The 112,421-nt window shown below is 60.2% G+C and carries 108 protein-coding genes and 12 pseudogenes (1 of these 120 running past the window's edge); 71 read left to right on the forward strand and 49 right to left on the reverse strand.

Annotated features, from left to right (window positions below; translation table 11 throughout):
- Positions 1-435: 435 nt before the first annotated feature.
- Both ACFOHJ_RS00005 and ACFOHJ_RS00010 read left to right on the forward strand, forming a co-directional pair.
- On the forward strand, positions 436-732 hold the full coding sequence (locus ACFOHJ_RS00005; protein ID WP_378217248.1) for a DUF1236 domain-containing protein: 297 nt from the start codon (positions 436-438) through the stop codon (positions 730-732).
- 123 nt (positions 733-855) lie between these two features.
- The gene (locus tag ACFOHJ_RS00010; RefSeq protein WP_378217250.1) at positions 856-1,152 is read left to right on the forward strand and encodes a CopG family transcriptional regulator; all 297 of its coding nucleotides are present in this window, start codon (positions 856-858) and stop codon (positions 1,150-1,152) included.
- Positions 1,153-1,234: 82 nt separating this feature from the next.
- Here ACFOHJ_RS00010 and ACFOHJ_RS00015 read toward each other — a convergent pair whose 3' ends face one another.
- A complete protein-coding gene (locus ACFOHJ_RS00015) occupies positions 1,235-2,158 on the reverse strand; it encodes a sialate O-acetylesterase (RefSeq protein WP_378218015.1) in 924 nt (307 codons plus the stop codon).
- Between the two features lie 399 nt (positions 2,159-2,557).
- Between ACFOHJ_RS00015 and ACFOHJ_RS00020 the strand changes: the two genes are divergently transcribed.
- The 3 genes from ACFOHJ_RS00020 (at position 2,558) to ACFOHJ_RS00030 (ending at position 5,040) form a co-directional block, all read left to right on the forward strand.
- Complete coding sequence (locus ACFOHJ_RS00020; protein WP_378217252.1) at positions 2,558-2,992, forward strand: DUF2267 domain-containing protein; 435 nt, start codon at positions 2,558-2,560, stop codon at positions 2,990-2,992.
- A 90-nt stretch (positions 2,993-3,082) separates the two neighbouring features.
- Positions 3,083-4,348, forward strand: a complete 1,266-nt coding sequence (locus ACFOHJ_RS00025) for an erythromycin esterase family protein (protein WP_378217254.1) — start codon at positions 3,083-3,085, stop codon at positions 4,346-4,348.
- Positions 4,349-4,350: 2 nt separating this feature from the next.
- Positions 4,351-5,040 carry a phosphoribosyltransferase gene (locus ACFOHJ_RS00030; protein ID WP_378217256.1) on the forward strand — a complete coding sequence of 230 codons (690 nt, stop codon included), beginning with the start codon at positions 4,351-4,353 and terminating at the stop codon, positions 5,038-5,040.
- Between the two features lie 319 nt (positions 5,041-5,359).
- Here the strand turns inward: ACFOHJ_RS00030 and ACFOHJ_RS00035 are convergent, their stop codons facing one another.
- The 4 genes and pseudogenes from ACFOHJ_RS00035 to ACFOHJ_RS00050 form a co-directional block, all read right to left on the reverse strand.
- Entirely contained in the window at positions 5,360-6,004 is a 645-nt protein-coding gene (locus ACFOHJ_RS00035) for a redoxin domain-containing protein (RefSeq protein ID WP_378217258.1), read from the reverse strand.
- Between the two features lie 68 nt (positions 6,005-6,072).
- Positions 6,073-6,274 (reverse strand): annotated as a pseudogene (locus tag ACFOHJ_RS00040) (hypothetical protein).
- A gap of 48 nt (positions 6,275-6,322) precedes the next feature.
- Positions 6,323-6,574, reverse strand: a complete 252-nt coding sequence (locus ACFOHJ_RS00045) for a hypothetical protein (protein WP_378217260.1) — start codon at positions 6,572-6,574, stop codon at positions 6,323-6,325.
- A gap of 399 nt (positions 6,575-6,973) precedes the next feature.
- Positions 6,974-8,554 (reverse strand): HAD family hydrolase, encoded by a 1,581-nt coding sequence (locus ACFOHJ_RS00050; protein ID WP_378217262.1) that lies wholly within the window; start codon positions 8,552-8,554, stop codon positions 6,974-6,976.
- An 86-nt stretch (positions 8,555-8,640) separates the two neighbouring features.
- Between ACFOHJ_RS00050 and ACFOHJ_RS00055 the strand changes: the two genes are divergently transcribed.
- From ACFOHJ_RS00055 to ACFOHJ_RS00075, 5 genes are read left to right on the forward strand one after another with little or no spacing between them, the layout of a single operon-like run.
- Entirely contained in the window at positions 8,641-8,976 is a 336-nt protein-coding gene (locus ACFOHJ_RS00055; protein ID WP_378217264.1) for a c-type cytochrome, read from the forward strand.
- The gene (gene ctaD / locus ACFOHJ_RS00060) at positions 8,973-11,498 is read left to right on the forward strand and encodes a cytochrome c oxidase subunit I (RefSeq protein ID WP_378217266.1); all 2,526 of its coding nucleotides are present in this window, start codon (positions 8,973-8,975) and stop codon (positions 11,496-11,498) included. The genes ACFOHJ_RS00055 and ctaD (ACFOHJ_RS00060) overlap by 4 nt, the downstream gene beginning before the upstream one ends.
- Complete coding sequence (locus ACFOHJ_RS00065; RefSeq protein WP_378217268.1) at positions 11,495-11,875, forward strand: hypothetical protein; 381 nt, start codon at positions 11,495-11,497, stop codon at positions 11,873-11,875. The genes ctaD (ACFOHJ_RS00060) and ACFOHJ_RS00065 overlap by 4 nt, the downstream gene beginning before the upstream one ends.
- Positions 11,872-12,513, forward strand: coding sequence for a cytochrome c oxidase assembly protein (locus tag ACFOHJ_RS00070; protein WP_378217270.1), 642 nt, complete (start codon positions 11,872-11,874; stop codon positions 12,511-12,513). The genes ACFOHJ_RS00065 and ACFOHJ_RS00070 overlap by 4 nt, the downstream gene beginning before the upstream one ends.
- Positions 12,510-13,565 (forward strand): c-type cytochrome, encoded by a 1,056-nt coding sequence (locus ACFOHJ_RS00075; RefSeq protein WP_378217272.1) that lies wholly within the window; start codon positions 12,510-12,512, stop codon positions 13,563-13,565. The genes ACFOHJ_RS00070 and ACFOHJ_RS00075 overlap by 4 nt, the downstream gene beginning before the upstream one ends.
- 74 nt (positions 13,566-13,639) lie before the next feature.
- Here the strand turns inward: ACFOHJ_RS00075 and ACFOHJ_RS24880 are convergent.
- From ACFOHJ_RS24880 to ACFOHJ_RS00120, 9 genes and pseudogenes are all read right to left on the reverse strand, one after another.
- Positions 13,640-13,750 (reverse strand): annotated as a pseudogene (locus ACFOHJ_RS24880) (hypothetical protein); the annotation flags it as partial.
- A gap of 862 nt (positions 13,751-14,612) precedes the next feature.
- Positions 14,613-15,389: a phosphodiester glycosidase family protein gene (locus ACFOHJ_RS00085; protein ID WP_378218019.1), complete on the reverse strand. Its 777-nt coding sequence runs from the start codon at positions 15,387-15,389 to the stop codon at positions 14,613-14,615.
- A 334-nt stretch (positions 15,390-15,723) separates the two neighbouring features.
- Positions 15,724-17,088: a PQQ-dependent sugar dehydrogenase gene (locus ACFOHJ_RS00090; protein WP_449224157.1), complete on the reverse strand. Its 1,365-nt coding sequence runs from the start codon at positions 17,086-17,088 to the stop codon at positions 15,724-15,726.
- A 35-nt stretch (positions 17,089-17,123) separates the two neighbouring features.
- Complete coding sequence (locus tag ACFOHJ_RS00095) at positions 17,124-17,570, reverse strand: DUF2231 domain-containing protein (RefSeq protein WP_378217276.1); 447 nt, start codon at positions 17,568-17,570, stop codon at positions 17,124-17,126.
- Positions 17,571-17,816: 246 nt separating this feature from the next.
- Positions 17,817-19,943 (reverse strand): xanthine dehydrogenase family protein molybdopterin-binding subunit, encoded by a 2,127-nt coding sequence (locus ACFOHJ_RS00100; RefSeq protein ID WP_378217278.1) that lies wholly within the window; start codon positions 19,941-19,943, stop codon positions 17,817-17,819.
- Positions 19,840-20,841 carry an FAD binding domain-containing protein gene (locus ACFOHJ_RS00105; RefSeq protein ID WP_378217281.1) on the reverse strand — a complete coding sequence of 334 codons (1,002 nt, stop codon included), beginning with the start codon at positions 20,839-20,841 and terminating at the stop codon, positions 19,840-19,842. Before ACFOHJ_RS00105 ends, ACFOHJ_RS00100 begins: the two co-directional genes overlap by 104 nt.
- Before the next feature lie 3 nt (positions 20,842-20,844).
- Positions 20,845-21,407, reverse strand: a pseudogene (locus ACFOHJ_RS00110) ((2Fe-2S)-binding protein).
- 322 nt (positions 21,408-21,729) lie between these two features.
- Positions 21,730-22,235, reverse strand: a pseudogene (locus ACFOHJ_RS00115) (Hsp20/alpha crystallin family protein).
- Positions 22,236-22,324: 89 nt separating this feature from the next.
- Complete coding sequence (locus ACFOHJ_RS00120; RefSeq protein WP_378218021.1) at positions 22,325-22,825, reverse strand: Hsp20 family protein; 501 nt, start codon at positions 22,823-22,825, stop codon at positions 22,325-22,327.
- A gap of 432 nt (positions 22,826-23,257) precedes the next feature.
- On the opposite strand from ACFOHJ_RS00120, the gene ACFOHJ_RS00125 reads away from it, so the two are divergent.
- A complete protein-coding gene (locus ACFOHJ_RS00125; protein WP_378217282.1) occupies positions 23,258-23,581 on the forward strand; it encodes a DUF982 domain-containing protein in 324 nt (107 codons plus the stop codon).
- Here the strand turns inward: ACFOHJ_RS00125 and ACFOHJ_RS00130 are convergent.
- The gene (locus tag ACFOHJ_RS00130; RefSeq protein WP_378217284.1) at positions 23,565-23,843 is read right to left on the reverse strand and encodes an usg protein; all 279 of its coding nucleotides are present in this window, start codon (positions 23,841-23,843) and stop codon (positions 23,565-23,567) included. The genes ACFOHJ_RS00125 and ACFOHJ_RS00130 overlap by 17 nt on opposite strands.
- 699 nt (positions 23,844-24,542) lie before the next feature.
- On the opposite strand from ACFOHJ_RS00130, the gene groES reads away from it, so the two are divergent.
- The 5 genes from groES (at position 24,543) to ACFOHJ_RS00155 (ending at position 27,456) form a co-directional block, all read left to right on the forward strand.
- A complete protein-coding gene (gene groES / locus ACFOHJ_RS00135) occupies positions 24,543-24,857 on the forward strand; it encodes a co-chaperone GroES (protein ID WP_378217286.1) in 315 nt (104 codons plus the stop codon).
- 57 nt (positions 24,858-24,914) lie between these two features.
- Positions 24,915-26,543 (forward strand): chaperonin GroEL, encoded by a 1,629-nt coding sequence (gene groL, locus ACFOHJ_RS00140; protein ID WP_378217288.1) that lies wholly within the window; start codon positions 24,915-24,917, stop codon positions 26,541-26,543.
- 63 nt (positions 26,544-26,606) lie between these two features.
- Positions 26,607-26,831, forward strand: a complete 225-nt coding sequence (locus tag ACFOHJ_RS00145; RefSeq protein WP_378217290.1) for a hypothetical protein — start codon at positions 26,607-26,609, stop codon at positions 26,829-26,831.
- Positions 26,832-26,979: 148 nt separating this feature from the next.
- Entirely contained in the window at positions 26,980-27,195 is a 216-nt protein-coding gene (locus tag ACFOHJ_RS00150; RefSeq protein WP_378217292.1) for a hypothetical protein, read from the forward strand.
- A gap of 39 nt (positions 27,196-27,234) precedes the next feature.
- On the forward strand, positions 27,235-27,456 hold the full coding sequence (locus tag ACFOHJ_RS00155; RefSeq protein WP_378217294.1) for a hypothetical protein: 222 nt from the start codon (positions 27,235-27,237) through the stop codon (positions 27,454-27,456).
- Between the two features lie 635 nt (positions 27,457-28,091).
- On the opposite strand, the gene ACFOHJ_RS00160 is transcribed toward ACFOHJ_RS00155, so the two are convergent.
- Positions 28,092-28,703: a response regulator gene (locus tag ACFOHJ_RS00160; RefSeq protein ID WP_378217296.1), complete on the reverse strand. Its 612-nt coding sequence runs from the start codon at positions 28,701-28,703 to the stop codon at positions 28,092-28,094.
- Between the two features lie 955 nt (positions 28,704-29,658).
- Between ACFOHJ_RS00160 and ACFOHJ_RS00165 the strand changes: the two genes are divergently transcribed.
- From ACFOHJ_RS00165 to ACFOHJ_RS00230, 14 genes are all read left to right on the forward strand, one after another.
- On the forward strand, positions 29,659-30,981 hold the full coding sequence (locus ACFOHJ_RS00165; protein ID WP_378217297.1) for an NAD(P)/FAD-dependent oxidoreductase: 1,323 nt from the start codon (positions 29,659-29,661) through the stop codon (positions 30,979-30,981).
- Between the two features lie 649 nt (positions 30,982-31,630).
- Complete coding sequence (locus ACFOHJ_RS00170; RefSeq protein WP_378217299.1) at positions 31,631-31,957, forward strand: hypothetical protein; 327 nt, start codon at positions 31,631-31,633, stop codon at positions 31,955-31,957.
- Between the two features lie 649 nt (positions 31,958-32,606).
- Complete coding sequence (locus ACFOHJ_RS00175) at positions 32,607-32,852, forward strand: hypothetical protein (protein WP_378217301.1); 246 nt, start codon at positions 32,607-32,609, stop codon at positions 32,850-32,852.
- Between the two features lie 1,105 nt (positions 32,853-33,957).
- Positions 33,958-35,238: an SDR family oxidoreductase gene (locus tag ACFOHJ_RS00180; RefSeq protein ID WP_378217303.1), complete on the forward strand. Its 1,281-nt coding sequence runs from the start codon at positions 33,958-33,960 to the stop codon at positions 35,236-35,238.
- On the forward strand, positions 35,238-35,720 hold the full coding sequence (locus tag ACFOHJ_RS00185) for a DUF2269 family protein (RefSeq protein WP_378217305.1): 483 nt from the start codon (positions 35,238-35,240) through the stop codon (positions 35,718-35,720). Before ACFOHJ_RS00180 ends, ACFOHJ_RS00185 begins: the two co-directional genes overlap by 1 nt.
- A gap of 176 nt (positions 35,721-35,896) precedes the next feature.
- A complete protein-coding gene (locus tag ACFOHJ_RS00190; RefSeq protein WP_378217307.1) occupies positions 35,897-37,693 on the forward strand; it encodes a methanol/ethanol family PQQ-dependent dehydrogenase in 1,797 nt (598 codons plus the stop codon).
- Between the two features lie 67 nt (positions 37,694-37,760).
- A complete protein-coding gene (locus tag ACFOHJ_RS00195; RefSeq protein ID WP_378217309.1) occupies positions 37,761-38,558 on the forward strand; it encodes a substrate-binding domain-containing protein in 798 nt (265 codons plus the stop codon).
- On the forward strand, positions 38,555-39,118 hold the full coding sequence (locus ACFOHJ_RS00200; RefSeq protein WP_378217311.1) for a c-type cytochrome: 564 nt from the start codon (positions 38,555-38,557) through the stop codon (positions 39,116-39,118). Before ACFOHJ_RS00195 ends, ACFOHJ_RS00200 begins: the two co-directional genes overlap by 4 nt.
- Positions 39,115-40,137 carry a cytochrome c oxidase subunit II gene (gene coxB / locus ACFOHJ_RS00205; RefSeq protein ID WP_378217313.1) on the forward strand — a complete coding sequence of 341 codons (1,023 nt, stop codon included), beginning with the start codon at positions 39,115-39,117 and terminating at the stop codon, positions 40,135-40,137. Before ACFOHJ_RS00200 ends, coxB begins: the two co-directional genes overlap by 4 nt.
- Positions 40,134-42,077, forward strand: coding sequence for a cytochrome c oxidase subunit I (ctaD, locus tag ACFOHJ_RS00210; RefSeq protein WP_378217315.1), 1,944 nt, complete (start codon positions 40,134-40,136; stop codon positions 42,075-42,077). Before coxB ends, ctaD (ACFOHJ_RS00210) begins: the two co-directional genes overlap by 4 nt.
- Positions 42,074-42,676 carry a cytochrome c oxidase subunit 3 gene (locus ACFOHJ_RS00215; protein WP_378217317.1) on the forward strand — a complete coding sequence of 201 codons (603 nt, stop codon included), beginning with the start codon at positions 42,074-42,076 and terminating at the stop codon, positions 42,674-42,676. Before ctaD (ACFOHJ_RS00210) ends, ACFOHJ_RS00215 begins: the two co-directional genes overlap by 4 nt.
- 191 nt (positions 42,677-42,867) lie before the next feature.
- Positions 42,868-43,020: a hypothetical protein gene (locus ACFOHJ_RS00220; protein WP_378217319.1), complete on the forward strand. Its 153-nt coding sequence runs from the start codon at positions 42,868-42,870 to the stop codon at positions 43,018-43,020.
- Complete coding sequence (locus ACFOHJ_RS00225; protein WP_378217321.1) at positions 43,017-43,916, forward strand: cytochrome c oxidase assembly protein; 900 nt, start codon at positions 43,017-43,019, stop codon at positions 43,914-43,916. The genes ACFOHJ_RS00220 and ACFOHJ_RS00225 overlap by 4 nt, the downstream gene beginning before the upstream one ends.
- Positions 43,897-44,436 carry a c-type cytochrome gene (locus ACFOHJ_RS00230; protein ID WP_378217322.1) on the forward strand — a complete coding sequence of 180 codons (540 nt, stop codon included), beginning with the start codon at positions 43,897-43,899 and terminating at the stop codon, positions 44,434-44,436. The genes ACFOHJ_RS00225 and ACFOHJ_RS00230 overlap by 20 nt, the downstream gene beginning before the upstream one ends.
- Before the next feature lie 89 nt (positions 44,437-44,525).
- Here ACFOHJ_RS00230 and ACFOHJ_RS00235 read toward each other — a convergent pair whose 3' ends face one another.
- Positions 44,526-44,678: a hypothetical protein gene (locus tag ACFOHJ_RS00235; RefSeq protein WP_378217324.1), complete on the reverse strand. Its 153-nt coding sequence runs from the start codon at positions 44,676-44,678 to the stop codon at positions 44,526-44,528.
- Positions 44,679-45,211: 533 nt separating this feature from the next.
- Here ACFOHJ_RS00235 and ACFOHJ_RS00240 point away from each other — a divergent pair.
- Positions 45,212-45,637, forward strand: a complete 426-nt coding sequence (locus ACFOHJ_RS00240) for a low affinity iron permease family protein (protein WP_378217326.1) — start codon at positions 45,212-45,214, stop codon at positions 45,635-45,637.
- 668 nt (positions 45,638-46,305) lie between these two features.
- Here ACFOHJ_RS00240 and ACFOHJ_RS00245 read toward each other — a convergent pair.
- The 3 genes from ACFOHJ_RS00245 to ACFOHJ_RS00255 form a co-directional block, all read right to left on the reverse strand.
- Positions 46,306-47,481: a zinc-dependent alcohol dehydrogenase gene (locus tag ACFOHJ_RS00245; protein WP_378217328.1), complete on the reverse strand. Its 1,176-nt coding sequence runs from the start codon at positions 47,479-47,481 to the stop codon at positions 46,306-46,308.
- A gap of 215 nt (positions 47,482-47,696) precedes the next feature.
- A complete protein-coding gene (locus ACFOHJ_RS00250) occupies positions 47,697-48,926 on the reverse strand; it encodes a glycosyltransferase family 4 protein (protein WP_378217330.1) in 1,230 nt (409 codons plus the stop codon).
- Complete coding sequence (locus ACFOHJ_RS00255; protein WP_378217332.1) at positions 48,923-49,744, reverse strand: amidohydrolase family protein; 822 nt, start codon at positions 49,742-49,744, stop codon at positions 48,923-48,925. The genes ACFOHJ_RS00250 and ACFOHJ_RS00255 overlap by 4 nt, the downstream gene beginning before the upstream one ends.
- Positions 49,745-49,981: 237 nt before the next feature.
- Here ACFOHJ_RS00255 and ACFOHJ_RS00260 point away from each other — a divergent pair, with 237 nt between their 5' ends.
- From ACFOHJ_RS00260 to ACFOHJ_RS00290, 7 genes are all read left to right on the forward strand, one after another.
- Positions 49,982-51,157 carry a glycosyltransferase gene (locus ACFOHJ_RS00260; RefSeq protein ID WP_378217334.1) on the forward strand — a complete coding sequence of 392 codons (1,176 nt, stop codon included), beginning with the start codon at positions 49,982-49,984 and terminating at the stop codon, positions 51,155-51,157.
- Positions 51,142-52,278 (forward strand): UDP-galactopyranose mutase, encoded by a 1,137-nt coding sequence (gene glf / locus ACFOHJ_RS00265; protein WP_378217336.1) that lies wholly within the window; start codon positions 51,142-51,144, stop codon positions 52,276-52,278. Before ACFOHJ_RS00260 ends, glf begins: the two co-directional genes overlap by 16 nt.
- A gap of 11 nt (positions 52,279-52,289) precedes the next feature.
- The gene (locus tag ACFOHJ_RS00270; RefSeq protein WP_378217338.1) at positions 52,290-53,924 is read left to right on the forward strand and encodes a family 1 glycosylhydrolase; all 1,635 of its coding nucleotides are present in this window, start codon (positions 52,290-52,292) and stop codon (positions 53,922-53,924) included.
- A 280-nt stretch (positions 53,925-54,204) separates the two neighbouring features.
- Complete coding sequence (locus tag ACFOHJ_RS00275) at positions 54,205-54,471, forward strand: hypothetical protein (protein ID WP_378217340.1); 267 nt, start codon at positions 54,205-54,207, stop codon at positions 54,469-54,471.
- A gap of 56 nt (positions 54,472-54,527) precedes the next feature.
- Entirely contained in the window at positions 54,528-55,481 is a 954-nt protein-coding gene (locus ACFOHJ_RS00280) for an MDR/zinc-dependent alcohol dehydrogenase-like family protein (RefSeq protein ID WP_378217342.1), read from the forward strand.
- Between the two features lie 29 nt (positions 55,482-55,510).
- Positions 55,511-56,551 carry a Gfo/Idh/MocA family protein gene (locus ACFOHJ_RS00285; protein WP_378217344.1) on the forward strand — a complete coding sequence of 347 codons (1,041 nt, stop codon included), beginning with the start codon at positions 55,511-55,513 and terminating at the stop codon, positions 56,549-56,551.
- A 72-nt stretch (positions 56,552-56,623) separates the two neighbouring features.
- A complete protein-coding gene (locus ACFOHJ_RS00290; protein ID WP_378217346.1) occupies positions 56,624-57,196 on the forward strand; it encodes a sigma-70 family RNA polymerase sigma factor in 573 nt (190 codons plus the stop codon).
- Between the two features lie 3 nt (positions 57,197-57,199).
- Here ACFOHJ_RS00290 and ACFOHJ_RS00295 read toward each other — a convergent pair whose 3' ends face one another.
- The 3 genes from ACFOHJ_RS00295 to ACFOHJ_RS00305 all read right to left on the reverse strand — a co-directional run bounded on the left by ACFOHJ_RS00295 (position 57,200) and on the right by ACFOHJ_RS00305 (position 59,463).
- The gene (locus ACFOHJ_RS00295; RefSeq protein ID WP_378217348.1) at positions 57,200-57,379 is read right to left on the reverse strand and encodes a hypothetical protein; all 180 of its coding nucleotides are present in this window, start codon (positions 57,377-57,379) and stop codon (positions 57,200-57,202) included.
- Positions 57,380-57,496: 117 nt separating this feature from the next.
- The gene (locus ACFOHJ_RS00300) at positions 57,497-58,870 is read right to left on the reverse strand and encodes a UDP-glucose dehydrogenase family protein (protein WP_378217350.1); all 1,374 of its coding nucleotides are present in this window, start codon (positions 58,868-58,870) and stop codon (positions 57,497-57,499) included.
- A 59-nt stretch (positions 58,871-58,929) separates the two neighbouring features.
- Positions 58,930-59,463, reverse strand: coding sequence for a DUF1003 domain-containing protein (locus ACFOHJ_RS00305; protein WP_378217352.1), 534 nt, complete (start codon positions 59,461-59,463; stop codon positions 58,930-58,932).
- A gap of 141 nt (positions 59,464-59,604) precedes the next feature.
- Between ACFOHJ_RS00305 and ACFOHJ_RS00310 the strand changes: the two genes are divergently transcribed.
- The 7 genes and pseudogenes from ACFOHJ_RS00310 (at position 59,605) to ACFOHJ_RS00340 (ending at position 67,255) form a co-directional block, all read left to right on the forward strand.
- Positions 59,605-60,714 carry an NAD-dependent epimerase/dehydratase family protein gene (locus tag ACFOHJ_RS00310; RefSeq protein WP_378217354.1) on the forward strand — a complete coding sequence of 370 codons (1,110 nt, stop codon included), beginning with the start codon at positions 59,605-59,607 and terminating at the stop codon, positions 60,712-60,714.
- Between the two features lie 23 nt (positions 60,715-60,737).
- Positions 60,738-61,775, forward strand: a pseudogene (locus ACFOHJ_RS00315) (NAD-dependent epimerase/dehydratase family protein); the annotation flags it as partial.
- A 52-nt stretch (positions 61,776-61,827) separates the two neighbouring features.
- A complete protein-coding gene (locus ACFOHJ_RS00320; RefSeq protein ID WP_378217356.1) occupies positions 61,828-62,919 on the forward strand; it encodes a glycosyltransferase in 1,092 nt (363 codons plus the stop codon).
- On the forward strand, positions 62,919-64,046 hold the full coding sequence (locus ACFOHJ_RS00325; RefSeq protein ID WP_378217358.1) for a CgeB family protein: 1,128 nt from the start codon (positions 62,919-62,921) through the stop codon (positions 64,044-64,046). Before ACFOHJ_RS00320 ends, ACFOHJ_RS00325 begins: the two co-directional genes overlap by 1 nt.
- Positions 64,043-65,137, forward strand: coding sequence for a CgeB family protein (locus ACFOHJ_RS00330; protein ID WP_378217360.1), 1,095 nt, complete (start codon positions 64,043-64,045; stop codon positions 65,135-65,137). The genes ACFOHJ_RS00325 and ACFOHJ_RS00330 overlap by 4 nt, the downstream gene beginning before the upstream one ends.
- The gene (locus ACFOHJ_RS00335) at positions 65,134-66,234 is read left to right on the forward strand and encodes a CgeB family protein (protein WP_378217362.1); all 1,101 of its coding nucleotides are present in this window, start codon (positions 65,134-65,136) and stop codon (positions 66,232-66,234) included. The genes ACFOHJ_RS00330 and ACFOHJ_RS00335 overlap by 4 nt, the downstream gene beginning before the upstream one ends.
- A gap of 13 nt (positions 66,235-66,247) precedes the next feature.
- Complete coding sequence (locus tag ACFOHJ_RS00340) at positions 66,248-67,255, forward strand: UDP-glucuronic acid decarboxylase family protein (RefSeq protein ID WP_378217364.1); 1,008 nt, start codon at positions 66,248-66,250, stop codon at positions 67,253-67,255.
- On the opposite strand, the gene ACFOHJ_RS00345 is transcribed toward ACFOHJ_RS00340, so the two are convergent.
- Entirely contained in the window at positions 67,183-68,937 is a 1,755-nt protein-coding gene (locus tag ACFOHJ_RS00345) for a hypothetical protein (RefSeq protein ID WP_378217366.1), read from the reverse strand. The two genes, ACFOHJ_RS00340 and ACFOHJ_RS00345, sit on opposite strands and share 73 nt — an antisense overlap.
- A 148-nt stretch (positions 68,938-69,085) precedes the next feature.
- Between ACFOHJ_RS00345 and ACFOHJ_RS00350 the strand changes: the two genes are divergently transcribed.
- From ACFOHJ_RS00350 to ACFOHJ_RS00390, 9 genes are all read left to right on the forward strand, one after another.
- Positions 69,086-70,189, forward strand: coding sequence for an inositol-3-phosphate synthase (locus tag ACFOHJ_RS00350; RefSeq protein ID WP_378217368.1), 1,104 nt, complete (start codon positions 69,086-69,088; stop codon positions 70,187-70,189).
- Positions 70,186-70,779 (forward strand): histidine phosphatase family protein, encoded by a 594-nt coding sequence (locus ACFOHJ_RS00355; protein ID WP_378217370.1) that lies wholly within the window; start codon positions 70,186-70,188, stop codon positions 70,777-70,779. The genes ACFOHJ_RS00350 and ACFOHJ_RS00355 overlap by 4 nt, the downstream gene beginning before the upstream one ends.
- Before the next feature lie 27 nt (positions 70,780-70,806).
- Complete coding sequence (locus ACFOHJ_RS00360) at positions 70,807-71,565, forward strand: TIGR04290 family methyltransferase (RefSeq protein ID WP_378217372.1); 759 nt, start codon at positions 70,807-70,809, stop codon at positions 71,563-71,565.
- The gene (locus ACFOHJ_RS00365; RefSeq protein WP_378217375.1) at positions 71,558-72,487 is read left to right on the forward strand and encodes a beta-xylosidase; all 930 of its coding nucleotides are present in this window, start codon (positions 71,558-71,560) and stop codon (positions 72,485-72,487) included. Before ACFOHJ_RS00360 ends, ACFOHJ_RS00365 begins: the two co-directional genes overlap by 8 nt.
- Positions 72,488-72,507: 20 nt before the next feature.
- The gene (locus ACFOHJ_RS00370) at positions 72,508-73,581 is read left to right on the forward strand and encodes a polysaccharide pyruvyl transferase family protein (RefSeq protein WP_378217377.1); all 1,074 of its coding nucleotides are present in this window, start codon (positions 72,508-72,510) and stop codon (positions 73,579-73,581) included.
- Between the two features lie 80 nt (positions 73,582-73,661).
- The gene (locus ACFOHJ_RS00375; RefSeq protein WP_378217379.1) at positions 73,662-74,969 is read left to right on the forward strand and encodes a Coenzyme F420 hydrogenase/dehydrogenase, beta subunit C-terminal domain; all 1,308 of its coding nucleotides are present in this window, start codon (positions 73,662-73,664) and stop codon (positions 74,967-74,969) included.
- A 425-nt stretch (positions 74,970-75,394) separates the two neighbouring features.
- Entirely contained in the window at positions 75,395-75,574 is a 180-nt protein-coding gene (locus ACFOHJ_RS00380; RefSeq protein WP_378217381.1) for a hypothetical protein, read from the forward strand.
- Between the two features lie 797 nt (positions 75,575-76,371).
- Positions 76,372-76,656, forward strand: coding sequence for a DUF982 domain-containing protein (locus ACFOHJ_RS00385; protein ID WP_378218023.1), 285 nt, complete (start codon positions 76,372-76,374; stop codon positions 76,654-76,656).
- 152 nt (positions 76,657-76,808) lie between these two features.
- Positions 76,809-76,967 (forward strand): hypothetical protein, encoded by a 159-nt coding sequence (locus tag ACFOHJ_RS00390; RefSeq protein ID WP_378217383.1) that lies wholly within the window; start codon positions 76,809-76,811, stop codon positions 76,965-76,967.
- Between the two features lie 228 nt (positions 76,968-77,195).
- Here the strand turns inward: ACFOHJ_RS00390 and ACFOHJ_RS00395 are convergent.
- Positions 77,196-77,614, reverse strand: a pseudogene (locus ACFOHJ_RS00395) (GFA family protein).
- 210 nt (positions 77,615-77,824) lie between these two features.
- Between ACFOHJ_RS00395 and ACFOHJ_RS00400 the strand changes: the two are divergent.
- The 4 genes and pseudogenes from ACFOHJ_RS00400 (at position 77,825) to ACFOHJ_RS00415 (ending at position 80,097) form a co-directional block, all read left to right on the forward strand.
- Positions 77,825-78,019 carry a hypothetical protein gene (locus ACFOHJ_RS00400; RefSeq protein WP_378217385.1) on the forward strand — a complete coding sequence of 65 codons (195 nt, stop codon included), beginning with the start codon at positions 77,825-77,827 and terminating at the stop codon, positions 78,017-78,019.
- A 63-nt stretch (positions 78,020-78,082) separates the two neighbouring features.
- On the forward strand, positions 78,083-78,961 hold the full coding sequence (locus ACFOHJ_RS00405) for a hypothetical protein (RefSeq protein ID WP_378217387.1): 879 nt from the start codon (positions 78,083-78,085) through the stop codon (positions 78,959-78,961).
- 261 nt (positions 78,962-79,222) lie between these two features.
- Positions 79,223-79,960: pseudogene (locus ACFOHJ_RS00410) on the forward strand (ISL3 family transposase); the annotation flags it as partial.
- 5 nt (positions 79,961-79,965) lie between these two features.
- Positions 79,966-80,097, forward strand: coding sequence for a hypothetical protein (locus ACFOHJ_RS00415; protein ID WP_378218085.1), 132 nt, complete (start codon positions 79,966-79,968; stop codon positions 80,095-80,097).
- A 232-nt stretch (positions 80,098-80,329) separates the two neighbouring features.
- On the opposite strand, the gene ACFOHJ_RS00420 is transcribed toward ACFOHJ_RS00415, so the two are convergent.
- Positions 80,330-80,590, reverse strand: a complete 261-nt coding sequence (locus tag ACFOHJ_RS00420) for a hypothetical protein (RefSeq protein WP_378217389.1) — start codon at positions 80,588-80,590, stop codon at positions 80,330-80,332.
- A 183-nt stretch (positions 80,591-80,773) separates the two neighbouring features.
- On the opposite strand from ACFOHJ_RS00420, the gene ACFOHJ_RS00425 reads away from it, so the two are divergent.
- The 3 genes from ACFOHJ_RS00425 to ACFOHJ_RS00435 all read left to right on the forward strand — a co-directional run bounded on the left by ACFOHJ_RS00425 (position 80,774) and on the right by ACFOHJ_RS00435 (position 83,636).
- Positions 80,774-81,301 (forward strand): YciE/YciF ferroxidase family protein, encoded by a 528-nt coding sequence (locus ACFOHJ_RS00425; protein ID WP_378217391.1) that lies wholly within the window; start codon positions 80,774-80,776, stop codon positions 81,299-81,301.
- A 62-nt stretch (positions 81,302-81,363) separates the two neighbouring features.
- The gene (locus tag ACFOHJ_RS00430; RefSeq protein ID WP_378217393.1) at positions 81,364-81,732 is read left to right on the forward strand and encodes a low affinity iron permease family protein; all 369 of its coding nucleotides are present in this window, start codon (positions 81,364-81,366) and stop codon (positions 81,730-81,732) included.
- A gap of 1,628 nt (positions 81,733-83,360) precedes the next feature.
- On the forward strand, positions 83,361-83,636 hold the full coding sequence (locus ACFOHJ_RS00435) for a hypothetical protein (RefSeq protein ID WP_378217395.1): 276 nt from the start codon (positions 83,361-83,363) through the stop codon (positions 83,634-83,636).
- 551 nt (positions 83,637-84,187) lie between these two features.
- Here the strand turns inward: ACFOHJ_RS00435 and istB are convergent.
- Positions 84,188-85,012: pseudogene (istB, locus tag ACFOHJ_RS00440) on the reverse strand (IS21-like element helper ATPase IstB).
- Positions 85,009-86,270 (reverse strand): annotated as a pseudogene (istA, locus tag ACFOHJ_RS00445) (IS21 family transposase). Before istA ends, istB begins: the two co-directional pseudogenes overlap by 4 nt.
- Positions 86,271-86,493: 223 nt before the next feature.
- Between istA and ACFOHJ_RS00450 the strand changes: the two are divergent.
- On the forward strand, positions 86,494-86,739 hold the full coding sequence (locus tag ACFOHJ_RS00450; protein ID WP_378217397.1) for a DUF7662 domain-containing protein: 246 nt from the start codon (positions 86,494-86,496) through the stop codon (positions 86,737-86,739).
- Between the two features lie 1,349 nt (positions 86,740-88,088).
- Here ACFOHJ_RS00450 and ACFOHJ_RS24885 read toward each other — a convergent pair.
- The 4 genes and pseudogenes from ACFOHJ_RS24885 to ACFOHJ_RS00465 all read right to left on the reverse strand — a co-directional run bounded on the left by ACFOHJ_RS24885 (position 88,089) and on the right by ACFOHJ_RS00465 (position 91,164).
- Positions 88,089-88,229: a DUF7947 five-stranded beta-barrel domain-containing protein gene (locus tag ACFOHJ_RS24885; RefSeq protein WP_449224156.1), complete on the reverse strand. Its 141-nt coding sequence runs from the start codon at positions 88,227-88,229 to the stop codon at positions 88,089-88,091.
- A pseudogene (locus tag ACFOHJ_RS00455) lies at positions 88,226-89,297 on the reverse strand (IS630 family transposase). The gene ACFOHJ_RS24885 and the pseudogene ACFOHJ_RS00455 overlap by 4 nt, the downstream one beginning before the upstream one ends.
- A 772-nt stretch (positions 89,298-90,069) precedes the next feature.
- Positions 90,070-90,507 carry a hypothetical protein gene (locus tag ACFOHJ_RS00460; protein ID WP_378217399.1) on the reverse strand — a complete coding sequence of 146 codons (438 nt, stop codon included), beginning with the start codon at positions 90,505-90,507 and terminating at the stop codon, positions 90,070-90,072.
- Positions 90,508-90,822: 315 nt separating this feature from the next.
- Positions 90,823-91,164 (reverse strand): hypothetical protein, encoded by a 342-nt coding sequence (locus ACFOHJ_RS00465; protein ID WP_378217401.1) that lies wholly within the window; start codon positions 91,162-91,164, stop codon positions 90,823-90,825.
- Positions 91,165-91,329: 165 nt separating this feature from the next.
- Here ACFOHJ_RS00465 and ACFOHJ_RS00470 point away from each other — a divergent pair, with 165 nt between their 5' ends.
- Together ACFOHJ_RS00470 and ACFOHJ_RS00475 are read left to right on the forward strand one after the other, a co-directional pair.
- Positions 91,330-91,806, forward strand: coding sequence for a hypothetical protein (locus ACFOHJ_RS00470; RefSeq protein ID WP_378217403.1), 477 nt, complete (start codon positions 91,330-91,332; stop codon positions 91,804-91,806).
- Between the two features lie 129 nt (positions 91,807-91,935).
- A complete protein-coding gene (locus ACFOHJ_RS00475) occupies positions 91,936-92,112 on the forward strand; it encodes a hypothetical protein (protein ID WP_378217405.1) in 177 nt (58 codons plus the stop codon).
- 307 nt (positions 92,113-92,419) lie between these two features.
- On the opposite strand, the gene ACFOHJ_RS00480 is transcribed toward ACFOHJ_RS00475, so the two are convergent.
- Positions 92,420-92,794, reverse strand: a complete 375-nt coding sequence (locus ACFOHJ_RS00480) for a diacylglycerol kinase (protein WP_378218025.1) — start codon at positions 92,792-92,794, stop codon at positions 92,420-92,422.
- A gap of 532 nt (positions 92,795-93,326) precedes the next feature.
- Positions 93,327-94,670: a chloride channel protein gene (locus tag ACFOHJ_RS00485; RefSeq protein WP_378217407.1), complete on the reverse strand. Its 1,344-nt coding sequence runs from the start codon at positions 94,668-94,670 to the stop codon at positions 93,327-93,329.
- Positions 94,671-95,186: 516 nt separating this feature from the next.
- On the opposite strand from ACFOHJ_RS00485, the gene ACFOHJ_RS00490 reads away from it, so the two are divergent.
- Together ACFOHJ_RS00490 and ACFOHJ_RS00495 are read left to right on the forward strand one after the other, a co-directional pair.
- Positions 95,187-95,330, forward strand: a complete 144-nt coding sequence (locus ACFOHJ_RS00490) for a hypothetical protein (RefSeq protein ID WP_378217409.1) — start codon at positions 95,187-95,189, stop codon at positions 95,328-95,330.
- Between the two features lie 189 nt (positions 95,331-95,519).
- Positions 95,520-96,092 carry a hypothetical protein gene (locus tag ACFOHJ_RS00495; protein WP_378217411.1) on the forward strand — a complete coding sequence of 191 codons (573 nt, stop codon included), beginning with the start codon at positions 95,520-95,522 and terminating at the stop codon, positions 96,090-96,092.
- 292 nt (positions 96,093-96,384) lie between these two features.
- Here the strand turns inward: ACFOHJ_RS00495 and ACFOHJ_RS00500 are convergent, their stop codons facing one another.
- Positions 96,385-96,522, reverse strand: a complete 138-nt coding sequence (locus tag ACFOHJ_RS00500; RefSeq protein ID WP_378217413.1) for a hypothetical protein — start codon at positions 96,520-96,522, stop codon at positions 96,385-96,387.
- A gap of 88 nt (positions 96,523-96,610) precedes the next feature.
- Between ACFOHJ_RS00500 and ACFOHJ_RS00505 the strand changes: the two genes are divergently transcribed.
- Complete coding sequence (locus ACFOHJ_RS00505) at positions 96,611-96,751, forward strand: hypothetical protein (protein ID WP_378217415.1); 141 nt, start codon at positions 96,611-96,613, stop codon at positions 96,749-96,751.
- 931 nt (positions 96,752-97,682) lie between these two features.
- On the opposite strand, the gene ACFOHJ_RS00510 is transcribed toward ACFOHJ_RS00505, so the two are convergent.
- Positions 97,683-98,591, reverse strand: coding sequence for a lipid kinase (locus tag ACFOHJ_RS00510; protein ID WP_378218027.1), 909 nt, complete (start codon positions 98,589-98,591; stop codon positions 97,683-97,685).
- Between the two features lie 683 nt (positions 98,592-99,274).
- Between ACFOHJ_RS00510 and ACFOHJ_RS00515 the strand changes: the two genes are divergently transcribed.
- Entirely contained in the window at positions 99,275-99,490 is a 216-nt protein-coding gene (locus tag ACFOHJ_RS00515; RefSeq protein ID WP_378217417.1) for a hypothetical protein, read from the forward strand.
- Positions 99,491-99,728: 238 nt separating this feature from the next.
- Here the strand turns inward: ACFOHJ_RS00515 and ACFOHJ_RS00520 are convergent, their stop codons facing one another.
- Entirely contained in the window at positions 99,729-101,726 is a 1,998-nt protein-coding gene (locus ACFOHJ_RS00520; RefSeq protein ID WP_378217419.1) for a CocE/NonD family hydrolase, read from the reverse strand.
- An 83-nt stretch (positions 101,727-101,809) separates the two neighbouring features.
- Positions 101,810-103,372 carry an ABC transporter substrate-binding protein gene (locus tag ACFOHJ_RS00525; RefSeq protein ID WP_378217421.1) on the reverse strand — a complete coding sequence of 521 codons (1,563 nt, stop codon included), beginning with the start codon at positions 103,370-103,372 and terminating at the stop codon, positions 101,810-101,812.
- 108 nt (positions 103,373-103,480) lie between these two features.
- Between ACFOHJ_RS00525 and ACFOHJ_RS00530 the strand changes: the two genes are divergently transcribed.
- From ACFOHJ_RS00530 to ACFOHJ_RS00540, 3 genes and pseudogenes are all read left to right on the forward strand, one after another.
- A complete protein-coding gene (locus tag ACFOHJ_RS00530) occupies positions 103,481-104,281 on the forward strand; it encodes a helix-turn-helix domain-containing protein (RefSeq protein ID WP_378217424.1) in 801 nt (266 codons plus the stop codon).
- A 602-nt stretch (positions 104,282-104,883) separates the two neighbouring features.
- Positions 104,884-105,581: pseudogene (locus ACFOHJ_RS00535) on the forward strand (IS6 family transposase).
- Between the two features lie 161 nt (positions 105,582-105,742).
- Positions 105,743-105,913: pseudogene (locus ACFOHJ_RS00540) on the forward strand (helix-turn-helix domain-containing protein); the annotation flags it as partial.
- Here ACFOHJ_RS00540 and ACFOHJ_RS00545 read toward each other — a convergent pair.
- From ACFOHJ_RS00545 to ACFOHJ_RS00595, 11 genes are all read right to left on the reverse strand, one after another.
- Positions 105,900-106,079 (reverse strand): transposase, encoded by a 180-nt coding sequence (locus ACFOHJ_RS00545; protein WP_378217427.1) that lies wholly within the window; start codon positions 106,077-106,079, stop codon positions 105,900-105,902. The pseudogene ACFOHJ_RS00540 and the gene ACFOHJ_RS00545 overlap by 14 nt on opposite strands.
- The gene (locus ACFOHJ_RS00550; protein ID WP_378218087.1) at positions 105,997-106,392 is read right to left on the reverse strand and encodes a hypothetical protein; all 396 of its coding nucleotides are present in this window, start codon (positions 106,390-106,392) and stop codon (positions 105,997-105,999) included. Before ACFOHJ_RS00550 ends, ACFOHJ_RS00545 begins: the two co-directional genes overlap by 83 nt.
- 314 nt (positions 106,393-106,706) lie before the next feature.
- Complete coding sequence (locus ACFOHJ_RS00555; protein WP_378217429.1) at positions 106,707-106,991, reverse strand: hypothetical protein; 285 nt, start codon at positions 106,989-106,991, stop codon at positions 106,707-106,709.
- Positions 106,992-107,406: 415 nt separating this feature from the next.
- Positions 107,407-107,595 carry a hypothetical protein gene (locus ACFOHJ_RS00560; protein WP_378217431.1) on the reverse strand — a complete coding sequence of 63 codons (189 nt, stop codon included), beginning with the start codon at positions 107,593-107,595 and terminating at the stop codon, positions 107,407-107,409.
- A 257-nt stretch (positions 107,596-107,852) separates the two neighbouring features.
- Positions 107,853-108,188, reverse strand: coding sequence for a hypothetical protein (locus ACFOHJ_RS00565; RefSeq protein ID WP_378217433.1), 336 nt, complete (start codon positions 108,186-108,188; stop codon positions 107,853-107,855).
- 462 nt (positions 108,189-108,650) lie between these two features.
- Positions 108,651-109,430, reverse strand: a complete 780-nt coding sequence (locus ACFOHJ_RS00570; protein WP_378217435.1) for an ATP-dependent Zn protease — start codon at positions 109,428-109,430, stop codon at positions 108,651-108,653.
- Between the two features lie 37 nt (positions 109,431-109,467).
- A complete protein-coding gene (locus ACFOHJ_RS00575; RefSeq protein WP_378217437.1) occupies positions 109,468-109,809 on the reverse strand; it encodes a DUF6634 family protein in 342 nt (113 codons plus the stop codon).
- Between the two features lie 13 nt (positions 109,810-109,822).
- Complete coding sequence (locus ACFOHJ_RS00580) at positions 109,823-110,860, reverse strand: ATP-binding protein (RefSeq protein WP_378217440.1); 1,038 nt, start codon at positions 110,858-110,860, stop codon at positions 109,823-109,825.
- Entirely contained in the window at positions 110,820-111,689 is an 870-nt protein-coding gene (locus tag ACFOHJ_RS00585) for a hypothetical protein (protein ID WP_378217442.1), read from the reverse strand. The genes ACFOHJ_RS00580 and ACFOHJ_RS00585 overlap by 41 nt, the downstream gene beginning before the upstream one ends.
- Positions 111,686-112,159 (reverse strand): hypothetical protein, encoded by a 474-nt coding sequence (locus tag ACFOHJ_RS00590; protein ID WP_378217444.1) that lies wholly within the window; start codon positions 112,157-112,159, stop codon positions 111,686-111,688. The genes ACFOHJ_RS00585 and ACFOHJ_RS00590 overlap by 4 nt, the downstream gene beginning before the upstream one ends.
- Before the next feature lie 90 nt (positions 112,160-112,249).
- A protein-coding gene (locus tag ACFOHJ_RS00595; RefSeq protein ID WP_378217446.1) for a hypothetical protein crosses the window boundary here: on the reverse strand, positions 112,250-112,421 show its end. The gene runs 770 nt beyond the window's last position; only the last 172 of its 942 coding nucleotides appear in the window; its start codon lies beyond the right edge, outside the window; it ends in the stop codon at positions 112,250-112,252.

Below are 112,421 nucleotides of genomic sequence, written 5' to 3' on the forward strand. Positions count from 1 at the left end.
AGACCGGATTCTTTCGCGGAACCCTCAAATTTATACCTGAGTCAATTCGTCCACACCGCCTAGGACGCGGTTAGACTGGGAGCTACCGTTTGACGTCGACCAAGCTCCACACTGGCACTGTCGGTTTCGCTACAAGTTCTGAGCGAGACTTCTCCGGTCGATCGAGGCTTTGGTATAAACTGGGGCTTTTTCGTTGGCGGATGAACAGAAAAGCCCGCCGGCCGGGGCCAGCGGGCCACCATGCAGCGGCAGCCATGCCTGTCATGGAATAGACCCCAAACACCGACCGGCGAGCTTTGTTCCGGGTGAACCAGCGGACGAGTATCGAGCGCGCTTTTTTCTTGATCGTCGACCAGCACAAGCCATCGTTTTTTCGGAACGATATAGCGTAGCTCCGCATTCTCCTGCGGCAATCCTGCTGAAAAGGAGAAAACGATGAAACGCCTTCTTCCCCTACTCGTCATCTGCACCACCATCGGCGGCGCCAGCCTTGCCGTTGCTGATACCGTCGTGATTCAGCCAGAACAGCAGACGGTCATTAAAGAGTACGTCCAGAAGAATCCGGTGGCTTCAGTGAGCATTGCCGGTCTGGAACTTAGTGTAGGGGCCAAAGTGCCGGACAAGGTAGTCCTTCACGAGGTCCCCGACGTGAAGTATCGCTACACTGTGATCGACAATCAGACCGTACTGGTTGATCCCGACACCCATGAGATCGTCGAGATCGTACACTGAGCGTGGTTCAGGTATAACGAAACGGGCCCGCTGGTCTCCCGGTTGGCGGGCTCTGTTCGTCGTCCACTCCAGGTTTGCGTGTTTCCCCGAAAGGGCAGATTGTTGCGCCGGGGAGGCTTGAGAATGGCGGAAGAACGAGATCGCTTCATTCATCGATTGGAGGACGCAGCCAACTCGATATCGGTCGTCCCGCGGCGCGAATTGCAAATTCTTCTCCGCCGCGCGGCTTTGCAATTGCGGAACGTCGACAACATCAAGCTCTACCCGGATTTGGAACAGGCCGTAGCGGCCTTAGGAGCCGCGCTGGACAAGTCGAAAAACGAAACCATCCGCATAGTCCTACGCGATTGGCTGACCGCCAACGGCTACATGCCATCCCATGATCTGGACGAAGACACCAAACCAGATGGTACGGCCTGACCCCGCAGCGGCTTAAGGCCGCTCGCTATCCGCCGACTGCCTGATACCCTGGGGCGAGGCTTAGCGGGGCGGGTTGAAACCGTTAGAGCTGTTTGGCCAATTTACCTGAGCTGTTGCTTAGCTGGTCTGCGAGTAAGAGGTCCGCCCACGCTTCAGCAACTTTCCGCTCGCCGCTTCCCCCCATGTGACAATCATCGTAACGATCGACCTCGTCGAGCAATGAGTCTGTGTTGATGCCGCGCCTGATGCCATTTCCAATGGCGGGCATGGCCAACTGTGCCCGGACAATGGAATTGTCTTGAGTATCGACCTTGAAACCGCCATTGGTTGGCTCAAGGCATTTCGAGGTGATTGAAACATACACCGGGGCCTCGATCTTTTCCGCACGCAGGGTATGGACCATCGAGAGAAATCGCTTGCGATAGACGTCCTTACTCGTGCCCTTGACATAATCTATTTCGCCTTGGACCCATAAGACATCTGTTACCTGGTAGGGAGCAAGTTCAAGCTGCTTCGCGGTATTGACCAAGAGCCGATTGATGTCACCGCCTTGCGCCCATCGCATGACTTCCGATCCGGAAAATGCCAGCGGCACGATAACAACGTCACCGAATTTGCCCGACGTAATCAGCAGGTTTCCCAACTGCGTCCAATACTCGCCTCTGGCGTCGGTAGAACCGAGTAGCGGGGATGCCGCCACGAAACACTGGCCGTCGAAGAAATTGACGACATGGGCACCGTGTTCCGACCTATATCGCTGACCTCCATGGTTCGCGGCGTTGGACTGGCCGATCACGAGCAATACGGCGGTTCGCTCACTTTGCTTTGGGCAGGTGGTGGCAATCTTCGTTTCATCGGAAGTGAGACGGCCGTCGTCAGCGAAAGTGTAACGGCTATCGAGGCGTGGTTTTGGCCCCAACAATTCGGCCCTCAAAGAAGAGACCTGGGGCCACGGGAAGACGTTGTGGCGTTGGCTCACGCCGCCAAAAAGATATACGGCAACCATCGCCAACAGTCCGAGATTTATCTTGCTGAACACCTTGGTCTCCTAGCGGCGCGACCATTCATTTGCGGCGCCTCCCCCAGTTCGACGCGTATGCGCCTCCCCCTCCCAAGTTAAGGTGGCTCACGCTGCAGGCAGAAGCAATTACGACCTTCGATTAGGCTAGTTGCTTTGTCTAATGGTAGGGATCCCGATGGTATGCCGGCCCACTAAGCGACGCAGCTCTGCGCCGGTTCGTAAAGCGGCATCACCAGGCACAAATTCCGGGCAGCCGTTGAGGGCGCACCTTTAGAATTTGCGGGCAAAGCATCAAAAACAATCGCCGGGCAGATGAAACAATGCCCGGGAAAATGTGTTGTGATCCTAGTCGGCGTGCGGGCGGCGTCTTATCGGGAGGCGACGATGAGCGCGAGCGGCCTCGATTTTTTCGACAAGACCGTACAGAACACCACTGTCTGGCTGCAGATCATGGACGATCTCGGGCCCGACCGGCGGAGGGCGTGGCACACCCGTGGCGTTGTGCTGCGGACGCCGCGGGACAGGCTGTCGCCCGAACTAGGAGGCAATCTCGCAGCCGAACTGCCCCTCTTAGTCCTCGGAGCTTATTACGACCAGAACAGGCCATCGGATCACCGTAGTCGCGGCGGCTCGACGGAATATTTTCTGGTCCCGGCTGCGGACGGATTGAAGGCCACAAGACCGGCTAATCCCCGCGGCGCAACAAGGGCCGCGCTCATGACGCTCGCCCATCATGTCGATCTCTGCCAATCGGCCAACGTGCGAGATGCCCTGCTCCAGGATGTTCAGAAGCGTTGGCCCGGTAGCGTCCGCGCGTAGGGGAGGAGTGTCATGACTATGTACCCGCAGACTGAGCTCATTCGCGCCGAAGGTGCCGAAGATGTTGCCGCCCTCGTCCGAAAAGTTTGCGTGCATCTTCCGGCGCCTGAGAAAGTCGAGGCGTTTGCGGAACCCTTCGCCCGCTTTGCCGGTGCGCGCATAGTGCTCCTGGGCGAAGCGACGCACGGCACCGCCGAGTTCTACCGCGCGCGGACGGCGATCACGCGTCGCCTCATCGAACGGCACGGTTTCAACATCGTGGCGGTCGAGGCCGACTGGCCGGATGCAGGGCGCATCGACCGCCACGTTCGGCATCGGGACACGGTCACCAATGACGAGCAGGCATTTGCCCGCTTTCCCACGTGGATGTGGAGGAATGAGGAAGTTGCCACGTTTGTCGAGTGGCTGCGCGTTCACAATGAAGGACTTCCTCTGGCCAGCCGGGTCGCGTTTCGAGGCCTCGACGTCTACTCCCTGCGCGGCTCGATCGCGGAAGTGCTCGCTTATCTCGAAAAAGTCGATCCGCCGGCGGCCAAGCGCGCCCGGGAAAGGTACGGCTGCCTGACGCCTTGGCAGAGCGAGCCTAGCTGGTACGGCCGTGCTGTCGCGATGAGCGAACGGGACAGTTGCGAAGACGAAGCCGTCTCGCAACTGCGCGAGATGCTCGACCGGCGACTGGAATACGCGGGCAAGGACGGCGAAGCCTTCTTCGATGCCGCGCAGAACGCCCGCATTGTGCGCGCCGCCGAGCATTACTACCGCATCATGTATCGCGGCTCGACCGAATCCTGGAACCTGCGCGACCGGCACATGTTCGATACCCTCCAGCTTCTGCTGGAGGCACGCGGACGGGATGCAAAGGCAGTGGTGTGGGCGCACAATTCCCATGTCGGCAACGCTGCCGCCACCGCAATGGGCTGGCAAGGCCAATTCAACATCGGCGAACTCTGCAAGACGGCCTATGGCGAGGAAGCGGCTTCGGTCGGCTTCGGAACGGATCGCGGTACCGTGGCAGCGGCAGACGATTGGGGCGGCCCGATGTGGGTCAAAAAAGTGACCCCGGCGCGAAGCGATTCCTATGAGCGGGTCTTTCGGCAGTCGGGCATCGCCCGGTCGCTCACGCATCTCACCGATCCGCGGCAAGGCGATCTTCGCGCGGCGCTTTCCCGCCCACAGTTGGAACGCGCGATCGGGGTGATTTATCGCCCAGAGAGCGAGCTCTACAGCCACTATTTCGAGGCGGTACTTCCCGAGCAGTTCGACGCCTATGTCTGGTTCGAGGAAACCGGCGCCGTCACCCCCCTTGCCGTGGAGCGCCCGCACGGCGTGCCTGAAACCTATCCGTTCGGAGTGTAGCGATGAGTTCCTCCATTCCCGATGATGTGGCTGTGGTGCTCGGCCGAGGGCAAAAATTCTGGGACCGTGCAGATGCGGGGCGCAGGCTGGCGCGGGCTCTGATCGGCTTTGCCGACACGCAACCGCTGGTGCTTGCCCTACCGCGCGGTGGCGTCCCGGTCGCCTTCGAGGTGGCGAAAGTTCTCCATGCGCCGCTCGATGTGTTGCTCGTGCGTAAAATCCGTGCGCCAGGCCATCCCGAATACGGGATTGGCGCGGTTGTCGACGGCGCCGATCCGCTGTTTGTCCTCAACGAGGAGGCGATGAACACCGTTCGCCCCACGCAGCAATATGTCGAGGCGGAAAAGCGGCGGCAACTGGAGGTGATCGAGAACCGTCGGAAGCTCTATTTCGGTGACAGGCCGGCGATTCCCGTTGATGGCCGAACGGTCATCGTAATCGATGATGGTATTGCCACAGGAGGGACGGTTCGGGTTGCGCTCAAAGCACTCCGTCGAAACGGGGCGACCCGTATCGTCCTTGCCGTTCCGGTCGCCCATCCCGAAAGCCTGCGCCGCGTCGCGAAGGATGCTGACGAGACGATCTGCCTGGCCACGCCCGATCCGTTCGTTGCCGTAGGCAAGCATTACGAAACTTTCGATCAGACGAGCGACGAGGACGTTATCGGCCTGCTCCGCGAAGGCGAGGCGTGAGCGGACGAGAAGCCGGAATGGCGACTCGGGCCAGTCCAGCGATGAAGACGTCCGCTGGCTCGCGTAAACAGAATGATCTCGCCTTGTCAGCATCCTGCGTGGGATTGCGATGCCGAAATCACTGAAACGGAAAGGCGCTGGCAAACACAAGCCGGCCGGTGACAACCCGAAGGACAAACCTCCCAAGGATACGCGCGAGCCCGCCCCCAAGGCGGAGGGGCCGAGCGAACTCCCCGATACCAACACGCGGGAAGAGGTCGAAACGATCAGGCCGAACCTGAAGCGCTAAGCTGCATCGGGAAGGAACCGGCCGCGAGTCTCAGTGTCCTTTCGCCCGGCCGGCATACTGATCCACCGCCCCGGCCATTTGCAGCATGAGCGTTTCCATCGAAATGGAGTTCTTGCCGTAGGGATAGAAGTCGGACTTGTCGCCTTCCTGCCATTTCTTCCGCAACTCGGGTCGGGTGATGTCCCAGTCGCTGTAGGTTCGCCGGGCGAGTTCCCGCAATTCGGCGTGCAGTTCGGCAACCGACGGGCGGCCCCAATAGTAATAGCCGTTATAGACCTTGGCGACCTCGAGGCCCCGCCCAAGCACGATCGTGTGCGGGATCATCACGTCATGCGAGGTATCAGTGTATTCCTTGATGTCCAGGTCCTTCTGCACGATCCGTTCCTCGTCGTACAGGAAGGGCCAAGGCGCCGAGGTCTGTTGGCGGTAGTTATTGGTGGTGTGCCAGTCGTCCGTGGTAATGGTGACGACCTGGGTGTAGCCGACGGCGAGTTGGGGGTGGAAACGCACCAGTTCCAGCATCTGCTGGCGATCCTTCGGGCAGAAGAATCCGCGCGTCAGCATGATGACCATGAACTGGTCGCCCTGCAGGTCCGATAGTCGCCGCGGCGTCCTGGTATGGTCGGGAAGGATGTAGTCGGGAAACTTTGCTCCCGTCACGATATCTTCTCTCATCTCGGTTGCTCCCGTCGATTGGATTCCGGCAGTCGGCGAACGGACGCCCCTCTGACAGTCGATCGGCCTTAGGGGCCGCCTGCCATTGATCCGACAACGACCATCACGAGCGCATCCACGTCGATTTCGCCCTCAACGATCGTCTTGCCATCTTCTCGCCGAACCGTGAGTTTCGACGGGTTTTCGGTTGCCTTGTCTTTCGAGTTCTTCGATCACTCCGGTAATCGCTTTGGCCTCGAGCGGCTGATGGTTTACGGTTTCAGCATTCAATTTCAGGGTGCTCCCATCCACAACGGCACAAATCATTGCCTATCTGCCTTACGAATTGCCTCGGCCGCCGTGCTTGTGGTGTTGGCTTTCGTGGTTCTCTCCCCGGATCACCTGGCGATTATCCTCGTCCACCAGGTCAACCTTCTCATCACGTAGATTGGCCCCCTTTCTATGCGCCTCGCGCTCCTGTCTCGAGCGTTTCAGTTCGTCTTTGGCGTTGAACTCGTTTCCGGCATTGCTGGTGTCCTCGCGCTTTTCGATGATGCGTAGCTGCTGCTCATGGGTTTTCCTGCCTGGCATATGAAGCTCCTGTCATTTGTTCGTGCGCGCCCCAGTCGGATTTGATCAATGCCGCCGGGATTGCCGTTCTGACATCGAAACCTCGCCTTCTACAGTGTGCTTCGACGTGCCGTTTCCCGCATTTCCTTCTCACCCTTGTCGGCTATGGGAACGGCTGTGAGAGGCTGGTCGCCTCGAAATCGTCTTCCGATCACCTGCGGCTGCCCTCACGAACGCAACAAGGCCGCGACATCTCGGACGGCGCGAGAGCATGCTTCCCAAGCCTGTCGTACCACCGTCGGCCCCGGCTTTACCCTCTTCAAGGTACGAACTCGTGGCGTCTGCAGAGGTTCCGAACCTTCCCTCGTCCTCACAGCGGTGTGAAGCACTCGCTGTTTGCCACAGCCTCGCGCCGGCAAATCAATCTGCGGACGTTGGCGCTGTGTAGCGGCGCCGCACAGCCTCCAGAATGATCTGCCGGCTCTCCTTTGCCGACAAGGTTTTGTTCTCCTCGGCATTGGCGGCCTCTTTCGCGAGCTTCTTGTCGCGTATCTGGTTTCGGAACCATCGCGAATAGTCGCCAGCACGCAAGTGGTGTTCCCATGTTGCGTCATCGATGCCTTCGGCGATCTGGACGAATAATTCCAGATTCTGCGCTCGCAGCTTCATAGTGTCTTCTGACCCCGTGAAGTAGAAGCTGCCCTTCTCGTCGAGCGTGCCTTCAGCATATTTGCGGCTGTGGCGTTTGAGGGATTGCCGCGGCTCCACCGCGGTGACAAGGCTCGGGTCCTCGTCCGGCCTCCAGAACAGGACCTGCTCGTCTTTCAACGGTTTCGTCGCCTTGGGGCCCGCGACACCGGCTGCCTTGGCGACCGTGGTGACGATCTCGTTGGCATCCGGCCCGATTGCTATGACGGCGGTGACCAGTTTCAGCGCTTCGGCGGCGAGCGCGCCGGGGTCGACCGTAATCAATATGGTTCCCGGCATCTCGGCCGAAATCAGGACCTTCATATCGGCACGCTTGTTTGGAAGCAGATGATGCGCTTCGTCGATAATCAGCCAATGAGGGCGCGCGGTTTTCGAGCGCAGCCTGGCGATCTCTGGCATGAGTTCGACGGCGAATTCCGGCCGATCTTCAACCCTTACGGCTAGCAGGTTGACGACCACATTGGTCTCAATCTGGCCAAGCAGGTTGAGCACCTGTTCCTTTGTCGGTGTCGATTTGCCGTCGCCTATACCGATCGCGTCCTGCAGTCCGTCGTAGTCACCTTCCGGATCAATGATGCAGAACTGGTATTTGCGTTCGGCGAAGCGCTCGGCAAGCGCAGTGGCAAGGGTCGACTTGCCGATGCCCGAACTGCCGGCTACGAGCACGGTATCAGTCGGCCAGATGACGGCATCTTTTTCGTTAGCCTTGCCGACCGCTACGCCGTCGCGCCGTTTGATACCGAGATCGTGGTCATGCTTCAGGAGTTTTCGGATGAGTTCCTCGACACCGGGGCCCCGCTTGCCCTTTGTTACGATATCCGCGGTGTTCTTGACGGCTTTGAGGGCGTTATCGACGGCGACCGAGCACCCGCACGCGCGCATGAAGGCGTGGTCGTTTTCGGCATCTCCGATGCCGACGACATTGTGCGGCGACAGACTGAGGTCCGCGAGCGCGGCCGCGAGCCCGGTAGCCTTGTTGATTCCAGTCGGCAGAACCATCACAGCGCCCTTGTTGAAAATGATCTCGAGTTCGAGATTGAGTTTTTTGATGACATCCAGCACTGTTGCCTGATGCGGTTCCCAGGTGGCTACAATGCAGCGGCCGACCGAAAGCGGCTTGACGGCGCGCTTTTCCAGTTCACGAATGAATTTGGCGGATGGCAAGGGAGCCAAGCGAACCTCGTTTTCGCTCTCAGGTGAATAGACTAAGGCTCCGTTTTCGGCGACGATACGGTCAAACATCCGGTGCTCGGGGAAAACGCGCTTGAGATCGTCGAGCTCCCGCCCCGTCACGAGGACGAGTTTACGACGTATTCCGGGGACCGTGCGCGGAATACTGCGGCATCTCGCATGCGCTTATGGCCTTCTCGGTAGTTGCGATGGACCAGGAGGCTTTTCGTCAGTGGCTCTCCGCCCAGATGGCCCCTGCGAAGGCCGTCTCAACTGGGGGACGTGATGCCTTTCTGACCAATGGCTGCGGCGCCTGCCATACGATCAAGGGAACCGAAGCGATGGGCGTCGTTGGCCCCGACCTGTCCCACGTCGGCTCACGCGCCACGCTGGGCGCCGGTATCCTTCCCAACAATGCAGCGTCGATCAGGCGCTTCATCATCGAACCAGACAAGATCAAGCCGGGCGTCGGGATGCCGGCCTTCGGCATGTTGCCACGTGAGGAGATCGATGCCATCGCAGCCTATCTGGCGAGGCTCAAATGACCAGCCGCTCAACCACTTCAACGAAAGAGAGGCAGGCCGAGACCGCGAGGCTGCGCGCGGTATGGGACAACCCTTCCGGCTGGCGCTATTGGACGTCGGTCAACAATTTCCAGGTCGGCCTCTGGTACGGAGCGGCGGCTTTTGTCTTCATGCTGTTTGCCGGCGTGCTGGCGCTGCTGATGCGCGTGCAACTGGCCTTGCCGGCCAACGACTTTCTCTCCGCCGATCGCTACAATCAGGTCTTCACTCTGCACGGCACCGTGATGATGTTCCTGTTTGCCGTGCCGATCTTCGAGGCTATCGCGATTTTCCTGTTGCCGCCGATGCTCGGCGCGCGAGAGCTGCCGTTTCCGCGCCTTTCCGCGTTCGGCTTCTGGAGCTTCCTGATCGGCGGTTTCTTCGTTTGCGGATCGATCTTTTTCGATGCGGCTCCATCTTCCGGCTGGTTCATGTATCCACCGCTTGCCACCGACAAACAGCTTTCAGGCGTCGGCGCCGATATCTGGTTGTTGGGTCTTTCCTTCATTGAGATCGCCTCGATCGCTGCCGCGATCGAAATCATCGTCGGGGTCATGAAGTGCCGGGCCCCCGGCATGCGGGTCAACATGATGCCGCTGTTTGCATGGTACCTGCTGATTGTCGCCGGGATGATCCTGTTCGCGTTTCCGCCGCTGATCGCCGGAGACCTGCTGTTCGAGATGCAGCGAATGTTCGACTGGCCGTTCTTCGACCCGGCGCGCGGCGGCGATCCGCTGTTGTGGCAGCATCTCTTCTGGATATTCGGCCACCCCGAAGTCTACATCATCTTCCTGCCTGCAATCGCGCTGATGGCGATGATCGTGCCGACCTTCGCGCAACGGCCGATCGTCGGGTACTCATGGATCGTGCTCGCCGCGGTCGGGACCGGCTTTCTTTCATTCGGACTGTGGGTGCACCACATGTTCGCGACCGGATTGCCGCAGATATCGCTCGCCTTCTTTTCAGCGGCCTCGGAAGCGGTAGCGATCCCCACCGGGGTGCAGATATTCGTCTTCATTGCGACCATGCTGGCCGGAAGGGTGATCTTTTCGGTGCCGATGCTGTTCGGCACCGGCGGTATCGCCATTTTCGTCATCGGCGGGCTCACGGGGGTCATGGTCGCGTTGGCACCATTCGACTGGCAAGCGCACGACACCTACTTCGTCGTCGCGCACCTGCACTACGTGCTGATCGGCGGCATGCTGTTCCCGGTCGTGGCCGGCATCTATTATTATTATCCGCTTATCGATGCCCGGAAACTGTCGGACCGTCTCGGCAGGCTTGCGTTCTGGTTGATGTTCATCGGTTTCAACGCGGCCTTCTTTCCCATGCATCTCACCGGTCTGCGGGGCATGCCGCGTCGGGTCTTCACGTATCCGGCCGATATCGGTTGGGAATGGCTCAACCTAATCTCGACTGTCGGCGCGTTTATCTTTGCGGCTGGCGTGCTGGTGGTGGTAATCGATGTCTTGCGCCCGAAGCCTCATGCATTGCCAGGTGAAACCAACCCGTGGAATGCAGGCACGTTGGAGTGGCTCAGCGAGCCGGAAGAAAACTGGGGTGTGCGCTCCATTCCCATCATAAAGAGCCGTTATCCGCTCTGGGACCAGAAGAACCTCGCTCGAGAGATCAACGAGGGACGCTTTTATCTGCCCGATGCCGAGGAAGGCTATCGCGAAACGCTGGTCACGTCCGTGCTCGATGCCGAACCCCTCCAATGCCTGCGCGTCGGCGGCACTTCGTATGTGACCATCGTCTCGGCAGCGGCGCTCGGGGCGGTCTTCGTCGCCCTCACTTTCCAGTGGTGGGCCATGGCACTCACCTGTGGCTTGATAGCGGCGTCGGCCATCATCTGGTGGCTATGGACGGGGACGGCGGCAATCCCCGAAAGGCCTCGCAAGTATGTCGGATTGGGTCTGGAGCTGCCACACTACGTTTCCGGACCGGCGTCGGTCGGCTGGTGGGCGATGTTCATCACCATGATCGGCGACGCCACCGCCTTTGCCAGTCTGGTCTTCGGCTATTTTTTCTATTGGACCATCCATACTGATTTCACCGCCGGGCAAGCGGGGCCGGGTACCTTTTGGCCAACGGCAGCACTCATCCTGTTCCTTGCAGCCTGGCTTACCATGCTTGCCTCCCGCGAACTGAATGCCAGAGACCTGCCGTCGGCAACGCGGCTTGCCCTGATAGGCGGTGTCTTGCTTGCCTTTGCCGGTTCTGTGGCTGGGCTTGCCGGACCTTGGTCGCACCAAATGGCGCCCGCCGCCCATGTCTATCCGGCCATCGTGTGGATTCTGGTGATCTGGACGCTCTCGCACGCGATCGTCGGCGTGGTCATGCAGACCTATTGCCTTGCGCGCAGCATGGCTGGTCGCCTCAGCAGCAAGTACGACATGGACCTGCGCAATACCGTTCTCTACTGGCACTTCCTCGTTATCACGGCCATCATCACCTTCGCGGTGATTGGCCTGTTTCCCTTGGCGATGCGAGGCAGCCCATGAGGTTGCTACCAAAACAGATCGAAACGCTCTGGACATTGTTCACCGCACCCGTGGTGTGGGCCGCGCATTTCCTCGTCAGTTATCTGGGCGCGGCGATCTTCTGCGCCAAGCATCAGCAGCTGGCGTTCGGTTTCGATGTGCTTCGGCTCGGAATTGCCATCATCACCGTCCTTGCACTCGTCATGATCGCGCTCTCCGGCTGGCTCGCCTGGCGACAGTGGGGATTTGGCGCGCACAAACCGCCTCACGACGACCCGACCGCCCATGACAGAACGCTATTCCAGGGCTTTGCCACCCTTCTCTTGTCCGCCCTGAGCTTCGTCGCCGTCCTTTACGTGGCCATGCCACTGCTCTTCGTGACGGAGTGCTGGCGATGAAACAAACTGCCTTGATGGCCGGGATAATAATGCTTGCGCTTGTCTGGCTCGGGCCGCTGCTGGATGTCTATCGGGCGTCTTTTACGGCCCACATGCTTGCTCATATGAGCGTCGTCGCCGGCGCCGCGCCGCTGATTGCAATCGGCATTTCGGCAACGCGATGGGATGTCTCAGGCAAAACCCGCCTGTTTTCGCCCATTCCCGCCTCGCTGGTTGAACTGGTGGTCGTATGGACCTGGCATGCGCCGGCGCTGCGTTTAATGGCGCAGACTTCGCCGACGGCAACCGTCCTGGAACAGGCGAGTTTCCTCGCCGCCGGCCTTCTTCTCTGGCTTTCATGCCTGGGCGGCGGATATGGTGGCCACGATTGGCACGGCGGAGCGGGGGCCTTCGCCCTGCTCCTCACATCTTTGCACATGACGCTGCTGGGTGCTCTTCTGGCGCTGGCACCGCGGCCGCTATACGGCCTCGTCCCGGTGACGTGTCTAAGCTTCCAACTCGGCGCCGACCAGGACCAGCAACTGGGCGGCGTCATCATGCTGATGATTGGCGCGGCGGTCTACCTGGCAGGCGGAACGGCTTTGCTGGCGCGGCTGTTGGCTTTGCCCGACGAGCAAACATCCGGATCGGACGAATGAGACCTCGCCACAAGATCGGGCTCGCGGGGCTGCTCGCAATATCCGTTGCGGCGGCCTTCTTCGCTTGGCTCGGCGTTTTCAACGTCGCGGCATCCACCGGTCATTGGTCAGTCACCAATCGACTGCTGCATTTCGCGATGCGCGCGTCGGTTCGTGTCTACGCCTTAAGTGTTACCGTTCCCGATCTGCGCAAGACCGGGCTGCTGCAGGCGTCCGCCGTTCATTTCCAGGCGGGCTGCGCTTATTGCCACGGTGCGCCGGGCGTTTCGCCTTCTCCCGCTGCGCTGTCCATGCTGCCGCCGCCCCCCGGCCTTTCCAACAAGATCAGCGAATGGACCGACGCGCAGCTGTTTCGGATCGTTCGTCACGGCGTACGCTACACGGGAATGCCGGCATGGCCCGCACCCGACAGGGACGATGAAGTCTGGGGCATGGTGGCCTTCCTTCGCGAACTGCCTTCGCTGGACGGGGAACACTATCGGGAACTCGTTGCCGGCCCGGCGACGTCGGAGGCTGGTGAGGTTTCCGGTTTCGACGCCGATCTCGCGCGCTGTGCCCAGTGCCATGGTGCCGATGGTGTCGGCCGCAGCGAAGACGTGCCCGTCATCGCCGGGCAATCCGGTGCCTACCTTCTTGCCAGCCTGAAAGCTTATCTGGAAGGCAGGCGACGAAGCGGTGTGATGCAGGTGGCGGTCTCCCAGACGAACGAAGACACGTTCGAAGCCCTCGCACAATATTACGCAGGCCGGCCTGAGCCAGCAAAGCCGGTCGGAGATACGGCATCGATCGCGAGAGGGCGGGAGATTGCCGAACGCGGTCTGCCGCGTAAGGGTGTGCCCGCCTGTCTCGGATGTCACGGCGGCTCGCGCAAGAACCCAGCCTATCCGAGAATCGCAGGCCAGAAAAAACTCTACCTGGAAACCCAACTCCGGCTGTTCGCAGCTGGCCGGCGGGGTGGAACTGCCTATTCGTCGATTATGGCGAAAGTGGCAGCCACACTAGACGATACCGATATTGCCGACGTCACTGCCTATTTCACCTCCGCCCGATAGCGCATTTTGTCAGCTTCCGACCTGATTTATAGGCATCAACTTGCTTCGCGCTACAAGTTTGCCGCTATTGTCTCTGAAACGCCCAGCAAACCCGATTTCTGGCAAAGCGCATGCTGAAGCCCGCCCGGCGTGATGCCCTCGTGCTGCAGCAGATAAAGCAGAACGCCCGGATCGACGGCGCCGCAATCAGGTCTTTCATGGCGGAGGGGGGCCTCCTCCAGTGGACGCTAGGCGGGCCAGAACCGACAGCGACAACGGCGGCTGGGGCGGCTCCATCGGTGTACTCGCGGGTGCGGCTCGCATGGAAGGTCGAGGCGCCCATATCACCCTGAATTTGCTCGCTACAAAGATTCCGAATTTTCAACCTAATTGCGTTGGAGGTTGATTCGGCTTGTCACCACAGAATTCCCCGTTTTTCGGTCCTTATCAGTCGTGGATATCTGCGTACGATTTGTGGCGCTCTTTTGGAGCGTCAACATAGCGGTGCGGTCACCATTGACATTTTTGGCCCATCGGATTGTTAGGTTAAGCGCATTGCCAGAGCGGTTGCCCCGCAACGTTGCCGGCCCAGTGCCGGCCCCGATATAAGTCCCGGAATAGGTTCCGCCTCTGGTCTTGAGACGGATGGCAATTCTGCGCGAAAAGACCAATAGGCCTCTGCAGTTGCCTTCGAGAGCCAGGGAATTCGCCGTGCTGCGAGAGGTGAACTTACAGGAGACTGTGATCCTCGGCGCGCTTGTCCGCACTTTCACCGAACCTCTTCCCACCCAATTGCCATCAAGCGACCGTAAGAACGCCGCCTCGTCGGCGTGAGCACTCCCGGCAGCGAACATCGCCAGCGCGAGGAGTGCAGAAACCAAAAGCGTCTTGGTCATCGTTCCGTCTTCCTGTGGAATAACGATAATTCCCTTTCGAAAATTCGGTTCCGTCTTCCAGAGAACGGTCGGGAGATGGGCCACGCGAGCCGGAGCGCACTCAGCACCAATCGCGCTTAACGTAACGATTAAGAGTTTCGCCGAGCATCAATGCCGGCGTCACGCCTTCGTACTAGTCGAGAAGACCAATGACGGGGCCATATCCGCCGTGCCACGACATGTCGCTTCGGCCGAGGTTGGGCTCGTAAATTCCCGCGCCATTTCCTCCATCCAGGAATAGTGCATTGGGACATCTGAGGTGGTCGCGGAATAGGCGCGCGAAATCGTAGAAGTTTACGGTGCCTCCGCTTATCGCGAAGCGGACCAGGCCGCCATCGCAAACCCCAACGCCGCTGCGAACGGTCCGATCGGTCGAATCGGCAATGAAGATGGGGTTCAGCTTGTTTTTGATGACGAGCATCGGGCCGGACTGGGTGGCAAACCGGGTCTTAGGTCGACGCTGCAGATAATCTGCTGTCGTCAGGATGTCGGCACCGTCGTCGTTGAGAAGGAACACGCCATTCGGGTTTTTGTAGAAGTTGGGCACCCTTCCAGGTGGGCCGTTCATTGTTTTCGTGCTCGCGGGCCGCAACTCGTGGCCGTTCTCGACATAAAGTCCGATTGGCGAGAAGTCGGTCAGATACATGCCGGCGTTCATCGCGAACACAAGCATTCGTCCTTGGTCGGCGACTGCCTCGGCTATGGTCGTGAAACGGCGATAAGGCTCGCCATGAGCGTCCTTCCAAAATAGCCTCAGATCATCGCGCCGTGGTGTCGCAGTGCAGACAATGAATTTTGACTCTTCGAAAACCTGCTCTTCGCACGGTTGGGCCAAGACAGGTTGCACAGCGGCGATCGCGGCGACGAACAACAGCACCGTAGCCAGCGCCACGCGTTTGATGCAGAGAATCGTCATCTGTTGGTCCCGGTGGCAAGACTATAAGGGAAGTGATCGCCGGCAGAAATCGCCGGGGAGTTCAGCACCATGAAGGAAGAGGGTCGCCTTGAACCGGGCGCCCGCGCTGACGGCGCGACATGGCCAGCCCAAGCGCATCAGTCGCTCGAGTACAACTTGAAGCGCCTCGCGCACAGAGCGCGGTCCGGAAAGCCAGAAGATGTTCGCCCAGGTGTTGGGCATCATGATCCCGGCCACGGACGAGGTTGCCTTCCCTCATCAATAACCGCGAGGGATTTGCGGAGTTGGAACTGCAGCCCATGGCCTGGCTACAGCCGAGAGTATCGTTTCAACGCGCCTGCTGTGCGGCGGCGGCGATATTTTGCGAAGGATAAGCATGGCCTGCGCTCTGCGGGGCGGCCGTGACCCGCCACACTGTATCGCCGACATCGTCGGCGATCAGCAGCGCGCCGGTCTTGTCGACCGCCACCCCTACCGGCCTGCCATGTGTCTCGTCGTCGTTCTTCAGGAAGCCGGTGACGAAATCCTCAGCCTTGCCGCTCGGCTTGCCATCCTTGAACGGGACGAAAATAACCTTGTAGCCGTTGAAATGGCCGCGGTCCCAACTGCCGTGCTCGCCCACGAAGGCGCCGCCTTTGTACTGCACCGGAAAACTGTCGCCTGTGTAAAAAGCTAGCCCGAGCGGCGCGACATGCGAGCTCAGTGCGTAGTCCGGCGCGATTGCCTTGGCGACGAGGTCAGGGCGCTGCGGCATCACCCGGGGATCGATATGCTTTCCGTAGTAGCTGTAAGGCCAGCCGTAGAAGGCGCCGTCCTTCACCGATGTCATGTAGTCTGGAACGAGGTTCGGGCCGAGTTCGTCGCGCTCGTTGACGACGGTCCACAGCGCCCCGCTTTCAGGTTCCCAGCTCAAGCCGTTGGGATTGCGCAGGCCATCAGCAAAGATGCGCCAGCGGCCCGTCGCGCGGTCCACTTCCCAGATGGCGGCGCGGTTCTTTTCCGCCTGGATGCCGTTCTCGGTGATGTTGGAGTTAGAGCCGACACCGACATAGAGCAGCGAGCCGTCTTTCGAGGCGACAAGACTTTTCGTCCAATGGTGGTCGATCGGTCCCCCGGGCAGCGCGACCAGCGGGGTGCCGGGATCTGTGATCTTCGTCTCCCCCTCCTTATAGGGATAGCGCATGATAGAATCAGTATTGGCGATGTAGAGATCAGAACCGACGAGTGCGACGCCGAAAGGCGAACTGAGATGATCGAGGAAGACGCTCTGCGCCGCAGGCTTGCCGTCCCCGTTGGCATCGCGCAGCAGCGTGATGCGGTTACTCTCCCCGCTTTCATCGCCGCCGGTCGAAAGCGATTCGATCCAGCCCATGACAAGATCCTTGGGCCGCTTGACGCCTTCGACGCCGGGACTCTTCGATTCCACCACCAGAATATCACCGTTGGGCAGCACGTAGAGCGATCGCGGATGCTGCAAGCCGGTGGCCAACGCTTCGATCTTGAAACCTTGCGGGACCTTCGGCGTCTCACCGGCTTTCCATCCGACAATTGAGGCCAGATGCATCGGCGGGAACAGATATTGCTGTATGTTAGGCAGCTTCGGATTGGGGCCGATCTGGCTTGCGGTGTCGAAGGTTTCGTCACTGCAACCGGCAAGCAGCGCTAGAGAACTTCCGAACAGCGCGAGCGCCATACGGCGGCGAACGAAGAAAGAGAAATGCGCGAGCATTATTCGGCTACTCCAACGTGGTGACGATAGACCATCGCCCATCCGAGCCAGCCCGTGACGAGCAGGATAAGAACGACAATCGCGGAAAGGCTCAGTCCCCATGGCACTACGGAGGTCCAACCGTCACGCGTGTGCACGAACATGTTGACGATCGCCAGGACGAGTGCAACGAAGTTGCCGATGAAATGCGGCCAGGCTGGCGGTTGTGCCCGCACGAGGCGGTTTCCGAGGAAATCGGTCAATCCGGCTATCGCAGCTAGAATACCCATGATGACGCCGACCGTGACCAGCCAGGCGGAGAAGTTCGCCCACATGATTTCGGCGGTGCGCCAGTAGACTATGTCGGTGATGAGCGTTCCAACAAAGCAGGCGATTGGAAACGGTACCAGCATGGGATGGATGGGATGGCCGGCGATACTCGCCGTCGAGCGGGGATATTCTGGCATCGAAACGTCTTTCCGTGATCGGGAATTGAGGATCAAACCTCAGTGAACTGCGAAAGTTCCATCGCTTGCTAGCCCAATCACTCGAACTTGACTTGAGAGTCTGTTTCGTCTCGGATTTCGGGGCGTTGGGCATAGGTGCAGCCGTCGGTGGAGATTTGCAGTGTCTCGAAGCCGCGCCCTAACGCTCCACGATGGTTGCACTTGCCATTCGTCAGCAGCGCTCACTGCTCTGTTGGGTTGGCGAGCTTAAAGCAATTTGTCGGGCGTAATCGGCAGTTCGCGGACACGCCTTCCGGTGGCGTGGAAGACCGCGTTGCCGATCGCCGCCGCGACACCGACGATGGCGATCTCGCCGAGACCTTTCACGCCGAGCGGATTCACATGTGGATCGTGCTCGTCAAGGAAGGTCACGTCCATGTCAGCCGGAGCGTCCGCTTGGACCGGCACGGCGTATTCCGCGAAGTTTGCGTTAGTGACGCGTCCGTTGCGGGGATCGACGACCGAATGCTCCATCAGCGCCATGCCGATGCCGCCGATCATGCCGCCGATGCACTGGCTGCGGCTGGTCTTAGGATTGATGATGCGCCCTGCACCATAGGCGCCGACGATGCGTCGCACCCGGGTCTGGGCAAGGTCGGGATCGACCGTCACTTCAACGAACACGCCACCGAAGGAATGCATGGAGAACCGTTTGCTGGCGTCGCCCGTTTTTGAGGCCGCCGTGGCTTCGATCGGTTCGCCAATATGGCGCATAGCTTCGGCAAGGTCATTCGCGCCGCCGCGCGCAAGCGCATCGTCGCGCACGAGCCTAAATGTCACGCTTTCGACCGGCAGGCCGAGCGCATCGGCCGCCACCTGGGTCATCGACGTCCAGGTACCAGGCCCAATGTCGCTCGCCGCGGCCGCTACTTCCGCAGTGCCGCTCGGCAACAGACGAGCCATAGCCGAAGCGGGGGCGAAGTTCATAGGATAGGTGGCACTTGCCATGCCCCAGCCGATAAGCAGCCGGCCGTCGCGCATCGAGCGCGGTCCATGCGGACGCCGGCTCCAGCCGAAGCGTTCAGCCCCGATCCGGTAGCATTCTTTTGTCGAGCGGCTTGAGAAGGGCAGCTTCTTGAACTCGTCCTCCTCTGGCTCGTTTCGCAGCCTGAGCTCGACCGGGTCGAGGTTCAGCGCCACGGCGAGTTCATCCATGGCGGTTTCGAGTGCGAACACGCCGCTCACCTCGCCGGGCGCCCGCATCCAGGTCGGGGTATGGACGTTGAGGCGTGCGAGGCGGTCGCACGTATAAACGTTCGGACAGGAATGCAGGAACCGCGTCGCGCCAAGCAGGGCTTCCGTATACTCTTCGTAACTCGAGGTCTCATGACGGGCGTCATGAATGATCGCCGCGAGGCGTCCGTCTCCGGAAGCGCCGAGCGCCACGCGCTGCTGCGTATGCGGGCGATAGCCGGTGCCATAATACATTTCGCGCCGTGACAGCACGATCTTTACCGGGCGTTTCGCCACGCGCGCGCCAAGGGCCGCCAGAGTGACGTGCGACCAGGCACGCAGGCCCGATCCGAAAGCGCCGACGACGAAAGGCGAGACGACCCGGACGTTCTCCGCCGGAATGCCGAACACGGCCGCGATCTCGTCGGCCACGCCGTCGACCCATTGCGTCTTGTCCCACAGGGTTAATGTCTCACCTTCCCAAGCGGCGATGGTGGCATGCATCTCGATGGGATTGTGGTTCTCGCGCGGGATCACGTAGCTGTTGTCGACTTTCACCTCCGCGCTCGCGAGCGCCTTCTGCGGATCGCCACGCCGCGTCTCCCATTTCGACGACTCGCCAGTCGGAGGGACAGGCTCGACTCCGCCAATATCGAGCGCGCCAGCTTCCGACGCGTAGGCGGCGCGCACCAATGTCGCAGCGTGGGTTGCCTGTTCGAGCGTCTCGGCGATGACCAACGCGATCGGATAGCCCTGATGGTTGACCCGGTCGTCTTGAAGCACATGCAACCGCTCGCCGACGGCAGGGTCGGTCCTGCCGTGACGCTCGGCATAAGGGAGCTTGGGCGCGTTCCGGTAGGTAAGCACGACGATAACGCCGGGCGCCTTTTTCGCAGCTTCGCTGTCGATTGCGGTGATGCGGCCGCTTGCGATGGTGCTTCGCACGATGCGCCCTGAGCGACATTCGGCACGTCGAACTCGGCGGCGTAGGTCGCGCCGCCAGTGACTTTCTTGCGGCCCTCGACGCGGCTGAGGGGTTGCCCGATGGCGGCGGTGATCATGCGCGACCTCCCGCGGTTTCGACGGCACGCACGATGGCGCGCTGCATGAGTTCAATCTTGAAAGTGTTGCCGCCGCGTCCTTGCGCGCCTTCCGCTGCATGAGCGGCCGCCTGTCGCAGCGCTGCCGGATCGTCGAGGCTGGCTCCAGCCAGGGCGGCCTCGACCTTTGGGACGCGCCATGGCTTGCTGCCGACGCCGCCGAGCGCGACATGCGCTTGCTGGATTCGGGAACCGTCCACGTCGAGAGCCACGGCCGCAGACACAAGCGCGAACTCGAAAGAGGCGCGATCGCGCAGTTTCAGATAATGCGAGCGCCGCGCTGCCGGACTGGCCGGCACCTTGATGGCGGTAATCACTTCGCCTGGTTCGAGCACTGTTTCGATATGTGGCGTGCCGCCAGGCAGCCGATGGAAATGCGCGAGCACAACGCTACGCTCTCCGGCAGCACTCCGTATCTCGACGGATGCGTCGAGCGCCACCAGCGCGGCGGCCAGATCGGACGCATGAGCGGCTATGCAACTGTCGCTGGTGCCGAGAACGGCGTTCCAGCGGTTCTCGCCGCCAATGGCGGCACAGCCCGAACCCGGCGAGCGCTTGTTGCAGGCGGCATAGCCGACGTCGCGGAAATAAGGGCAGCGCGTGCGTTGCAGGAGGTTGCCGCCCATCGTCGCCTGGTTGCGCACCTGGGGACTTGCCGAGGCGAGCAACGCCTGCGAGATGACGGGGAACTGCTCGACGACGCCGGAATGGGCCGCCACCTCCGTCATTGTGGCGGCGGCGCCGAGCCGTAAGCAGTGCGGCCCGATATCGATTTTTCCGTCAAGGAGGCCCGCAAGACTCACCAGCCGCTCAGGCGTGCGTACGTCTTCCTGCAGGAGTTGCACCATGTCGGTGCCGCCAGCGATGTATTCGACGGGAGCGTCTTCGCGACCGGCATGGGCACGGAAGGCGAGCGCGGCAGGAAGGTCCGAGGGTCGTTCAAGCGTGAAAGGGTGCATGGCTCAGTCTCCCTTTACCGAACCGGATGCGAGGGCCGCGTCCCGTATCGCCGCGACAATGTTGTCGTAACAGCCGCAGCGGCACAGATTGCCGCTCATCCATTCGCGGATCTCCGCCGGGGAGCCAGCGTGGCCTTCGTTGATGCAGGCGATGCCCGACATGATCTGGCCTGACGTGCAGTAACCGCATTGGAACCCGTCGCGCTCGATGAAGGCCGCCTGTAGGGGATGGAGCGCGTCACCTTGAGCAAGGCCCTCAATGGTCGTGATCTCATGTCCCTCCGCAAGCGCCGCGAAATTGAGGCAGGATTTTATACGTTTGCCGTCCATCAAGACAGTGCAGGCGCCGCATTGGCCTAGCCCGCAGCCCTTCTTCGACCCCGTCAGCCTAGTCGCTCGCGCAACGCGTCCAGCAAGGTGGTCCGCGGATCGAGCGTGAGGCGATGTTCGGTACCGTTGACGCGAAGCCTTACGTTGAGCAGGGCGCATTCCGCAGAGGCACTCTGTGCAGAAGCGTCAGATATGGCTCCAGGCATGAGTTGCCCCGCGACAAGAACACCGCCCATCAAGGCGGCACACTCCAACAACTCCCGTCGGCTCACATCGTTGCCGGCCCTTCGTGGCCTTTTTTGCAGCTGCGGAGTTGTCCATACCCCCTCCTCCGCTTTGTCCGCCCCCAGAACCTGATGGGGCGGGGTTGCGAAATAGTGCTTGCGTCAGTTCCTAGCGTCTCGAGCGGGGCCGAATCCCGACTGCCCGATTCTGCACAGCTCCTTATAGGGGCGGGCGTCATCAGTCGGCGTCATGCACCTTCATTTTGAAATCAATGCCCCGAAAAGCGGGCAGCCTGGGAAGCGGTGACGGCACGCGTCCCAAGCTGTCCGGACGTCAGCGGCTGATCGCGATGCGTTTCGCCTGCGACCGCGCTTTCGCCGTCTTCGGCAAGGTCACCGACAGGACGCCATTCTTGAACCGTGCGTCGATCCTGTCTTCTCGATTTCGTAGCCGAGGGGAATACGACGCTCGAAACGGCCGTAGTGGCGCTCCGAAAACTGCCGGTCTTTATCCTCGAGCTCCGATCGCTTTTCGCCTCGCAGCGTCAGCACGCCGTCGTCAAGCAGGACCTCAATGTCCTTTTCCTCCAGGCCCGGCACTTCGGCCGTCACCTTGACTTCCTTTTCGTTGTCCGAAATCTCGACACTCGGCCAGTTCCCACCAAAGGCAGATGTCCTGCCTACGGAAGGCATGCCGCCGTCGTAGCTACGGAAAACGTCGTCGAACAACCGGTTCACTTCGCGGTGCAGCGACAGGAACGGATCGCGGTCGCTGTCGCGGAACAGGCTCGGGAAGCGGCTCCCCTCGCGTACCCACGGAATAAGATCGCGTACGCTCATCGTCATTCTCCTTTTGCTCTGATCGCCATCTCTTAAATCCCGGGATCGCCGGACAGTCAGGGCCAGCGCCCGGACGCCATTGATTTGCCTCAAGCGGCCTGCTTCTCGGCGACCGGCTTGCTGACCGTTCCCGTGGTCTTGGGCCCGGTGCCTGTCCCGGCTTTGCTGCCACTACTGCCAATCTCGATCTTGCGCGGCTTCATCTCTTCGGGAATCTCGCGCTGGAGATCGATCGTAAGCAAGCCGTTTACAAGACCGGCCTCGGTCACCTTCACATGGTCAGCGAGCTCGAAGCGGCGCTCGAATGGGCGTCCGGCAATGCCGCGATGCAGATAGTCACCGTTGTCTTCCGCCGTCCTCTCGCCCGAAACGATAAGCATGTTGGGTTCATGGGTGATGCGGAGTTCGTCTGGGCCGAAGCCCGCCACCGCCATGGTGACGCGATAGGTGTCTTCACCAGTCCTAGCGATGTCATAGGGAGGCCAGTTACCGGCGCTCGGCATCCGGCTGGCGTTCTCGAGCAGGTCGAAAACGCGATCGAAGCCAATGCTCGAGCGATAGAGCGGGGAAAAGTCGTATGCGGTTCTCATAGCCATATCCTCCGTTGTTGAGCAACATGGTACGAGGAGCGCCAAGGGCGCGGCGCTCCTTGACCTTGCCGACCCCTGAGGGCGTGGGCGGAATCGATCTGGGAATTCGCTTTCCGTGCGTCAAGGGGGCAACCGGCGGAGCCTTCCGCGACGCGAATTATCTTGCCCGTATACGAGAGTGCTTCCGCCTAACACCTTTCAGATTTGACAGGAAGAGGGAGCCGAGAGGGCGAAGGCCGGCGGCTGCCTGGATCGCATGTCGCGGAAATTGACCTGCTGGGCCCCGACGAGAACGATTGAGCGCTTGGATCAGGCAGGGGTGGTCGCGGTCTTGATGTTCCGCGCAGGGTCCCCATCTCCTCAAGAGATGCGCGTCGGTGACGCCATCCAATTACTTGCTCGTAAAAGACGTCAGAAAAAATGGAGGAAGTGATGAACGACGTTCAGTTTCCCGAACCTGTTTCCCTCAAATTCCCTACTGCGCAGCGCAATGTAGCCAGCACCTTCGAGGCACTGGAATGCCTCGAGCAGTACTGGCCCGAATGGGCGCGGGGGCGAAGCTGGCGCGCCGCGGAACGCGCCTGCCGCGATGCGCTGGATGGATGGCGCCGCCCCTGCGATGCACGCAAGGCCTTTCTCCAGGCCGCCAGGCGGGCCGGACTGGCTCCGTCCGCCGCGCGCGCACCCCGCAAGTCACGTCCGGTGCGGTTGATCGGCAACCTGCGGCCCGAAATCGGCCTTAGTGGATGGCGATGACACCGTCTACGGCACGCCATTCGGAAGGCTCGATGAGGCGATGGTGGGCGACGCGCACGGAGTGCAGCGCGCCCTCCAGCTCGCGCTCCCAATAGCCGAGGAAATCCTTCAACTCCGGAAAGTGCGGCGCCAGATCATACTCCTGCCAGACATAGAGCTGCAGCAAGCTGGGATGGTCGGGAAGATGATAGTGGATTTCGGCCGTGGTCAGGCCATAGCCTTCCATTTGCAGGCGGAATTCCCTGCTGACCGTGGTAGCCATATGTGTCTCCTCTGCGTGGCGCCTTTATGCGTCCAGACGATCAACGGTGCGTCGCCGATCATCTGACGCCGAAGAGGGTTCAGCCGCCCTGTCGAGCCGACATAGCGCGTCCATGATCTGGTCGAAGGAAACGGGCTTCGCGGCCCACAATGGCCGGCGCAATGCCGGAACGGATTCGACGGCGCAGGCGTCCGAGGCCCATGACGACAAGATCGCCCGCTTTTCCTGGAGATTGAGCGTTTCGTCCTTTACCACTTCGTCGGGAGACCTGAAATGCCTTGCCGGCGACGGCAGCCGGTCAAGCGCAAGGTCGGATGTTTCGGGAGCGAGAGAAGGGATGATCGGCGAGAGCGTTTGTCGGTTCATCTTGGTCCTCCGTCTTTCCAAAAAGCTCCTTTGTGCAGGGTTCTGTCTTTGCCAGCCTCGCGGGCGGCAAGGGTTTGGATAATCTTGGTCGACTGCTTGAAAAATTCAAGTGAAAATGCAAGGCCGAGATCCGATTAGGCGTATGTTTTCATGGCACTAGCACTCATCTAGTGCGAGTGCCAAAATTTTTGCGCCAGCCTCTTGAAACCCGAAATCGCTGAAACTAGCTCGATAGGCGCGCTATGCCCGAAAGGGGTTGCGCACCCCGTTCCGGTCCTGCCGGGCCGGTTCGGAGGGACCTCTCAAAATCTGTTTGTCCTGAAGGAGAACGATATGACGTTCCGTCCATTGCACGACCGTATCCTGGTCCGCCGCATCGAGGCCGATGAAAGAACGGCCGGCGGCATCATCATTCCCGACACCGCCAAGGAAAAGCCGCAGGAGGGCGAGGTCATCGCAGTCGGCCCCGGCGCGCGCGACGATAGCGGCAAGCTGGTCGAACTCGACGTCAAGGTCGGCGACCGCATCCTGTTCGGCAAGTGGTCCGGCACCGAGATCAAGCTGGACGGCGAGGACCTTCTGATCATGAAGGAAAGCGACGTGATGGGCGTGATGGAGCAGGCCGCCGAACTACAGAAAGCGGCCTGACGGGCGCTGATCCAATCAATTGGTCAACGAAAGCTGCCTATTCGAAGGAGTGATCCAATGGCTGCCAAGGAAGTGAAATTCCATTCCGACGCCCGCGAGCGCATGCTGCGCGGCGTCGACATTCTCGCCAACGCGGTGAAGGTGACGCTCGGCCCCAAGGGGCGCAACGTCGTCATCGACAAATCGTTCGGCGCGCCGCGCATTACCAAGGACGGTGTGACGGTGGCGAAGGAGATCGAACTGGAGGACAAGTTCGAGAACATGGGCGCGCAGATGGTGCGAGAGGTTGCCTCCAAGACCAACGACCTGGCCGGTGACGGCACCACGACCGCCACGGTTCTTGCCCAGGCCATCGTCAGGGAAGGCGCCAAGGCCGTCGCCTCCGGCATGAACCCGATGGACCTGAAGCGCGGCATCGACAAGGCGGTGGACGCCGTGGTCGCCGAGCTGAAGGCCAATGCCCGCAAGATCACCAGGAACGACGAGATCGCCCAGGTCGGCACCATCTCGGCCAACGGTGACGCCGAGATCGGCCGCTTCCTGGCAGAAGCCATGCAGAAGGTCGGCAACGAGGGCGTCATCACCGTCGAGGAAGCCAAGACCGCCGAGACCGAGCTCGAGGTGGTCGAGGGCATGCAGTTCGACCGCGGTTATCTCAGCCCGTATTTCATCACCAACCAGGACAAGATGCGGGTCGAACTGGATGAGCCCTATGTGCTCATCCACGAAAAGAAGCTCGGCAATCTTCAGGCAATGCTTCCCGTGCTTGAAGCCGTGGTGCAATCGGGCAAGCCGCTGCTGATCATCGCCGAGGACGTCGAAGGCGAGGCGCTCGCCACGCTGGTCGTCAACAAGCTGCGCGGCGGCCTGAAGGTCGCGGCCGTCAAGGCGCCCGGCTTCGGCGATCGCCGCAAGGCCATGCTGGAGGACATCGCCATCCTCACCGGCGGCACGGCGATCAGCGAGGATCTGGGCATCAAGCTGGAAAACGTGACCCTGCAGATGCTCGGCCGCGCCAAGAAAGTGGTGATCGAGAAGGAGAACACCACGATCGTCGATGGCGCCGGGCGCAAGGAAGAAATTCAGGGCCGCATCACGCAGATCAAGGCGCAGATCGAGGAGACCACCTCCGATTACGACCGCGAGAAGCTCCAGGAGCGGTTGGCCAAGCTCGCCGGCGGCGTCGCGGTGATCCGCGTCGGCGGCTCCACCGAGGTCGAAGTGAAGGAGAAAAAGGACCGCGTCGACGATGCGCTGCACGCCACCCGTGCGGCGGTCGAGGAGGGCATCCTGCCGGGCGGCGGCGTCGCCTTGCTGCGCGCCGTCAAGGCGCTTGACGCCCTGACCACGGACAACACCGACCAGAAATACGGCATCGACATCGTTCGCCGCGCTATCGAGGCGCCGGCTCGGCAGATTGCCGAAAATGCCGGTGCGGAAGGCTCGATCATCGTCGGCAAGCTGCGGGAGAAGACCGACTTCGCGTGGGGTTGGAACGCGCAGACGGGCGAGTACGGCGACCTCTACACTCAAGGCGTCATCGATCCGGCCAAGGTCGTGCGAACCGCGCTGCAAGACGCCGCTTCCGTTGCCGGCTTGCTGGTGACCACCGAAGCCATGGTGGCGGAGAAGCCGAAGAAGGAAACAGCGCCCGCCGTGCCCGCCGGCGCCGGCATGGATTTCTGAGGTAGTGACCGCATGGCCCGCTCCCGTCACCGGGGGCGGGCATCGTCAAGGACGGAGGGTATCATGGATTTGACGACCGGTACCGGTGCGATTCCGGCGCCGACCCATTTGCCGAGCGAGTTCCTCGCCTATGAAGCCGAGTGCCGCAAAACCTTGAAGCCGCTGCTGACCGGCTTGCTGGACACGGCTGAATCCGCCGGTTGGAACCGGCGCACGGCCGCCTCGGCGTTGATGTTCCTGGCCGCGCAGCACGTGACGGCGGCGCTGGAAGCGGCCAAGGCGGGTTGAAGCGTGCGCCGAGGTGAAGCGCTGAGGCCACCGGCTCGCCTAAAACTACTCGCGGGTGTGCCGCGCGTTCGCCGTGACGCCGTGCCTTTTGATTTCCAACAGGACATTGACCAGATATGGTTTCGGAGGCCCATCGAGGATCGGACCGATGCAGGAATACCTCGATCATAAGCTTGAATGTCCTTATTGCGGCACGATCCGGCTGCGCATTCCCGCGGTTACAACCGACTCGACCGAAATCAAATGCGATGATTGCGGCGAGCTTCTGGGGACCTGGGGCGACCTGCAGGACGATTTCGCCAAACAGGGCGGCCATGACGGCGTTTTTCGGCTGTCCAGCGGCAGGATCAAACGGATCGGATAAAGAACCCAACCCTGCAAGCCGCCTAAAGCGGTTTCATCGATGATCGAAGCGCAAGGTAGGTGCTTTCGCTCCCGGCGCGAACTATTTAGCTGCCGGCTGGCTGGGTTGCGTACCTTGCTGGTCTCCGCCGGTGCCGGTTTGCGGCGTCATATTTTTCTCCACCTTTGGGTTCTGATCGACTGGCTGGCTGTTCAAGGTGTCGTTCTTTTGCATATTGCGGTTGTTATTGTCGCTACATCCAGCGGAAGCGAGACATACTAATGCTACCAGTAGAACCCTAGTCATAACAAAGCTCCATTTGATGGCGCAACCCGGATTTCTTTCTAATCTTCTACCGGCAAAGCCTCACTGCCCTGTATCGCATTGAGAAGATCTCTCATCGCTCGCGCCGTATTGTACAGGCGCTTCTGCTCAAACCTTTTCGCATGGCGTACGATTAGTGCAACGCACCTCTCGCGCTCGGCGGCTGCGGCGTCGTCAAAACCCACTTGGAAATCCACGGCGGCTCTCTCCTACGAAGAGTCTTCAGTCGCAAAACGTAAAAGCTGTTCCAAGGTTGCATCTTAGATTCCGAGCCCCTCCGAGCCGGCGGGTGGGTATCAGCACCGCTCCAACAGGTCGAACTACACGGGCTCAACCACTGTTCGATCCTGATAATCAAACTGAGCGCAAACCACCGCCGCGATCGCCGTGTCTCTGCCATCATCTTCCAATACCGCGACGGAGCCCGCCGGCTCCCCCCAGAGTTCTGGAGCCGCAACGCAGCGTCCTGGAACCTATCAAGTCGATATATCTGCAACCCCGAACGCACGATCTGAGAACTGGTAGCAATCGCGATGAGGACGGGGACCTGATTTAAGTGATCGCCGCGTAACAAGCCCAAGCGGGTTGGTGGGTTAATTAAGGAATTCGCTGCCGTTCCTGCGATAGATGGCCTCGAGCATGCTCCCGAGCCATGCTTCGGTCCTGCCATGTGGGTTCCCGGCTTTGACTTCATGTATCGCGCGCTCAAGCGTCGATGCGACCAACCGGTCCGCTGCTTCAGCATCGCCCATCATAAGCCGGGCAGCCAGTCTTAGCTTAGGGAGAACTGATGCCACGTCGTCATTGTCGATGTCTTCGGCGGTTATCTGAGGGAAAAGGGCGTGAAAGACTAAACTCCTGTTCGCGGGTTTCAAAAGCCTCGGTATGCCCCGAAATCGCGGAGGAATGGCGATATCATTGTGACCTGTGTAGAAAACGAACGGAATGCCGCGCTTTTTAAGTTCGTCGGCCAGGCGGAAGACACGGTCGCTGCCAAGATTAATGTCGAGCACTGCTGCGTCTGCCTCGTCGATCCTTATTTTCGCTGCCGCAACCGTAGGGACGGGCCCAACCACGATGGCACCCATATTTTCGAAATACGAAGCGAGATCACTGGCGATAAGGTATTCATCCTCGACGATGAGGACGCGGCTGCCAGACACGCTCTGCATCATTTCCTCCCAAAGCGGCGATGTCGCGATCACCGCTGCTTTTCATCGAACAAATCAGGACGTCGGTTTTTTCGGCGGCAGGTGAACATCCGCCGTTGACGAACGGGGGCCAAACGAAATGGTTCCTGAACAACTTGGGCCAATGCCGGCAATAAAGTGGTATTTGCGACGATGGACCGAAGCCCACTGTCTGGTCCGGGCAGAACATGTGGCCGTTCGCGGGGCCCAATCTTCAATGCACGCTCTCGGTTCATCGAGCGCTTTAAATAAATGAGGCAAAGCCGTGCTGCGCCGACCGCCGTTCGCGAGCATCGGCTTCAGTTACGAGGTTGCGCCCTCACGTCCCACGCAGACATGGCAAAGTCAAAGCGCCGTTTGATGCACCCGGTGGTATAGGACGGCGCAGCCGGCGATGAGCGCCCGGTAGTGCGTAAGGAAGACTGTCAATGAGCATGAAAATGCTAGCGAGTCGAGAACGAGCCGGGAAAGTGCGGCTCCTGCCGAGCGTGATCATCGATCACTGTTTTGCAAGACGCTGGCGCCGAAGCCAATCCATGGCGGTAGCGTGGAAAAATGGCAGGTCCTTGTGATTCGAGATCGATGAGACGCGGTGATCGTTATAGAAGACGACCGGTTGCGGGGCCGTCCCTCTGGTCGGTGCGACGGTCGTCACCGCTGGAAAGCCCGATGACGCCGTCTTCACCGACGATCTGAGTTCGAGGAACCGGCTCGATCTTTATACGCGCCGCTCGAAGACCTACAAAGAAGGTTGTCGGCGGAACTATTTCGCAGAGACATGATGCAGCCGCCTTAATGCATAATTCCCGCGTCGGTAGCGGCAAGGCAGAACGGGCCGCTCAGCGGTCTCCGATTGGCGGGTTAAGAGCTCATAATTCGGACTTGCCAAGCTCTATACAAAACGGGAAGCTTCGCGTCAGCACAGCCCGCCATCGTTACCTTGCCTCGTCAATACCAGGTGGTAGTACAGATGTCTGATCCTGGGAACAAAAATGGCATCCATATCAATGCTGACCAAGCCGGACAGGACCGGATACCTCCGCGCATCGTTGTTGTCGGTGGTGGCTTTGCCGGCCTAGAGGTCGCAAAAGCATTGGGCAAGGTGGATATCGGTGTCACGATCCTCGACAGGCACAATCACCATCTATTCCAGCCTTTGCTTTATCAGGTGGCGACAGCAGCGCTGTCCGCGCCGGATATCGCCGAGCCGATCCGCAAGATACTGAGCCGCTACCGGTCCGTGCAGGTGATCTTCGGCGACGTCGTGGCAATCCAAACCTCCTCAAGGCAGTTGCTGCTGGCCGACGGGAGCGCCGTCCCATTCGACCTTTTGGTTCTGGCGACTGGTTCGAGACCGTCCTATTTCGGTCGCGACGACTGGGCGACCGTCGCGCCCGGGTTGAAATCGATCGAAGACGCCCGCACGATCAGGTCGCGCCTGCTGCTTGCCTTTGAACATGCTGAACGGACCAGCGATCCCGCCGAGCAGCGCCGCCTCATGACGATCGCAATCATCGGTGGCGGCCCGACAGGCGTCGAGCTTGCCGGGAGTATTGCCGAACTTAGCCGCTATACGCTCGCGCGAGATTTCCGCAACATACAGCCGGAAAAAACCAGAATCCTGCTGATCGAGGCCAGCGATCGGCCACTGCCGGGGTTTGCTCCCGAGCTTTCGGAGTACGCACTGCGCCGGCTGAGACGGCTCGGTGTCGAGGTCATGACCGGAAGGCGGGTAGATGCGATTGAGCCGCACCAGGTATCCATCGCCGGCGACCTCATCCCGGTTGGTCTGACTCTCTGGGCCGCAGGCGTTTCCGCCTCGCCGCTGGCAGCGCAACTCGGCGTCGAACTCGAGCGCGGCGGCCGTGTGAAGGTGGCGCCGGACCATCAGGTCGTCGGTTGCCCGGGGATTTTCGCACTCGGTGACGTCGCGCTCTTTATTGACGAAAGCGGGAATCCATTGCCTGGCCTGGCGCAAGTGGCAAAGCAACAGGGCATCCACTTGGGACGGGCATTGGCCAATCAAATACAGAACGGCGAGGAACTCCCCTCATTTGTCTACAAAAGCAGAGGCAACACCGCCATTGTTGGACGCCACGCCGCTGTTTTCGAGACGGGCCGGCTGAAGCTCAAGGGGTGGTTCGCCTGGGTCGCGTGGGCCATGATCCATGTTTATCTCCTGGTAGGTTTCCAGCATCGCGTCCAGGTTTCGATTCAGTGGCTGTGGCGTTACCTTACCTACGAGCGCGGTGCTCGGCTGATCGCCGAAGAGCGCGACGCGCCGCTTCGCTAAGCGGCGCAAGATCTGACATCATTGTCGCCCGAGGAGTTCAGCCAAAACCCGGTTGTGTCCACGATTTGACCTCGAAAAGCGTAAAAAGGCATACTCTTGTATTTTCTCCGCGGAGCGCAGCCAAGCCACGGGAGCTGGGGGATACCGGCTAGTTCCGATGATTTCTTTTTAGAATCCGCCTTTAACCGCCCACCAGCGTCCGACGACGCGCGTTCTGGCGGGTTTGAACAGAGCCGTGCGAAGCAAAACAAAGCTTTGAGGACGGGTGCGTGGAGTTTGGCCGAGTCATCCCGGCGTGCGCCTGACCGCCGCGTCCAAGTAATCACCGATGACGAGCTCGGCCGGCCTTATTTCCGCGCGGAGCCTATAGCGGCAGAGGCCGCCGCGGGAGACTAGCGGAAGAACAGATTATGGATGACGTGCCGTGAAGCTACGAAACCGATCATGCAGCTGTGAGAGAATTCCTTGGCTGCCTTCGTGGGTTGGACGGCCCTCCAGCGCGCCCGGTTTGCATCCTACTGCCCCAGTTGAACACGTAGGCAGCGCCCTCACCACCAATGCCCCGCCTCAACAAAAAGCCGCTATGGGTCGTGTTCGGGCACCAGCGGTCTAGCTTCTCTTTGCGCAGCAGCCAAGCTACACATGACGAATGTCGACGCTCTCGTTCTTATTGCTGTTCCTCTCGACGTTCGCTTTCATAGCAGGCGGCAGCGCGGCTAAATCCTGGGCGCTATCTGATAACAATTGGGGTCTGCTCGTACTGACCCTCGCTCTTTATTCCGCCGGCAACCTTATCATGCTTCGCCTGGTTCGAGACTTGGGAATGGGCGTTGCCTTGAGCCTTTCCGGCTTCGTCCAGTTGCTGGCGGTAAATGTTGTCGCTTTTTTCATTTTTGGCGAGTCCATCGCGCCTTTGCACGCCGCAGGGCTCGTCCTTGGTATCGTGGCCGTAGCCCTTATGACGTACCCGGTCTAGGGCAATACTGCCTTCCCGGAGTGGCCTAACGGCTGCTTTCATTCTCTCGAAACAGCCAGCCTACGCGCTTGTGCTCGCTTCTTCCAAGTGGAGATTGAAGTGGTCCGCCAAATCTAGATAGTTATTGAGCCGCTCTGGCCGGTCGAACAACATAGTTTCAGCTCGCTCTTCCATGGCGTGGGAGCGCAACAATTGGACAAACTATTCACGGAATACTGCCATCCATGGCTATGGTTATAGGTTAGTCGAAAAAAGCCGCGGACCGACGCGGGGACGATTCCGATCGCCCTCGAATACCAAGCGGGACGCGGGCCGTGATGCTGTTTGAAACACAAAAGAGACCGCACGGTCTACGCCGAAGTAATGGGCGCTTAGGCCGATCAGACACCTTCCGGCGGGTGCAAACGAGGAGCAAGCTGGCGCGGTTGGAGGGAGTTGGCGACGAGGAACTTTTTGACCAAGAATACACCTCAAGTAGGCTGAAAAGGACCTCCGAAGTATTGACGAGTAAATCCCGGAGCGCGATGGGCAAGAAGTGCAAATCTGACCTGGGGACAAAGAGCCAAGAGACCGATGTCTTCAATTGTCTCCATGCCATGAGCGAAGAGATGGGTCGCATTGATGTTGCGGAAGACAAGCTCGGCGCGCCATGAGCAATCCAGATGCTCGCTTAGACGCTATCGCCGCAAGTGATTTGTCTTCCGCAGCGATCCTGGCGGCCCTGCTGGGTATCCTAGGAGCGAAAGGTATCCTGTCCGACGAGGAAGTCCGAGAGGTCTACGAGCAGGCATTATACCTGCTCGAGGAGCATCAGAGCGACGAGCCCGGGGCACAGCCGATCTACGAAGCCGCTCGAGAAATCCTGGAGTCGCAGTTGCGCCCGGACGAAGGGTGACGGAGGCAACCGGCCTGCCATGGACAGAGAGGAGGGGGAATACCGTGATCCGAAACCGTAGATGGCTGTGCAGCGTTCAAACGGTACTGGAGGGCCGCCTCGCGTTACAGGACGGTGTGTTGCCGTTGGTAACGATCGTTCATAAGACACGGCTTGTGCCTGCATCCTATGCTTGGTGAACCGTGATCTGTTTTGAATGGTAACAGGAGGTCTCCATGACATTCGCCGCGCACGCATGTGCCACTTGACGTCCAGTGCAACGCCTCCTGATCGAAGCCGCTCCTGATACTGCACCTTGACTGGACAACCGTCCGCCTATGGCCTGGTGACGCCGGAAATAGCGCGGAACCATAGCGGCTAGCACACGTTGCGACTTATCGAGCGTTTTCGAAGGACTGGCGATATGCCCAAAGAACTGTCCCGCAAGGAAGAGCAACGTGGGACCCGCGACGTCATCCTGTGGGGCGTTTCAGTTGGCCTCTTGCTCTGCATCGCAATGTTGGCGTTGTTTCTTTTATGGCCAGGTCAGTCAGAGACCTCCCCAAACATAAACGACGGAGACCAAAACTCCGGTGTCAATGTTCCATTGGACACGGCCCCGCCCGTCGGGACCGAAAAGGACGAGGAAAACGGTGGGACAAAATTCAAGAGTGGTACCGACTGATCATTCGCCTAGGTCAGCCTTCTGTGCGTAAGCTCGTTGGTGCCATCGTTCGCCTTTTTATCTTGCCTGGCGACTTTATCTCTGACCGGCTCGGCGTCTCCCAGGAGGAAAATCGCGGACTGGTCCGCATGCAGATTAATTCCCTCTTCTGGGCCTTCGTCGCCATCCTAGGATTGGCGGCATGGACCTCAAGATTGCCCTTATACCAGTAACCTTAGCTACGCGAATGAGCGCTAGGTCGCGCGAACGCTGGAGCGCGGATTTGATAATTTTGATCGTCGGCACTGATGGGGGCGCCTGGAACATGCTCGGCTCATTGAGGTTTGAGCGGGATAGATGGTCGAGGGAACTGTCATGGCTACCACAGGTCGGGCTGTCTATGATTGATCTTGCACAGTCCCGACTCGCACATTGTCGGCGAAATAGCTGGAGCAATGCGGCATGAATATCCTCGTGACAGGCGCAACGGGCCTCATTGGCTCTGCGATTTGCGCGCGGTTGACAATCGAGGGCCATCACGTAGTCCGCATAAGTCATCGTCAGTTGGTCGCATCGTCCGTTCCAACAGTCGCGGTCGATATGAGTCAAGCTGTGCGGCCCCAGGATTGGATCTCGCATCTGGATGGTATCGAAGTCGTCGTGAACTGCGCCGGCGTTTTACAAGATAGCGCTCAGGAAAGTACGCACCACGTGCACGCCGAGGGGGTCTCGGCTCTTTTTCTCGCGTGTGAACGCGCAGGGGTCCGTAAAATCATCCACTTCTCAGCGATAGGTGCGGACCGCGAGCAGCCGTCTGCTTTCTCAGTCAGCAAGATCGAGGGCGACAAGACGCTCATGACGCGAGCCCTCGACTGGGTGATATTGCGTCCGTCGGTCGTGCTTGGCCGGCCGGCTTTCGGCGCAAGCGCGCTCTTTCGCGGGCTTGCTGCCTTGCCCGTCCTGCCGCTCATGCCCGACACCGGCCGTCTTCAGGTCGTCCAACTCGACGACGTGGTCGCCACTATCCTGTTCTTCATCCGACGCAACAGTCCGTCACGCCTAGCGCTTGAATTGCCGGGTCCCGAAGCGCTGAGTGTGAGCGAGATCGTCCAGCGCTACCGCTGTTGGCTGGGATGGAGGAGAGCGCCTGAATTCCTCCTGCCCGGCCCGGTCGCCGGGCTCCTCTATCGCCTTGGCGATCTTACCGGCTGGCTCGGCTGGCGGCCACCTATGCGTACGAACGCGGCTCGGGAAATCAGTCGCGGAGCCACGGGCGATCCGGCGCCATGGATGGCGTTGACGAGCATCACGCCGAAGGACCTAGACTTCGCATTTACCGCGGCACCCGCAACGGTCCAGGAACGATGGTTCGCTGGATTGTATTTTGCCAAGCCGGCAATCTTCTTTGTGCTTCCCTTCTTCTGGATCATGACCAGCGTCGTCTCACTGACGACGGGTTGGCAGAACGGCGTTGCATTGCTGGTTGGCACGGCCGCTGAAGGGTTGGCTAAACCGGCTGTTTTCGCTGGAGCGATCGTTGATGCCAGCATTGGGATGTCGATCGCTTGGCGTCGGACGAGCCGGATTGGCCTTTGGGGTGGGATCGCCGTCTCCTTGTTCTATGCCGCTGCGGGAACGATTTTGCGCCCCGATCTGTGGAACGAACCGCTGGGACCGTTCCTGAAGATCCTACCGATTCTTACTCTTCACTTTGTCGCGCTAGCGATCCTGGAGGAACGCTAGTGGTCTATTTCCTGCTCAAATATCTGCACGTCATTGGCGCCGCCGTGCTTCTCGGAACAGGCGCCGGCATAGCCTTCTTCATGCTTCTGGCTCACCGCACTGGAGATTCGGGGACGATCGCGGCAGTCGCCCGTATCGTTGTCATCGCCGATTTCCTGTTCACAGCGACTGCCGTCGTCGCACAGCCGATTACCGGCGTCGCTCTCGCATGGAACGCAGGTTATTCCTTGTGGGTCGGCTGGATCGTCCTGTCGATCCTCCTCTACGTTCTCACGGGGTTGTTTTGGCTTCCCGTCGTGTGGATGCAAATGGAAATGCGCGATCTCGCTGGCCGGGCCGCAGCCATCGGCCAAGTCCCACCGCAACGTTATCATTGCCTGTTCCGGCTTTGGTTCTTCTTCGGCTTTCCTGCTTTCGCTGCGGTTCTATCCATCCTTTGGCTCATGATCACCCGACCTATTATTCCTTGGCTCGACACCTGAACGTTCCACCATGTCTGTTGCATGGACCGGTACAGGCAGGGGCACCTGCGTCGACCGAAAAGCCGCCGCCCTCACCGACATAGGAACGTACAAGAGGACAGCCGCAGGAACATTCCTGTGATCAAACGGTTCGATAGGGCGCGGCGTGCCGAAAAGGCAAAGAGCCGGAGGTCTTGATGCTGGTCCTGCGACAACTCGGAATCTGTCTCGCAATCCTCATAGCCGTGACCCCGCCGGGACGTGCGGGCTCTATCCAGCCTCCTGCGTCCGCTGCACCCGAGGACGACGGGCAGTGGGCGATGCCCGCGAAGAATTTCGCCAGCACACGCTATAGTGAGCTGAGCGAAATCAACCAGCACAATGTGGGCAACCTACAGGTCGCCTTCACTTTTTCGACTGGCATCGATCGCGGCCAGGAAGCGTCGCCCCTTGTAGTCGCCGGCACGATGTACGTGCTGACGCCCTATCCCAATATTCTTTACGCGCTGGACCTCACCAAGCCTGGCGCACCGGTGAAGTGGAAATACGAGCCCAAGCCGGAGGCCGCCGCTCAAGGGGTGGCATGCTGCGACGTCGTGAACCGTGGCCCAGTCTTCGGCGACGGGCGCATCTACTACAACACCCTGGACGGCCACACGGTGGCCATCGATGCGACGACCGGCGAGGAAAGCTGGAATGTCACGCTCGGCGACATCAACATCGGCGAGACGATGACGATGGCGCCGTTGTTCGCTAAGGGCAAGATCTTCGTGGGAAATTCCGGCGGCGAGATGGGCGTGCGTGGCTGGCTTCAAGCGCTCGACGCCGCAAGCGGCAAGGTGGTGTGGAAGGCGTGGGCAACCGGACCCGACAAGGACGTGCTGATCGGGCCGGATTTCCACCCGTTCTACAAGATGGACCAGGGGAAGGATCTCGGCGTAACGAGCTGGCCGCCGGATGCCTGGCAGCATGGCGGCGGCAATTCCTGGGGCTGGATTTCGTTCGATCCCGACCTGAACCTGATCTACTACGGCACGGGCAATCCCGGCCCGTGGAATGCCGATGCGCGCCCCGGCGACAACAAGTGGACCGCCGGCATCTTCGCTCGCGACGCCGACTCCGGCTCGGCCAAATGGTTCTACCAGTGGAGCCCGCACGACCTCTATGACCATGACGGCATCAACGAGCAGATCCTGCTGGACATGGACTGGCAGGGCAAACCCCGCAAGGTGCTGGTCCGGCCGGAACGCAACGGGTACGTCTATGTGCTCGACCGCACCACCGGCGAGGTACTCTCTGCCAGGCCATTCGCCGCCGTCAACAGTTCGACTGGCGTCGACCTAAAAACCGGCCGCCTCCAGATGAATCCTGACAAAGCGCCTGTCACCGGAAAAGTGATGCGTGACATTTGTCCGGCCGCGCCAGGAGCGAAAGACTGGAACCCCTCGGCCTTCTCGCCGAAGACCGGTTATCTCTACATACCTCATTCCAATCTGTGCATGGATTTGGAGGGTACCGAAGCCAACTACATTTCGGGCACGCCCTATGTCGGGGCTGAAGTCACGATGAAGGCGGGACCGGGCGACGGCCATCGTGGCGAGTTTTCAGCCTGGGACATCGCCAGGGGAAAGGAAGTCTGGACCATCAACGAGCGCTTCCCCGTGTGGAGCGGCACGCTGGTGACGGCCGGAAACGTCGCCTTTTACGGCACGATCGAAGGCTGGTTCAAGGCGATCGACGCCACGAGCGGGAAGGCTCTTTGGCAGTTCAAGACCGGCTCCGGAATTATTGGCCAGCCGACGACCTATCGTGGTCCCGATGGGCATCAATACGTGGCGATCCTGTCGGGTGTCGGCGGCTGGTCGGGGGCGATCGTCGCAGCCGAGCTCGACCGCCGCGACAAGACCGCCGCGCTCGGCTTCGTGGGCGCCATGCAGGATCTCCCCGACGCCACTACCAAGGGAGGAACCTTATATGTCTTCCGGCTGCCTTGAACGACCTCCTAAGGGCACCAGGACACGACGCCGGCCCGCAATGGCGCGCCTGCTCTGGATGCAAGCCATGGTTACCGTCGCCATCGCCGTCCCCTGCCCTGCCTCCGCGTTCACTCTTCGGGTCTGCGCTGATCCGAATAACCTGCCTTTCTCCAATCAGGCCGGAGAGGGGCTCGAGAACAAGATCGTCGCTATCGTCGCAAGCGAATTGCACGCACAGGTCGTCTACACATGGTGGGCGGAGAGGCGGGGATTTATCCGCGAAACGCTCAATGCGGGGAAATGCGACCTTGTGCCGGGAACGCTCTCCGGCATGGACATGCTGCGCACCACTCGTCCCTATTATCGTTCGGCCTATGTTTTCGTGACGCGTGCTGCGGATCGGCTGACGATCGGCTCGCTCGACGACCCGGTCTTGCGCAACAAGAAAATCGGCGTTCAGCTCATCGGCGACGACGGCGCCAATTCGCCGCCCGCCCATGCGCTGGCGCAGCGTGGATTGGTCGACAACCTGCGAGGCTATCCCATTTACGGCGACTACGCAAATCCTTCCCCCGGTCGCGCGATTATCAGTGCTCTCGACCGGGGCGACATCGACATCGCTGTCGTTTGGGGGCCAACCGCCGGCTATTTCGCCCTCCAGGACCCCCAGAAACTGGATATCACCCCGGTAGCGTCCTCCCCGGATCAGTTCCTCCTGCCCATGGTATTCGACATCGCCATGGGCGTGCGCAAGGACGACGAGGCGCTCAGGGACGAGATCGAGACTGCGCTTAGCCGCCGGCGTGCGGATATCGCAACCGTGCTCAAGGAATACAACGTGCCGCTCGTCGTGAGCGGCACAAAGGAGCCAAAAAAGCCGTGAAAGCGACCGCCCCTCTGCTCAGCCTGCTGCTGCTTCTGTCAGCGTGTCAGCGCGAGGAGCGGCCCCTCGAATCGCCTCTCCCACGCAGCGAGAACGACGACCAGATCACCATGTCGAGCAACCATCCCGGATCAGGCGGACCGCAGGCGGCAACGTCGGGCACGGCGAGTAAATACGATAAGAGCGCCTACCAGGTTGCCGAAGGCAAACGCCTCTTCGCCTGGTTCAATTGCAGCGGATGCCATTTCAACGGCGGTGGCGGCATGGGCCCGGCGCTCATGGACGACAAATGGATTTACGGCTCCTCGATCGAGAACATCGCCGCATCGATCCGCGAAGGCAGGCCGAACGGAATGCCCACCTTCCGCGGCCTCATTCCAGAGGAGCAGATATGGCAGATCGCAGCATACGTGCGATCTCTGGGCGGCAATGTTTCGAAAGACGTAGCGCCGTCCCGCAACGACGATATGAATCCTCACCCTGCAGAAAACCGACTGCGCGCGCCCGAAAGGCTCCATACGGCTCCCGCGCTCCCTACTTCGGGAGAAGGAAAGCCATGAAGGTGTCGCGCCGGTGGCTCTGGATGCCGTTTCTTGCGCCGTGGTTTGCCGGATGCCGCGACTGGCAATCGGCTCTCGAGGTACACGGCCGGAACGCCCGCACGGCGCTTTCGCTCATTTGGACTTTCACGGCGGTTTCGGTTGTTGTCTGGGTGCTCGTAATGCTCACGCTGGGCTGGGCTCTCGCGCGCCGCCGTCCCGCTGCGGAAGCCGCGAGAGCACCGCTTGAAATGGACCTATCGCGCGAACGGCGATTGACGCAACTAGTCGCCGGCGCCGTGGCGATCACCGTAATCGTCCTCGTCATCCTGACCACGGCAAGTTTCTTCGCAGGCAGGTCGATTGCGGCGCTGACGGGAACTGAGGCGCTGACCGTCCGCCTTACAGGCAATCAATGGTGGTGGGAAGTCAGATATCAGGATGCTGATCCAGCGGATATTTTCACAAGCGCCGATGAGATTCACATACCGGCCGGAGAGGCCGTGAAGGTCGAACTGCAATCGAACGACGTCATCCACAGCTTCTGGGTGCCGGCGCTTGCCGGCAAGCGCGACCTCATTCCAGGCAGGCCGAGCGAACTGACCATCATGGCGGACAAGCCGGGCGTGTACCGGGGCCAATGCGCCGAGTTCTGCGGTTACCAGCATGCTCACATGGCACTGATCGTGGTCGCACACGAACGCAAGGATTTCGAGAAGTGGCGCAGTGCACAGCTTGCGCCGGCCATCTCGCCGGCCAACGAGGAGCAAAGGAGAGGCCAACAGGTGTTCATGTCCCAGGGCTGCGTGATGTGTCACACGATCCGGGGCACCCAGGCGGGTGGCACGACCGGACCAGATCTTACCCATGTGGCCAGCCAGCGCGGAATTGCCGCCAACACCCTGCCGATGACGCGTGGCGCACTCGCCGCCTGGATCGCCGATCCTCAGGCTATCAAGCCCGGCAGCAAGATGCCGCGGGTCGACCTCAATCCTGACGATCTCAACGCCGTGGTGGCCTATTTGGGGGGCCTGAAATGACCCTCGAGGCGCTCACCGCCGCCGATCCTGGGCATACGGAGCGGCTAAAGGGAATCCGCGACACCGGGCTCGATGACGCCACGCTGCATGATTTCCTCGCCGAAACGTGGAAAACGCCGAAAGGTCTCTACGGTTGGATCACCACCGTGGACCACAAACTGATCGGCCGTCGTTATATCGTCACGGCGTTCCTGTTTCTCGTGCTGGCCGGACTTGCGGCCATGGTCATGCGCTACCAGCTTGCTTCACCGGAAGCCGGCCGCATCGGGCCTGACCTCTACGACCAGCTCTTCACCATGCACGGCACCACGATGATGTTCCTGTTCGCTGTGCCCGTGATGGAGGCGTTCGGGGTCTACCTGGTCCCGTTGATGATTGGCACGCGCAATATTGCCTTTCCTCGCCTCAACGCCTTCTCCTACTGGGTCTACCTCGGCGGCGGCCTGATGATCTGGATCGCTTTTGCGCTCAACACGGGTGCGGACGCAGGCTGGTTCAACTACGTACCGCTGGCCGGGCCGGAATACGGCGTCGGCAAGCGGTCCGACTTCTGGGCACAGATGGTGACCTTTACCGAAGTCGCAGCTCTCGCTGTCGCGGTCGAGATCATCGCGACCGTCTTTAAACAGCGCGCGCCGGGCATGACGCTGGATCGCATTCCGCTGTTCGTCTGGTCGATCCTGGTGACGGCCTTCGTCATTTTGTTCGCGATGCCCGCCGTGATGGTGTCCAGCACCATGCTCATCCTCGACCGGCTGGTCGGCACGCATTTCTACAACCAAGCGGAAGGCGGCGATCCACTCCTATGGCAGCACCTGTTCTGGTTCTTCGGCCATCCGGAGGTCTATATCATCTTCATCCCGGCGACCGGGTTTGTCTCGGCGATGCTGCCCGCCTTCGCCCGCCGCCCGGTTTTCGGCTATCTCGCCATCGTGCTGTCGTTGATCTCGATCGGCTTCCTGTCGTTCGGTTTGTGGGTGCACCATATGTTTGCCACCGGCCTGCCCCAGCTCGGGTCGAGCTTCTTTACTGCCTCCTCGATGATGATCGCAATCCCGAGCGGCATTCAAATCTTCTGCTGGATCGCCACCATTTGGGGCGGCAAACCTGTCTATGCCACGCCGATGCTGTTTGTGCTTGGTTTCATCTTTACCTTCGTCATCGGCGGGCTCACTGGCGTCATGGTGGCCTCCGTACCGCTCGACCTGCAGGTACACGACACCTACTTCGTCGTCGCCCATTTCCACTATGTGCTGGTGGGTGGCGCCGTCTTCCCACTTATAGGCGCGGTGTACTACTGGTTCCCCAAGATCACGGGCCGAATGCTTTCCGAGCGGCTCGGCCACTGGAATTTCTGGCTGATCTTTGCCGGCTTCAACGCCACCTTCTTTCCGATGCACCTGCTCGGCCTGCAGGGTATGCCGAGGCGCGTCTACACTTATCCGCTCGAAAGCCCATGGGCAGCCACGAACCTGTTTGTCAGTTTCGCTTCGGTTGTCGTCTTCACAGGCTTTGCGACGCTGGTGCTCAATGTAGTTCTGAGCCTACGCAACGGGCGGATCGCCGGTGACAATCCTTGGCACGCCAGCACGCTCGAATGGGCGACCACATCACCGCCGCCGGCCTACAACTTCCTGCGCTTGCCGGCTGTCACCCATCGCGAGCCGCTGTGGGCAGACCCCAAGGTTCTGCCTGTCGTCGAGGGCCTGCGTGTCGACGCGCGCGAGGTGATCTCCGGCACCATGGCCGATGCGGTTCCAGAAATCCGCGAGCCTTCCGCCGACAATTCGATATGGCCGTTTCTTGCAGCGCTGGCAACGGGCGCGGCCTTTCTGGCATCGATTTTCACGCCTTGGGCGGTGGTCTGGGGGGCCATTCCCGTGGCCGTTACGATGATCGGCTGGTTCTGGCCGAAGGGTACGCCGGAGGACGAGGAATGAGGCGACGCGTTATTGCAGATGTCTCGCATCTGCCCACCTACGATTTCGGGTCGGGCAGTCCGATGTGGTGGGGAACGCTGGCAGTCGTCGCGCTCGAAGGCATGGGCTTCGCGCTGGCCATCGGCACCTATTTTTATCTCTGGTCGCTGGCGCCCGATTGGCCGCTCGAGGCGCCGCCGCCAGACCTGCTGCCCGGGACGCTCATGCTCGCCATCCTTCTGGCCAGCTTGGTCCCGAACCATCTGACCTCGCGGTGGGCGCATTGGCAGAACATCGCAAAGGTGCGCGTCGGCATGGTGGTCATGTCACTCGCCGGCGTGCTGCCACTCATTGTGCGCATCTGGGAATTTCCGGCACTTAGGATTTCATGGGACGAGAATGCCTACGGCTCGATCGTATGGTTCCTGCTCGGCCTTCATACGACCCACCTGCTGACGGACGTCGGCGACACGATCGTGCTGACGGTGTTGATGTTCACGCGCCATGGCCATTCCGGCAAGCGCTTCAGCGACGTCTCCGACAACGCCTTTTATTGGGATTTCGTCGTCGTCTCCTGGGCGGTGCTGTATCTCGTCATCTATTGGTTTCCGAGGATGTGATGGCTCATGCCCTTCGCAACGGCGTTTCCTGGGCCGGCCTCGCCGCTGGGCCGACCGCTTGGGCGCTTTCGTTCCAGGCCAATTATTCGATCGTCCACTGGCAATGCCTTTCGGATTGGCACCCGGCGTCGCTTGTAAGCGTCCTAGCAATGGTCGCAGCCCTAGCCGGGGCCTTTCTGTCCTGGCGCGCCTTGGCCGATGGCAGCCACGGCGTCACACCGCCGGAAACGGCGGAAACGCGCCGCTTCCTTGCCGGCGTATCCTGCGGCATCGGCATGCTCTTCGCTCTGGTTATGGCAATGCAATTTGCAGCCGGCCTGATCTTCGGCGGATGCGAACTATGAGCCCGATCTTCGATTTTCTTCGCTCCGGCCTTTCCAGCGGGGTCGGCCATTGCTTCGGCGGCGCGCTCGTCTTCGGCTGGACCTTCGACCTTCCCGCCACCGCTCCTCTAATCCTCGTGGCGGCGCTCTATGCGACCGGCGTTGCCCGCCTTTGGCGGCGCGCAGGCTACGGTAGAGGCGCAACGGTGATCCAGACCAGATGCTTCGTCGGCGGCTGGCTGATCCTGGCGTCGGCTCTGATATCGCCTTTGCATGAAGCGAGCAAAACAGTTTTCACCGCGCATATGATCGAGCACGAGCTGATCATGGCGGCGGCCGCGCCGCTTCTGGTCCTTGCCCGCCCCTTGCCCGCGATGCTGTGGTCGCTGCCGGCGGGCTGGCGCCGAACTTTGGGCCGGATACCCAGGAGCGGTCTTTTCCCGGCATTCTGGCGTGAACTCACGACACCCTTGATCGCGACGATCGTCCATGGCTTGGCAATCTGGCTGTGGCATGCGCCGCCGCTGTTCGAAGCCGCGCTCGCCCACTCGCCGGTGCATTGGCTGCAACACTTTTGTTTTCTATTCTCGGCGCTGCTGTTCTGGTGGGCGCTGTTCTTCAGTCCGGCCAGCCGCAAAGGCTACGGTGGCGCGATCGGCCATCTCTTCGCGACAGCTGGTCACACCGGCCTGCTCGGGCTGCTTCTGCTCTTTTCCCGGCATATCTGGTTCCCGATGCAGGGAATCGGTTCGCTGGCCTGGAATCTGGCTCCTATCGAAGATCAGCAGCTTGCCGGCCTGGTTATGTGGATACCCGCTGGCCTGATCTACGCGGGAGCAGCGATCGCGCTGGCTGGGTTGTGGATTTCGGGCAGCGGCAGACAGAAGGAGACCCATCGTGTCTACCGTCCGGGCTAGAGTGTTCTGGCTGGCGGCCTCGGCCCTGGCTGCCGGCGCCGCTTTGCTGGTCTTCCGTTCCAAGAAGAGGCATGCTGCCCATCCTGCTTCACCGCCACCCGATGAGTTGGCCGGTCGCGGCCTGGCTGCGCTGGGCATCGTGCTTGTCCTTTGCCTTACGGCTGCCATTGGCGCGCCAATGCTCCTGCGGGCGCAGGCTGCCGCCGGGCGGGAACGATGGGCGGCCGCCATTACTGGTGGGGACCCCGCCAGGGCGCCCGTGTTGATGGTGAGGAACGGCTGTGCAGGATGCCACGTTATTGCAGGCGTGCCTGGTGCACAGGGCCGCACCGGCCCGGAACTGGCCGGAATGGGTCGGCAGAAATTTATCGCCGGCCTTCTGCCGAACACTCCCGAAAATCTCGCCGCGTGGATTCGAGACGCCCGCCGCTACGACGCACATACGGCCATGCCAAGTACTTTGATCAGCAAGGCGCAATCGCGGGACATCGCGGCCTATCTTTACACAATCGGCCGCTGAGGATGTATGATCCCAAGGTTGAAAACTGCCCCCTCAAGACCTGGTATATCGCAGCGCGCGATCAGCAACGCCGCAGCACGGTTGCGGCATCAACCGCGTTTTTGATCCCTCTGCTGCTTTGATGCTTCCATGCCGCTGAATATACGAATTTGGCGGCGGGCGCTCTGCCCCGCCAGAATTCGGATCGCCGTCCGCTGCGGCAGAGCGCGTTTCCAATGCTCGATGTTCTCCTGGAAGGCCAAGGCATTCCTTTGGCAAGCGCCAAGGAGGTGGCCGTATCGTGGTCTTTCTGCCTGCCAGACCTCACAAGGTCAATAAATCGGAGCACGCGCTCGGCACGACGCTCCTCCTGATTAATCCCGTTCGTGTCCCGGGTCGAGCCGCCGGAGCGCTGGCGGCGGCCTGTGTGCCAACGACCCAGTGCAGGACCGTCTTGACGGTGACAGACGATACGCCGGCCGCCAGAGGCCTCGTTGTCTCGCGCCGGAGCAGCCTTTACTATCCGAGCGTCGCGCCGCTTGGGAGGTTGTGTCGGCTGCTTCAACAATTTTCCGCCCGGGTTCGACCGCTCCTGTCCTGCCGTCCCGCTTCGCACGGGAACAACTGCTTCTTCTGCAGGTTCGGCGTCGAAAGGAAGGAATTCCCGTGGCCGAAAGCAAGCACTCTTGGGGTATCTCTGCCGAAGAGCTCCAGCCCACACAACGCCTGAAGGGAAAGGCGCAAGAGGCGCGCAGAAAAGCGCTTAAGCTTGGGCCGGTAGGCGCTGGACGCTCGTTTGCCAAGCCTGGCCCTCGCCTGCCAGTTGGAAGACCCATCCGTGCGCGGCTCGCGTAACCCCAAGTTATCCGAGCCGACTCGGCCTTCACCGGACGATCGCAAAAGAGGAAGCGGAGCGGTCGGGGTCCTCACCAAAATCGGCACGCTCACCGCTCGTCCCTGGTCGTTCTTGATCCTCTTGGCTTATGCGGGCGCATGGCTGATTGTTGACCGGCACAGCCTTAACTGGCACGGCGCGGCTACGTTGGCAACTTGGGCCATGACCTTGTTTATTCAAAGATCGGAGCACCGAGACACACTGGCGCTCCAAGCGAAATTGGACGAACTGTTGCGGGCGTCGGGGTCGGCGCGCAACGAGCTTACCAAGATTGACGAGCAGGAGCCGGAAGAGATTGAGCGGCACCGAGACGCCGAGCGGCGATGAGTGACCGGCCGGCTGCTCGTCCCCCCCACCGGCGTCTTTGGAACGATCTTGCCCGCCAGAGTTACGGTTACCGAGAAAAGCCACCGCTCGAGCGACATCATTGGTCCTTCGCACCAATCTTGTTGCCCACTCCGGCTAATCGGGCAATCCCCCTGGCAGTGTCCGGGGCTGTCCGAAATCCGCTGCGGTTACTATAGTCACGTAATGGTTTATTACCGCGACCATGGGTTGCGGCACTTCTTTTTGCAGCAGTAAGATCAATCAGTGTGATTGCAGCGACCGCAGCAAGAGCGAAACAAAGGTTCTGCCTCTTGGAATTGTCTCTCCGGTAAGCGGCACAGAGCGCGGCGATGTCAAGAATGTCGCCACCGAAACGGCTCCATAGACCTGCGGTCCTGCTCACTGACAGGGATGTCATGCCTGCCGCGAGTTCACGGACTCCGAAAGCCCGGATGACGTTCTCCCTTCCTCGAGTGCCGAGCATGCGTGCCAGCGATGGCGCCGCGAAAAGTTCGGCTAACCCTAGAGCCAAGGAAAACCAACCCAGGCCATCTGCTACCAAGTCTGGTGTAGGACGGACCGATGGACCGACTTTCAGCACCTTTGGGTCGCTCGCGGATCTGGTAAGGTTTGCTGCACGCCTCAGTATGTTCATGATTTCACCCGCCTCAAGTCGTAAGCACGACTTTGATGCAACTGTCCTGTTTATCCCGGAAAACTCGATAGAGTTGGGGCCCGTCCGCCAGATCGGCTTTGTGGGTAACCACGAAGGACGGATCGATCTTTTTGTCTTCGATGAGCCGCAGGAGTTCGTCCGTCCAACGGTTCACATGCGTTTGTCCCGTCCGGATGGTGAGGCCTTTGTTCATGGCGAGACCGAAAGGTATGTTATCGACCAGGCCACCATAGACGCCAGGGATCGAGAGCACGCCACCAGGCTGGCAGACATAGATCATCTCGCGTAACACGTGGGGGCGATCGCTCTCCAACAAGGTTATCTGCTTGAAGCGGTCAAAGAGCGTATCCGGCTGTCCGAAGCCGACATGGGATTCCATGCCGACAGCGTCAATGCATTTTTCCGGCCCCTCGCCATCGGTCAGATCGTTCAATCGGGCGACTACGCTTTCCGTTGAAAAATTGATGGTGACGGCGCCGCCAGCGGCTGCCATGGAAAGCCGCTCCGGGAGATGATCGATGGCGATGACCTGCTTGGCGCCGAGCAGAATGGCGCTTCGGATCGCCATTTGCCCCACCGGACCGCAGCCCCAGACTGCCACGGTGTCCAGTGGGCCGATTTCGCATTGCACAGCCGCCTGCCACCCGGTCGGGAAAATATCCCCCAGGAAGAGCAGCGTTTCATCGGGGATGCCTTGCGGCACTTTGATATGCGTCTTGTCGGCGAATGGAACCCGCAGGTATTCGGCCTGGCCACCCGGATAGCCCCCCGTCAGATGTGTATAGCCGAACAAGCCTGCCGTGGTGTGGCCGAATACTTTGTCGGCCAGGTCCTTGCGTCGGTTGGTCCTGCGGCAAAGCGAGTAGTTGCCTTGCCTGCATTGCACGCATTGCCCACAGAAGATAGTGAAGGGCACAACGATGCGCTCGCCCTTCTTGAGCGCTTGGTTGACACCTGATCCGACCTCGACCACCTCCCCCATCATCTCGTGCCCCATGATATCACCGGGCATCATGGCGGGGATATAATTGTGGTAAAGATGAAGGTCCGAGCCGCAGATGGCACAGCTCGTCACCTTGATGATGGCATCGCGCGCATCCTCGATTTCTGGGTCCGTGACCTCGTCACAACGTATGTCTTCTTTCCCGTGCCAAACAAGTGCGCGCATGGGCTTTCTCCAGTTCCGACCCAGCCAGCCGAGCCGCTCCAGATAGCAGAGGCTCGTCCGTCAGATGGAAAACGACGTTTTCCCTGTAGTCGGCTTCAAACCGGCTTTGCACCTATATGTTCCCTGTCCATTGCGTTCGGAGTCGCGGAGGCGCGGGATGGAAAAAGGGAGGAGGCCCGAGGATGGTTGGCGCCATGTCTTAGGCCGGTAGCCAGCTATAGGCTCCTCGCAACCTTCTTTTCCCGCAGGCTGCGGATGCGGGGAGTGCCGGCATTATCTGTAAGCCTGCGGAATAACTGGGCAGTCAAGGCGGCAGAGGTCGTTATGTCGTAGAGCGCGGCGGCGCGCCGCGCGCTCGCTTCCGCCATGGCTTTAAGCCGTTCCGGCTGGCTGATGAGCTTGATTGCTGCCCGCGCAACACCTTCCCAATCGCCCGGAAACTCGCTGACGATGCCCGGCCATTCGCTGGTGCCGATCAATATGCCTGTTTCGCCAGTCTCGACGATTTCAGGCACGCCGCCCACGCCAATCGCGATGACTGGCACGCCGCAAGCCATGGCCTCCAGCAGCGCGAGCGGCATGGCGTCGGCGCGAGAGGTGTGAAGCATCAGGTCTAGCGCAGGATAGACTTGCGCGGGATCGTCCCACAGCCCTGCCAGATGCACATTGGTGCCTATGCCTGCCCGCTCGATCGCTCGGGCGATCTCCTTTTCTTGGGTGCCGGTGCCCACCAGCACAAAATGCACGTGCGGCAGTTGCCTCAAAATGGTGTCAGCTGCCTTGATGAACTTGTCGGGACCTTTTTCCCAGGCAAGCCGGCCCACGAAGCCAATCAGGAAGTCCTCTTCGGATACGGCAATTGCCTTCCGCAGCAGGCTACGCGGCGCACACCCCGGTCGATAGCGCTCGAGGTCGACGCCATTGGGAATGAACGTCAGCTTTTCTGGAGGCATGCCGACGGCGAGCGCTTGGGACCAGGCTTCACGGCACACAAGGATCATTTCCGTGCCGGTGAGTCGGGCGACGCTGATCTCCTGCGGCTGCAGACTCATTCCGTGCAGCGTGGCCACCATGGGCGTGTTGGTCAGCAGACCCGCGAGTGCAGCTACCGTATGAGCGTTCATCAGATGGGCGTGGATGATGTCGATATGGTGACTCTCGACCAGCCCCGCGATCATCTCGATCGAGCGCCAGGGCGGATCGTCGCGTAACGGCGCGATGTAGACGGCGCAGCCCTTCTGGCGCAATGCGCGCGTATAGGCGCTTTCGAACGGACAAAGCACGGTCACCGCGAATTCGTCTTTGGGCAACTTGCCTATCAGGTTGCCGACATAATTTTCCATGCCGCCAACGATCGCGTTGCCCAGCACTTCGAGGAGGTTGATCCTGCTGCCATCCCTGTATTTCTGATCGGCAGCTACCACTTGGTTGGGACCGGACGTCATCCTGGCTCTCCCGTTACGAGGCGCAGCCACTTGGCTGCAGTGCCCGACATCAGTTCACGGCGGTCCTCCGTCGCTATGTCGAGCCGGTCAAGCAAGTCATGCACCTCTTCGATGGCGGAACGGATGTGGGCGCCCGGACAAGGCAGGAAGCGATCGCTGCCGAACTGCATCTGCTGCGCGCCCAAGATGTCGAAGGCGAGACGCAGTACTCCCTCGCGATAGGCCGGCGGCGGCCCGAATGAAATGTCGAAGCGAAACTGACTTTCGGCGGGATCTACGCCATTGATGCGGTCGATCAACCCCACCGCGTTGGCTTCGTCGCACCATGGCCAGCCTAGGTGGGCAAGCGTGACGCGCAGCCCCGGATAGTCGCGCACCACCTCATAGAAGCTCGGCCGGCAAAAGCGGCCTGACCGGCCATCGATGAAGATGCCGCTATGAAAAAGGATAGGCAGTCCCAGTCGAACTGCAACCTCATAGACGCGGTGAGCGCAATCGTCATAGGGATACCAGCCCGTCGGCACCAGCTTTAGGCCACAAATGCCGGGAAGCTCGGCTGCGGCCTCCAGATCGCTTGCCGCTTCATGATGCAGCGGGTTCACCACCGCAAATCCCAGCAGGCGGTCCTTATGGCCGGCGACCAGCCGCGACAGATGGCGATTGCCTTCGCGCAGTGACTCCCGGTTGGTCAGCGAATAAGGCTCGGTGAGGAACGGCGCCAGCAGCACCGCCATATCCACGTCGGCTTCATCCAGCGATCGCAGCACGCCATCCGCGTCCTCGCGTCCAGATGTATGCAGATGGGCGTCGATAATCATCCGTCATCTCCATGGCCCCGCCGCTTTAAACTGTCGTGCGCGCCAGGTGTTCCGGCTATTTGGTAAAATTCCGCGAGAGCTCGCGGAACAACTGCAGCAAGCGGAGGTTAAGGCAGGCGAAACACATCACAAGCAGACCGAACCAGTCAGGTACTGAAGTCTTCCAAGGATAACATTCTATCGATGTAGAAGGTCACCTTCCGACGAATCAACGTTAAGCCTGAAAGGGTATGGAACATGGCTCTGGAAATTGATGGATTTGGGAAGAACAATAGGCCATTATTGTTGTGTTTTTCCCATCTGCGCTGGAACTTCGTCTTTCAACGTCCGCAGCATCTTCTGACAAGAGCGGCGCAGGACCGACACGTTATCTATTTCGAGGAGCCGGTTTTCGAGCCGGTCGAGGAGCCATCGCTGCACATCGTCTCGATACAACCGGGCCTGCGCGTGGTGACGCCGGTGCTGCCGCAAGGAATCCCTGCGGCGACGGCCCTGCGCATCCAGCGCCGTCAGGTCGACGAATTGGTCTCGGCCACGCCGGCCGCCAGGAGGCTGCTGTGGTACTATACGCCGATGGCACTTCGTTTTAGCCGCCATCTCGAGCATGAGTTGTGTGTCTATGATTGCATGGACCAGCTTTCGGCCTTCAAGGGCGCGCCGCGCGACCTGTCCGATCTGGAGGGCGAGCTTTTCAGACAGGCCGATATCGTCTTTACCGGGGGGCAAAGCCTTTACGAAGACAAGCGCACGCGCCATCCGGCCACGTATCTGTTCGCGAGCAGTATCGATTGCGGCCACTTCAGTCGCGCACGGCGCAAGCTTGCCGATCCGGCGGACCAACAGACGATAGGCTATCCGCGCGTGGGCTTCTTTGGGGTCATCGACGAGCGCATGGATATTAAACTGGTTGCGCGGGTGGCGAAGGCCCTGCCGCATGTCCATTTCGTCATGCTCGGGCCGACCGCCAAGATTGAACCGGCTAACCTGCCGAAGGCGTCCAACCTGCATTGGCTCGGGTGCAAATTCTATGCCGAGCTACCGGCCTATCTCGCCAATTGGCAGGCCGGCTGGATGCCCTTCGCGCTCAATGCCTCCACCCGCTACATCAGCCCGACAAAGACTCCCGAGTTCCTTGCCGCAGGCCTGCCCGTCGTCTCCACCGCGATAGTGGATGTGGTGCGAAGCTATGGCGCCCGTGGTCTTGTGGAAATCGCGAATGCCGCCGACATGCCTTCCAAGCTCGCGGCGCTTCTCGAGGGTCCGGACAGAGGCTGGCTGGACAGGGCAGACATGCTCCTTGCAGAGACATCCTGGGACCGCACCTGGGCCGAAATGGCGGCGTTGATCGAAGAGGCGCGGGACGTGAGGCGGGCGCCAGCCGCCAGCGGAGGGTTGAAATGTTCGATTGGCTGATTGTTGGCGCCGGCTTTGCCGGCAGTGTGCTGGCAGAGCGCATCGCCTCCCAGCGGCAGGAAAGCGTGCTCCTCATAGACCGCCGCTCCCATGTCGGTGGCAATGCCTATGACTGCTATGACGAGGCCGGTATTCTGGTCCATCTTTACGGCCCGCATATCTTTCACACCAACTCGGCTGCCATCGCCGGCTATCTGTCGCAATTCACCGCCTGGCGACCATATGAACATCGCGTGCTGGCGCGCGTCGACGGTAAGTTACTGCCGATCCCGATCAATCTCGACACAATCAACCGTCTTTATGAGCTGGACCTGACTTCCGAGGAACTGGAGGTTTTTTTCGCGGCGCGGCGCGAGACCGTTGAGCAGATAACAACGGCCGAGGACGTCGTCGTTAGCACGGTGGGGCGGGAGCTCTACGAAAAATTCTTTCAGGGCTACACCAGAAAGCAGTGGGGCCGGGACCCATCGCAGCTGAGCAAGTCGGTGACCGCGCGGGTTCCCACGCGTCTCAACCGAGATGACCGCTATTTCGGCGACAAGTTCCAGAACATGCCGGCCGGGGGCTATACGCGCATGTTCCGGCGCATGCTGGACAATCCGCGCATCCACATCATGCTGCAGGCAGACTATCGTGCTATCCGCGATCGCATTCCCCATCGTCGCCTAATCTATACAGGCGCGGTCGACGAGTTCTTCGACTTCCGTTTCGGACCCCTTCCTTACCGATCCCTGAGCTTTCAGCATGTGACATTGGAACGGGAAAGAACCCAGCCGGTTGCCGTTATTAACTACCCACAGGACGAAGATTACACCCGCGTGACCGAATACAAGCACCTGACCGGGCAGGTGCATCCCTGCACCAGCCTGAGCTATGAATATCCCAGCGACACCGGCGATCCCTATTATCCGGTTCCCTGTCCGGAAAACGAAGCGCTCTACAAGCGCTATGAGATGCTGGCGGCGCAGCTTCGACATGTCTGGTTCGTGGGGCGACTGGCGACCTATCGATATTACAATATGGATCAGGTCATCGGTCAGGCGCTGGCGACTTTCGAGCGGATTCAGAGGACGGTGTCGGCCGGAGCACAGGCAACGGACCGCGCAGAGGCGGCCGAATGACGAGACAAGGCATGCCGCTTCAGCTTTGGGGAGGAGCCGAATGCAGCATGGTGCGGGTCGGCGATCGGCTGCGCGACCAGTTAGCCGAAACGGGGCATGACGTTCGGGCCAGCGATCTCGATCTCATTTCCGGTCTTGGCATCAAGACGCTGCGCTACCCCGTATTATGGGAGAAAATCCGTTATGGCATGACGGATGCAGACTGGAGTTGGCCGGATGCCAGGCTGAAGCGACTGCGAGAACTCGGCATCGCGCCAGTTGCAGGCCTCCTGCATCATGGGTTTGGCCCGCAGCCCGAACTGGCGCTCCAGCCACAATTTCCGCAGGCCTTTGCGCAGTTTGCCGAAGCGGTGGCGCGCCGCTATCCTTGGATCGATGCTTTCACCCCCATCAACGAGCCGCTCACAACCGCGCGCATCAGCGGTCTTTATGGGTTGTGGTATCCGCATGGCCGCGATGAGACGCTTTGCTTCCGGCTGCTGGTCGCGCAGTGCAGCGCGGTTGCCGCCGCGATGGCTGCGATCAGGAAGATCAATCCAAACGCTCGCCTGGTGCAGACCGAGGACTTAGGCCACATATTTTCCACCGCGCCGCTGCGATATCAGGCTGATTACGAGAATGAGAGGCGCTGGCTCGGCCTCGACCTCATCACCGGCCGTGTAGACCGAAGCCATACATTTCATGAGAGGCTGATTGCAGCAGGCGTCAGCGAAACCGACCTTGCCCAACTTGTCGCACAGCCTTGTCCTCCCGATCTCCTCGGCATCGATTACTACCTGACCAGCGACCGCTTTCTCGACCATCGCCTCTGGCTCTATCCGCATGAGCCGATCGGCGGGAATGGAATCCACGTCTATGTCGACGCCGCCGCCGTGCGGTCGCCTTATCGGGGTAGGGCGACGCTTGCCGCACGCATAGACGAGGCCTGGAAGCGCTATCGCCTGCCACTGGCGCTCACCGAAATCCACAATGGCTGCACGCGCGATGAGCAACTGCGATGGCTGCTCGAGGCCTGGCAGACAGCCCGTGCGGCCCGTGGCAAGGGGATCGATCTGCGTGCCGTCACCGCGTGGGCGCTTTTCGGCATGGTTGATTGGAACTCGATGCTGCTGCGCCGCGATCGCCACTATGAAAACGGCGCTTTCGATATCCGCTGCCAGCCGCCACGTCCCACTGCGCTATCGCGGGCAATCGCTCGGCTTACCAGCGGAGAGACCTATGATCATCCTGTCCTTGACCGCCCGGGATGGTGGCAGGAAGAAAGCCCTTCGCGCATGCCGGCACGGCTGCTTCTGCTGTCGGGTGGCGGAAAAATGCAGAAAATCCTCGAAGACTGCTGCAGGGCACGCAGGCTTGCCATTGCCTGCTGCGATCCCCATCCCTCGGATCAGAAATTGCCGGACGCGGCGTGGTCTTCGATCCAGGTATCCTCGACGGCCGGCGGCCGGCGTCTGATCTGCCGATATGCGGATGGGGGCCTGCTCGATCTTGAGGTCGATCGCTCTGCCGATCCGCACTGTGTGGCCAACGCCTGTCTGGACGTACTTATCGACGGGCCGCGGGGCAAAGCGCGTTTGCTGTGCGTCATGCCCGCAAATCAATATCAAATTTCCTTCGCCGCCGAATCCGCCTGTCCGCAACGGTAAGGCGATCACCTTGCGGGCAAATTCGCCGGCTCGAGCATCTTGTCGGATTTCGGTTCCGCCGAGAATGCAAGCGCCGGGCTCGCCCACAAAGCAGGCGTGTTCAGGTTAGTTGCTGGAAGACCCCTCAGCTTCGGCGTTCATCGCCCGGCTTCGCCACCGTTCGGCGGCAGCCGGCGGATAACTTTTGCGCGCTAGCCTACATCCTCGCTTCGCCCGTGGGTCGGACTAGGGAACAAAGCTGCGGCTCCGCAGTTGGATTCCCAACGAAATGGAGGCAAGGATGAGCGAAGCCGTCACCACCACGGATCATGACAAAATCCGGCGTTGGGTCGAAGAGCGGGAGGGCAGGCCAGCCGTAGTCCGGACATCTGGCTCGGGCGGCTTGCTGCGGATCGATTTCGGTGAGCCCGAGGAGAACCTGGAAGAACTCAGCTGGGATGAATTCTTCGAGATATTCGATGACAATGATCTTGCCTTCCTGCACCAGAACCGCACCTCCGATGGAAACACGAGCCGCTTCCACAAATTCGTCGAACGCGGAAAATGAGGGCGCAGGACGTCGGCGAGACGCCGTGGGCATCCCGGGGCTGCAGCCGTGAGAGCATGAGGGCCGCCATTCTGACCGGACCTCGACAATGGGTGATCAAAGAGGTGGCCCTGCCCCCGATTCTGCCCGGTCAGGTGCGGGTGCGGCTGGAAGGCTGCGGCCTATGCGCTTCCAACATCGTCCCGTGGCAAGGGCCCGATTGGATGAATTTTCCCACAGAAGCCGGTGCGCTTGGCCATGAAGGTTGGGGAGTGATCGATGAGGTTGCCCCGGACGTAGCCTCAATCAACGTCGGCGATCGGGTGGCAGCCCTGTTCCACAACAGTTTTGCCGAATACGATACCGGTCCGGCAGACGCAGTGATCGCCTTGCCCCACTCATTTGCCGGCAAGCCTTTTCCCGGCGAGCCGCTTGGATGCGCCATGAACATATTGGCGCGTAGCGACATTGTGCCGGGCAGCTATGTGGCGATCCTCGGTATCGGCTTCCTCGGTGCGCTGCTGACCTGCCTGGCGACGCAGTCCGGTGCCCGCGTGATCGCGCTTTCGCGGCGCGAAGCTTCGCTTGCACTTGCCCGCGAGATGGGCGCCATTGAAATCATCCGTTGCGAGAATGCGCTGTCAGCGATCAGCCGCGTCCGCGACCTGACGGGCGGCAGGATGTGTGAGCGCGTTATCGAGGCCACTGGCAGGCAGGCGCCTCTCGATCTTGCCGGAGAGCTCATCTGCGAAGGCGGGCGACTAGTAATTGCAGGCTATCACCAAGACGGTCTGCGCCAAGTCGATATGCAGAAATGGAACTGGAAGGGCATCGACGTCATCAACGCCCATGAGCGGGCGCGCCAAACGTATGTAAGAGGCGTAAGGCAGGCGATCTCGGCGTCACAGGCCGGCATTCTTCCTACGGAGCGGCTCTACACGCACTGCTATCCGCTTTCCGATATCAATACAGCCTTCCGAGCGGCCGCAACGCATGCTGATGGTTTCGTCAAGGCGCTGGTGCTGATGTGACTCCCGGGCCTACGATGGAAGGACGATGGTTGGGGGCTGCACCACGCCTCGGTTTCCTCGGAGTGGGCTGGATCGGTCGCAGCCGGATGCAAACGCTCGCTGAAGCCGGCGCCAGCATCTGCGCCATCTGCGACCCTTCTAGTGAAATGGTACAGAAGGCCTGCAAGCTCGCCCCTGGCGCCGCGGTGACCGACTCGCTGGAAGACATGCTGGCGATGGGCCTTGATGGCGTGGTGATTGCCACTCCGAGTGCTTTCCATGCGGAACAGGCGATGACGGCGTTGGCGGCAAATAGCGCGGTGTTTTGCCAAAAGCCGCTAGGACGCAACCTCACGGAAGTGCAAGCGGTAATCGAGGCGGCAAAGGCCAGCAACCGCCTACTCGGCCTCGACCTGTCGTACCGTCACACTGCCGCAATGCAGGCGGTGCGGTCCCTGTTGCGAGAGGGGACGATAGGCCAGGTGCACGCGGTCGATCTGGTCTTCCACAACGCCTATGGGCCAGACAAGCCCTGGTTCTACGATGCGGCGCTTTCGGGTGGCGGCTGTCTCATTGATCTCGGTGTTCATCTGGTCGATTTGCTTCTGTGGGCGCTGGATTTTCCGATAGTTGTCGGCACCCACGCCCGGCTGTTGGCGAAAGGGCATGTTCTTACCGGCAAGGAAGTGGAGGATTATGCGCTAGCCATGCTCGATCTTGAAGGCGGGCAAGTGGCGCGCCTCGCCTGTTCGTGGAGACTTCATGCCGGATGCGACGCCGTCATCGGCGCGACGTTTCATGGCGCCCTTGGCTCGCTTATCTTCACCAATGTGGGCGGGTCTTTCTATGATTTCGAGGCGCATCTTGCGCGCGGAACCTCTCGGGAATGCCTCGTGTCCCCTCCTGATGCCTGGGGGGGAAGGTCCATCCGGCACTGGACAGAGCACCTCGCCACCGATCGCCACTTCGATGCCGAGGCAGGTCAGTTCGCCCGAGTCGCCGAGGTGTTGGATCGAATTTATCAAGCAAATGCAAGGCGTATTGCGGCGATACAGGATAGGCCCTTGGGTGCCAAGCTTTGGGTGTCGTAGCGGAAATTTTTAAGGAACATTCCTCGCACAGCGTCGTTGTCGACTTTGAATCCTTTTTCGACTGGAACTGTCATGGATGAACACCTCGGCCGAGCGCGTGACGATGCTTCAATCGTGGAACTTGTGCCCGCACTGCGGGCTTTTGCGCGAACCTTTTATCGCGATCCCAACGATGCCGACGATCTCGTTCAAGATACCTTGCTGAAGGCGCTCCGAAGTTTTGAAACTTTCGAGCCGGGCACTCGCCTGAAGTCGTGGATGTTTACGATCATGCGTAATACGTTTTATACCCGCGTGAAGCTCTATTCCCGTGAAGCACCAGGCTCAGCTGATTGCGTAGCTGTCCGACCTTCCGTGGGCCCAACACAAGAGTGGTCGATCCGAGGCGCAGAAGTGAGGAAAGCGATCAATCGCCTTTCGCCATGCCATCGAGAAGTGTTGATGCTGGTAGGCGTGCTCGGCGTTTCCTATGAAGAAACCGCCCAAATATGCGGCTGCGCCATGGGAACTGTCAAAAGCCGCTTGAACCGGGCGCGGTTAAACGTCTTGGAACAATTGGGCGAAGCATCGGCCGCCACGCTGCTGGAGCAAGGATATAAATACGGTAACCCCGAGATGTGTGTTCACACGGAAAGACCGCGATAGTCGTCAACTCGGTGTTTGTCGCTGTTTTCGGATAAGCAGTTCGTTTTGAAGCCTGCGCGCCAGTTCCAGCAGGTGCTCGGGCGTTTCTTCTTGCATGATCTCATCCAGCAGCCCAGCCAATTTAATGTCAATGGCTGCCGTCTCCAATGGAAGATCGGACGGCGGCGAATCGCGTCGAGCCAAAACTAACGCTCCCGAAGTAGTCGATGCCTCAAATTATGTATTAAATACAGAAGGAAATTCAAGGCTTGAACTCGCTCTCGGTATGGCGTTTCACAACTTTGGGTCAACCAGGGAAAATCAGGTCGAAGGCGACGCGGCCTTTTGCCGGTTGTTGGGAAGAGGATTGGATCGCCACCGACGCTCACGCGGTACATTGGCCCGACCAAGGCTCACATAGCGGAACCCGTACAGTGCCATCTGCTCCGGATCGAAGAGATTTCGGCAATCGAAGACCACCGGCCTGCGCAGGGCCTCGGCCAGACGAGCAGGATCTAGCGAGCGGAACATCTCCCATTCAGTCAGTATGAGGAGAAGATCCGCTCCTTGCGCCGCATCGTAGGGATCTTCTGCCCACGTGGCGGACGGCAGCAGTGGGGCCGCATTGCCACTCGCCCAAGGATCAAACATTTTGACCCCGACATTGGCCTTTTGCAGCGCAGGTACGATTTGGAGGGCAGCCGATTCACGAACGTCATCAGTATTGGCCTTGAAGGCTGCGCCGAGCACGGCCACCTGCGCGCCGGAAATGCCTGCTATTTCTTTAAGCACGCGCTCGGCGATATGTCTTTTGCGATAATCGTTGCGCGCAATGAGAGCCTCAATCAAAGGCTGCGGTGCATTGAGCGCGCGGCCGATCCAAGCGAAGGCTTCAGTATCCTTTGGAAAGCAGGAGCCGCCATAACCAGGGCCAGGCTTCAGGAACGCAGTGCCGATGCGTGGGTCAAGCCCGATGCCTTTGGCCACGGAGTTGATATCGCCTTCGGTAACTTCACACAGGTCGGCCACGTCGTTGGTAAAACCTATTTTGAGCGCAAGGAAAGCGTTGGCTGCGTACTTGATGAGCTCGGCATCGGCGGTCCCGGTCTCCACAAGGGGAACGCCCCGGTCAAGAAGAGGCCGATAGAGCTTGATCAATCTTTCGCCGGCATCCCGGTCGTCTGCACCGATGACTATGCGGTCTGGCGTGAGAAAGTCGGAAACCGCGCTGCCCTCACGCAGGAATTCCGGGTTTGAGGTCACCCAGAAATCCAATGCGCCACGCTCTTCAGCGATGATCTCTCGGACCTCTCGCGCAGTACCTACGGCGACAGTGGACTTCAAGGTGACCACAGTCCGGGGCGACAAGAAAGGGGCGAACGACTGAGCCGCCTGCCGCACAAAAGCGAGATCTGCCTCGCCTCGAACGCCTTTGGGAGTGCCGACCGCCACCATCACTATGTCACGTCCGCGCACTGCCGAGGCTAAATGATCGGAAAAGCGTAACCGGCGGCACGCCATGTTACGGATCATGATCTCATCGAGGCCGGCCTCCCTGAAGGGAAAGACGCCGGCTTTCAGGCGTGCTATTCGCTCCTTGTCTATGTCCACGCAAATGACATCGTGGCCGAGCTCCGACAGGCATGCTCCCGTAGTGAGGCCGACATACCCCGCTCCAATGATTGTTACCCTCATCGCCGATTCCTTTTGTCTGCAGTGGGCCCTAACCGGAGAGGGAAAGCTATGTTCCTTGATTACTCGGTGCGCTTGCGGGCGATCTCGTCCAGTACGGCCTCAGGCGCAACATTTTTGGTCAGTTCGTTAATTTCCGTTTGCGGCGGCAACTCTGCGCCGAGTTGACGCGCGATGGCCAGTACAAGTTCGCCGACATGCGTCGTCTCTTGTTCCGCTAGCAAGCTCATCTGCAGTGTCAGTTCCGCTCTGTCGTCTTCCAGCCGCGCCTGCCGACGTTGATTCATCAGCACGAAGGTTGTCAGGAAGATTGCTTCTACCGAAGCTACCATCGCGAGCATGACAAGGGTGGGATCCCACGGCGGGAAAGGCAAAAATGCGCCCGTATTGACGATGATCCAGGTGCCGAACACCACGGCATGAGCCAAAAGCGACCAGATACTTCCGGTAAAGGTCGCTATCGCAGCCGCGACCTTGTCCGCGAAACCCTGGCTGTCTTGTTCGCGCTGCCTTCGGCGCATCAACTCGTCGATGTTGCGGGCGAGTGGCCTTGAGATTTCGTCCCTGGAATCCTGATTGGCTTGCGCAGATGTCATGGCGGTGACCTCGATTGCCAGTGCCCCGAACCGCGATACCTGGGAAATTGTTCTGGCGACAGGTCACCTGATTAGGTCAGCTCGAAGGAACAAACCTGCGATCCCGTTGTTGGGCGGAGGAAAAGACCAGAGGAAAGCGGAATGGTAAAGCATATCCTCGTGACCGGAGGCGCCGGATTCATCGGCCGCCATGTTGTCGCCGAATTGATCCAGCGGAAATTCGAGGTCCGCGTCCTCGACGCGCTGGTCGAGCAGGTCCATGGCGGCTCAGGTATCGAGCTGCCCGCCGGTGCGGAGTTGATCCAGGGCGATGTTCGCGACCCCGGCCGCGTCGAGCAGGCGCTGCGCGGCGTCGATGCGGTAATCCATCTTGCCGCGGAAGTAGGCGTCGGACAATCCATGTATAAGATTGCTCGCTACGTCGGGGCCAATGATCTCGGAACTGCGGTGTTGTTGGAAGCTATGCTGAGGCAGCCCGTCGGCCGCATTGTTGTTGCTTCTTCCATGAGCGTCTATGGCGAAGGCGCCTATCTTTCGGCCGACGACAGGATCGTGGGAAATGCGCGGCGTGATGCTGAGCGTATGAGGGCCGGCCTTTGGGACCCGGTCTCAGACACGGGAGAACCCCTTGTCTCGACAACCACTGATGAAAGCAAGCCAGCAGATTTGGCTTCGATCTATGCTTTGACCAAATATGCTCAGGAACGCGCCGTATTGATCTTCGGCGAAGCTTATGGCGTGGACGCCGTTGCATTGCGCCTCTTCAACGTTTTCGGGCCCGGCCAAGCACTGTCCAATCCCTACACCGGCGTTCTGGCGAATTTTGCGTCGCGGTTGGCCAATGGCAAGCGGCCGACAGTATTCGAGGATGGCAGGCAGCGGCGAGATTTCGTTCATGTCCGCGATGTGGCCCGCGCCTTTTGCCGGGCGCTGGAGAGTCCGCAGGCGCGGGGGCAGGTTATCAATATCGGCAGTGGCAGCTTCTATGCCATCAGCGATGTCGCTTCCATGCTGGCTCAGGCGATGGGCGTGCCGGAACTCGGCCCTGAAATCCTCGGCAAGGCGCGCGCGGGTGATATTCGCCACTGCTTTGCCGATATCGGGAGGGCGCGCGAGATTTTGGGCTATGAGCCCGCGCATCGACTCGAAGGCTCTCTCGACGAAATAGTGAACTGGGTTCGTGCATCGGTCGCGGTAGATCGAGGCTCGCAGATGCGAGGCGAACTCGAAGCCATGGGGCTGGTTTCATGAGACGGCAAGGAAAGCCCCGCCACATCCTCATTACAGGAGGTGCGGGTTTCATCGGCTGTAATCTCGCCGACAGCCTGCTTTCGGCAGGCGAGGAGGTCGCCATCCTCGATGATCTCAGTCGATCGGGTGTCGATCATAATCTAGCTTGGCTGAAACAAAGGCATGGGGGCAGGATAACTGCTTATGTTCAGGATGTTCGCGACGCCCGCGCGTTGCAGCCGGCGGTTGCGGAGGCTGCGGCTATCTTCCATCTGGCAGCGCAAACGGCTGTAACCACCAGTCTTACCGATCCGGTCGAGGATTTCGAGGTCAATGCTCGCGGCACGCTAAATGTCCTTGAAGCCGCGCGTAAGGCCGGGGATGTACCGGTCATCTTCGCCAGTACAAACAAGGTCTATGGCGGACTGGCGGATCTGGAGACGAGCAATGTTAGCGGGTGTCACCTGCCGCTCGATGCCCGGCTACGCCTGCGCGGCATTGGCGAGGCGCGACCGCTCGATTTCAGTACCCCTTACGGCTGCTCCAAGGGCGTGGCCGACCAATATGTGCTCGATTATGCCAAGTCCTATGGCATGCGAACGGCGGTGCTGCGCATGAGTTGCATCTATGGCCCACGTCAGTTCGGCACCGAGGATCAGGGATGGGTGGCGCATTTTCTGATCCGGGCGTTGAGAGGAATGCCGATCACTATCTATGGCGATGGCCTGCAGGTGCGCGATGTGCTTCACGTCAGCGATGCGGTTGCCGCCTATCGCGCGCTGCTTGCCGATATCGATCGCCTCAAGGGAAAGGCCTTCAATCTTGGCGGCGGGCCGGCCAATGCGGTCAGTCTGCAGAAGGTGCTCGGAGCGATCGGCGATGCTATCGGCCACCCGCCCGAAATTTGCCACGCCGAGCCGCGCACCGGCGACCAGCTCTATTTCGTCGCCGATACGACCCGGCTGTACGAGGCGACTGGGTGGCGGCCGGTGACCGGCTGGCGCGACGGCATCACCGCACTTGCGGAATGGTTTAGTCGTCACCGTGTCAAGGGCGCATTGGTTGACAGGTTCGTGGCATGAGCCCGGTCGGCGGACGGTGCTCGCGCGAAAGGCTACGCCGATGCTCCAGTGTATGACAGGCCGCAGCCGCCGCATCCTGATGACGCTCGATGCCGTAGGAGGGGTCTGGCAATACGCTCTGGGACTAGCGCAGCAACTGCAGGCGCTCGGGGACTTTGTCGTATTGGCGGGCCTCGGCCCCGAGCCTGAGCCCTGCGACAGGCGAGAAGCGGAAGCGTTCTCCACGCTTGAATGGCTCGCCAGTCCGCCAGACTGGCTGGCTGCGGACGAGCAGGCGGTTGCCGGCCTGGGCGACGAGCTTGACCGCCTCGTGCGCGGTTATGCCATCGATCTCGTGCAAGTAAACGAACCCGGCCAAGCGGCGCATCTTGAGCTTTCCTGCCCTCTCGTTGCTGTTTCGCACTCCTGTATCGCCACCTGGTTTCAGGCGGTTCGAGGCACGCCGCCGCCCAACGAATGGACGTGGCAACAAGGTCGCACCGGTGTCGGCCTGAAGCGTGCTGACCTGGTGGTCGCCCCCAGCTTCAGCCACAGGGGCGCATTGCGCGCTTGCTACGGGCTGCTGCCGCGCCTGGCTGTCGTCTACAACGCCGCTACCAACTTCGCTCCTTCCGGCAACCGTAATGACACGGTGTTTGCTGCCGGCCGGTGGTGGGACGAGGGCAAGAACGGCCATGTACTCGACCAGGCCGCCGCACTTGTCGAATGGCCCGTTCTTGCTGCCGGCGCGACGGTGGGGCCGAATGGCAGTTGCATGACGTTCGAAAATCTCATCGCGCTGGGACCGATCACCCACGCCGAGGTGCTTAGCCTGGCAGGCAGAAGCGGGCTCTTCGTCTCGCCATCCCTGTACGAGCCCTTTGGCCTGGGTGCATTGGAGGCTGCCGCCGCCGGCACGCCACTACTTCTTGCCGACATTCCCACCTATCGCGAATTGTGGGGAGACGTCGCGGCATTCTTTGCACCGCGGGATCACCAAGCGCTGGCAGCACAAATCAATCGCCTGACGCAGGACGAAGCCCTCCGCCGCAGAATGGGCGCCGCCGCGCGGCAGCGAGCGCGCCGGCTGACGTATCAGCGGCAGGCAGTCTCCATGCGCCGCGCCTACGACAGCGTCGAAGCCGTGAGAATCGGGAGGAGTTGATGCGTTTCCTGTTCTACACCCACTCTCTCGTTTCCGACTGGAACCATGGCAATGCGCATTTCCTGCGCGGCATCATGCGAGAATTGATCTCAAGGGGGCATGAGGCGCTGGCGCTAGAGCCCGAGGATGGCTGGAGCCGGAGCAATCTCATTAGCCGCCATCCGGAGGCGGTCGAGCGGTTTTCTGCCGATTTCCCGGAACTCAAATCCCTTTCCTACGGCATCGCCTTCGACCATGAGGCGCAACTGGCAGCAGCCGATGTGGTGGTCGTGCACGAGTGGACTGATCCGGCCCTCGTCGCGCGCATCGGCGCTGCCCGCCGCCATGGCGGTCGCTTCACATTGCTCTTCCACGACACACATCACCGTGCGGTATCGCAAGCAGCTTCCATTTCCGCGCTGGTGCTCGACGACTATGATGTGATCCTGGCCTTCGGCGAGACCTTGCGCCAGCGCTATCTTCAGGCCGGTTGGGGCGCTTGTGTCCATAGCTGGCATGAAGCGGCAGATTTAAGCCTTTTCACGCCGCTGCCCGAAATCGACAAGGAGGCCGATCTGGTCTGGATCGGGAATTGGGGCGACGAGGAGCGTTCAGCCGGGATCGCCGACTACCTCATTGGCCCAACTGGGGCGCTCGGCCTCTCAGCGCGCGTGTATGGGGTGCGCTACCCGCTGGCAGCGCTTGCCTCGCTTGCTGACGCCGGGATCGAATATCGCGGCTGGCTGCCCAACTCACTGGTGCCGCAGGTGTTCGCCCGGCACCGGACCACCATCCACATACCCCGCCGCCCCTATGTGGAAAGCTTGCCAGGGATACCAACCATCCGAATGTTCGAAGCTCTTGCCTGCGCAATCCCGCTGGTTTCGGCTCCATGGGACGATGTGGAAGGGCTCTTCCGGCCCGGCCGGGACTTCCTGTTCGCACGCGACGGCGCCCATATGCGCAAGCTGTTACGGCAGATTTTGAACGACAAGGATCTGGCAAATTCGCTTGCTTGCAACGGGCTTGAAACGATCCGATCTCGCCATGGCTGCGGCCATCGCGTCGATCAGCTTTTCAGCATTCTTGCGCGTCACGGCACCGCGTGTGTCATCGCGCAATTACAACAGAAGGAGGCCGCCCAATGAAGATGGCATTCTACGGATCAAGCCTGCTTTCCTCCTACTGGAATGGCGCGGCTACCTATTATCGTGGGCTGTTAAAAGCGCTGGCGCAGCGAGGTTACGAGATCACCTTCTACGAGCCTGATGTCTATGACCGGCAGCAGCATCGAGACATCGATCCCCCTGAATGGTGTTCGGTGGTGGTCTATGAATCGACCCCTCAGGCGCTTGTGGAAGTAGCGCGCCGAGCAGGAGAGGCCGACATCGTGGTGAAGGCAAGCGGTGTGGGCTATGAGGACGAGGCGCTGCTGCTGGAGGTGCTGCGCCATGCTCATGCTGACGCGCTGAAGGTTTTTTGGGATGTCGATGCACCGGCTACGCTGGCACAGCTTCGCAATGAACCGGACCACCCGCTCCACCGCTCGCTGCCTCGGCTCGATCTGGTGCTCACCTATGGGGGCGGCGACCCGGTGGTCTATGCCTACAGGGCGCTGGGAGCCAGGCATTGCATCCCGATCTATAATGCGCTCGATCCGCGAACCCATTATCCGGTACCGCCTCAGGCCCGCTTCCGCTGCGATCTGGCTTTCCTGGGCAATCGGCTTCCCGACCGGGAAAGCCGCGTCGAAAGTTTCTTCCTCCAGCCTGCATCGCGATCGCCGGAACTTGCCTTCATGCTAGGCGGCGCTGGTTGGGACGACAAACCCGTTCCGGGCAATGTCGCTTGGATTGGTCACGTCGGCACTCACGACCACAATGCTTTTAATGTTTCACCCAGGGCAGTGCTCAACATCAGCCGCGAGAGCATGGCAAGTAATGGGTTTTCGCCCGCGACGCGCGTCTTTGAGGCTGCGGGCGCCGGCGCCTGCATCATCAGCGATGCCTGGGCCGGGATAGAACTCTTTCTGCAGCCCAATGAAGATATACTGATTGCCCGCGACGGGAAGGATGTCGCTACCATTTTGGAGCAACTTTCACCGGCGCGCGCAAGAGAGATAGGGGCCGCAGCGCTGGACCGAGTGCTGCGCCATCACACTTATGAAAGCCGCGCGAAACTGGCGGACGAGACCTTCCGTAGCCTTTTTGCCAACCCCGCCGTCGAGGCAATGGCATGACACACGTATTGGACATCACCGTCATCGGCCTGTCACTGTCATCCTCCTGGGGCAACGGCCATGCAACTACCTTTCGCGCGCTGATGCGGGGCCTTGACCGTCTCGGCCATCGGCTCAGCTTCTTTGAAAGGAACATGCCCTGGTATGCACAGCACCGCGACCTGCCGCAGCCGGCCTTCTGCGAGCTTTGCCTTTACAACGATGTGAATCAGCTGGAGGCGGAGCACGGGGAGCGTATCCGTCGGGCAGACCTCGTGCTGGTCGGTTCATTTGTGCCGGAAGGCATAGCCGTCATCGACCGTGTAGCGGAACTCGCCCGGGGCAAGCTGTGCTTTTACGATATCGACACGCCGGTGACGCTGGCAAAGCTGAGGGCGCAAGCTTGCGATTATCTCGCCGCGCGCCAGATCGACCTGTTCGACATTTATTTTTCCTTTACCGGCGGGCCAACGCTGCAGCGCCTGCGCAATGAATTCGGCGCAAGGCGCGCCGAACCGCTCTATTGCTCGGTCGACGAATGCCGCTATGCGCCCACTGGCGAAGCGCCGCTCTGGGATCTCGGGTATATGGGGACCTACAGCGCCGATCGGCAGGCCCCGCTGGAGCGGTTGCTGATCGAGGTGGCGCGCCGCATGCCGGAGCGCCGCTTCGTTGTCGCCGGCTCGCAGTTCCCCGAAGACATTGTCTGGCCGCAAAATATCGAGCGCATCGATCATTTACCGCCGGCCAAGCATGCATCCTTCTACAGCCAGCAGCGCTTCACGCTAAACCTTACGCGCGCAGACATGATCGCGGCCGGATGGTCGCCCAGCGTGCGGCTGTTCGAGGCGGCCGCCTGTGGCTGCCCGGCAATCAGCGACTATTGGCCGGGCCTGGAAGATTTCTTCACGCCCGGGGAGGCGATCCATGTCGCAGCCTCCACCGAGGACATATGCTCTACCCTCGCCGGCAGCAGCGAGGCCGAGCGTTTAACGATAGCCCAGAACGCCAGAGACTGCGTGCTGAGCGGGCACACGGGCGTCGCGCGCGCTCGTGGGCTCGTTGGGGCCTTGTCCAGCGTTACGACCTCTGCGCGTGCGTGGGTTCAAGCTGCTTAAGGAGAGAATTTAGATGTCGCTTTCGAAAAAAAATGGGACGACCCTTGTGTCGGGAGGCGCCGGCTTCCTCGGCTCGCATCTATGTGAGACGCTGCTTGCCAAGGGGGAGAAGGTGCTGTGCGTTGACAATTTCGTCACGGGCAGCGACCGCAATCTCGCAGCGATCCATGATCATCCGCAATTCCGGCTAGAGGCCCGCGATATATGCGAGCCCTTCGATCCCGGAATACAAATTGGCCGGATTTATAATCTCGGCTGCGTGGCATCGCCGCCGCACTACCAAGCAGATCCCGTGCAAACCATGCGAAGCTGTGTTGTTGGAACAATAAACCTGTTGGAACTGGCCGACCGCCACGGCGCACGCTTCCTACAGGCATCCACCAGCGAGGTGTATGGGGATCCGGAGGTACATCCCCAAAACGAAGCCTACAATGGCAACGTCAACTGTACCGGTCCACGCGCGTGCTATGATGAAGGCAAGCGGGCCGCCGAGGCGATGTGCTTCGACTTCAAACGCGCTGGCCGTGTCGATGTCCGTGTGGCGCGTATCTTCAATACGTATGGCCCGCGTATGCAGCCAAACGACGGTCGGGTGGTCTCCAACATGATAGTGCAGGCGCTGCGCGGTCAGGCTCTGACCGTTTATGGCGATGGATCTCAGACCCGTTCCTTCTGCTATGTCGGTGAGCTGGTCGACGGACTTTACCGGCTAATGGAGGCGGAGCCCACGCCGCAAGCTCAGGTTAACCTGGGAAATCCTGACGAGTTCACCATACTAGAGCTAGCCGAGCTGATCCGGTTGCAGATCGGCGCCCCGGCCGGCATCCGCTTCGAGCCCCTGCCGAACGACGATCCACAGCGACGCCGGCCCGACATAGCTTGCGCTATTAAGCTCTTGAACTGGCGTCCAAAAACCACCTTGCAAGAGGGTTTAGCCATCACGGTAGACTACTTTCGTGAAGTGGTAAAACCGGGAGCGGTGCCTGCTGGTGTAGATCTGAGATCATTGGACCGAGTCTGAGATTCATACTGAGGCAAGAGATGGAGGAAGCTCTTTAGTCTATGAACATAACTTCGCGCCAACGCCTCGGCGGCGGCACCCGTCGCGGTCCCCCACAACCCACTTTGAAACGCTAAATAACATGGCAGCATGGTCGCAATGAGATGCGGTTCAACATTGCCGCCGGCCGAGCGGATAGCGTTGCATATCGCACCTGCCTCCGCGGCAGACAGTCGATATTCGACAATGCTGCCGGCTATGTCCCAAGCAATGTCCTGACAACCCACGAGGTCATGGGCCTCGCAATGGTCTACGGCATCTACCTTGAGGAAGCCGTCGCTAGTGACTAACCATTTCCAGCTTTGGAGGCGGTTATCTGTGCGCACCACACGTGCTGGAGCGCCTGCATCAGATAGACGCTGGAGATGGCACTCGAGAGTGCTGGCAAATCGCGGACCCAGGAGCTCCAAACTGTTCTCAATCGCCATACGCCGAAGCGTATCCACGGTTGCGCCGGGTCCGGCCGGCCCGAGGCCTCCCCCGGCACGGAAGCTTAAATAGGAGGCCAGTGTCTGCAAAAAACGGGCGCGGTCGTGGATCGTACAACCAGGTCGCCGTGCCGTGGCATGTTCCTGCAACAAGAAGCCGTAGCAAAGCCCGACGACACCCGGACTGAAGCCTTCTGTGGCTAACGTCTGTGCGTCTCGCAGTTTGCGTTCGCCCGAATCGCCCAAACCCGCGAATTTGACCAGCAACCGCCCATGCGTTGTCGTAGTAGAGAATTTCAAACGCTCGAAACGACCGTCGCGAGGTGTCGAAGGGGTTGGAGAATAGGGTTTTAACGCGCCTTCCAGAGAGCCCAGACGGCTTTCTATGCACGGCTTTAAAGTCTGGTCAAAAAAATCGCACGAAAGAGCCGGGTGATGTCGACAGCCTTGCCAGATGGCGCGAATTTCTCGGCCTGCGGCCTCACCAGGGCCGTTGCCATGACTGGAAAAGAAATGAATCTGCGCCGGACCGATCCCGAGATCAAACAGCCATCTGGCGACACTGGCAAATGAGCTGCCCGACATCCCTGGACCTTCGTCAACCACGGCAAACTGCAGATCCGAGTCACTTGCCGCGATCGTGAGAATGCCCGGTTCGGCGCGGATTTCCCGCCGAAAGGGGTGACCGACCGGCCGAAGGCTGATGGCAGGGCGCGCTTGAAGGGCGGCAGCCACCAAGGCGCCCAAGCTGGTTCCTATGCTCCGTATGCCGATCACCAGCGTTTCAGATCCGAGCCCGGAGCGCCGGGCAGCTTCAAGATATGCTTCGGGATAGAGCGCGTAGTGAGCATAGCCTTCGCCCACGCGCGTACTGATCCAGCCAGCGCTACCCAGTTGCCGCAGAAGCGATAATGGGATGTCGCTCAGTTCTTCCCGAAAGTTGCTACGCCACGATCGGTCAAGAGCGACCGCCATAGCAAGGAGCAAGGTCGCGCCCTTGTCTTGCATTCGAGAGCGGGCGTCTACACCGCACCGATCGAACTCAGCATCGGCAATGCCTTGGACGAGTTCACCGGCCCGGATAAAGGCATGAGCCAGCACGGCATGGCGATCTATGCCGGAAGGCATCGAGCCGGCACGATGCAGCAGGGTGGAAATTGAGGCCGCAACGGATGCTGCATTCTCCAGCCGGGCAGGATTTCCGTAAAGCATCATCGAGCGTCACTCCAGATCATCACTGCCGAACCGCCGCCAGGCGTCTTTGATCCACTTGCTCTCCACCGAAATCTCCTAAAACGGGAACATTCCTTTCGATTACAGGTTTGGCGGTGATAGCTCCGTGAGCTTTATGCGAGGCAGGCAAATGGCAGCAGGTAAGATCAGAGTCGGCATCATCGGCGTCGGGAACTGCGCTTCCTCGCTCGTGCAGGGCATCAGCTACTATCGCGATGTCGAGGCAAGCGAGCCGGTGATCGGCCTCATGCATGTCGATCTCGGAGGCTATCGTCCCGGTGATCTTGAAGTCGCCTGCGCTTTCGATGTTGCCGAAGGCAAGGTTGGAGCGGATGTAGCTCAAGCCATTTTCGCGCGGCCCAACAACACCGCAAAATTTGCCGACGTTGAAACGACGGGCGTTAAGGTCGCCCGCGGTCCTACCTTAGATGGCCTGGGCAAATATTTGCGAGGTCCAATTGTGGAATCCAACGCCGCCCCGGTGGATGTCGCGGCCACGCTCCGTGCCAATGGCACGGATGTCCTGGTTTCTTACTTGCCGGTTGGGTCGGAGCTCGCGACCAACTGGTATGCCGAGCAAGCGCTGGCAGCCAATTGCGCCTTCGTCAACTGCATTCCTTCCTTCATCGCATCGCGCCAAGAATGGCGTCAGCGGTTTAAGGATGCGCAGCTCCCGCTAATTGGCGACGATATAAAGAGCCAAGTCGGGGCGACGATCGTGCATCGGATGCTGACGAAGCTCTTTCGCGAGCGAGGGGTCCAAGTAGATCGCACCTATCAGCTTAACTTTGGCGGCAACACCGACTTCCTGAACATGCTGGAGCGAGAGAGGCTTGAATCCAAAAAGATTTCCAAGACCCAATCCGTTCTGAGCCAACTGGATGTGCCACTTACTCCAGACAATATCCATGTCGGACCGAGCGATCATGTACCGTGGCTTGCTGATCGCAAATGGGCTTACATTCGTCTAGAGGGGACCACGTTCGGTGGTGTGCCTCTTAGCGTCGAACTCAAGCTCGAGGTATGGGATTCGCCCAATTCCGCCGGTGTAGTCATCGATGCCATCCGCTGTGCCAAGCTTGGGCTCGATCGGGGGCTTAGCGGCGCGCTCAATGGGCCATCCAGCTACTTCATGAAGTCTCCGCCGCGGCAGTTCAGCGATGAGGAGGCGCGCCGCCTCACCGAGGCTTTCATCGCTAACCGGCAAGAGGGAGCTTTGAGGGCGGCAGAATGACGATCTTCTTTCTGTTGCGGCATGCAGCCCATGACAATCTCGGACGCTTCCTAGCGGGACGATCCGCCAACGTATCGCTTGGTGCTCAAGGGCGTGCGCAGGCATTACGTCTGGGCGCACGCATGCGCCAAGAAGGGTGCGACGCAATATTCTCCAGCCCGTCCGAGCGCACGCGAGAAACCGCGCAGGCGGTGTCAGTCGCCTGCGCGATCGGCCCGGTGACTGTAAGAGGCGAACTCGACGAGATCGATTTCGGTCCTTGGTCAGGCAAGACATTCGCCGAGTTGAACAATGACCCGAACTGGCGACACTGGAATAGCCGGCGCGATATAGCCGTAACCCCCGCGGGTGAAAGCATGGCCGACGCCAGGCGCCGGGTGTGCGATTTCATGGAGGACCTAGCTCAAGAGTTTCCCCAAGGGCGCATGGCGCTGGTTAGCCACGCTGATGTCATCAAAAGCGTGATCTGCCATGTACTTGGGCTTTCAGCCGACCGCTGTTTCAGGTTCGATATCCAGCCCGCCTCCGTCAGCGTCGTGACCATGGGCGAAACAGAGCCACGGCTCCTGCGCCTTAATGAGACGGTTTAAAGAAATGACCGATCTTGGAAAAACACCATGACGCTGTCCAACGGCGCGCTGCGCCGCCGTATAGAAGAACTTGGTCCTTGGTTCCACAATATGAACTTAGGCGGAATAGAAACCGCGCCAGATCATTTTCTGGGCAATTATCCATACGAGAAATGGCGCAAGTTCGCGCATGCCATTCCAGCTGACCTGCGCGGTAAAAGTGTGCTCGACATAGGTTGCAATGCCGGCTTCTATTCTATCCAAATGAAGCAGCGTGGTGCGGATCGGGTGCTCGGCATCGATTTCGATGAAGTTTATTTGGCCCAGGCGCGCTTTGCCGCCGAAGTGGCCAACGTAGAGATCGAATTCAGGCGACTTTCGGTTTATGACATCGGCCGGCTCGGTCAGCGTTTCCATATAGTGCTTTTCATGGGAGTTTTCTATCATTTGCGCCACCCCCTCTTGGCGCTCGATCTCGTACGCGAGCACGTCATGGGAGACCTTTTGGTGTTTCAGTCGATGCACCGCGGCAGTGACAAAGTTTTGGAGCTTGACGAGGATCATCCTTTTTCCTGCCGGGAACTGTTCAACCAGCCAGGCTTTCCGAAGCTTCATTTTATCGAGCACCGCTATGCGCAGGACCCCACCAACTGGTGGATTCCAAACCGTGCCGGGGTCGAAGCAATGCTACGCAGCGCCGGCTTCCAGATTGCGGCCCATCCCGAGGAGGAGGTCTACATCTGTCGTCCGACCGGTTCGCGAGGAGGTCGCGCGGTTTATCCGACAAGGGGCAGATTCAGTGATTGAAGCCGCAATGATCTGGAACGAGCCCAACAACAAGTCGCATTGGGACCCCGAACTCGACCCTGACTGGAGCCGGTTCGCCGAGATGGCCATGCTTGCCGCCGATGCCATCGCCCAAGTTAATCCCGATGTAACGAAGGTGCTTGGAGGCATCTCGCCGATCGACCCTGCTTTCATAGAGCGCATGAAAGCTTTTGGGGTGTTGGACCACGTAGACGCGGTAGGCGTGCATGGTTTCCCCCTGGACTGGAATCTGTGGCAGATTGATGAGTGGCCGGACAAGCTGGCTGAAATCGGCGCTGTCACAGAGCTGCCCATATGGGTGAGCGAAGTTGGCATCTCGACCTTTGGCGCGGAGGAGATCCAAATCTGGGGCCTCAAGCGCACGGCTCAACTCCTGATCGGGCACGCGACTCGCGTTCAGTGGTATAGTCTCTACGATCTGCCTGCAGCTTGGGGTGCCACCACCCGCCACCGCGAGGCCGAAGGTTCGTCCTATTATCGGCATTTCCATATGGGTCTGTTACGCGAAGATGGGTCGCCGAAACCTGCCTTGAAGGAGTTTGCCGAGCTTGCCCCGCAGATGGGCTTGGTCCAGTGGTTCCATTTCGAGGACCCACGGCTTAACGATGCCGTCTCCTGGATGAAGCGTCTCGGAGTCACCCAGTTGCGGACGGGCTTATCGTGGGCCGACAGTTTTCGCCCCGATGCGCTCGCTTGGTTCGACCGCCAGTTGGAGGCCCTTGGCGATTTCGCCCTGACTGTGACTTTCTGCTTCACGCCTGAGCACCGCGGGTTAATGCCGCATCATACCAGTCCGCCACTGGTACCCGATGAATTCGCGGGCTTCTGCGCTGCAATGATCGAGCGCTATGCACCATATGTGCGGCCGGGCCCCTATGACCCGCATCTTCCGAAGACGTGAGTCGGTTCGGGGCCGAGCAGATGACCATCCCAAGGAAAATTGGCGTACTCACGTTTCATCGCTGCATCAACTACGGCTCCTACTGGCAGGCGCGTTGTTTGATCGAGGGCTTGCGCGGCATGGGGCATGAAGCCGTACTTCTCGACCATTACTCGCCCGCAATAAACCGTCGCGAGTGGAGGTGCGCGCTGGATCCACTGCTGCCCACGAAATCCTCTGTCTTCGACCGACTTCAATATGCCGTGAAGACGCGTCGTTTTCTAAATGCCTTGGAAGCGTTGCCCCGTTCGGCCCGGTTCGAGTTGGACGATCCTAGTTCCTTGGGCCGATGGGACCTGGTGATCGTGGGCAGCGACGAGGTCTGGAACGGACGCCATCCCTGGTATGGTGGTCATGCGCTCTTTTATGGTCATGGTGTCCAGGCCGTCCGCTTGGTGGCCTATGCGGCAAGCTTCGGCAGCCAGTCGGCATCCGACTACTTGCCGAGCGCCCTAGTCGAGGGTCTCCGCACATTTTCTTGTATTTCAGTACGCGATGCCAACAGCGTCGCCATAGCCGCCAATGTGCTGGGCCAGAGACCGGAAACGGTCTTCGACCCCTGCCTGTTGTTTCCTCCCCTCCTCGGGAGGCCGCAATCCAGTGCGGAGGATCCTTATATCGCCGTATATGGCCACGGCTTCTCGGCTGGCTTTGCTCAGGCGATCCGAGATTTTGCCCACGCAACCGGTCATCGTCTGGTGAGCATCGGCTATCGCAATTCCTGGACGCATGAGCAGTTTCTTCAAGCCGATCCTGGCGATTTCGCGCGAGTCCTGGCCAGTGCAACGGCCGTGGTGACGAACTTTTTCCACGGGTGCGTGTTTGCTCTCATCAATAAAAAGCCATTTGCCTGCGAAACTTCGTCATACCGGGCAAACAAGGTGACTGATCTTTTAGCGTTACTTTCCGCTGACGCTCATCTTATTACTGAACGTTCGAACTATGCTCAGGTTCAAAGCCTGTTGCAAACACCTCTGGAGCCGGAGATCAGTGGTCGCCTTCATAGCTTGCGGGCGCGTTCACAACGCTTCCTAGAGCGGGCACTCGAACCGTGAGGCGTGTTGCAGTCGCACCAGGGTTTGCGGGTCCCGACGAGATTGCGGCTGCAGGCCTATGCATTGGCTGCGGCGGCTGTGTGGCACAAAGCAGCGAGGCGCACGCCCGCATGTCATGGGATCGTTATGGTCACCTGAAGCCCGAGCTTGGGCTGGCGGAAGCGGCATTTGGGCGGATCTGCCCGTTCGCCCCAAGTGCGAGGAACGAAGACCAAATCGCTGAAAGCCTCTATGCTGGCGCTCTTAACCGGGACAGTCTGATCGGCCGATTTCAGGCAGCCTATGTCGGCCATGTCGACGAGGGCGACTTTCGTACAAGCGGCAGTTCGGGCGGCATGGCGAGTTGGATGGCAGTCGAGCTTCTGCGACGGTGTGTGGTTGACGGGATCGCGCATGTGAGGCCTGCCGATCCGCGTAAGGACGGAAGGTTTTTCCGCTACGCCATATCTCGCAACGAAGCCGAAATCCGTAGTGGCGCCTGTTCCCGCTATTATCCAGTTGATTTGTCGGAGGTACTACAGACGATCCGTCATACACCCGGTCGCTATGCCGTGGTTGGCATCCCCTGCTTCATCAAGGCGGTCAATTTGCTGATCGCAGAGGATGCGGTTATCCGGCAGCGCATCGTCTGCACGTTGGGCCTTTTTTGCGGGCATATGAAGAGCGCACGCTTCGTCGACAGCATGGCGTGGCAAGCCGGCGTGAACCCCAGTGCCGTCAGAGCCATTGACTATCGGGTCAAGACGCCGGGGCGTCCGGCAAGCTGGTATCGCGCCAGATTGGAGCTCGTTGATGGCAATCGCCGTGAGAAAGACTGGTGGGATCTTGTTGACGGAGATTGGGGCGCCGGTTTTTTCCAGAATCCGGCCTGCAACTACTGCGACGATGTGGTGGCCGAAACAGCGGATATTGCCTTTGGGGATGCGTGGATAGAGCCTTACTCCTCAGATGCTCGTGGCACAAATGTGGTGGTGGTCCGTAAGCCCGAACTGGACGGCATATTGAGGGAAGCGGCAATCTCGAACCGCATCCGCTTGGCACCGGTAGATGCGCAATTCGTGCGACAGACACAAGCTGCAGGCCTGCGGCATCGCCGTGAGGGGCTTGCCTATCGCCTTCAATGGAAACCACCGTCGATCCCGATCTCCAAGCGTGTCGGCAAATCGGCAGCGCATCTGGGTGCGCGCCGCAAACTCGTCTACCGAGCTCGTTATCTGATCGCCCGTGAAAGCCAGCTTACCTTCGCGTTAGCGAAGAACATTCATCTGCCTGGGCTGTATCTTTGGTGGGCCAAGGCAGCGGTTTCACTCTATCAGGCCCTGGCCTATTCGCGCGGTGCAGCCGGCCGGCTATTTGATATGCTCGAAAAAATTTGCGGTCGAGGTTGAACAAGACAGGGCTTCACAGGCCCGAGCCAATAGTTGATGCCTGACGGAATGGATTACGAAAGCGGGCGTCCTGTCCAGGTCCGCGACGCGTTCCAAGTGCGTCCCTTTCTCCCAGCTGAACCGGCGCCGACGAGATCTTGAAGAACTCCAGCTTGTCGCCTGCCGTCACCAGACAGCGTCTTCCAAGCGGCGGCGCATTTTTGATACCGCCCAGCGAAAAAAGGTTGATCGGTCGGGCCGGTATAACACCCCGTCATCTAACGTCTGACCGGCCAAGAACCGCTCGTGTACAGGTCGTGCCTCTGTTTGTTCAACGCGCACTTCGAAAAACGGGGAGACGTAAGAAACATCTTCGAACTCCGGCAGTTAGGCAACAGGCTTGCGCAATCCCTCGTCAAGTGACTTTGCAAAAGGTAGGTCGCTCCATGGATATCGACAGAAATAACCTGAGGAAGTTGTCACAAGAGCGCACGGAAGAATATCTCCATCGCACCTCCCTCATTTACTTGGAATGTTGCGTCAGTCTAATGCTGACGCACCTTTCATCCAATCAAGTGGCAGATATACTGGAAAAGGAAGCGCAGATGATTCGTGACTTCGACTGAAACGTGAAACCGGCGTTGACAGAGAACTTTCTTCAAGTGAACAGACGCCACTGATCCCGCCCTCAACGGGCGACTGGTTCGGGCATCCAGGCGACCCGACGAGCAAGGAGGTAGATGTTCGAGGCGGCTGCAGGCCATGAACTGCGGCGGCCTGTTACAAGCGCGAGCAAGTTCGGTCGCTACGACCGCCTCTCGTCATAGCTGATCTGCCGGCTACCTGCCATTTTCGCGTGGGCGATAAACGGGAATATGTGCGACGAGGGATGGAAAAACACCGCTCAAGCAGCGTTATCAGGAACGGGACAGCATTTGATAGCGCCGGGCCGGCTGACGAGTCCCGTTTTCTATCTATCTGGTGCCAGGGTGATGTTGGCCTTCCTGATGCCTCGGCAATTTCTCTGCAGGCAGCTGCCTGGCGCCCGTCATGGCCTTCTCACGTCATGGCGGGCCGCGTCCGCAGAGCTCCTGCCGCAAGAAACTGTTCTACGGTCGAGCTCCAGACTGGCGGTAATATGTTCGCCTGATTTCTCGAGGTCGGGCGAGTCAAAGAGCTCACCACGTGCCGCCGATCCGTTGCACGGAACCTCGATCTCGGTTTCTGTGACCGGAACCGGGTCGGAACAGCACACGCTCCATCCGGTACGTGCTGACTTTATCGGCGTCGCCAGTGACAAAGGGGTTGCTCGATACCGTCGCTACACCAGTGCGTCACGATCACATTTCGTCGAAGCATCCGCGAGATCGAGGGGAAGGTTAGATGCCATGGAACAAAGCACACGATATGGCGTTTGAGCACCATGACGGTACGTGGATGGTGGGGACAGCCTGTCTTTATCTGGATAGGCATTTGGGACTGCGTGGCGTGTACGGCCGAAGCTGAAATTGTGCTTCGTTCCAAGTGGCCGGCACCCAAGGGGCCACTTTATCAAGCAGCCTGCGAGGCGTGCGAATATGCTATGCGCGAAACTGGTAACCACAGGCAGGCTCGACTCGCCTTTATCCGAGCGGCCAAGGAATCCCATCTTGTCTGTATTCGACAAAGACCTCAGATAGCTTCCCTGGTGAATACTCCGCAAGACTGACCGGCCTTTATCGGAAGCTGTTTCGCAGGCTGAGCAGAAGTCATCCAGGCAGTCGCGAACGCGCGCAGCTGGCAGAAAAGGGCGAGCCGACCCCGCCAGCGTCGGGTAGATTCGTCTGGATTCGTGGTCGAGCACGGCGGTGGTCTGCAAAAATGAACACCACCAAGGGCCAACTGAAAGCAGCGCCTGAATTCAAGTATGAGGGGGCGCTGGTAAAGTCACGAACGGCTTTGGCCGTCGTAAGGCTGGTATATAATTTCACCGGGCTGGTAGGTCCGGTATCGCTTGAAGCAGGTGCGGACATGTTATGAACTAAGCGGCTCCCTCAGCTCATCGGAGACTGTAACGGAGATCGTCAAAAAGAGACGCCATGTCCGGGTCAACCGGCAAGAACGCTAAGAGATGCACTTGCACCTTACGCTCCTATATCGCCTGTCGGGTCATGACGGGTGGGACGAGACATTATGGTGGCTGCTGCGACCGTTCTGCGCATCAAACCCTCTTAAGTGATGAGCAGGAAGCGCAAATTGAGAAATCTTCTAGAAAGCGATGGAGTCTTCCTTGTCGTGACGGGTAATGTTGCTTAATGACGGCAGCCACGACAAAGCTGAACGGCACCAGACCTGGCGAGCAGGAATAAGAGACGCTCTTTGTCGTATTGCTCCGGTTCTCAGAGCATATGACGTGGACTTCTCATCAGCGGCCGTCGAGTAGAGTGGGGTACCGCACTTACCGCAAAACCCTTGTGCTCGTAAGGAGCCGCTGTCTGCCCTTTTGGTATAGATCGAGGGCTCACCCCTTAGCACTCGAAACCGATCGCTCGACAATCAACCGAGACGCGGAAAGCGGTTCCTGTAAGCGTTTGGCAATCGGTGCAGTGGCAGATGCTGACCTCACCTGGGTCTATATCAGCCTCATAAGTTATCGCGCCGCAGTGGCATGAACCGTCGATGTGCATCCTGATCCTCCGATGTTGGAAATGGGAGCGTGGCAGAATGTCCAAAGTACTTGGAGCTGGGCCACTCCGGATCAAACTTTTCTGCCAAGATCAAGGCATTCCTGGACGGCCAAAATTCACGCGCGAACATCTCAAAGGCGATCGCGGCACAGCCCCGCTAGCTTGATCTTGTCGATGCGGCCAGTTTTCTAAAGGCGCCTTTTAGCAGGGATGAAGTCCGAGCGTTGGGAAATGGCGCTCCTCAAGCGTCGGATTATCTCGAGACCATCATACGGAACTAAGCGCGCGCAGGCGCGTTCCTGTGCGGCAAATCTGCACAGGGAGATCATCATGAACGGCATCATCTACCTCGTCGGATTGATCGTGATCATCATGTTCATTCTTTCCTTCCTCGGGCTGCGCTGAGGCGCCAGTCAGGAATTCATCGTTTCGGCCGGACAATTCCGGTGTCGCGCGAAAGGATTAACCATGACCATTATAGAAGAAAAAAACGACACCGCTGCGGATGCCCGCAGCTATCTGGACTGGCCAGCGGTGTTTGCGGGAGCCGTCGTAGCGTCGGCCATCTCGCTCGTACTCGTCACCTTCGGGTCTGCGATCGGACTGTCGCTAGCGTCTCCGTTCGACAATACCGGTATGTCGGCGGTGGGGCTGGCCATCGCCTTAGGATTGTGGGTCGTCTGGATGCAGGTTTCGAGCTTCATGGCCGGAGGGTATGTCACCGGTCGGATGCGCCGCCGAGCTCACGATGCCACCGAACATGAATCCGACGTTCGTGACGGTATCCACGGACTTGTTGTATGGGGCATTGGAGTTTTGGTCGGAGCGCTGTTCCTGGCGTTGAGCGCCAGCGGGGCCGCGACTACCGCAGCAACGGTTGCTGGTGGTGCCGCGCAGGCCGCCGTGGAAAAGATAGCAAACACTGCTGCAGGATCGAACCCTCTCTCACAAGCTGTCGACACTGCCTTCCGTACCAGCCGGCCAGAGGCAAGTAATTCCGCAGATGCACGTAATGAGGCGATGGCGATCATAGCGCGTGGGGTCGCGAACGGCGACATATCCCAAGGAGACCGGACATATCTTGCCCAAGTCATTGCCGCCCACGCGGGCGTTTCTGAAGACGAGGCGAAGGGCCGAGTCGACGCCATGATTACCAATGCCCAGACGGCTGCCCAAGAGGCAAAGCAGCAAGCCAAACGCGCGAAGCACTTTGCAGTTATTGCCGCTTTCGTCGCCGCCGCTTCGCTAGCTATTAGCGCTGCCGCCGCGTTCTGGGCAGCGAGCATGGGGGGCAGGCATCGTGACGAAGGAACTGTGATCCCGAGGTGGTTCGACCGTATGTCTTGATGGTCGATGGGTATAGGGCTTGACGTTGGGCTCGACCGATCCGGGTGTCCTGATCAAAAGACATTCTGGCTCAGAGCGCGCCAGAAGGTTGGACGCCCTAAGGTAAAATGCGCGCCCGCCGGCTTTGCAACCGTGAGTAACGTTCTTAGCGTCAATGACCGTGGAATCGGGACCCTGTATTTTCGCGCAAAAGGAGCTCTCACTTACTTTCGCTGCATGTGAAGGCTGATGTCGCGCAATTTTCGAGAGGGAATCAGCGCGATGGAACGGAGATTCGGGTCGACGAGACTGGGCCCGGCAGGTTTCGTCGTCGAGCGTGCGGAGATGGGCACGGATTGCGTATTTCTTGACGTGCGAGCCGCGGCAATTTCGGCGACCTGCCCTTGCTGTGGAACTGCCTCACGCCGAAGCCAGAACCGATATGTGCGGAAAGTGGCCGATCTGCCGATTTCGGGCCGCCGGGTTACGGGTAACGGTCCGTCGGTTCTGGTGCATGCCGTTCTTTGCCGTCGCCGGATCTTTGCCGAGCGGTTTGGCGATGCCGTATTGGCTCCGTTGTCGCGCGAGGACCGGACGCCTTGAGACCATCGTTCATCACTTGGGACTAGCATTGGGTGGCAGCCCGGCCGCTGCCTTTGCCGATCGCCGACGATGCCGGTGAGCAACGACACCCTGTTGCGTGTCGTGCGCCGGCGGTCTGAGCAGCCGCGTGACAAACTCGCCATCATCGGTATCGACGACTTTGCATTCCGACGCGGCTAGCGATACGGGACAATTGTCTGCGACCTCGAGCGGCGCAGGCCCGGGACATTGCTTCCAGATCGGGAACAGGACACCTCGCGGACTTGGCCCGGGGGACATCCGTCGATCTCGATTGTCGCCCGAGATCGAGGTGGTGGATATGGAGAGGCAATCGCCAAAACGATGCCTCATGCCGCCCAGGTGACAGATCGATGGCAGCTGATCGAGAACGCGAGCCGCGACTTTCTCGACGCTGTCGGCAAATGCCATCATCTCTCCGTGGTCTAACGGCCAGACCGGAAGGCCAGATCACCAAGCTCGAACTCATCAGGCGGCATATGTACGGCCGCGCCAAGATCGATCTGCTCCAGGCGCGTCTCATCGGCGCGGCCTGAGCCAATGCAGCGAGTTTGCGTCAGACCCCGTTTGGACGAAAATCACCCCTCAAACAGGGTCCTCATTCCGCGAAAAATCACAGTTTTAGGACGACCACCGCGCCCTCCTCAGTGCACAGCCGTGGTAAGCCAAAGCCGAACGCAAACCGGCCTACGCTTCAGTTCGGCCATACGACGCGGCACGCACTGTCTTCGGGAGCCGATGTCGATCGAAGCCCACAGAGGGGTGGCTTCATCGAAATTGGTGGCCTTCTCGCCGGCCGCCTTCCTGCGATGGCGAACCACCTGCATCCTGCGCAAGGAACGCCGCCACTTGAACCATTGTGGCGGCTGCCCTCGCGATCGTCTCGTTGTCGCTAGCTGCGGGTTCGCTCGGAACCGCAGCCAACCTCACCTGGATCGATTCTCCGCCTTCGCCCAAAAATGTCACCAGATGCATCGCATCTGCACCCGAATCGATTGCGATCGAACATTCCGTGCGTAGTAGCTGCATGACAATCTGCCTTCGCGTGTTGGGTATCTGCCCCGCAGGCACTTGCTGTGCCACCCGACCAACCGTTGGCGATCACAATTGTTCCCCATTTCGTTCGAGCGCAATCCAGAGCGGAACCTATGGCCAGAAGGAGTGTTATCGGGAGGCCCCAACGGCATTTCCCTCACCACAACGGAGACGACAATGGCGACTACCAAAAAGAGCTCGAGAGCGTCGACCAATGGCCTTGAACAACTGTTTCTCGACGGCTTGAAAGACATCTATTACGCCGAGAAGAAGATCCTGAAGGCACTTCCGAAAATGGCGAAAGGCGCTGAGGCGGAGGAGGTCGCAGCGGCCTTTGAAAAACATCGCACGGAAACCGAAGGACACGTCGATCGGCTCGAACAGATATTCGAGCTGCTGGATAAACCGGCACGCGGCAAGACCTGCCCGGCAATTGACGGCATCCTTGAAGAAGGATCTGAAATTCTCGAGGAGTACAAAGGGGCTCCCGCAATTGATGCCGGACTGGTCGCCGCGGCACAAGCAGTCGAACACTACGAGATCGCGCGGTATGGAACCCTGATTGCCTGGGCCCAGCAGCTCGGCATGAAGGACGCCGAGAAACTGCTCAAGGCGACCCTCGAAGAAGAATCCGCGACCGACGAGGCTCTAACCGCACTTGGGGAAAGCGGCGCCAATGAAAGAGCAATGGCGGAAGCTGCATAACGACATGAACCAGGGAGTTCAGGCCTCGGCGCATTGCCGGGGCCTTTTCAATGGGATCGATCATGGAAAGAATGTTCAACCGCATGGCGGAATCCGTCGCGCGTGCTACTGGACGGCCTTGGGCCTTTACAATTTGCATCGCGGCGGTGGTGCTTTGGGCCGTCACCGGACCCGCCTTCAATTTTTCGGAAACCTGGCAACTGATCATCAACACAGGCACTACCATCGTCACCTTCCTGATGGTGTTCCTGATCCAGAACACCCAAAATCGCGACGGCGCGGCGATCCAGGCGAAGCTCGACGAGTTGATCAGGTCGGGAGACGGGAAGAACGCTTTCATCGGGATAGAGCATCTAACCGAAGCTGAAGTTGAAGAGTTTCGGCAACTCTGTGCCGACGCGAAACGACGAGCTACAGCTAAATTGGCGTAACGTGCGGCCGCACCGCTGAACGCCTTACAAGGATGCCTAGCGAATGCTGGGTCAAATTTATCCAGCAGGATGTGGTCGATGCTGCTGTCGAGGCAGCCACCCCGCAACAGGCAGCCGAGAAGCCCTCTCCGATCTCTTTTGGGCGGATCACCAATTCCGCCCGAAATCGCCAAGCCGCTGATATCCCGCAGGCGATCATATTGCTATTCTAGGGGCTTCCGAGACGAAGCCGTCATCCGGCCATCCTTGGCGGTATGAGAATGGCGCTTCTGAGCAGTCACCACGAACACTGACGGATGCAATCGAGCCACGCCAGGTAGCCGCACGCGGTCGTCCGAGACAAGCTGCGGTATATTTTGCATTGGAACCTTTGTCTTGGACGACAGTTCGATGGCATTCGCATGTTGCGCAGCGAACAGAGGAACTTGAAACCTCCTCTGACCCCGTCGCCCGTCCCCTCCGGCGGCGCGCTTTACTTCGACAAAACTGGAGGCCGGGGCAACTCACTCCGGCCAGAGGCATTGGAACGCGTCAATGTCACAGGATGACGACTTGCAGTACACGAGTACTTTCAATGCGGCCGAACTTGACCTGTTCAACCGTGTGCTGGGAAAGCTCACGCCAATGATCTCCCCGAGAACGACCGGGAAATTCTAGCACAACGCGTTATGGCCAACTATATGGTAGGCATTATCGATGAGGAGGAACTGGTTTCTTTTTCACGTCGGCCACTGGGTAGAAAATGGGAACTGCGGCGGATAAGATGGCTAGGCATCGCGTTTTTCGCTATCCTCCATTCCTCACGTCTTGGCCACGATACCAATCACGCCCTGACGCGCGCGAGGGCGAGATGGACTCGCGAAAAAATACCTGCCGCCATCAGTTGACGAAGCCGGAGAAGCTCCAGGCGGCGCCCATCCAAGTTCCGAACCAGGCGAAGCGTGCTCCGGTCTCCCAAATAGATTAAAGGCGAGAGGTATAAAGAGACCGAATTGAACTCGGTGACGTGTAGAATATAGCCGTGCTGCCGGCCGCTATGAAACGAGCCTCGAGAGAGATAGCAACATCAACGAGAGCGTCGTCATGTGTAACTCGGCGATTGCCGAAGAAGAAGATTAACCTACTAAAATCCAAATCGGATTATTCGGACGGCTCTGCCGAGGCAGAGTGCGCTGGAGAGCTATCGCAAAGCCCGCCACACCCGATGGCATTACCGAGGATGATATAAAGGCTCAATAAAAGGCAATTCATGTGGCATGCCGTCGGATGGGAGGAGCCCTTGGAACTCGCGCAATAAGCTTGAAGAAAGACGCGGCAAAAAATCAAACACTGATCAGGGATGACGCCGCAAAATGTCTGACTTGTCGGTCGTCGGCCTTTGTAGATTCCCCGCCTGCTGCGCATGATCTCGACAATCTCAACAGCATCCAGATCGTCCAGTGCTGCCGTTGGTCGAGCCGGTGTGATGTATGGCGGCACCGGCACTCCGGCAAGCCCGTGATTCGTTTCACGAGGCGCAACCGAATCGCCGGCCCGACGTTGACCGACCTATCGGGAGTACGTGCAATGGCTATTCATTATTGGCGAGGCGCGCAAAACCTCCCTCGCAGGACCAGGAGAAGCGCCAAATGACCAACGACAAGAACGAGCGGGATTTCCGTGACAGTGCTACGGTGTTTACCGACGACGAGGTCGAGCGTTTCGCGCGGGAAAATGGTGTAGCCGCCGATGAGGTTCGAATACTAATCGAGCAATATGGCAATGAGCGGGTCTTCCTCGTTCAAGCCGCGAAGGATTTGCGCGAGCGATCGAGCGAACGGGAAGCTGCCGATCAGGTCACGCGTGAAGCGCGGCAGCAGCAAGCGCGGTTTCACCTCGACAAGCCGACAGACGGTAATGGATGATCGTGTTAGGAGCCAGGTCACTGCGTGACCTCCCTTTGGCGCGCTCGGGGTGGGAGTGGCTGGAACGGCGGTGTTGTGTTGGGCGTTAGGAATGAAAGACCCCTTCGTTTCATCAAGATGCACAGCCCCTCCCGGACGTTTTCGTGCGGGTGAGGTCTTCGATGATGCCGGTCGTGATTTCGACTTCCTCGATAAGACGCGTAATCGGCGATCATGTCTGCCCATTCCTCGCTGAGCGTGCCCATGCCCGACATGCGCCGGCACGTTTCCTCGAAGATCGCGCTCGCTCCGCCGAAAAGCCACTCAGGCGCAGCCGGCCAGCCGCCCTTGGTGGAAGGCTCGTCCGGGTTGATGCGGCATTTCTGAGCCGTGCCAGCGACCACCTTCAGGCGTGTCGGTCTACGAGGTCGACCGCCAGCCATATTTTACCTTCAGTTTTGCACGCGTGAAAATTTGACCCTGAGCAGGTCTAGCCCCTGTCAATGGGCACCGCAGTTTCCGCGAATGTGGGCATCCAATTTTCCCTACCTGGCGGGTGAAGGTTTCGGTGATCAGCCGGGGTCGTGATCGGTGGATTTCACTCCCGCTGTGCGGCCGCGCTTTTTCGGCGGTGGTGGCGGATTGATGAGCGCTTTGGAGCGAACGTGCTCCGGCACGAGATCGGCGTGTTGGCGCAGCCGATAGCTGGATCCCTCGATCTGAACGACGACGGCGTGGTGAAGCAGCCTGTCGAGCAGCGCGGTTGCGACCACGGGATCGCCGAAGACCTCGCCCCATTCGGCGAAGCCGCGATTGGAGGTGAGGATCATAGCGCCCTTCGTAGCGTGCGTTGACGAGTTGGAAGAAGAGGTTTCCGCCGCCAGGCACGACCGGGAGATAGCCGATCTCGTCGACCACAAGCAGGGAGGCGCGGCACAGATACCGGATCCGCTCGCGCAATTGCCCTTCGCGTTCGGCTTTCGCCAGCGAAGCGATGATGTCGGCGAGCGTGGAGAAGTAGACGCTCTTTCCGGCCTTCACGGCCTCGACGGCAAGGGCTGTCGCCAGATGGCTTTTGCCGGTGCCGGGCGGGCCGAGAAGATGGACAACCTCCGCCCGCTCGATGAACTTCAGCTCGGCCAGAGCCATGATGCGGTTTCGAAGCCGGCGAGCGTCTTGATCGTGGTCAGCCGGGCCATCATCAGGGCGGCCTTGATGCGTCGGCTCTCACGCAGGGTGAGTTCTTCGACCAGAAGTTCATCGAAGGCCTGGATGCCGTCGATCTCGCCCTGCTCGATGCCTCGCAGCGTGGCGTCGAGCGCTTCGAGAGCCCGCGGCATGCGGAGCCCGACCAGGCTTTTCCGGATGCTGTCAATCGTGGATGACTGCATGCTCATAGCCGGCCTCTCGTATCTGCCATTCGTTCGCCGACGGCCTGGTAGAAGTCGAGCGAGCGCCGGGCGACATGGTCGCCACGGCGTCCGACGACGATGTCTTGTGCAGTCTTCCTTGCCGCATGATGCACCGCCCCCTGTCGATGAGCGGGATCAATCCGATATTGGCGACGGCCATCCAGGACAGGGTGGGTGGCCACGAGCCGACCTTCGTCGAGGATGCGGATGCAATCGGCAAGCTGATGGACTTCGACGATGCGCCGGGTGCGGTCGGGAACGCTGTAATAGTTGCCGCCGATCGAGACCAGGCCATCATGGCTGACGCGACGCTCCAGTTTGAGAAGGGCATCGAAGGGACCGGCCGGCAGGGACTGAAGTTCCGGCTGCTCGGCAACGAAGGCATCGCTGACGATGCGCTGCGTGGTGCCGTGCAGGCGAACATTGGCGACCGTATCGAGCCAACCGCGCAATCGATCGTTCAGATCGTCGAGATTGCGGAAGCTGCGGGCAAAGAAGAAGTCCTCGCGGATATAGCGGAATGGTCGCTCGACCTTTCCCTTGGTTTTGGCGCGATAGGGCCGGCAGGCCTTCGGCTGGAAGCCATAGTGCCGGCCAGCGCCAGCAGTGAGCGATTGTAGATGATGTGGCCTTCACTATCCTCACCGGTCACGGCCGTCTTCATCCTGTCGTAGAGGGTCTCGATCGGCACGCCGCCGATGGCGTCGAACGCCTGCATGTGACAGCGCAGGAGCGTCTGCAGGTCCTGGTGCATGACGTAGCGGGCAAAGATGTAGCGCGAATGGCCAAGCACCAGCGAGAACAGCCACACGATGCGCGATACGCCAGGCTGGTCGGTGAACTCGGTAACGAAGCGGGCGAAGTCGACCTGCGCCTGATACCCTGCCGGCGTCTCGAACCGCACCTCGAATGGCCTGGGATGGTTCTCTGGCCGGATCGCCGCGACGAAGCGCTTCACTGCCGTATAAGCGCCTTCATAACCGCGCTCGCGAATCTCGCGGGTCAGGCGAATGGCCGTGAGATCGGGATAGGCAGCGACGCGTCCACGCAGATAATCGACAAAGGGCGCGATCTTGTACGGCCGCCCCACATGGCGCGGACCATAGACGGGCAGTTCCAGCCCGCGTTCGATGTATTTGCGGACCGTCTTGGGATCGCGGCCCGTTCGACGGGCGATCGCGGTCACCGACAGACCCTGACGGTGTAGGTCCAATATCATCAGACGTTCTCCAAGTTGGACCACCAGCGCCGCTCCCGTCCCGCAAAGATCGGAACGGACTATCGGCACCGGGGCGAAAGCCGCCAGTTCCGGGACGCGTCCCGGAACTGGCGGCAGAAGCGCCAACAAGGGAATTTTCGATGCCCACAATCAGGGAATATTCATCGCCCGATGACAAGCCCCCAAGCCCTCTAGACTTTCGAGGCCCCCACTCCCATCTGCTGCGTGCTCGTGGGAGATGAAACCGATGTCGAAGTACGATCCTTGGCGGGATTATCTGCTTCGCCAGCAGGCCAGCACCGTAACGATGACGTTTGATGAGCTCGACGCATTGGCCCCGTTGCCAACCTCTGCGCGTACGCACCCAGAATGGTGGTCGAACGAGAACGTCGAGGTAACGACGCACACTCAATGTAAATCGTGGCGGGCAGCAGGCTACACCGCGCAGGTGGATATAGTTCGGGGCGTGGTAACGTTCACCCGCCTAAACTGAGCTCCTGCCGCTGCTTCTCGCTCGAATGGCAGGGCGCGCACAGGGACTGGAACGGGCCGTGCCAGAACCGCACCGGATCGCCACCATGCCGCTCGATGTGATCGCGCACACCGTTGCCGGGGTCAGCCTGCCTGCCCCCCTGCACATCCGGCATAGCGGCTCGGCGGTAAGCTGGCGCTCTCTGGTCGCCTGCCACGGTGCCGTCTTGTACCAGCCGTGCTATTCCTGCTTGTCGCGTGTCTGGTCATAGGTTCGGCGCTGTTGCTGGCGATTGCCTGTGCCTGGTGGGCGGTGGACTGAAGGCTTGCTCGGCATTTGGAACAAACTCAGTGCGCGGCCATTGGTGAGCCAGAGGAGAAGCCCATGATCCGTCTAGCCCTACTTGCCGCAGCCACTTTCGCCGCTTGGCGCGTGATACCTCGCATTGTCGAGGAGAACCGGACCCCCGCTCTCCTGCCGGCACCATCGCCGGAGAATCGTCCGCCTGTGGGATTGAAGGGCAACCAGAGTTCCGTGCATTGACCGTACGTCACCTGTTCCACGGATGGTTCGGGTCGACGGGCTTACCATCGAGCCATTCGGGAACATTCTTGCTTGTCCGCCATTGAGAATGGCAGGCGGGCACACCCGCCGGCCGAAATGGAGGAACAGGCAAATGGGACGCGGAATACTGCTCTGGCTGCTCGGCATACCGATCCCCATCATCATCCTTATCCTGCTGTTCTGGCGCTAGGCGCCAGAGCCATGGAGCGTGTGCCAACGACATGGTGCGAGGCGTGTTGCCGGACTGAAACCGGCTGTTGCGGCGGACTATCCTGACCGCGTTCGCCGCGAGAAGTGCAGGCCCCGCAAGCATCTGCCGGTTCATCTCGCTACACCGCCTTGCGACAGCGATCTGTACCGGGTTTGTTGCCGAGCCCCGGCGGCCTTTTGCGTCAAATTGCCACCCCGTACCACATTTGAATTGCAAAAGAGCCCGAAACTATCGATGAGCGCCGCGCGGGAGGCAATCGCACGAGGTCCATTGTGGCTGATGACGCTCCTCGATTTACTTGCATCCGAGAGAAAGACGGGTCTTGGACGGTTTGGGACACCAAGCTTGAGGAGCCTGCTCTGCTCGGCGGCCAAATGCTGATTAACCGATCGGAACCCCGCGCCGAGGTCGCCTGTTCCATTCTCAACAGGATCGTGGCTGGTGGGCTCCAAGCCGTCGTGCCGGGGCATCCATCCAAGTGTTGAAATAAAAACCGGCCTGACTTGGGCGAATTCGGCCCGGTATTCGGCGTATCATTCGCGACTGGCTACAAGGCACGGCTATTTAAGGGCCGACGAATGACCTAGCATCGGCACTAGGCCGCTACGTCAGAAATGTAGAGCCGATCAAGCTCACCGTCCGCGTACTGCGGCTTGCATTTCACGGTGATCGGCTTCTGGCTATCAAACGCCGATGAATATGAGTTATACCAACGGCCCTCACAAGTGACCCTCATGCGCCCCAGGTCCGCATTCCGATTGAGGTGATCGTGTGCGGCTGTGCGAGGAGATTTCGCCAGGCCTCGCAGGCGGCGTCGATGATTGCGTTGTAGTCATCGAAGACGCGGTTGGACAGGTAGTTGGCGCGTAGATATTGCCAGACCTGCTCGAAGGGGTTCAGCTCGGGCGAGCGGGACGGCAGCAGGATCGGCGTGATGTTCCTGGGCCAAATGAGATTGCCTGTGGTGTGCCATCCGGCGCGGTCGAGCAGCAATACGGCATGGGCGTTTCTGGCGACATGCTGGCTGGTCTCGTCGAGGTGACGCTGCATGGCATCAGTGTCGGCGAAGGGCAGCGCCAGCGCGGCGCCCGTTCCTCGCGATGGCAGATGGCGCCGAACAGGTAGGCACTCTCGTAGCGCTGGTCGGCGGGCTGGAGCGGCCGCGTGCCGCGGCGCGCCCATTGCCGCACGAGGCCCTTCTTCTGGCCGATCCTCACCTCGTCCTGGAACCAGATCTCGATCTTCTTCTTGCGGGTCACGCCCGCGAGATGGGCCGCAAGCGTGCGCGGGAAGTTTTTTTGCTTGAACGACCTGGCCATCCTGCTTGGGGTGACGCTGGCTGGCGCTGATGTGCGAGAAGCCCAAAGCCCTGAGCAGCTTGCCGATGCTGCGCTCGTGATAGGCGATGCCGAACCGCTCTTCGATGACCCGCTGGAGGTCGATGCGCCGCCAGCGCACCGCGCCGTCGACCGCAGGGTCCGGGCCGGTTCCCACTATCCCGGCAAGCTCCGCCTGCTGCGCCGCCGACAGCCGCCTCGGATTTCCCCGGCGGCGGTTATCCTTCAGTCCGGCGGGACCAAGCGCGTTGAAGCGATGGGCCCAGTCGCGCAGCGTCTGCCGGTCCATGCCGCCGATCTTCGCCGCCTCTGCGCGGCTCAGCCGCCTCTGCGCGGCTCATCCCGTCCAGAACCGCCGCAATCGACAACAACCGCCGGCTCTGGCTCGCGTCCTTCGTCGATATCGCCAGACGGCGCAGTTCCGACGGCGTATGGCTCGGTTTGATCTCAACGACTCTCGGCTGCAAACTTCCTATGATCTGGCGACAGAGGAAACCGTCAAGAAGGACGAGATCGCCGCTATCAACGACTACCTCCCGCTGGCGCAATGATGTTGCCGGACTTCAATTACAAAGCATCGGCGTCTTTGGTCACACTGCAGTTCGCCTAGGAACCGACGTGAACCCCGCAGGTGCTGCGGTGGCTCGGTCCTCCGGAAACCACAAGAGGATGTCTTTTACTCCGGCTTGTCGTCAGAGCGGGGAGCCTGCATGCAGCATGTCCGCGACGCTTTTGCGCAATTGTGACACTAGCACCTGCGAAGCGCGCGATGAACTTGAGGAAGTGGACGGTCTCCCTCCGTCACCTCGAAGAGGTCAGCGGGAAAAAGGAAACCCGTGGCCGCCCGTGATATAAGGCTACGCCATAAATGCGCGGGCTACTCCACTTTAGCCAAGCCGATCCCCCGCCAAAAGGCCCTTGCCGTATTCTTTATCGCCTCCTGGATTGAAAATGCGTGGGTTACGTCTCTCTCGAGTGGGTCTGGCGGCGAATCTATCGCTTTCAGCACTGCGTCCACTTCTCCAAGGTAGTTCATCCACATCGGTTTGCCGTAGAAGGTCGGGTCTTCTGGATCTCCGGCACGCCGACAAAGGGCTCGCGCCGCGCGTTCTCTCTGCGCATCTGTTATCGCCAGTGGCCGAGATGCGGGTACTGAGCCCCGGGCCTTCGCGAGATGGACGATCCACTCCGGATGCCCGTCGCTCCCGCTGGGGACAGGCTTTTCAATTTTGCGGTTAGTCAGGGGTGTATTCCCAGTACTCGCCGTAGCCGCTGCATAACGCTGCCGCCCCTGATTGCCCCGCGCACGCGATGCGCAGCCCTGGACGCTTGCATGGTTGCGCCTACGTGGCAGGAGCAAACGATTTCGTGGAGTTCGTTATCTGTCAATTCGAAGAAGCGCTTCGCTTCACCGTAGCTGTCGTTCGCCAGTCCTTCTTCACGCAAAACATCGTCCTGGAACGCAACCGTAATCGGTGAGCCCTCCGCCCGCATCGAGACCCGGGTTCGCATCGGGCGGTGCTCGGTTCCTTCAAGGGTCGTCAACATCCGTTTGGGGTCGCGCGTCAGTAACTCCGACCAGCGTTCGAGACGCTGGTTTCTGGTCATTCCAAGTGGTGCCGGGGTGGGTTGAACCTCAGCGACCGCATGCAGCTGTTCTAGGGTTTGGTGCTTCACAGCAACCTCCTATAGCGGTGGTTAGCCCCGAGCCCTGCTCCCAAGTATAGCGCCTTACCTTGACCTCGCAATCCGCCCTGTCGATCAAATATGGCTGTAACAAACGCCCTCGCGCCGCTCCAGAACGTCAACCGGCTGCGCAGCAAGCTTGGGCCACAGCAGCTCGCGCTAGCGCGTCCCAGATATCCGGCGGAGTCGTGATCGGCTCGGACCCAACGCGCTACTGACCCGCCCACAGCCACGCGGCAAGCTAAGCGCGAGGCTAGGAAGCCCGGAGAAGCGGGGGCATGGATCCCCGCGTACGCGCTTCCGCATTCAACCCTTCTTGCCGCATGGCTCCTTTTTATCTTCAGCCTTCGCTGCTGCGGCTTTGTCGCCATGTTGCTGCGCCTCAACATCCTGTTGGGAAGTCGCTACATTTTTATCTTCTGCCATCGGCATGTTGGTACCGTTCTTCTGGGGAGTGGCAGTGGCTTGCTTATTGGGCTGCACCTCCAAGGGAGCCTTACTGCCGTCCTTGGAGATCGGAGGCGTCTTAGTTGCCGCGGCAGAGTTGCCGCTGGAGGCTGTCGTGTCGGCACAATCTGCCATTGCAAAACCGCCAGTTAGCAGCAGTGCGGTAGCCGCGGTAGCGACGATCTTTGGGAAAGCGTTCATCGAATTAGCCTTTCGTTCTGATCAAAGTACAATATGAATGGCAACCGTTGGTTCCGGCCCGGCGATATCACGTTTTGACTCGGTTTGGCTCCTGCCTCATCGGACTAGGAACCGCCGCTGCTTCCAGGCGTTACAACGGTCACGTTCAAGGTCCGGAGCAATGCCATGTCGAAGCTGCAACAGGGTTCAAGCAATGAGCTGGAGGGCATTCGTCAAAAAGCGGCTGCCCACTTCGCACCGAGCATGCTGTACGAAGCCCTGCTTCGATTGAGCAGGGCATGCGGCGCGGAAAGCCTCGACCGCTTTGAAAAGGCCATGGTCCAGATGATCGACCGGTCATCGGCGGACGATACCGATTTCGAGGACATGAAGGAGTTCGCGACCGAGCAGCTATATGCCTGCGTGCGCGCGGTTAAGTCCTCTCCGGATATGACCCAGCCGCTCGAGGACGTTCAGTCGCGAAGAACGCAAGGCCGATCCGAGAAAGCGGAAACGCTCGAGGGCCAGCTTCAACAGGGGCTGGAAGACACCTTCCCCGCAAGCGACCCGCCGGCGGTGGTTTCGACAGCGATCGCCGGCAGGACGAAGCCACTGGTCGGAACGGATGAAGTCCTGAGGAAAAGAAAGAGGGAGGAGAAGTGAACTGCCGGCCATCCGCTCATCGTCGCGATTTCAGCTTCCCTTGACCAGCCTTCAGTCCGGCCGCCACCACGGCGACCTGGAACGAAGTGGCCAATTCCCGGTTTCCCTCATCAGACAGGAGCCGTACCGATGACAACGAGCAATCCGAAACGAAGCCGCGATCCTGAAGCAGACGCCAAGGGGCAATTCGCCAAGTCCAAGGCTGATGGCAGGAACGATGGGGTCAGCAGCGCCGATCCGAAGGTCATAACCGGGAAGAAAAGCGGCGACGCCACCTTTCCATTGAAGCAGGACAAGCCGGACTAGAGCCCGGCGGCCTTTCACGTGCTTGGCCCGTTCTATCTCTGGCCTGTGGCAATCGAAGCTCCTGGCTCTGATCCCTGGCGCCTATTTGCTCGTGACTGCGGTCCGTATCTGACGCCACTGACAAGCGCCCATCCATCTCACCGGATCGAGGCTTTTGCCCAGATTCCGTGTCGCTCACTTTTCCCGCGATGGGAACGCTCTCCCATCTGGTGTGTTTGCTTACCGGGAGACGATTGACTTCTAAACCAAGCGACCGCGACGGCTCAAGAACCATGGGCTTACGTCCGGGTTTGCTTTGGCTGCCAAGTTAGGCAGTAACGTCATGCGCCCTTTCCGGCTGGATCAGCCAGTTCGGATCGAACCAGCGATCGGCCGGGCCATCGTAGGGTAAGCGTGTAATGTCCCAACGGCTTACGAACCGCGCATAGGCATCCCATATTGGTGGTCCGCCCCCAATGAAGACAACGCGACCCGGGAAACCTTGCAACGTCCTCTCCGGAACCATGCTGGAGCGCAGGACAAGCAACTCCCGATCTGCACGGGCAAACTCCGGAACGCTCCCGATAGTCTTGGGCCCTGCTGCAAGGACATGACCTTTTGTCATTTCGAAGAACCGCGCGACATCCGCTTTATACTCGGCCGCTCGGTTTCCCTCCCACGGCAAGCGCCCTTCGAGGCCCATCTGTCCCGACTGTCCGATCGCGCAGATCACTCTTACGATCGCCCGATGCAAATTCTCTCTCCCATCCCAGTTTCAGCCGATCGCCGGAACGATCGCCACCAAGGGCAATTGTTGTCTTGAAAGGAAAGATAGATGACCGATCCCAAAAGGCAAAATCCGAATCCCGAGCGCCAACCCAAAGAGAACCCCGATGCCCCGGACAAACCCGTCCCGCTAGGCCCCGGGCCGTCGCCTCGACCTGATCCCGATCCCGCGCCTAAGCCACCGGTTTTCCCCGGGTGACGGATCAGTTTACGCAGAAGCGCTGCCATGTTCCGACATCGGTGGCGCGCGATGACGAGTGGATTTTCTGGCGCAGCCCGTAACCGCGTCATTCTCAAGGGGAATTGGTAACGATACGACGCCGTTCACATCGCTCTTGGGTCTGGCATTGGCGTGACAGAGTACACCGGGGTGATCTTTATGAGACTACCGGTGCATGAACACGCAAAGCCCACCGGCGTCTCGGGTGGTGGGCTTGGATCGGATACGTCTACCAACGCTTTACACGGCGCCACCACCGCAAAAGACCATATGACAGGCGTACCTTTTCAGTATCTACCGGCATGTTGGGCGGAGCCCGCATCCAGGATGTCTTGACGTAAGCCAACCGCTGTTCGGGATAGATGCTTCGGTGCCCGATGATGAGATAGGCGGCAATTGCCGCACCTGCGACATAGAGCGTGCCAGGGGTTCCACCGAACAATTCCACACCCATCAAGATGGCGGCTATCGGAGTGTTGGAAGCGGCCGCAACGACACTGACCAGCCCGATGGCGGCACCTAAGCTCGGATCGATACCTACGAGCGGCGCAAAGGCGTTGCCAGCGATCGCCCCGATCACGAATTGGGGGGTCACTATGCCGCCATAGAACCCCGAACCGATGGTCACTGCCACCAGGAGGATCTTCCAGAGCAAGCCGAGATAAGGCATCCCTTCGCCGGCCAGCGCGCGATCCATCAGCGGCAGGCTCAGCCCGAGATAATCAGTTGGAATGACGACGATCAGCAGCGATAGCAGTACCCCGCCGCCGAACGGCATTAGTGGTGGCCATGCCCCGAGGCGGATCCTCACGAGTTCTGACAGTGCTCGCGCCCTATGTACAAATTCGACGAACACAAGCGCGACTAGCCCGCAGATGATGCCAATTAACGTCGTCTTGAAGAAGAGAATCTCGGAAAAAGGGGGCAAGGCCGTAAGGGGATAATAGGTGTAGGCAATCCCCCAGAAGAGACTCACCTGATACGAAGCGATGCCGGCGACGATGGCGGGGAACAGGAAGTCATGGCGAATACGGCCAATCGCCAGCACCTCAACGCCATAGATCGCGCCTGCGACCGGCGTGCCAAAGACACTGGCGAAGCCGGCGCTCACTCCGCAGGCGACTATCCGCAGCCGCAACTCGCTGTTGAGATGAAGCATCTCGCCGATGGCTGCGCCGATTGAGGCGCCGATATGCGAACAAGGTCCTTCCTTGCCAGCCGAGCCGCCGCTGGCCAAAGTAATGATGGCGGCCATGGGCTTGATCGGCATCGTGAGGAACGGCATGCGGCCGGCTTGTGCATGAACCGCAGCGAACAACGTATCCTTAAGGTCGAGACGTCCGGCCAGGTAGCCGTAATGTAGCAGCAAGCCGTTTAGAAGTCCGCCGGCGGGCAAGAGAAGTACCTGGAACCAGAAAGGCACCGCCGCGGTACGGTCGGTCATGAAAAACAGGCCATGCAGGAACAGGCTGGTACCACAGCCGACGCCAGCGCCCACAAGCATAGCCAGAACAAGCCACTGGATGGCGGTGGCCAACATTACAACGGGCTCAACGAAGTCGAAACGTCGCATGCTTTACAGCCACGGTGGAGAGAGGGTCGCTAGGGTCACTCCCCCCAATAAAACATCTCAAGCGAAATTGGGAGCGATCGGAAAACACCGAAGGCCCGGCGGAAGACGCTGGCAGGAGCGGGCTTCCGCTTTTCCATCAATGGAAGTCATCGCTCAGCCGTGTGCTGAGCAAGTGCCTGTCGCGATCTTCCGTCTGACCTCTTCGAGTGCGACAGAGAAGAGGGTGTTCCCTCCTCGCGTTCATCATGCTCTTCCCAGGTCTCGATATAGCGTCGCAATTGCTCGAGCGTGTCGCGGACATGCTGTATCGAAACTCCCTTCGAACCAAACAACGGGCATCAAACTGCAGAAAAATAATGCGTTCGGACGGCGAAGCTTCGGTCGGACATGGGTTTCCGGTCAGAAAACTGCAACGGGATGAGCTACCATTAACGCCGCTTGGTTTTGTTCAAGGCATTCATGAGGATGACCTGCTTGCACTGCTAGCTGGAGTGCAAAAATCATTTTGGACGTTCGGTGGACGCTACCGAAGAAACGCCGGTTCATTGTAGCGGTGCTTACCTCGGTTCATGGAGCGAATTGCAGGATGACTTCGCCAAGCAGAACACAGATGTCGATGCCTTTGAATTGAGGCATAACAACATCACCGAGCACCCGTGAGGCGGCAAGGTTCGCCACCCACGAATAATGCCTTCCATGTGTTTGTTCTGGCAATTGCCGGGCAAACATAAAGAGTCTGATCCTGCAAGGTGTGGCTAGTTAATAAATTGTTATCCATAGAACAGGCGTCAATGAAACCTGCTCGCCTCGATCTGGTTGATTCGCATCGACCACGACCGAGGAAAAGATATGTCCATCACCAAATTTACGAAACTAGCGAGCCTTTCATCACTGGCCGTTGCCGGCTCGTTTCTGCTCGCAATCAATGCGCAAGCAGACGTTTGCAGCGCTCCCGCTGGTAGCCTTTCTCGCGCTCAGCTTATGAGTGTTTTGAACGGTGATTGCCTGACGCCTCCGGCAAAGAATCGCTCGGCAAGAAGCATACCCAAGAGCGAGGCGGCGCCTAATAACTCTGGCGGAATAAGCGCGGGTATCGGAGCTGCCGCAGAAAACAATATCGGTGGCGTCAATATCGGCGTCGGCAGCGGTGCGGCGTCTACGAACTCTGGTGGCGTTAATGTCGGGGTGGGAAGCGGTTCCGCATCAGGCAATAACGGGCTAATAAACGTCGGTGTTGGGTCGGAAGCCGCCACCGGAAATACAGGCGGCATCAACGCTGACGTCGGCGGAAGCGGTACGGGCGCTGGCAGCAACAACAGTGGCGGCGTAAGCGTTGGAGTGGGTGGACGAGACGGCGTCGGCGTGAGCGCCGGCTCAGATGGGATTGGTGCCAGTATCGGGGGAAGTCGTATCGGAAACTGACAGATACAAATAGCAGGAGTGCCCGCCCCGCGCTATGATGCTAGGAGCGAGCCAAGGATCGTCGCCCAGGGCGGCGATCCTTAAGACAGACGGCCTTCTGCATCTTTCGGGAAAAAACTTGAAGGCGCCGACCACCTTTCGGGATGAGAATCGAGCGCGGTCGAGTGCGAGTCCGCGGGAAACCACCAGTTTGATCAGTCGCAATCCGAACCCTTTTCGGCCCGGCGGCCCGCAACCTCCGGGCCACCGCGTGCCTACCAACGAAGCGAATCGTGTCCGCCTGTCCAAGTGTTCATTCGATGTAAACGGCCCCGGACGTGCCGGATTTGGCGACATTCGTAGCGAGTTCGTAGAGCGCCAGTGCGAGGCTGGCCGCTTTTCTCGGGCCGATAGCGATGTTCGGACGGTGATGTGAACGCACCTTGCTCATTGCGGTGAGGCTCCATCGCTTTCCCCCGGCCAGACTCGACACCTGTCGCGCACAGCATCGGCCTCGCTGCCGGTTGGCGTCGTACAAGATGAGCATCTTTCTGACGGAACTTCTGGTGAGGCTGTCAGTTTGGCTACCGGGAGGCACTCCGGTGCAGGACTGGTTCTATTTCATCGCTTGTGTGGTAAGCGCTGTTGGCATTGTCGCGGTGATGGCCGTCGCCGCTTGACTGGACCGTGCATTGCGTTTGCCGCGCCTATCATGACCACGCTATGAAGGCGCGCTGCAGCAACTCGACCGGCAGCAGCGGACCCGGCCATCATCCGCCGTTTGGGTGATTGCCGGGTCATTTTCCTTCAGCGCATCATAGGTAATGACTGAGCTGCCGGTTCGTTTAGCTACCCCCTACCCTCTATTGCTTGGTCGCCTACTCCTTCTGTGACCGAGCCTCTTCATTTTCTGGCCAGGACGTCGGAGTAAAATCCGCCTGTCGGCACACCACCCTCAATCTAAAGCTGCCGACACCCTCGGCCCGGTCGCTAGACCCAGGTCTGCGACCGGATTTTTCCATTGCCGTGCCAATGGGAGTAAGATTGATCCGTCGGTATCGGACACCCGTCGGCAAGTGATCATTCCTTTCGGGGATGACGTAGCCACATCGGTGACGCAGAAGACGGGTGCCAGCGAGTTCCTGTGCAATTAGAAGCGGGCACCTACCGCGGGGAGCGCTATCGGTTCTATTCGCCTTTATCGTTGCTAACGATCGATGCCACCGAAGACAGTGCCGAGCGTGGCGATGGCTGCCGCAACATCGCAAACATATGCGCCGAGACCCAATTACCCGTCGGGATGCGCGGTGAGCAGTGACTGGGCATCTCCTCGATGCGGACAAAATAGCGGTCGTGCCAGTTACCTTGCCGACTGGTTATCGAAATCCACCCCCAAATAGCATTTCGTAGGCTCACTTTTACGCAAAATGCCAAGCGACGCCTGAGCCGCACCAGACACCAGAACCCCATGTTGGCGGTCGAGCGATTACTTTGATATACAGACTTTAAGAGAGATGATGTGTGCCGCGCAAAAGGCTTTTTTCGGTCGGGGGCAGCTTCGCCAATCCCTCGGGTATCGACAGCGTGCGATCGCGAGCCGATTCTCAACCATCATCCCTCGAGAGCATCTAACCTGGACGGCGCGAAAACGCGCACGGCCTTCGGCCGCACCGAAAATCGTGCCGGCGTGAATGTGACCAGCTCACCGTCAGCGTTAATTGGTCGTGGCGTCCGCGCGCGGATCTCAAAGGACGTTCCGCGCGCGGCCCTCACCTCGCGCCACAGTCCGTGCCTTCCAAGGCGGAAATCCTTCAGCATCAGGGCCAGTTTCCAGACGCGGCCGAGTTCGAGCGAATAAAGATCAAGATGGGAGTCGTCGATTTCGGCCGTATGCTCGACGGCGAGTCCTCCTCCGTAATAACGACCATTGCCAACCGCGATCTGCAACGTCTTCACCCGTACGGCGCGGCCGCTAGCAACGATGGCGGCTCGAAAGGGGCGGGCCTTCATCAAAACTTTGATCGCAATGAGCGCGTAACTTAGCCGCCCGAAACGGCGCTTGGCGTCGCGGCTGAGGTCGCGGGCGAGATCCGCGCTCAAACCGAGGCTGGCGACATTGAAAAACAGATGTCCGTTGACCTCTCCGATATCTATTTCGCGTTGCTCACCGGCCAGGATGACGTCGACAGCGGCTTCCAGGTTCAGGGGCAATCCGAGCGTGCGGGCGAGGTCGTTTGCGGTCCCCGTCGGCAGAATCCCGAGGGGAAGTCCAGTCTTAACGAGGGCAGCCGCAGCGGCATTGAGGCTGCCGTCGCCGCCAGCCACGACCACGGCCTCAGCGCCAGCCGCGTTCGCTTCAATCCAGGGCGAGACCTCGGTAGGGCTGTTCGAGGAGAAAACGACCGGTTCGAGGCCCCTCGCCTTCAGTCGGGAGACAACCACGTGGCCGGCTTTCTCACCGGAGCGGCTGTGACGGTTGATCACCAGCAAGATGCGGCCGATCCGTCCCGCCCGAGGCATCTCGGATCGTTCCAAGATCGCGGATGCCGGATCGAGCGGCGGCCCAGTATGTTTGGCTTGGCAGTGAACCGCCATGTCTGATCGAATTCTCCATTGTTTCGAGCGTCAGCGCGTTCATCGGCGAGAGGACCCGTATAGCTTTGCAGTATCGAAGGCACACAGTCCCGGAGCCCGCGTTTAGGTGGGTCGTCACCGCCGGCGCGGCAAGAGCGCGCTCACAAAAAAAGGGGCCGCTTCCCCACCGCGTCGGGTATCGTCGAAGGGCCCACCGCCGGTGGGATCATCGAGACAGTACGCCGTTTCAGGATCGAAACTGCCTCGCCGGAAGCAATTTTAAAGGAGACTGCGCTGCGGTCGTGGGCAACTCAGAGGTGCCGCGCAGCCATTTCTCTCAGGAGTCGACGTGGGACGGACAACGTCGATGTATCGAGAAGCGCCAAGGCGAGATCGTTCTACCAAGGGCGGCCAAGATCAGTCGCCAAGAGCGTGCTTGAACTGCGGCCGCCTATACAAGCACGTCAACAGTTCCATCGATTACGAAGGTCGACAGACCGACCATTGATGTCGCCGCGGGTTGTATGTGGGCCGAACTCCGAGGGGAACAAAATCACCGGCCACAGGTTGCCTTGAACCTACCCCAGCGGAGAACTTCGATAGCTAACGAATTTGAAAAGCACATTGCAATGAACCCCTATGGAAGCGAGCAGCCGGGTGATCCCGGCGTTATCAGCCAGACCAAGGACAGGGTCAGCGAGGCGGCCCGGGCTACCGGCGACGCCGTGCGCGAAAACGCCGTCCCCATTACATCTACGGCGCTTGTCGTCGGCGTCGTCGGCTTTGCAATCGGATGGATATGCGGGCTGTCGTCAGCGCGATCGGCACGCTACTGGCATCAATAGCAAAGGGGACAGTGATCCCGATAGCGAGTGCGTCGGAGGCGCCTGAGCCCGCGCGGAAGCCCCAAGACCCGATATATGCGGGCCACCCGGAGCTCTCGCCGAATGCCGGCAGGAACGCCCGCCACCCTCCGGGCTGGGCAATTCGGAACGGGTAGGCGATGCGAACGGGAAAACGGGCGCTCCGGCCCGATCGAAACCGATAGAAAACCCAGACCGCTTGACGATACCGGCACGAACCTCACATGTGGTCGCGGGGAATGCGGGCGCTGCGCTCGCGTTCGAACACCTTGTCCTGGCCATGCCACGCTTCGAGCCGCTCCCCTATCACCCATTCGGTTTCGGTGCAGGACAGGCTGGAGGTGTAGGAGGTATGGACACGCCAACCTTCCCGCTGAGCGCTGCACGTCCAGCTTATATCGGCCCTCGTCGACAAGGGGTCGCCGAGCGTTATCGACCAGATTTCTTCTCTCGTGTCGCGGCTGCATAGACCATTGCCCGGATGCCGGCTTAGGCCGGTGTCTTCCTGCACGTGGTAGCGCGTGACACCTTGCAAAAGGTCGCGCTCCACCGAGCGGCCGGACCACCCTTCGGTCAGGACATCGTAGTGCGGCAAAGGATCTGGATTGGCGGGCTCTGAAATCTCAATCTTGCGATGCGCGCCGACAAGCGGCAGGTCCAGGCACAGCGTAGCGAGGTCGATCGAGAGTGTCGGATCGTGCGGCGAAGGCAGGATCGTCGGCCAGTAGGCGCTGGACAGGGAAAGGCGAATCCGGTGGCCCGGCGCAAACCGGTAGCCGCAGGCGTCGAGTACCAGCACCACCTCGACTACCTTGCCCGACTGTAGCGGTTGCGGATCGGCGTTGCCGCTACGATGCGCCAAGTTGAGCACGCCGTAGCTGACGCGCGTGGCCGTGCTGTCTGGATGCACGTCGACAATCCTGACGGCGAGGTTGCCGAGCGGGGCATCGCTGGAGAGCGTTAGCTTCACGACTGGCTGACCGAGGATAACATATTCTTCGGAAAGAACGCCGCTGTCGTAGGTGAGCGACCCTGCATCGTCGCCGCGCTGGTCGCCCGCCATTTCCGTATCCGGTTTGAGCGTGAAGAATTCACCCGCCGCCGTGCCTGTATCCAGCGGCGAGCGCAGCAGGACGCTGCCCTCTGCGGGCGGGGAGGAAATGCGACCGAGCCGACCCGAAGCGTCCGGACGAAGGGTGAAGGTTTCCGGTTCGGCCCATTCGTCGATCGCGATCCAATAGCCAGGGTCCGCCTCGCGCCAGCGGGCGGGTTTTGGCCCGTCGAGGATATAGGCGCGCAGCCTCGGCGTCTTTTCAGCCTGGTTGTCTTCCCCGCACAGCCAGTGCCGCCACCAAGCGATCGCCTCGGTATGGAAGTCGGTGCGCGGTCTCGGATAGGCGAAATGCGGATACTTGTGGATCCAGGGGCCGACAAGACCCCAGGCCTTTCGCGGCATTCCCGCGACTGCCTTGAGCGGTGTATTGCGGTAGCCGTCGGCCCAGCCCGCTATCACCAGCGAAGGGACGGAATAGCCAGGAAAATCCTCGCAGATGGAGCCGTGGCGCCAAAAATCGTCGCGGCGCTGGTGGGAAAGCCATTCCTTCATAAAGAAGGGCTCGTTTTCCAGCCGCTCCAACCACATGTCGCGCCATCGATCGCCGACCAGGGCGGGATCGGGTGCGCGCGACTGATAGGCGCCCATCGTCGCCGCCCACGAGGCCTGCGCCGACAGATGCGCGCCGTTCTTGTAGTGGATGTCGTCGTTATAGCGGTCGACCGTGGAGGACAGTGAAATGACAGCCTTCAAGGCCGGCGGCTTGAGCGCCGCCACCTGAAGCGAATTGAACCCACCCCACGAGATGCCCATCATGCCGACATTACCGTTCGACCAGTCTTGGGTCGCGATCCATGCGATAACTTCCACCGCGTCGGCAAGCTCGCGCGGCGTGTATTCGCCGTCGATCACGCCATCGGATTCGCCGCAGCCGCGAATGTCGACGCGCACGCCTGCGATCCCGGCGGCGGCGAAGACTGGATAGGTGGATTCGTCGCGCGGCGCGGTGCCGTTGCGCTTGCGATAGGGCAAGATTTCCAGAACCGCCGGCACCGGGGCTGCGGCGGATGCCGTTTCAGGCATCCAGATGCGAGCGGCAAGCCGGGTGCCGTCCTTGAGGACGATCCATTCGTTTTCGAGAACGTGAAAATTCGTGTTTGTCATGAGGCCAACCGTAAGGGAAAAAGCCAGCGGCGGGTGCGGACGCCGCCGGCGGCTGGATGATGGTAACGACTACAGATGCCAGCTCAGGCTTCGAGCCAGACCCGGCTGGCGATACGGCCGTTGGAAAGATCATTGCCGATGTCGGGCACAAAACCCTTTAGATGACTTGAACAGGCGTTGATGTAGTCGTTGAACACAGGCAGGATCAACCCGCCCTCGTCACGCACCATCAGCGCCATATCGCGGTAGAGCGCCCGCCGCTTGTTCTCATCGAGTTCGCCGCGCGCCTCGACCGCCATTTTGTCGAAATCGGGCCGCTTGAAGCGGGTGTCGTTCCACTCAGCACCTGAGACGTAGGAGGTGGAATAGCGCGCGTCCTGCGTCGGGCGCCCACCCCAATAGGAGGCGCAGAACGGCTTGACGTTCCACACTTCTGACCAATAGCCGTCGCTCGGCTCACGCTTCACGTCGATCTTGATGCCGGCTTTCTCGGCGCTTATCTGGAAAAGGAGGGCCGCGTCGACCGCACCGGGGAACGCCGCTTCGGAGGTCCGCAACAGGATCGGGTCCTGATGGCCCGACTTCTTGAAGTGGAACGCCGCCTTGTCAGGATCGTATTGGCGCTGCTCAATGTCGGTTGGCGCGAGCGCATAGTTGGCGTTGACCGGATAATCGTTGCCGAGGGTGCCGAAGCCGCCCAGCACTCGCTTGAGGATGGCTTCGCGGTCAACCGCGTACTTGAGCGCCAGGCGCAGATCGTTGTTGTCGAAGGGCGGCGTGTCGCAGTGCATCAGGAAGGAATAGAAACCCTTGCCCGAGGTGCGCAAGATTTCGATGCCCGCAACCCGCTTCAACAGCGGCACCACCTTGGGCTCAATAACGTTGATGAAATCGACCTGGCCGGAGCGCAGGGCGCTGGTGCGGGCGGTAAGGTCGTTCATCACGGTGATGAGGACGCTGTCGACATGGCCGCGGTCCTGCCGCCAGTCGTCCTTGTTCTTTTCGAATTCGGCGCGGACGCCCGGTTCGAATGCAACCAGCTTGTAGGGCCCGGTGCCGATGGCTGCCGTCGGCTTGTCGACGCCGCCGCCGGGCTGGATCTGGAGGTGGTAATCTGTCAGCACCAGCGGCAGGTCGGCGTTAGCTTCCTTTAGCGTTACCACCATGTCGCCGGCCCGCTCGTCGATGCGATCGATGCCCGACAGCAGGCCGAGCGCGCCCGATTGCGATTTAGCGCCGGCATGGCGGCGTAGCGTTTCCACCGCGTCGGTGACGGTCAGCGGCTTGCCATCATGGAAATGGACGTCCTTGCGTATCTTGAAGGTCCACACCTTGGCGTCAGCCGATGGCGACCAGGATTCGGCCAGCGAAGGAAGCGCCTCGCCCGTCTTTGGATCGGATTCAACCAGCGTGTCGCCCCAGCAATGCGCGATCACGAAAGCGACGCTGGCCGACGCCAGCGCGGGGTCGAGCGTGTCGGCGGAAGCACCGCCTTCCAGCCCCATCCGTAACTGCCCTCCCCGCACCGGCGTCTGCGCCCTTGCTGTTGATACGAGCGGCCCGGCCGCAGCCGAAAGGCCGAGGACCGCGCCTGCCTGCAGCAGGCCGCGCCGCGATAATGTCAATGTCTTGCCAGACGCGCTCATGTGGGTTCCCTTTTATCGATGATGGAGCGTTTTTTCGATATTAGGCAGCCGCCACGGCAACGCAATTTCGCGGTTTGACGCGCATTTAAGCAGGTTTATGCTGCCCTAATGAAACACCCCTGCTCCACCTTCAGCAACAACCTGAAACTCGCCTGCAGCACACAGAAATCGGTGTCGGATCTCTGTCGGACGATTGGGCTCAACCGGCAGCAATTCAACCGTTACCTCAATGCGGGGTCCCTGCCCTCAGCGCACAACCTGATGCGGATTGCGACGGCGTTCGGCCTTAATCCGGTCGATTTCGATCTGCCCGAAAGCGCATTTCGCCGCAAGCTTGGTGAGCGGCGCCGGCCCGTTACCGGTGCGGGGCCGCTGGCCGATGCTTTTCCCGGCGATCTGAACGCGCTAGCCGATTATCTCGGCTTCTACCAGACATGGCACTTGTCGCTGTCCTGGCCAGGGCGGGTCGTCTGCTCCTGCTCGCATCTGCGGTCACGCGACGGGCAGGTCCTGGTCACCACGCTGGAACGTATCGAGGACGCGGAGAGCGGCATCCTGCAGCGTTCGCGCTATGTCGGCATGGCGGCCTATCGGCGCCGCTGCGTCTTCCTGACCGAACTGACCAGTGGGCAGGCACCAACCTTCGGGCAAACAATCCTGATGCCATTCGAAATCCACCAGCGCCGCTACCTGCGCGGCATCACCATGGGCGTGTCGTGGCGAAACAACAATTTGCCTTACGCCACCCGCACGATCTGGCACTATCTGGGGAACGCCACCGACCTGCGTATGCTTATCTCGCGCTGCGGCATCTATGCGCCGGGCAGCGCGGCCGTGCCCACGGCAGTTACATCCTTTCTGACCGAAGTCCCGCCGATCAACGCTGCGGTTATCCAACCCCGTAGATGAGGGCCTCTACCCACCCGCAATAGCCGGGAACTTCCAGCACGCCGCCAGTTCCCGATGGAAGCTGGGTGATGAGGATATGGCCCGGAATGCCGGCTACCGAAACCACACTGCCGCTCGGACTGGCGGGGCAGTTCTTACGGGAGACTGGCAGTGCCCCTAGTGTTCGGTTTCTGGCGGGGGCCTCAACCGACTAGCAATCTGGCGTTCGGCACGCTTTCGGTACTCTATGGCCGCTGCGTTGCACTCGCAGGCAGATGGCCCGTGTATTCGAAGTATAACCTTAGCGATCCTGGGTGGTATTCCGTGACGTGCGGAGAGCGAAACAACGTCGTCCCTGTTGATATTGCGATGCTCGACTCCCATCCATTTATCCCCCATTTTTGTAGTGGGTATGGTCGCATCCGTAATAAGTTTATGTCGTAAAAACCACATCTGTCCAGTGGGCCATCCTTCCTTAACATAGGGGAGTTGCGGCGGTTTCGGCGCCTCGCAGCGCGATAGTACCACGGGCTTTTATGCCTAGTCGCCCGTCGGTTCTGTTGCAAACTTTTCGGTAACCGGCCCTGCGGCATGAGACGTGCCTCATCATTGGAGCGCACACCATGTTCAAAGGCCGTCATTTCGAACCGTCGGTCATCCTGGTTTGTGTCCGGTGGTATCTGGCCTACAATCTCAGCCTGCGCGATCTGAAAGAAATGCTGGCGGAGCGCGGCGTCAGCATCGATCACTCCACCGTGCATCGCTAGGTCGTCCATTTTGCCCCGAGCTCGCCGAGCGCTTCAATCTGCGCAAGCGCAAGGTAACAGGAAAGTGGCATATGGACGAGACCTACATCAAGGTTCGCGGTCGATGGATGTATCTCTATCGGACTATCGACAGTGTCGGTGACACCGTCGAATTCTGGTTCAGCGAGCATCGCGATTTGCCTGCTGCCAAGCGCTTCCTGCGCAAGGCTTTGCAGGGTCACCATCGGCCTGAACGCATTGTCATCGACGGCAGCCAGACCAATCGGGAAGCGATCATCGCCTGCGATGCCGAGAACCGCTTGTTGGACCGATCACGGCGGGAATTGAAGGCAATTCGCATTCGCAGCAGCAAGTACTTGAACAACCGCATCGAGCAGGATCATCGGCGTATCAAGCGGCGAGTGCGACCAATGCTCGGCTTGAAGTCATTTTCTTCGGCAGCCCTGACCCTGGCGGGCATCGAAATGGTTCACATGATGCGCAAGCGACAAGGTCGTTTCGCCTTCAATCCAAGGCCAACGCTGAAGGAGCAATTCGAGATAATTGCCGCCTGAAATCCGTCTGGCAAAGCCACATTTTTGGCCGAACGAAAAATTTGCAACACAACCGGTTTTCCAAGCGGCCAAGTGCAGTGTCCCCTCAGTATCCCAAAGCTAAGCGTGCGAGGGGCTGATGGCTCAAACCCAAGTTACTATATAGCGGACAGGCTTTCCGGATGGGCAGGCGAAAGCTGAAACAAATTACCCCCCGTGAGTTACCCCAACTGCTGGGCGGACGCACCCCGCTTGCGTCGCTGATCCAGGCGCTTGCCGTTGCCGAACATTTGAACTTTCGCCATGCTGCCAAGGCGCTCGGCGTGGTGCAGTCCAGTGTCAGCGCGCGGGTACCCTGACGAGCAGGATGGGCGCGGCCTCATAGAGAGCCGCCCGTGCCATCGCGTCACCGCTCTTGGACACGCGCCCGGTCCAATCAACCTCGCCAGACTGGTAGGCGCGCGGCGTCAGCCCCAGATGCGCGCCTACCGATCTGGACCGCCGGAACCGCGAGGGCACGTCGATGGTAGGTCAGCGCCACGATGGGGCCAACCCCGGGAGCGGTCATCAACCGGCGGCACACCTCATCGTCACGAGCGAAGTCCATCGCCACCTTTTGCAGGTTGTTATATTCGACAGCCAGAGCACGCCTCGAGGTCAGCATCGGATTGAGTGCTCGCATCAGCATCGCGCGATCCCCGGCCAGTTCCAGAACGCGCGCCTCGAAGTTGCGCTTGGAGACCACGCCCATCTTCAGGCCGAAGCTGCGCAGCATGCCTCTGGTCGCCAGCTCGATATCCATCAGCTTGCGAACCAGCGTCTGCCTGGCCACCAGCAGGACGCGCAGCTCTTGCGCGGTCTGCGTCTGGCGATCCCGCGCGCATCGTTGCGGTCGGTCTTGTTCGGCATGGCCGACAGCGCAACCTTCGCATGCCGCGTCTCAATGCACACGACCCGTAGATCGGCTTCGGCCAGGCACGCATCCGGTCCAGCCAGTCGCGACATCGGTCAACACCATCGTCTGCACGAAGCTGCCCGACGACGATGTGCCCGAATGGTTCACTAAGTCGACGTCGACATAACCGAGCGCCGGATCGTTTTAGTTGCCGAAGGTGCGCACCGGCACCGATCGGCGAACCGCGGAACTCATTCCGGCACGTTCACGCTGGCCACCACACGCACCTCTGACAGCAAGCGATCCATCGTCGCTGCCAGGCGCTTCGAGCAGAGACGATCGGAAGCTTCCCATAAAGCCACCAGCGTCTCCCGAACCTCGGGACCGTACCAAGCAGCATATTGCCGAACGCACGCCGACGGGGCCTCACGATGGCGCAGCACCCGGATCGCATGCTTCCGGCAGCTCGATCGGTATCGTTCGACGATCACCTCAACCAGTTCCACCCGTGTCGCCATGCTGACCCGCCGCGCCATCCATCATTCCTGAACCAGGATGCCAAATGAACCTGCATCCAATCCGGGACAGCGATCTATCGGTAACATTCGACGTGAGGAATTAAGGGGGTCAGTTTATCATTTCGCCCGACAAATCAGATGGGATTTATCGTCCAGAGCGTCAATGACAGTTTCGAACAGCAGAATCCCTAGCCACCGTCGCGGAACGGTACTTCCATTATATGCACGGGCGGTTCCGTCCAAATGGGAACGCCGGTAAAGCTCTCGATAATTACCGCAAGCCCACGGTAGTGGTTTTAGGGATAGTTCGGCAAGATAGCAACCGACGCCTTTGCTCTCTTCAATTCCGTAAAATCGAGCAACCAAGCGGCGGCGCTTTCAGTAATATATATTTAACGGACCGCCGCGCCAGTTGCGGATAAAATATCGATAATCAGGCTTGATCATCGTTTTGTATGGCGAGCTTTGCTTCCGCAAGGAGCGCCCGATCGAATTCCTCTTCGGTCCAGCCTGCATCTTCAAAGAATTCCCATAATCCCGAGATTGCGTTTCCCATATGCATTGCACATTCATCATCCCTGTCGGGGTGGCCGAGAGGTAACGTCGGTTCCGGGATATCCACGATTACTCCATATGTTGGTGGCCCTATGGGTACGCTATAGGCGATTATCGGCCAGACACAAGCTTATTCCTTTGACTGAGCTGGGCTCGAGGGCCGCCGAGACAGCCAAAGTTTGCCCGCCCCCTATTCGACGTCTGGGATCGGCGCCGCCGCTGCCAACTTCCGATCTGTGAGCCGATTCATCAGCAAACGGCGTTTGCGGAAGTAATGGGGAGAACGCATTAGGCAAGAGCAAACGGGGTTTGCCAAGGCAACGATCAGGCACCGTCGTCCTTGCCGTCGCCGTCATCGGCCTTGAGGCGCCGCTTGGTCTGGAAGGCCCAGCCGTTGCGGTACTTGTCGACCAGCGCGTCCCAGGCGGTGTCCGAGGCCTGCCTGTCGAACCCCTGAATGACCAGATGCTCGACCACCTGCACCTGCAGACGGTAAATCTCCTCCTCGCGGCCGTGCTTGATGTTTTCGGTGATCGCCCAGTGCAGCAGGGTACGCGCAATGTCGTCGCGGGAGGGCTTGCGTTGCGCGCTTGCCTCGGCGCGCAGCGCCTGCTGCCGCTCGCGCTGCCTGTCCAGCCTCTGCCGCCGCGATTGAGCCATCCCCGTCCTCCAGCTGCCCGCCCCGGCCTTGCCCCGCGGCAAACGCCGTTTGACGATGTAACGGCACAATCGTAAACGGAATCGGTTATCCGACGTCCTGAATCGCCGATCCCCGGCCATGAATCGGATTACCGCAAATCGTTTAGACCTGGGATGCGTTACCAGGAACGCGAATCCGGTTGCTGGCAACTCGTCCACACGTACCGAAGCGCACCGCGTTTGCCTATGTAACGCCTTCAGGGAGTTCGGAATCGCGATGTCTCGCTTCTGAATCGCCACCACCGTGATCGGAATCGGATTAGCGCAAATCGATTCAGCCTGGACCAGGGTGTCTGGGACTTAAGGCAAGTCATCCCGATGCAGGCCTCCGTGGAAGGTCAGGGTACCCGCTGGACACCGATCTTCCGCGGCGGCAGCCCGAGCCTCGGGAACGCATGGCGCCGCCGCTGTGCCTCGATCGCCTCACCCTCCGGACGCCGGCTCGGCCATCATCCGTTCCCTCACCTCCTGCAGCACGGCAGCGAGGGCTGCCCCTTCGAGCGTGCCGTGTTGCATCAGGGCGTTGGCCAGGAGCCGGAGAGCGTCTTCGTTGCGGCGGACCAGCCTGCGGACTCGGACATAGGCCGCTTCGAGCCGGGCGTTGACCTGATCGGCCAGCAGGGGATTGTAGGCGAGCAGCGCGGACTGGTTTTCTGCCTGGCGGTAGAGCAGCGACCATGTTTCAGCAAAGCCGAGTTCGGTCTCCATGGCAAGCGCCAATGCGGTCGCCTTTCCCATGTCGCTCTCCGGCGATCCGCCCGCGCCTGCGGTGACGGAGCCCAAAAACTCTTCCTCGGCGGCGCGCCCGGCGAGGCTGACGGCAAGCAGGCCGTCGAAGAAGGCCTCCGTCTCGGCATCCATGGTTGGTGTCGTGCCCTCGGTATAGCCGCCTGCCGGACTGTCGATGCCGATGGAAGTGATATGCCCCAGACCAAGGACCAGCCTGGCGACAGCATGCCCAGCCTCATGGATAGCCACACGCCAGCGCAATGCCTGCGACCGCTGCGGCCGGGCGGCGGCCAACAGGTCGAAGACGTCGGAAAAGGCCAGCTGCCGATGAGCCCGCCGCGCCTTCTGACGCGCCTCGCGGACCAGCCGCTCGATATCGGCGCCGCTCATGCCGCGCGCTTTCATCGCCAGGGTGCGCAGGACAGCATCGCCAGTTGCTCCAATCGGACGGCCCTGCTCATTCGTCATTTCCATAAAGCCCTCCTGTTTGCATCCACGGTCATGCGCCAGGTCATGAATCGCCGATCGGGCTCTCGGCCGGGCGCCCGAGGCGGTACCAACGCGACAGCGTGCGCGCCCATGTCTGGTCGTCGGCAAGCAGGCAAAGGTCGGAGGTAACGATCGCTCGGCCATCACCTGGTAGCAGCGGGTGCCCGGCCGACAGCCCCGTGAGACACATGGCTGGCCTGCGGGCCATCGCCCAGCGCTCCAGGATCGGCGGATCGGCGGCGAGGCGCTCGGGCGACGCACCGGAGCGGATTTCCTTCATGTCGTCGACAAGGGCGATGAGGCGCGCCAGCTGATAGTCGAAGACGGCGCCCTGATCGGCCCTGCCGGAGTTGAATGTTACCATGAGGCTAGCCTCCTTATTCTGCGGGCGGGTCGCGGTGGGATGCGATTGCATCGGGGCCGTCGGCGGCTGTGGTATCGACCTTGGTGCCGGCATCGACAGCGACGTCCGGCGGACCCGCCTCCCGCTTCGGGGCGCTGGCGATGACGGCGTCCAGGTCATCTTTCAGGTGATGGCGCAGAATGCCGATCAGTGCCTCGGTGTCGGGGCGCTGAATGACGATGTGCTTCTCCAGCCTGCCGGAGCGCAGCAGCGCCTTATCGATCCTGTCGGGATTGTTGGTGGCGCCGATGACGACGACGCCGTCCGTCTGACTGGTCCCGTCGAGCAGCTCGAGCAGGCGGTTGACGATCTGATCCCAATAGGTCGTCCACTCGCCCGAGCTGCCGCGCGTATTGATGCCGTCGATCTCGTCGATGAACAAAATCGCGGGCTTCGTCGCCTCGGCCTCGGCAAAGGCGGCGTTCATGCGGATGAGCACGTCGCCCAGATAACCCGGCTCCATCCACGCCGCGACCGACGTCGCGATCAGCGGAACCTGGAGCGTGTTGCAGAGCGCCCTGGCGAATGTCGTCTTGCCCGTGCCGGGCGGCCCGGACAGAAGCAGTTTTGCGCTCATCTCCTCCCAACCAAGCTTTCCCGCGCGCCACAGCGCCAGGTCCTCTTTCAGCTCCAGGGCCCAGGCCCTTGCTTCGCCATAGCCCGACAGCGTCTCGACGCGGGGGACAAAGCGGTCGGTGTATGTCCCGATCGGCGCAGCCGGCTCGATCCTTTCGCTGCCCGATCCGGGAGCGCCGCGCCCGGGTTTCGACTTCGTGGCGGTCGTGCCGCCGGATTCCTTCTTGCCCGAGCTGTCGTTTTCCTCTTCGGCGGCCGATGCCTGCCGCATGCGGGCAAGGCCGTCCAGAATGGCGAGCGCCCGTTCCGCCGACGTACCCGGCCGGATCGCCAGCGCCAGGTCGGCCAGCGTCAACGACGGGACATGCTCATGTGTAACGCCGCCTTCCGGCGCCTCACCCAGCACCGCGCGCATGGTCTCGCGGATGATGGTCATGTCGAGCGGGCCGCAGACGAGATTGATGCGGGCTGCTTGTCGCAGCGGCCCGGGAAGGCGATCCTCGTCCTCCGAGACGCCAAGGATCGGATAGCGGCTTTGCGCCGCCAGCGAGACCTGCCTCGCGGTCCTCGCGTGGTCCTCGGGGGCCAGTTCCGATCCGGGCGAAGACGACTACGCGCCAGCGCGGGGCGGGAACACGAGAGAAGCGGAACTCGTGATCGCGCAGGAGCAAATCCCCTCTGCACACCGAGACCTTGCCGGGAAGGACGAGACCCCGTTCGAACAGCTCGATGAATGCCGCCTCGAAGCCCGCGACCCGTCCGGTGATCGTCATGATGGGGGCGGGAAGACGAAGCGCTTCCAGGATCTCGCCGAGCGGCGTCGCGCTCATGCCAAGCGAGCGCGCGAGAAGCAACTGGACGGCGACGTCCACCGCCCTCGGCGGTTCCGCCGATCGGCGCACGGCGCGCAGCAGGGAGACCGGGTCAAGCGATGAAGCTGCGTCGAGCTCCTGCCCGGCGCTGCCGCCAGCCTGATTTGCCGACCACCCTTCATCGAACAGGGAGACCGGATCATTGTCCTCAGCCAGGTCATCGTCGCGCAGAATCGATCCGGCACGGGCAAGCCGTTCGAGCATGCGCCCGATCCCGGCTGCCGACCTGCCCATAGCCAGCGGTCCAGGCGCGAAGCCGCGCACCTGGCAACCCGCTACGCGAAGGCGGCGTTCCGTCAAAAGTCGGGCGCCGGCCGCCTGTTCGATCGCATCGGCCTCGGCCCGTTGGGACAGGCGCCGCAGCAGATGTCCGGCAAGGCGCTGCTCGGTCATCGCGTCTTCCCCGCCGCGTCACTCTCCTCGTCGGCCTTGCGGGCGATGTCGAGCAGGCCGCTGGCTTCGAGCTGTTTCGCGACAACGACGCAGGTCGGATCGCCTTCCTCGACACGTTGCGCCAGAAGCTCGATCACCGCCGGGGGGATCGGCAGGCGGCGCGTCGTCGCGATGCGGGCATAGTGCATGACCAGCCCGATGGCGACGGCCGGATCCTCCATCGGCCGGGTCCGGCAACCGCAGGAAACGATCCGCCCCGCCATGGCGAGGTCCACGCATTCAGCGCTATGGCCGAGAAGGTCCAGCAAGGCTCGCGCCGGTCCTTTCGTATTCTGCGTGGGCGGCTTCCGCCACGCCAGGCGCGCGAACGGTCCTTCCGCTCCGGCATTGTCAGTGGCGTCGGGGGCCAGGGCGGGCGTCGACGTTGCCGCGATACTGGCGATGGCCTTGATCTTGTTGTGCTGCTTCATGGCAACAAAACTCCTTGCCGCCGGGTCGGGCGGTCTGAATGAGAGGGAATACGAACGATTACGCTGTGAGTGGCAGCGCCAGCGGCTCCGTCAGGGTCCGGCACGCGAGCGGGCAAAGCCAACCCGCACCCGCGTGGCCGGCTGCGGGAGCCTTGTCTTCGAGGGGTCAAGCTCGATCACCATCGGATCGACGTTTTCGCCCCGCCCGCTTTCGGCCTCGTCCGGGCAGGTTTTTCCGCCATCAGCCTCGGCATGATGCCTG

The organism is Aquamicrobium soli (assembly GCF_042646345.1).
Classification (GTDB): domain Bacteria; phylum Pseudomonadota; class Alphaproteobacteria; order Rhizobiales; family Rhizobiaceae; genus Mesorhizobium; species Mesorhizobium soli_A.

Bases quoted from the DNA above. Each gene is read 5' to 3' on its own strand.
- ACFOHJ_RS00255 (WP_378217332.1), bottom strand. From the start codon at position 49,744: ATGATTATCGACGCCCATCTGCATACATCTGGACGCGAGGACGCGGAT.
- ACFOHJ_RS00150 (WP_378217292.1), top strand. From the start codon at position 26,980: ATGCAGGAATACCTCGATCATAAGCTTGAATGTCCTTATTGCGGCACG.
- ACFOHJ_RS00155 (WP_378217294.1), top strand. From the start codon at position 27,235: ATGATCGAAGCGCAAGGTAGGTGCTTTCGCTCCCGGCGCGAACTATTT.
- ACFOHJ_RS00500 (WP_378217413.1), bottom strand. From the start codon at position 96,522: ATGAGCAAGGTGCGTTCACATCACCGTCCGAACATCGCTATCGGCCCG.
- ACFOHJ_RS00095 (WP_378217276.1), bottom strand. From the start codon at position 17,570: ATGCCAGAATATCCCCGCTCGACGGCGAGTATCGCCGGCCATCCCATC.
- ACFOHJ_RS00355 (WP_378217370.1), top strand. From the start codon at position 70,186: ATGACGATCTTCTTTCTGTTGCGGCATGCAGCCCATGACAATCTCGGA.
- ACFOHJ_RS00350 (WP_378217368.1), top strand. From the start codon at position 69,086: ATGGCAGCAGGTAAGATCAGAGTCGGCATCATCGGCGTCGGGAACTGC.
- ACFOHJ_RS00180 (WP_378217303.1), top strand. From the start codon at position 33,958: ATGAATATCCTCGTGACAGGCGCAACGGGCCTCATTGGCTCTGCGATT.
- ACFOHJ_RS00505 (WP_378217415.1), top strand. From the start codon at position 96,611: ATGAGCATCTTTCTGACGGAACTTCTGGTGAGGCTGTCAGTTTGGCTA.
- ACFOHJ_RS00170 (WP_378217299.1), top strand. From the start codon at position 31,631: ATGTCGACGCTCTCGTTCTTATTGCTGTTCCTCTCGACGTTCGCTTTC.
- groES (WP_378217286.1), top strand. From the start codon at position 24,543: ATGACGTTCCGTCCATTGCACGACCGTATCCTGGTCCGCCGCATCGAG.
- ACFOHJ_RS00190 (WP_378217307.1), top strand. From the start codon at position 35,897: ATGCTGGTCCTGCGACAACTCGGAATCTGTCTCGCAATCCTCATAGCC.
- ACFOHJ_RS00245 (WP_378217328.1), bottom strand. From the start codon at position 47,481: ATGCGCGCACTTGTTTGGCACGGGAAAGAAGACATACGTTGTGACGAG.
- ACFOHJ_RS00470 (WP_378217403.1), top strand. From the start codon at position 91,330: ATGTCGAAGCTGCAACAGGGTTCAAGCAATGAGCTGGAGGGCATTCGT.
- ACFOHJ_RS00525 (WP_378217421.1), bottom strand. From the start codon at position 103,372: ATGAGCGCGTCTGGCAAGACATTGACATTATCGCGGCGCGGCCTGCTG.
- ACFOHJ_RS00090 (WP_449224157.1), bottom strand. From the start codon at position 17,088: ATGGCGCTCGCGCTGTTCGGAAGTTCTCTAGCGCTGCTTGCCGGTTGC.
- ACFOHJ_RS00575 (WP_378217437.1), bottom strand. From the start codon at position 109,809: ATGGTAACATTCAACTCCGGCAGGGCCGATCAGGGCGCCGTCTTCGAC.
- ACFOHJ_RS00360 (WP_378217372.1), top strand. From the start codon at position 70,807: ATGACGCTGTCCAACGGCGCGCTGCGCCGCCGTATAGAAGAACTTGGT.
- ACFOHJ_RS00260 (WP_378217334.1), top strand. From the start codon at position 49,982: ATGGCTCTGGAAATTGATGGATTTGGGAAGAACAATAGGCCATTATTG.
- ACFOHJ_RS00130 (WP_378217284.1), bottom strand. From the start codon at position 23,843: ATGGCTACCACGGTCAGCAGGGAATTCCGCCTGCAAATGGAAGGCTAT.
- ACFOHJ_RS00045 (WP_378217260.1), bottom strand. From the start codon at position 6,574: ATGCCAGGCAGGAAAACCCATGAGCAGCAGCTACGCATCATCGAAAAG.
- ACFOHJ_RS00515 (WP_378217417.1), top strand. From the start codon at position 99,275: ATGAACCCCTATGGAAGCGAGCAGCCGGGTGATCCCGGCGTTATCAGC.
- ACFOHJ_RS00405 (WP_378217387.1), top strand. From the start codon at position 78,083: ATGACCATTATAGAAGAAAAAAACGACACCGCTGCGGATGCCCGCAGC.
- ACFOHJ_RS00075 (WP_378217272.1), top strand. From the start codon at position 12,510: ATGAGACCTCGCCACAAGATCGGGCTCGCGGGGCTGCTCGCAATATCC.
- ACFOHJ_RS00325 (WP_378217358.1), top strand. From the start codon at position 62,919: ATGCGTTTCCTGTTCTACACCCACTCTCTCGTTTCCGACTGGAACCAT.
- ACFOHJ_RS00010 (WP_378217250.1), top strand. From the start codon at position 856: ATGGCGGAAGAACGAGATCGCTTCATTCATCGATTGGAGGACGCAGCC.
- ACFOHJ_RS00340 (WP_378217364.1), top strand. From the start codon at position 66,248: ATGTCGCTTTCGAAAAAAAATGGGACGACCCTTGTGTCGGGAGGCGCC.
- ACFOHJ_RS00175 (WP_378217301.1), top strand. From the start codon at position 32,607: ATGAGCAATCCAGATGCTCGCTTAGACGCTATCGCCGCAAGTGATTTG.
- coxB (WP_378217313.1), top strand. From the start codon at position 39,115: ATGAAGGTGTCGCGCCGGTGGCTCTGGATGCCGTTTCTTGCGCCGTGG.
- ACFOHJ_RS00475 (WP_378217405.1), top strand. From the start codon at position 91,936: ATGACAACGAGCAATCCGAAACGAAGCCGCGATCCTGAAGCAGACGCC.
- ACFOHJ_RS00415 (WP_378218085.1), top strand. From the start codon at position 79,966: ATGCCATCATCTCTCCGTGGTCTAACGGCCAGACCGGAAGGCCAGATC.
- ACFOHJ_RS00275 (WP_378217340.1), top strand. From the start codon at position 54,205: ATGAGCGAAGCCGTCACCACCACGGATCATGACAAAATCCGGCGTTGG.
- ACFOHJ_RS00320 (WP_378217356.1), top strand. From the start codon at position 61,828: ATGACAGGCCGCAGCCGCCGCATCCTGATGACGCTCGATGCCGTAGGA.
- ACFOHJ_RS00485 (WP_378217407.1), bottom strand. From the start codon at position 94,670: ATGCGACGTTTCGACTTCGTTGAGCCCGTTGTAATGTTGGCCACCGCC.
- ACFOHJ_RS00585 (WP_378217442.1), bottom strand. From the start codon at position 111,689: ATGACCGAGCAGCGCCTTGCCGGACATCTGCTGCGGCGCCTGTCCCAA.
- ACFOHJ_RS00510 (WP_378218027.1), bottom strand. From the start codon at position 98,591: ATGCCTCGGGCGGGACGGATCGGCCGCATCTTGCTGGTGATCAACCGT.
- ACFOHJ_RS00070 (WP_378217270.1), top strand. From the start codon at position 11,872: ATGAAACAAACTGCCTTGATGGCCGGGATAATAATGCTTGCGCTTGTC.
- ACFOHJ_RS00105 (WP_378217281.1), bottom strand. From the start codon at position 20,841: ATGCACCCTTTCACGCTTGAACGACCCTCGGACCTTCCTGCCGCGCTC.
- ACFOHJ_RS00310 (WP_378217354.1), top strand. From the start codon at position 59,605: ATGGTAAAGCATATCCTCGTGACCGGAGGCGCCGGATTCATCGGCCGC.
- glf (WP_378217336.1), top strand. From the start codon at position 51,142: ATGTTCGATTGGCTGATTGTTGGCGCCGGCTTTGCCGGCAGTGTGCTG.
- ACFOHJ_RS00590 (WP_378217444.1), bottom strand. From the start codon at position 112,159: ATGAAGCAGCACAACAAGATCAAGGCCATCGCCAGTATCGCGGCAACG.
- ACFOHJ_RS00530 (WP_378217424.1), top strand. From the start codon at position 103,481: ATGAAACACCCCTGCTCCACCTTCAGCAACAACCTGAAACTCGCCTGC.
- ACFOHJ_RS00435 (WP_378217395.1), top strand. From the start codon at position 83,361: ATGACCAACGACAAGAACGAGCGGGATTTCCGTGACAGTGCTACGGTG.
- ACFOHJ_RS00005 (WP_378217248.1), top strand. From the start codon at position 436: ATGAAACGCCTTCTTCCCCTACTCGTCATCTGCACCACCATCGGCGGC.
- ACFOHJ_RS00580 (WP_378217440.1), bottom strand. From the start codon at position 110,860: ATGACCATCATCCGCGAGACCATGCGCGCGGTGCTGGGTGAGGCGCCG.
- ACFOHJ_RS00385 (WP_378218023.1), top strand. From the start codon at position 76,372: ATGACGGTACGTGGATGGTGGGGACAGCCTGTCTTTATCTGGATAGGC.
- ACFOHJ_RS00465 (WP_378217401.1), bottom strand. From the start codon at position 91,164: ATGAACGCTTTCCCAAAGATCGTCGCTACCGCGGCTACCGCACTGCTG.
- ACFOHJ_RS00425 (WP_378217391.1), top strand. From the start codon at position 80,774: ATGGCGACTACCAAAAAGAGCTCGAGAGCGTCGACCAATGGCCTTGAA.
- ACFOHJ_RS00390 (WP_378217383.1), top strand. From the start codon at position 76,809: ATGAACACCACCAAGGGCCAACTGAAAGCAGCGCCTGAATTCAAGTAT.
- ACFOHJ_RS00015 (WP_378218015.1), bottom strand. From the start codon at position 2,158: ATGGTTGCCGTATATCTTTTTGGCGGCGTGAGCCAACGCCACAACGTC.
- ACFOHJ_RS00570 (WP_378217435.1), bottom strand. From the start codon at position 109,430: ATGGAAATGACGAATGAGCAGGGCCGTCCGATTGGAGCAACTGGCGAT.
- ACFOHJ_RS00165 (WP_378217297.1), top strand. From the start codon at position 29,659: ATGTCTGATCCTGGGAACAAAAATGGCATCCATATCAATGCTGACCAA.
- ACFOHJ_RS00420 (WP_378217389.1), bottom strand. From the start codon at position 80,590: ATGCAGCTACTACGCACGGAATGTTCGATCGCAATCGATTCGGGTGCA.
- ACFOHJ_RS00290 (WP_378217346.1), top strand. From the start codon at position 56,624: ATGGATGAACACCTCGGCCGAGCGCGTGACGATGCTTCAATCGTGGAA.
- ACFOHJ_RS00555 (WP_378217429.1), bottom strand. From the start codon at position 106,991: ATGGCGCGGCGGGTCAGCATGGCGACACGGGTGGAACTGGTTGAGGTG.
- ACFOHJ_RS24885 (WP_449224156.1), bottom strand. From the start codon at position 88,229: ATGAGGGTCACTTGTGAGGGCCGTTGGTATAACTCATATTCATCGGCG.
- ACFOHJ_RS00055 (WP_378217264.1), top strand. From the start codon at position 8,641: ATGGACCAGGAGGCTTTTCGTCAGTGGCTCTCCGCCCAGATGGCCCCT.
- ACFOHJ_RS00380 (WP_378217381.1), top strand. From the start codon at position 75,395: ATGGATATCGACAGAAATAACCTGAGGAAGTTGTCACAAGAGCGCACG.
- ACFOHJ_RS00215 (WP_378217317.1), top strand. From the start codon at position 42,074: ATGAGGCGACGCGTTATTGCAGATGTCTCGCATCTGCCCACCTACGAT.
- ACFOHJ_RS00225 (WP_378217321.1), top strand. From the start codon at position 43,017: ATGAGCCCGATCTTCGATTTTCTTCGCTCCGGCCTTTCCAGCGGGGTC.
- ACFOHJ_RS00300 (WP_378217350.1), bottom strand. From the start codon at position 58,870: ATGAGGGTAACAATCATTGGAGCGGGGTATGTCGGCCTCACTACGGGA.
- ACFOHJ_RS00450 (WP_378217397.1), top strand. From the start codon at position 86,494: ATGTCGAAGTACGATCCTTGGCGGGATTATCTGCTTCGCCAGCAGGCC.
- ACFOHJ_RS00495 (WP_378217411.1), top strand. From the start codon at position 95,520: ATGTCCATCACCAAATTTACGAAACTAGCGAGCCTTTCATCACTGGCC.
- ctaD (WP_378217266.1), top strand. From the start codon at position 8,973: ATGACCAGCCGCTCAACCACTTCAACGAAAGAGAGGCAGGCCGAGACC.
- ctaD (WP_378217315.1), top strand. From the start codon at position 40,134: ATGACCCTCGAGGCGCTCACCGCCGCCGATCCTGGGCATACGGAGCGG.
- ACFOHJ_RS00250 (WP_378217330.1), bottom strand. From the start codon at position 48,926: ATGACGTCCGGTCCCAACCAAGTGGTAGCTGCCGATCAGAAATACAGG.
- ACFOHJ_RS00120 (WP_378218021.1), bottom strand. From the start codon at position 22,825: ATGAGAACCGCATACGACTTTTCCCCGCTCTATCGCTCGAGCATTGGC.
- ACFOHJ_RS00345 (WP_378217366.1), bottom strand. From the start codon at position 68,937: ATGATGCTTTACGGAAATCCTGCCCGGCTGGAGAATGCAGCATCCGTT.
- ACFOHJ_RS00305 (WP_378217352.1), bottom strand. From the start codon at position 59,463: ATGACATCTGCGCAAGCCAATCAGGATTCCAGGGACGAAATCTCAAGG.
- ACFOHJ_RS00100 (WP_378217278.1), bottom strand. From the start codon at position 19,943: ATGCAGCGGAAGGCGCGCAAGGACGCGGCGGCAACACTTTCAAGATTG.
- groL (WP_378217288.1), top strand. From the start codon at position 24,915: ATGGCTGCCAAGGAAGTGAAATTCCATTCCGACGCCCGCGAGCGCATG.
- ACFOHJ_RS00280 (WP_378217342.1), top strand. From the start codon at position 54,528: ATGAGGGCCGCCATTCTGACCGGACCTCGACAATGGGTGATCAAAGAG.
- ACFOHJ_RS00270 (WP_378217338.1), top strand. From the start codon at position 52,290: ATGCCGCTTCAGCTTTGGGGAGGAGCCGAATGCAGCATGGTGCGGGTC.
- ACFOHJ_RS00400 (WP_378217385.1), top strand. From the start codon at position 77,825: ATGAAGTCCGAGCGTTGGGAAATGGCGCTCCTCAAGCGTCGGATTATC.
- ACFOHJ_RS00370 (WP_378217377.1), top strand. From the start codon at position 72,508: ATGACCATCCCAAGGAAAATTGGCGTACTCACGTTTCATCGCTGCATC.
- ACFOHJ_RS00335 (WP_378217362.1), top strand. From the start codon at position 65,134: ATGACACACGTATTGGACATCACCGTCATCGGCCTGTCACTGTCATCC.
- ACFOHJ_RS00195 (WP_378217309.1), top strand. From the start codon at position 37,761: ATGGTTACCGTCGCCATCGCCGTCCCCTGCCCTGCCTCCGCGTTCACT.
- ACFOHJ_RS00330 (WP_378217360.1), top strand. From the start codon at position 64,043: ATGAAGATGGCATTCTACGGATCAAGCCTGCTTTCCTCCTACTGGAAT.
- ACFOHJ_RS00520 (WP_378217419.1), bottom strand. From the start codon at position 101,726: ATGACAAACACGAATTTTCACGTTCTCGAAAACGAATGGATCGTCCTC.
- ACFOHJ_RS00565 (WP_378217433.1), bottom strand. From the start codon at position 108,188: ATGGCTCAATCGCGGCGGCAGAGGCTGGACAGGCAGCGCGAGCGGCAG.
- ACFOHJ_RS00125 (WP_378217282.1), top strand. From the start codon at position 23,258: ATGAACGACGTTCAGTTTCCCGAACCTGTTTCCCTCAAATTCCCTACT.
- ACFOHJ_RS00020 (WP_378217252.1), top strand. From the start codon at position 2,558: ATGAGCGCGAGCGGCCTCGATTTTTTCGACAAGACCGTACAGAACACC.
- ACFOHJ_RS00030 (WP_378217256.1), top strand. From the start codon at position 4,351: ATGAGTTCCTCCATTCCCGATGATGTGGCTGTGGTGCTCGGCCGAGGG.
- ACFOHJ_RS00065 (WP_378217268.1), top strand. From the start codon at position 11,495: ATGAGGTTGCTACCAAAACAGATCGAAACGCTCTGGACATTGTTCACC.
- ACFOHJ_RS00145 (WP_378217290.1), top strand. From the start codon at position 26,607: ATGGATTTGACGACCGGTACCGGTGCGATTCCGGCGCCGACCCATTTG.
- ACFOHJ_RS00035 (WP_378217258.1), bottom strand. From the start codon at position 6,004: ATGAGAGAAGATATCGTGACGGGAGCAAAGTTTCCCGACTACATCCTT.
- ACFOHJ_RS00430 (WP_378217393.1), top strand. From the start codon at position 81,364: ATGGAAAGAATGTTCAACCGCATGGCGGAATCCGTCGCGCGTGCTACT.
- ACFOHJ_RS00480 (WP_378218025.1), bottom strand. From the start codon at position 92,794: ATGGGCCTCGAAGGGCGCTTGCCGTGGGAGGGAAACCGAGCGGCCGAG.